The following is a 110,899-nucleotide window of genomic DNA, read 5'->3' on the forward strand; positions in this document are numbered from 1 at the left end:
CCCGGTGATCAAGGACGGCCGCCCGGTCGACTTCGGCAGCTTCCTGATCCCGCGCAGCGAGTACCGCATCGACGACGTGTGGCACGTCGTCGGCCTGCGCGGCACCGGCAGCAACACCGTCGTCGTCAAGGACGTCTTCGTGCCGCGGCACCGGTTTTTGTCCTACAAGGCGATGAACGACGGCACCGCCGGGGGGTATGAGACCAACACCGCGCCCGTCTACAAGATGCCTTGGGGCACAATGCATCCCACCACCATCTCGGCGCCGATCGTGGGCATGGCCTACGGCGCCTACGCCGCGCACGTCGAGCACCAGGGCAAGCGGGTGCGCGCGGCGTTCGCCGGCGAGAAGGCCAAGGACGACCCCTTCGCCAAGGTCCGCATCGCCGAGGCGGCCAGCGACATCGACGCGGCGTGGCGCCAGCTGAGCGGCAACGTCGCCGACGAGTACGCGCTGCTGTCGGCCGGCAAGGAGATCCCGTTCGAGCTGCGCGCCCGCGCCCGTCGCGACCAGGTGCGCGCCACCGGCCGGGCCATCGCCTCCATCGACCGGTTGTTCGAGGCGTCCGGCGCCACCGCCCTGGCCAACGACCAACCGGTGCAACGGTTCTGGCGCGACGCCCACGCCGGCCGGGTGCACGCGGCGAACGACCCCGAGCGGGCCTACCAGATCTTCGGGAACAACGAGTTCGGGCTGCCACCCGGCGACACCATGGTCTAGCCATGCGCGCCGACGACGATGCAGAGCGAAGCGATGAGGAGGAGCGGCGCTAAGTGACCGCAACCGAGGAGATCACCTTCGAGTCCACCTCGCGCTTCATCGAGGTCGACGTCGACGGGCCGCTCAAGCTGCACTACCACGAGGCGGGGGTCGGCAACGACCAGACGATCGTGCTGCTGCACGGCGGCGGTCCCGGGGCGGCGAGCTGGACGAACTGGTCGCGCAACATCCCGGTGTTGGCCGAGCGGTTCCACGTGCTCGCCGTCGACCAGCCCGGTTACGGGCATTCGGACAAGCGCGCCGAGCACGGGCAGTTCAACCACTACGCGGCGAGGGCGCTCAAGGGCCTCTTCGACCACCTGGGCCTGGGACGCGTTCCGCTGGTGGGCAATTCGCTGGGCGGCGGCACCGCGGTCCGGTTCGCCCTGGACTACCCCGACCTGGCCGGGCGCCTGGTCCTGATGGGGCCGGGCGGGTTGAGTATCAACCTGTTCGCCCCCGACCCCACCGAGGGCGTCAAGCGGCTGGGCAGGTTCTCGGCCGAGCCCACCCGGGAGAACCTCGAGGCGTTCCTGCGGGTGATGGTCTACGACCAGAAACTGATCACCGACGAATTGATCGGCGAGCGGTTCGCGTTGGCCAGCACGCCGGAATCGTTGACGGCGACGCGGGCGATGGGAATGTCGTTCGCGGGCGCCGATTTCGAGCTCGGCATGATGTGGCGCGAGGTGCACCGCCTGCGCCAGCCCGTGCTGCTGATCTGGGGGCGTGAGGACCGGGTCAACCCGCTGGACGGGTCGCTGGTCGCGCTCAAGACCATCAAGCGTGCGCAGCTGCACGTTTTCGGGCAGTGTGGGCACTGGGCGCAGGTGGAGAAGTTCGACGAGTTCAACAAGCTCACCATCGATTTCCTGGGAGGTGCGTGATGAGCATCCGTTCGCTGGGCTATCTGCGCATCGAGGCCACCGACATGGCGGCCTGGCGTGAGTACGGGTGCAAGGTCCTCGGCATGGTCGAGGGCAGCGGCAACACCGAGGGCGCCCTGTATCTGCGGATGGACGACTTCCCCGCGCGGCTGGTGATCGTGCCCGGCGAGCGCGACCACCTCATGGAGGCCGGCTGGGAGTGCGCGAACGCCGAAGGCCTGCAAGAGATCCGGGACCGCCTCGACGTCGAGGGCGTCCCCTACAAGGAAGCCACCGCCGCGCAACTGGCGGACCGCCGGGTCGTCGAGATGATCCGGTTCTCCGACCCGTCGGGCAATTGCCTGGAGGTCTTCCACGGCGTCGCCCTGGAACACCGCCGGGTGGTCAGCCCCTACGGGCACAAGTTCGTCACCGGTGAGCAGGGCCTGGGGCACGTGGTGTTGTCCACCCGCGACGACGACGAGGCGCTGCACTTCTACCGCGACGTGCTCGGGTTCAAGCTGCGCGACTCGATGCGGATGCCGCCGCAGGTGGTGGGCCGCCCCGCCGACGGGGCGCCCGCCTGGTTGCGATTCTTCGGCTGCAACCCGCGCCATCACAGCCTGGCCTTCCTGCCGCTGCCCACACCGAGCGGCATCGTGCACCTGATGATGGAGGTCGAGGACGTCGACGACGTGGGGCTGTGCCTGGACCGGGCGCTGCGCCGCAAGGTGCCCATGTCGGCCACCATGGGCCGTCACGTCAACGACCTCATGCTGTCGTTCTACATGAAGACACCCGGCGGATTCGACATCGAATTCGGTTGCGAGGGAAGGCAAGTCGAAGACGACGACTGGGTCGCCCGGGAAAGCACCGCGGTCAGCCTGTGGGGCCACGACTTCACGGTCGGCATGCGCGGCTGACCATGTCGGCGCCCATCGATCCGCGGACCTTCCGGCAGGTGCTGGGGCAGTTCTGCACCGGCATCACCATCATCACCACCGTGCACGACGACGTCCCCGTCGGCTTCGCCTGCCAGTCGTTTGCGGCGCTGTCGCTGGACCCGCCGCTGGTGCTGTTCTGCCCGACCAAGGTGTCGCGGTCCTGGAAGGCCATCGAGGCCTCCGGCCGGTTCTGCGTCAACATGCTGACCGAGAACCAGAAGCACGTCTCGGCCCGGTTCGGCTCCAAGGAACCCGACAAGTTCGCCGGCATCGACTGGCACCTTTCCGATCTCGGTTCACCGATCATCGACGGGTCGCTGGCCTACATCGACTGCACCGTGGCCTCCGCGCACGACGGCGGCGACCACTTCGTGGTGTTCGGTGCGGTGCAATCGCTTTCGGAGGCCCCCAAGATCAAGCCGCGGCCGCTGCTGTTCTATCGCGGGGAGTACACCGGCATCGAGCCGGACAAGACGACGCCGGCGCAGTGGCGCGACGACCTGGAAGCCTTCCTCACCACCACCACCCAGGACACCTGGCTGTAGGGGTTCTCACGGGCGTAACGCCACGGCGACTTCGCGGTGCGTTTTTCCGCCGTGGCGTTACGCCCGCGGGACACCCGGGCGCCGTAACGCCCCGCCTGGGGCCCAGAATGGTTTCATGACGCTGGATCTGGGCGCGTACTTCGATCGCATCGACTACCGCGGTGCCGCCGAGCCGAATCTCGAGGTGCTGCAGGATCTGATGACCGCGCACACCGGGTCGATCCCGTTCGAGAACCTCGATCCGCTGATGGGGGTGCCGGTCGACGACCTGAGCCCCGAAGCCCTCACCGACAAGCTGGTGTACCGGCGCCGGGGCGGCTACTGCTACGAGCAGAACGGCCTGATGGGTTACGTGCTGGCCGAGATCGGGTTCCGGGTGCGCCGCCTGGCCGGGCGGGTGGTCTGGATGCAGCCGCCCGACGCGCCGCTGGGAGCCCAGACGCACACGGCGCTGGCTGTGACGTTCCCGGGCTCGCAGGGCTCCTATCTGGTCGACGTCGGTTTCGGTGGCCAGACGCTGACGTCCCCCATCCGCTTCGAGACCGGAAACGCCCAGCAGACAACGCACGAGCCGTACCGGCTCAACGACCGCGGCGACGGCCTGGTGCTGCAAGCCCTGGTCCGCGACGAGTGGAAACCGCTGTACGTGTTGGGCACCCAGACCGTGCCGCAGATCGATCTGCGGGTGGGCAGCTGGTACGTCTCGACGCACCCCGAGTCGCACTTCGTGACCGGGCTGATGGCCGCCCTGACGACCGCCGACGCCCGCTACAACCTGGCCGGCCGCTACCTGAGCGTCCACCGCGCCGACGGCAGCGAGAAGATCCGCCTGGACGACGCGGCGGCGGTCGTCGACGTGCTCGGTGAGCGATTCGGCATCGATGTGGCCGGCATCGGCGAGCGCGGTGCGCTCGAGGCGCGCATCGGGCAGGTGCTGGACGCGTAGGCGCGGCGCGGCTAGCGGGCCGAAAGCCACGGGCCGAGCCGTCGCACCGCTTCCTCGATGTCGGCGGTGGGCCCGGCGAACGACAGCCGGACGAACGAATTGCCGCGGGTGGTATCGAAGTCGATGCCGGGCGCGATGGCGATGCCGGTCTCTTCCAACAGTTTCGAGCAGAACTCCATCGAGTTGTCGGTGAAGTCCGAGACGTCGGCGTACACGTAGAAGGCGCCGTCGGTGGGGGCCAGGCGCTCGACACCGATGCCGCGCAGCCCGTCGAGCAGCAGCGAGCGGTTGGTCGCGTAGTGGTGCAGGTGGCCGTCGGCTTCGGCGGTGGCCTCCGGGGTGAAGGCCGCCACCGCGGCCAGCTGCGAGAGCACGGGCGGGCAGATGGTGAAGTTGCCGGTGAGGCGATCCACCGCGCGGCGTAACTCGGCCGGCACCAGCAGCCAGCCCAGCCGCCAGCCCGTCATCGCGTAGTACTTCGAAAAGCTGTTGACCACCACGGCATTTCGCGATGTCTGCCACGCGCAGCTGGTCTGCGGCGCGCCCTCGTAGACCAGCCCGTGGTACACCTCGTCGCTGATCAGCCGCGCCCCGGAGGCGTCGCACCAGGCGGCGATCGCGGCCAGCTCCTCCGGCGCGATGACCGTTCCGGTGGGGTTGGCGGGGCTCGCCACGATGACGCCCTGCACCGGGGGGTCGAGCTCGGCGAGCATCCGCGCGGTGGGCTGGAAGCGAGTCTGCGGCCCGCAGGGGATCTCCACGACCTCACATCCCAAGGCCGACAAGATGTTTCGGTAGCACGGATAGCCGGGGCTGGCCAGGGCCACCCGGTCGCCGGCGTCGAAGCAGGCCAGGAAGGTCAGCAGGAAGCCGCCCGAGGAGCCCGTGGTGATCACCACGGCGTCGGGTTCGACGTCGAGGCCGTGCTGGCGCCGGTAATCCGCGGCGATCGCGGCACGCAGCTCGGGGGTGCCCAGCGACACCGAGTAGCCCAGCTGGTTGGAATGCACGGCCGCCGCGGCGGCCGCGCGCACCGGCTCGGGCGCCCCGACGCTGGGTTGGCCCGCCGACAGGTTGACCAGATCGCCGTGGCTGCGCTGGCGTTCGGCGGCCGCCAACCAGACATCCATCACGTAGAACGGTGGGATGCCCGCGCGCAGCGAGACACGATCGGTCACGGCGTGTTGAGTACCTCGGATTCCAGCCGGTTAAGCAGCTCCTGCGGCGTGTCCAGCAGGTGCGCGCTGCCGTGGGCGCGTTTGAAGTACAGGTGCATGTCGTGTTCCCACGTGATCGCGATGCCGCCGTGCAACTGGATGCCCTCGGCGGCCACCGTGTTCAGCGCCTCGGTGGCGGCCAGCCGTGCCGCGGCGGCGTTGGTGGGTGAGGGGTCCTCACACGCGTCGGACACGACGGCCTTCGCCGCGGCGACCGTGACATACAGGTCGGCCATCCGATGCTTGAGCGCCTGAAAGCTGCCGATCGGCCGGCCGAATTGCACTCGGTCCTTGGCGTATTCGACGGTCAGCTCCATACAGCGCTGCGCGGCGCCGATCTGCTCGGCGGCCAGCAGGACGGCAGCCTTGTCCGCCAGGCCGGGGTCCGCGCCGATCGCCTCGGCCTCCTGCGGTTGCACCCGGGCCAGGCGCCGGGTCGGGTCCATGGTGGTGACGGCCTGCGCGCTGAAGCGGGTCCACCTGCTCAGCCGGCCGTCCTCGACGGCAACCACGACGTCGGCGATGTCGCCGTTGACCACGTAGTCGGGATCGAGCACCAGCGCGCCGATCGCGGTGCCCTCGGCCAGGCCCTCCAGCGTCGCGGCGTCCGGCTCGGGGGCGCTCAGCAGCGCCAGCTCGGCCAGCGTGGTGCCCAGCAGCGGGGAGGGCACCAGGGCGCGGCCCAGCTCCTGCAAAACCGCTGCGGCGTCGGCCAATTCACCGCCGGCGCCGCCCAGTTCCTCCGGTATCACCAGGGCCGCGGCGCCGACCTGCTCGCACAGCAGCCGCCAGAGCGATTCGTCGTAGCCTCGGTCGGACTCCATGGCGGCGCGCACCGCCGCCGGGCCGGCGTGCTTGGCGACCAGCGCGGCCACCGTCTCGCGGAGCAGCTCGCGTTCTTCAGTCATTGGCGCCGCTCCTTCTCATCGCTAGGCTCTGCATCGTCGCGGCGCGAGTCATGGGTGCCGCTCCTTCTCATCGCTAGGCTCTGCATCGTCGCGGCGCGAGTCACAGCGCCTCCAGCACTCGTCGCCGATGTTCTTCCGGTGTGCCCCAGGAGGATCGCAGCGCCTGCACCCGCAGCAGCAACAGCGACAGGTCGTGTTCCTGGGTGAACCCGATCGCGCCGTGGGTCTGCAGCGCCGACCGCGCGGCCAGCAGGCCCGCGTCGGAGGCCGCCGCCTTGGCCGCGCTCACGTCGCGGGGGTCCAGCGTCAGCGCCGCGCCGTGCACCAGCGGCCGGGCCAGTTCGATGGCGATGTGCACGTCGGCGAGCTTGTGCTTGATCGCCTGATACGAGCCGATCACCCGGCCGAACTGGGTGCGTTGCTTGGCGTAGTCGACGGCGGCGTCGCGCAGCGCCTCGGCGGCGCCGACCAGTTGCGCGGCGGTACCCAGCGCGGCGAACTCGTAGGCGCGCTTGACGTCTGCTTCCCAAGCGGCGCCGGTCGGGGTCACGTCATACAGGTGGCGGCTGGGGTCGACGGACTCGTGCTCTTCCCCCGCGGTGGCTTCGGTGACCCCCTCGTCACCGGCCAGCAGCACCAGGTTCGCCACGTCGGCGTCGACGGCCCGCAGCACCCGCGGCGGCAGTGCGACCGTGGCGATCAGCTCGCCGGCCGCGAGCCCGGCGCACCGCTCGGCGTGATCGTCGGAGTCCAGCAATACCGGTGCCACCGCGATGGATTCGACCACCGGGCCCGGCACGCACCAGCGCCCGAGGCGTTCGAGGGCGACGACCAGGTCGATCGGGTCCGCCCCGATGCCGTCGAATTTCTCCGGCACGGCCAGGGCGGTGACACCCAGATTGGCCAGGTGTTCCCACACCTTGCGGCCCGGCGCGGTGTCGCCCGCCGCCCACGCCCGCACGGCGCTGGGCAGGTCCGCCGAGCCGAGCGCGGCGTCGATGCTGGCCGCGAAGTCTCGCTGCTGTTCGTCTAGCGCAAATCTCACTTCTTGCCCCCGGACTTCTCGCGCGGCAGGCCCAGCAACCGCTCGGAGATGATGTTGCGCTGAATTTCGTTGGTGCCGGCATAGATCGGGCCGCCCAGCGCGAACAGCAGACCTTCGGTCCACGGGCCGGCGAGTTCCCCGTCCGCGGCCAGGATGTCGAGCGCGGTCTGGTGCAGTTCGACGTCGAGGTCGGACCAGAACACCTTGGTCACCGACGATTCGGCGCCCAGCTCACCACCGAGGGCCAGCCTGGTCACCGTGCCGAAGGTCTGCAGCCGGTAGGCCTGCGCCTTGATCCAGCCGTCGGCGACCCGGTCGGCGAACGCGGCCGGTGCGCCGGCCTCCTTCCAAAGCTGCACCAACCGTTCCGCCGTCGCCAGGAAGCGGGCCGGGCTGCGCAGCGACATGCCGCGTTCGTTGCTCGACGTGCTCATCGCCGCCCGCCAGCCCTCGTGCGGGGTGCCGATCACGTCCTCGTCGGGTACGAAGACGTCGTCGAGGAAGATCTCGCCGAATCCGGTGTCGCCGCCCAGTTGGACGATCGGCCGCACCGTCACGCCCTTGGCCTTCAGGTCGAACATGAAGTAGGTCAGCCCGTTGTGGCGCTCGGCGCCGGGGTCGGAGCGGAACAGCCCGAATCCCCGCTCGGCGAACGGCGCACGCGAGCTCCAGATCTTCTGCCCGTTGAGCAGCCAGCCGCCGTCGGTCGCCGTCGCCGTGGAGCGCAGCGACGCCAGGTCGCTGCCCGACTCGGGTTCGGACCACGCCTGCGCCCAGATCTCTTCGCCGCTGGCCATTTTGGGCAGGATCCGGTCGCGCTGCTCCTCGGTGCCGTGCGCGAACAGCGTCGGGGCCAGCATCGAGGTGCCGTTGGCACTGGCCCGGCCGGGCGCCCCGGCACGGAAGTACTCCTCTTCGAACACCACCCAGTGCAGCAGCGGCGCGTCGCGGCCGCCGTAGCGCTTCGGCCAGGTGATCACCGAAAGCCCGGCATCGAACAGCACCCGGTCCCAATGCCGGTGCTGCTCAAAGCCTTCGGCGTTGTCGTATGACTTCGTCGGGATCGACTCGGCATTGGCCGACAAGAATTCCCGGACCTCGGCCTGGAAAGCCAAGGTGTCGTCGTCTAGATCCAGATCCATCAGTCCAGCTCTCGCAGTTGTGGTTTGAGCACCTTGCCGCCGGCGTTGCGCGGCAGCGCGTCGACGAACCGCACCGATCTCGGTGTCTTGAAGTTCGCCAAATGCTCACGGGTGTATGCGATCACAGATTGTTCGTCGAGTTGTGCCCCCGGGCGGGTGACCAGAAACGCCCGGCCGACTTCGCCGAGGCGCTCGTCGGGGACCCCGATCACGGCGACGTCGGCCACACCGTCGAGCCGGGCCAGCACCTGCTCGATCTCGGCGGGGTACACGTTGAATCCCCCACAGATGTACATGTCCTTGAGCCGGTCGGTGATGCGCAGGTTGCCGGCCGCGTCCAGCACACCGATGTCACCGGTGTGCAGCCAACCGTCGGCGTCGATGGCGGCGGCGGTGGCCGCCGGGTCGTCGAGGTAGCCCAGCATCACATTGGGCCCACGCAGCAACACCTCGCCCGATTCGCCGGATTGTGGCGCGTCGATGCGCAATTCGAAGTCGGCGAACGGGCGCCCGCAGGTGGTGGCGACGGTGACCGCGTCGTCGTCGGCGCGGCACATGGTGCCCATGCCGTTGGCCTCGGTGAGGCCGTAAGCCGTCAGCACGATGTCGATGTCGAGTTCGGACTGCATGCGCTCGACCAACACGACCGGCACGGTGGCCGCCCCCGTCACCGCGAAGCGCAGCGAGCTCAGGTCGTAATCGCCACGAGCCGGATGATCGAGCAGGGTCTGGTAAATCGTTGGCGGACCGGGCAATACGGTGATGCGGTGTTGCTCGATCGCCTTCAGCGCGCGCAGCGGATCGAAGGTGAGGTGGGGGATCAGCGTCGCGCCGGTCTGCAGGCACGCCAGGATGCCGGCCTTGTAGCCGAAGTTGTGAAAGAACGGGTTGATGCACAGGTAGCGGTCGTCGGCGGTGATCTTGCCGTTGGCCGCCCACGACGCCGAGGCCGACAGCGACTGCCGGTGCGCGCACAGCACGCCCTTGCTGCGGCCGGTGGTGCCCGACGTGAACAGGATGTCACTGACGTCGTCGGGCGTGACCGCCGCGGCCCGGGCGGCCACCGCGTCGAGATCGGTGCCGCCGGCGATGAATTCGTCCCAGGTGCCAGCCCCCGTTTCCCGGGCATCGATCGGTATCCGCACGATGTGCCGCAGCGCGGGCAGCGCCGCCCGATCCAGGTCGGCGACGCGGTCGTTGCCCAGGAACTCGCCCATGCCGAACAGCACCGGCGCCTCGACGCGGGCCAGGATGTCGCCGGCCTCCGCGGCGGTGTAGCGGGTGTTCAGCGGGACCATCGCGGCGCCGGCGTGGTGGATCGCCAGGCAGGCCACCACCCAATGCCAGGTGTTGGGGGACCAGATCGCCACCCGGTCGCCGGGCTGCACGCCCAGCGCGATCAGCGCCGCCGCCGCCCGGTGCACCTCGTCGCGCAACGCCGCGGCGGTGAACGACCGGTCCTCGGTGACCAACGCGTCGTGATCGGGGAGTTGGCGCGCGAAACGATCCAGCGCCGCGGGCACGGTGCGGGGATCGGTGGTCATCGGCGCTTCTCCTACGGCGGCCTAACAAAGCAAGTGCTTGGTAGGTTAGCCTACAAGGCATGCAGGACGTCGAGGAGTTCCGGGCCGAGGTCCGCTCTTGGCTCGCCGACAATCTGGTCGGTGAATTCGCAGCTCTCAAGGGTCTCGGGGGCCCCGGCCGCGAGCACGAGGCCTTCGAGGAACGCCGGGCCTGGAACCAGCATCTCGCCAAGGCCGGACTGACCTGCCTGGGCTGGCCGGTCGAACACGGCGGCCGCGGCCTGTCCACCGCGCACCGGGTGGCGTTCTACGAGGAGTACGCCCGCGCGGACGCCCCGGACAAGGTCAACCACTTCGGCGAGGAGCTGCTGGGGCCGACGCTGATCGCGTTCGGGACACCCGAGCAGCAGCAGCGTTTCCTGCCCAAGATCCTCGATGTCACCGAGCTGTGGTGCCAGGGCTATTCGGAGCCCGGCGCCGGCAGCGACTTGGCCAACGTGGCGACCACCGCCGAACTCGACGGCGACCACTGGGTGATCAACGGCCAGAAGGTCTGGACGTCGCTGGCGCACTGGGCGCAGTGGTGCTTCGTGGTCGCGCGCACCGAGAAGGGCTCCAAGCGGCACGCGGGGTTGTCGTATCTGCTGGTGCCGCTGGACCAGCCGGGCGTGGAAGTGCGGCCGATCATCCAGCTGACCGGCGACTCGGAATTCAACGAGGTGTTCTTCGACGACGCCCGCACCGAGGCCAACCTGGTGGTCGGCGAGCCCGGTGACGGCTGGCGGGTCGCAATGGGCACGCTGACGTTCGAGCGCGGCGTCTCGACGCTCGGGCAACAAATCCGTTACGCCCGTGAGCTTTCCAACCTCGCCGAGCTCGCCCAGCGGACCGGCGCGGCCGACGACCCGTTCATCCGCGAGCGGCTGACCCGGGCGTGGACGGGCCTGCGGGCCATGCGTTCGTACGCGCTGGCCACCATGGACGTCGAGCAGCCGGGCCAGGACAACGTGTCGAAGCTGTTGTGGGCCAACTGGCATCGCGATCTGGGCGAGCTGGCGATGGACGTCGTCGGCAAGCCGGGCCTGACCCTGGCCGACGGCGAGTTCGACGAGTGGCAGCGGCTGTTCCTGTTCAGCCGCGCCGACACCATCTACGGCGGGTCCAACGAGATCCAGCGCAACATCATCGCCGAGCGGGTGCTCGGCCTACCCCGAGAGGTTAAGGGATGAGTCTGTCCGAAGCTCCCAAAGAGATTGCCGGACATGGACTTCTGCAGGGCAAGGTGGTGGTCGTGACGGCCGCCGCCGGCACCGGGATCGGCGCGGCGACCGCGCGGCGGGCGTTGGCCGAGGGTGCCGACGTGGTGATCTCCGACCACCACGAACGGCGCCTGGGCGAGACGGCCGAGCAGCTCGCCGCGCTGGGGCAGGGCAACGTCGAGCACGTGGTCTGCGACGTGACCTCGACCGCTCAAGTCGACGCCCTCATCGCGTCGACCACCGCCCGGATGGGCCGGATCGACGTGCTGGTCAACAACGCCGGTCTCGGCGGACAGACGCCGGTCGTCGACATGACCGACGAGGAATGGGACCGCGTCCTCAACGTCACGCTGACGTCGGTGCTGCGTGCCACGCGCGCGGCGCTGCGCTACTTCCGCGAGGCACCACACGGCGGCGTCATCGTCAACAACGCCAGCGTCCTGGGCTGGCGGGCACAGCACTCGCAATCGCACTACGCGGCCGCCAAGGCCGGCGTGATGGCCCTGACCCGGTGCAGCGCAATCGAAGCCGCCGAGTATGGGGTACGGATCAACGCGGTGTCGCCGAGCATCGCGCGGCACAAGTTCCTGGAGAAGACGTCGTCGGCCGATCTGCTCGACCGGCTCTCGGCCGGCGAGGCCTTCGGCCGCGCCGCCGAGCCGTGGGAGGTCGCGGCCACCATCGCCTTCCTCGCCAGCGACTACTCCAGCTACCTGACCGGCGAGGTCATCTCGGTATCCAGTCAGCACCCGTGAGAGCCGGCCCGCTGGCCAAGCAAGCGCTTGGTTGATACTCTGGTCGGGTGGACCGAGTGACCGGTCAGGCCAACAGCCGGCGAGACGAGTTGCTGGAGCTTGCCGCGACCATGTTCGCCGAGCGCGGGCTGCGCGCCACCACGGTGCGCGACATCGCCGACAGCGCCGGCATCCTGTCCGGCAGCCTGTACCACCACTTCTCGTCCAAAGAGGAGATGGTCGACGAGCTCTTGCGCAGCTTCCTGGACTGGTTGTTCGCCCGGTACCGCGAGATCGTGGACGGCGAGGCCAACCCGCTGGAGCGGCTCAAGGGGCTGTTCATGGCGTCGTTCGAGGCGATCGAGCACCGGCACGCGCAGGTCGTCATCTACCAGGACGAAGCCCAGCGGCTGTTGTCACAGCCCCGGTTCTCCTACATCGAGGACATGAACCGGCAACAGCGCAAGATGTGGCTCGAGCTGCTCCATCAGGGCGTCGACGAGGGCTACTTCCGTCCCGATCTCGACGTCGACCTTGTCTACCGCTTCATCCGTGACACCACGTGGGTGTCGGTGCGCTGGTATCAGCCCGGCGGTCCGCTCACCGCGCAGCAGGTGGGTCAGCAATACCTCGCCATCGTTCTTGGCGGGATCACCAAAGAAGGAGTCTGAAATGCCAGAGGCCTACGTCATCGACGCCGTGCGTACCGCGGTCGGCAAGCGCGGCGGATCGCTGGCCGGAGTGCATCCGGTCGACCTGGGTGCGCTGGGATGGCGCGGACTGCTCGACCGGGTCGACGTCGACCCCGCCGCCGTCGACGACGTGATCGCCGGCTGCGTCGATGCCATCGGCGCGCAGGCCGGCAACATCGCGCGCCTCTCCTGGCTGGCCGCGGGCTACCCCGAAGAGGTGCCCGGCGTCACCGTCGACCGCCAGTGCGGCTCCAGTCAGCAGGCCATTTCCTTTGGCGCACAGGCGATTCTGTCCGGCACCGCCGACCTCATCGTCGCCGGGGGGGTGCAGAACATGAGCCAGATCCCGATCTCGTCGGCCATGACCGTCGGCGAGCAGTTCGGCTTCACCTCCCCGACCAACGAGTCCAAGCAGTGGCTGCATCGCTACGGCGACCAGGAGATCTCGCAGTTTCGCGGCTCGGAGCTGATCGCCGAGAAGTGGAACCTGTCGCGCGAAGAGATGGAGCGATACGCGCTGACCAGTCACGAGCGCGCGTTCGCGGCGATCCGGGGCGGCCACTTCGACAACGAAATCATCACCGTGGAAACCGAATCCGGGCCGTTCCGGGTCGACGAGGGCCCGCGCGAATCGTCGCTGGAGAAGATGGCCGGCCTCAAGCCTCTGGTCGAGGGCGGCCGGCTGACGGCGGCCATGGCCAGCCAGATCTCCGACGGGGCCAGCGCGGTGCTGCTGGCGTCCGAGCGGGCCGTCAAGGAGCACAACCTGACACCGCGGGCCCGCATCCACCACATCAGCGCACGCGCGGCCGACCCGGTCTTCATGCTGACCGGGCCGATTCCGGCGACCCGCTACGCGCTGGACAAGACCGGGCTGTCGATCGACGACATCGACACGGTCGAGATCAACGAGGCGTTCGCCCCGGTGGTCTTGGCCTGGCTCAAGGAAGTCAAGGCCGACCCGGAGAAGGTCAACCCCAACGGCGGGGCGATCGCGCTCGGGCACCCGCTGGGCGCCACCGGCGCCAAGCTGTTCACCACCATGCTCAACGAGCTCGAGCGCACCGGCGGCCGTTACGGCCTGCAGACGATGTGCGAGGGCGGGGGCACCGCCAACGTCACCATCATCGAGCGGCTCTGACCTTCTTCCTCTGCCCGCCGAGTGTGAATCCTGCGACGCCACAAAGGCGTGTCGCGTCGTAGGATTCACATTCGCGGAGTTGTCGGTGCGGGTGGGCACCATCGGCGGCATGACGGAGCTCTTCCTGGGCAGTGAGGCCCTGGCGGCAAAGGTGTTGCCGGAACGGGCGATGCGCTCCCTCTACGAGCCCGTCCACCCGGGTGTCTACCGCCCCGCCGGCATCGCGCTGACGGCGCGAGAACGCGCGCAGGCGGCATGGCTTTGGTCACGACGCAAGGGCGTCATCGCGGGGAACTCGGCGGCCGCGCTGCTCGGGGCGAAGTGGGTAAGCCCGACGCTCGATGCCGAGTTGATACACGGCAACCGGCACCCACCCGCCGGCATCGTCGTGCACAGCGAGACACTGCTGCCCGGCGAGGTCGTCGAAGTCGACGGCATGCCGGTGACCAGTGTGGCGCGTACGGCTTTCGATGTGGGCCGGTGGGCGTCGTCGCGGTTGTTTGCGGTGCAGCGGCTCGACGCGCTGGCCAACGTCACCGGCGTCAAAGTCAAGGACATCGAAGCCGTGATGGCCGAGCATCGCGGCACGCGCGGTCTGGTTCGACTCAAAGCCGTGCTGCCCCTCATGGACAGCGGGGCGGAGTCTCCACAGGAGACCCGCACCCGGCTGGTGCTGATCGACGCGGGTTTGCCTGTGCCACAGACACAGATCCGAGTCTGCGACGACTACGGCGACTTCGTGGCGCGCATCGACATGGGGTATCGCGAGCTGCGGGTCGGCATCGAGTACGACGGACCGCAGCACTGGACGGATGCCGGGCAGCGTGATCGTGACATCGACCGGTACACCGCATTGGCCGACTTGGGCTGGGCGATCATCCGGGTCAGCAGCGATCTCCTCCGTTACCGCCAGGGCACCTTCGTTGCTCGTGTCGTCGCGGCCATGCGCGCTGCGGGGTGGCGCCCCGTACCGCCGAGTGTGAAGTTTCCGACGGACCGCCGGCGTGTCGCGTCGTGAAATTCACACTCGGCCAAGCTCTTAGCGGGTCGCCAGAACGAGGCCGATGCCACCCAGGGCGAGCAGCCAACTGGTGAAGCTGCCGACGAGGAAGTACTCGGTGACCTCGTCGATGCCGACGTCGCCGTTACCGCCCTTCTGCGCGTTCAACTCCGGGAAGCGGATGATCCCCTTGGCGGCGACGACGGCGCTCGCCGCGGCGACCTGCCCGCCGACACCGAGGCTCAGGATCAGCAGGCGTTCCATCGGTCCCAGCAGTCTGCCGCCCTTGAGCCGGTCCGACGGCTGCGGCTGACCTTCCGGGCGCATCGCGCCCACCGAGGCAAGAACCAAGCGCACCAACTGATTTGCGGTGGCGAACTGGGCCAGGACGACGCCGACGATCATCAGCAGCCGGGTGGGCGTGACGTGGGTGAGCGGCAGGTGCACCCAGGACGACCATCGAGCGATCGCGCCGTTGGTCGGCGACGACCACCCGGACAGCAGCATCAGTAGTGCGAGCGCGGCGCCGAACACCGCCAGGGCCGCGCCTTGCCGGCTACCGCTGTGTTCGCTTCGCGCGCACAGCCATTCCCAGGCCACTACCGCCGCGGCGGCCAGCACCAGCAAGGGGATGTCGCCGGCATGCCAGAGGGCTCCCGCTGCGGCGCACGCCACCACCACGACCGGCCCGATCACGAGCGACGGCCATACCGTGCGGAGCGCTCGCCGACCGAGATCGGCGACTGCGAGCGCCGTGAGGAATACCGCGACGGCGCTCACGGCAGACTCCGAAGATAGTGGCTGGCAAGGACAATAAGATCCAAACCATCGCGGCTCGCGCGCTGAGACACCGCGGATGGACTGATGCCCTCGTCCGCGGCGAGCTCCTTTTTGGTTCGGCCCGTCATCAAGCCCCTCACGATCCGCAACGATCTTTCATCGAGCGATCCAAGCAGATGGTCCCGACAAATCAGCGCCGCGTTGACCGCCGCGGCGTCGGTGCGTGTGTCACCGTCCGCCCGGAACGTCGTGCGTACCAACGCGAAGCCGGGTTGCCGCTGGGCCTCTGCGGTCTGCTGGATGGCCGCCCGTGCGCTCCACCAACCGGGCCCGTCCTGAATTCCCGCGTCGGCATCGAGGATGGTGACCGCGCCCCATCCGATGCCGAAACGGACGTCGGTGTCCGGGGCGAGCAGCAGGCGGACGGTCAATGCCGCCTCGATGGCGGCCCCGACGGTGGGGTAGCTGCCCTGGAACTCGTCGCCGACGGTGAAGGCGGGCGGGTCGATCGCGCCGTCGCCCACTTCCCGCAGAGCCGCGGACAGGGCGCGGTGCAACCCGGAGCGATCGGCGGCGCGCCGGGAACCGACGACATCACCGATCAGCGTCGCGCGAGATGAAGGCTGTGGCTTCATCCGACCCATTTGAAGAGTATAGCTTAATTACATCCAAATTCAGCAAATAGCTTCACAAGCGGCGCGTGGCTACTCGTGCACCAGGGCGGATGCCGCCCGCAGGTGCTCGATGGCGTCCCGCACGATCGAATCGATCAGCTCGGCGCACGACGGCAGATCCTCGAGGATGCCGGCCACCTGCCCGGAGGCCAGCACCCCGGCCTCCGTATTGCCGTCCACCAGACCGGCTTTCAACAGCATCGGGGTGTTGGCCGCCATGACGACCTGCGACCAGGTCAGCTCCTTGCCGTGCCGCATCGCCAGGCCGTCGCTGATCATCGACCGCCACGTCATCCGTGACATGTGCTTGAACTTGGCGGCGTTGCGCACCGCGGCGGTCAGACCCCGCACCGGCGAACCGTTTTCCAGCTTCTCGACCAGGCCGGTGCGCAGGACCCGGTGCGGCATGCCGTCGACGCGGGTGGTGACGACGGTGCCGTCCAGCGCCGCCTCCAGATAGCGCCGCTTGACCGCATCGGGCACGGTCGAATCCGAGGTCAGCAGGAAACGCGTGCCCATCGCGACGCCGGCGGCGCCGTAGCTCAGGGCGGCCGCCAACCCGCGCCCGTCGAAGAATCCGCCCGCGGCGATGACGGGAATGCCGGTGCCCCGCACGGCGTCCAGCACCGAGGGCAGCAGCAGCGTGGTGGCGACCGGACCGGTGTGCCCGCCACCCTCGCCGCCCTGCACGATCATCGCGTCCGCACCCCACCCGGCGACCTTGCGGGCGTGCTTGGCCGCACCGATCGACGGAATCACCACCGCGCCGGCCTCTTTGAGCCGGGCGATGAGCTCCTGCTTGGGCGCCAGGGCAAAGGACGCCACCTTGACGCCTTCGCGGATCATCAGATCGACCCGGTCGCCGGCATCGGCCGCGTCGGCGCGGATGTTCACGCCGAACGGCTTGTCCGTGGCGGCCTTGACCTTGGCGATGGCCGTCGCCAATTCGTCCAGCGTCATGGTGGCCGACGCCAAAATGCCCAGCCCGCCCGCGTTCGCGGTGGCCGACACCAGGCGCGCCCCGGCCACCCAGCCCATCCCGGTTTGCACCACCGGGTGCTCGACACCGACCAGCTCGGTCAGCGGCGTGCGCAACCTGGTCATCAGCGTATCTCTCGGTCGCGCAACGACTTCGGATCGATCGTTTCGCGGATGAGGCGCAGTTCGTCCTCGGTGGGCAGCCGGGTCTCCTCGGCGTCCTCGAGCCCATGGATCTCGAACGAGGTGGCCTCGCGCACCTCGTCCGGCGAGACCCCGGGGTGCAGGCTCAGCGCCCGCATGGTCCGGTCGGGGCCGCCGAAGTCGAAGACGCCGAGGTTCGACACGACCCGGTAGGTGTTGGCGAACCGAAACGCCGGATTGTCGGCATCGACGTTGTCCCAGCCGATCCCGCAGACCACGTCCACCTTCTCGCTGAACACCCGCTTGGAGTGGTTGCCCACCCAATAGCTGGTGGCGTGGTTGATGGCGTTGCCCGGGGCGCCGCGCACGCCGAACATCTGACGCTTGGGTTGCTGCAACGGGCCGAACGCCGAGATGTTCTGATTGCCGAACCGGTCAACCTGATTGGCGCCCATCACCACGTGGCGACGCCCCCAGGCCAGCGTCTCGAACACCCGTCCGAACGGCATCCAGCCCTCGACGGCACCGGTCGCGCCGAGCGCCGGGGTGTCGGCCAGCAGTTGGGCCTCGCCGTCGGTCAGCAAGATGTCGGGGGAGAAGGTCAAGCGGGCCAGCCGCGCCCCGACGGAGGCCATGTTGGTCATCGGGCTGACCATGATCTCGCCTGCGTCCCTGAACAATTCGGCACACGCGACTGCGCACACTTCGGCGCGGGTGCTGCTCACTTTCAGGCCTCCTCTGCGAATGCGCGAACCGCCGCCTGGTAGTCGTCTTCGGTGCCCGACAGGTAGGTCTGGGTGAACTTCTGCCAGCCCTCGTCGGTCGACGCCGCCTCGGCGTAGTGCCGCTGGAACTTCTCGTCGCGCCCGTAATCCGGTGCCGCGGTGGTGAAGTGGGCACCGCCCGGCGCCTCCACGACGCTGTCGACCATCATCCGATTGACCAGCACCGCCTGCGGCGGCACCGCCTTGATCAGTTCGTCGGTGGATACGATGCGCTCGACCGACAGGTGGCGCCTGTCGGCGGCCATCAGGAACAGATCGTCGAAGTAGGGGTCGATCCCGGTGTAGGCGGCGTTGCCCCGGCTGTCGCCGAGGTTGAGGTGGACGAATGCGGCGTCCAGGCGCAGCGCGGGCATGGCGATCAGCGTTTCGCGTCCGCCGTCCGTGGGGTACGGCGAAGTGACGGTCTGCAGTTCACCCTCCCAGAAGTCGGGCACCGAACTGCCCAGCCCGGCCCGTATCGGCAGGAAGGGCAGGCGTTGCGCGGCGGCCTGTAACCCGCAGCGCAGCATGCCCTCGTCCATTTCGCGGGCCTCGATCGCCCCGGCCGCCCGGGCCTTGGCGAACCACGGGTCGTAGAACGGCGGGGAGTCCAGCGAGACGAACCCGTAGTAGACGCGCTTCACCTTGCCGGCCGAGCACAGCAGCCCCAGGTCGGGCCCGCCGTAGGTGACCACGGTCAGGTCGGTGACATCGGTGCGCAGCAGGGCGCGCACGAATGCCATTGGCTTGCGCCGAGATCCCCATCCGCCGATGCCGATGGTCATGCCGCTGCGCACCTGCGCGACGGCCTCGTCGAGGGTGGTTCTCTTGTCGCTCACGCGTCCTTGCCCTTCGTCGTGCCGGCGAACGCGTCGCGGTGCTCGTCGGCCACCCCGGCGAGATTGAGCTCGAACGTAAAGCCTTGCTCCATGCGGTAACTCGAGTTGACGCGTTGCACGTCGATGAGGTTCAGCGCCTCCTTGGCCGCCCGGATGACCCGGGTGTCCTTGGCGGCGATGTCGCGCGCGACCCGTAGCGCGGCCTCGTCCAGCTGATCGCGCGGCACCACCTCGTGCACCGAACCGAAGTGGTGCAGGGTGGCGGCGTCGACCGTGGCGGCGGTGAAGAACAGCCGTCGCATCAGGTGCTGTGGCACCAGCCGGGACAGGTGGGTGGCCGCGCCGAGCGCGCCGCGTTCCACCTCGGGCAGCCCGAAGGTGGCGTCCTCGGAGGCGACGATGACGTCGGAGTTGCCGACCAGGCCGATGCCGCCGCCGACGCAGAATCCGTTCACGGCCGCGACGACCGGCACCGCGCATTCGTAGACCGCGCGGAACGCGGCGAAGCAGCCGCGGTTGGCGTCGATCAGCGCGGTGAATCCCTCGGTGCGCTGCATCTCCTTGATGTCGACCCCGGCGTTGAACCCGCGGCCCTCGGCCCGCAGGATCACGACGTGGGTTTGCGGGTCCTGGCCGGCCGCGGTGACGGCGTCGGCCAGTTCGAACCAGCCGCGCGACGGGATGGCGTTGACGGGCGGGTAGTCGACGGTAACTGCGACGATGCCCGGTTCGGTGGTGGTGGATGTGATGGTCAAGGTGCCACTTCCTCGTGGGGTAACTACCTAAGCAAGCACTTGCTTGGTACGCTAGCACAGTGACTCGCGCCGAAGCATGCCCCCCATTTGCAGAAGCCATGAACTTGGGGCTGGCCGGGCGGGTGGTTCTCGTCACCGGCGGCGTTCGCGGGGTGGGCGCGGGCATCAGCGCGGTTTTCGCCGCGCAGGGCGCCACCGTCGTCACCTGCGCGCGACGGCCGGTCGAGGGATCGCCGTATGAGTTCCACTCCTGCGACGTCCGCGATGACGACGCGGTCAGGGAATTGATCGACACCGTCGCGGACCGGCACGGCGGCCTCGATGTCGTCGTCAACAACGCCGGGGGATCGCCCTACGTGCTGACCGCGGAGTCCAGCGCCAAGTTCAACCGCAAGATCATCGAGCTCAATCTCATTGGCGCGCTGTCTGTTTCGCAGCACGCGAACGACAAGATGCAAGCCCAGCCGCGCGGCGGGTCGATCATCAACATCTGCAGCCTGTCCGGGCGTCGGCCCTCCCCGGGTACCGGCGCGTACGGGGCGGCCAAGGCGGGGCTGGAGAGCCTCACCCAGACCTTGGCCGTGGAATGGGGGCCCAAGGTCCGAGTCAACGCCTGTGTGGTCGGCATGGTCGAGACCGAACAATCGGAACTGTTCTACGGCGACGCGGACTCGATCGCCGCGATCTCGAAGAATGTGCCGTTGGGCCGGCTGGCCAAACCCGAGGACGTCGGTTGGGCCGCAGCGTTTTTGGCCTCGGACGCGGCCTCCTACATCAGCGGGGCCTCGTTGGAGGTGCACGGCGGCGGCGAGCCGCCGCACTATCTGTCCACCACGACCGCCAGCGCGGTCAAGTAGAGGAGACAAGGACTATGGGAGTGGTTGACGGCCGCGTCGTCATCGTCACCGGGGCGGGCGGCGGCATCGGCCGCGCGCACGCGCTGGCCTTCGCCGCCGAGGGTGCGCGGGTGGTGGTCAACGACATCGGGGTGGGCCTGGACGGGTCACCGGCGGGCGGCGGCAGCGCCGCCCAGGGCGTGGTCGACGAGATCATCGCCGCCGGGGGGGAAGCCGTCGCCAATGGTTCCAACGTCGCCGACTGGGACCAGGCTGCCGAACTGATTCGGACCGCCGTCGAAACCTTCGGTGGCCTGGACGTTTTGGTGAACAACGCCGGCATCGTGCGCGACAGGATGATGGCCAACACCAGCGAGGAGGAGTTCGACGCCGTCGTCGCCGTGCACCTCAAGGGCCACTTCGCCACGATGCGGCACGCCGCGTCGTACTGGCGTGGGTTGTCCAAAGAGGGCAAAACCGTGGACGCCCGGATCATCAACACGAGCTCGGGCGCCGGCCTGCAGGGCAGCGTCGGGCAGGGCAACTACAGCGCCGCCAAGGCGGGCATCGCGGCGATGACGCTCGTCGGCGCGGCCGAGATGGGCCGCTACGGCGTCACCGTCAACGCCATCGCTCCCTCGGCGCGCACCCGCATGACCGAGACCGTCTTCGCCGAGATGATGTCCACCCAGGACCAGGATTTCGACGCGATGGCCCCGGAAAACATTTCCCCCCTGGTGGTTTGGCTGGGCAGCGCCGAATCGCGCGACGTGACCGGCAAGGTGTTCGAGGTCGAGGGCGGCAAGATTCGCGTCGCCGAGGGCTGGGCGCACGGGCCGGAGATCGACAAGGGGGCGCGGTGGGATCCCGCGGAGCTGGGACGCGTCGTCGCCGACCTGCTCGCCAAGGCGCGCCCGCCGGTCCCGGTCTACGGCGCCTGACGCGGCGCCCGCGCCGAACGCGCACTCACGGCGATGATTTCGCCGAATCTTCGCCGTCGGTGCACGCTCGCCGAGGGGGTTCGCACACCACGAGCGGGATGACCCGGTCAGCGGCTTCGCGGTACTTGCGGTAGGGCGGGTACATCCGCATCAGCGGCGGCCAATAGCGTTCGCGCTCGGCGTCGGTCGCGTCGCGCGCGATCAATTCCAGGCGCTGGGCCCGGATCTGCACCCGCACCTCGGGATTCTCCCGAAGGTTCAGATACCACACCGGGTCTTCGTCGCGGCCGCCGAACGACGCGGGCAAAATCACCCGTTCACCGTCGCGCAGGTAGAGCGTCGCGGTGGTCCGCGGCCGGTTGGACTTGCGTCCGGTCGTGGTCAGCAGCGCCGCCGGGAATCGCAGCAGTTTCGCGCCGAGCCTGCCGTTGGTTCGGCGGTACACCCAGATGTGGGCGCGCGCGAAGTACTTGAGCAGCAGCGCAATCGGGCGCGAGTTGCGGATCCAGCGACGCTCGGACATCTTGCCCAGGATGGTTCCCCATCCGGGCGATTTGAAACTCTAGGGGTCGCAGATGACGACCGGGATCACCCGATCGGTCCAGGACCGGTAATCGTCGAACGAGGGATACATGGCGTCCAACTTCGGCCAGTACTCGGCCCGTTCCGCCTCGGTGGCGTCGCGGGCCTGCAGGTGAAGCACCTCGTCCTTGATCTGCACGGACACTTTGGGATTGGCCTTGAGGTTGAGGTACCACAGCGGGTGCTTGTCGCTGCCGCCCTTCGATGCGACCAGTACCACCCGATCGCCCTCGCGTAGGTAAAGCAGCGGGCTCACCCGCGGTTCGCCGGTCTTGCGTCCCGTCGTGGTGAGCAGCGCGACGGGGGCCTTCTGGAAGGTGCCGCCGAATTTTCCATTGCTGCGTCGGTATATCCATGCGTTGCCCTTGGCCATCCACTTGATGATGAAGGCGACCCAGGGTGAGTTCAGTGCGCGTGGCTTCGGTTTCGGCATGATGTTCCTCGACGTCCCTAACGCTGGATGAAGGGGTGGAAGCGAACCTTGATGTGGTGGATTTCGGCTTTCCCGCTTGCGCTTTCGGCCGGAATGACGAAGGTCTCGGTGACGTGCGCCGCGAGCCGACGCCCGCCCAACGCCGCCTTGGTCAGCACCAGGTACGCGGCGTGCACGTCGTCGCCGTCGATGCGGTACTCCGGCGTCGTCGTGTGCGCCAGCAGCCGATACTGCGGCCCACGATTCAGGCTGCGCCGCAGGTGATTTCCGGAGAACCCGTTCTTGATGCCCTGCTCGATGCGGGTGCAGCCGGCCGCGAACGGGACCGTGTCGCCGTCGTGGCTGACCAACGCGTCGATATAGGACTGCGCCGCGGCGATGCGGCTCTCTTCGGAGACGAGCAAGGGGGAACTAGATGCGCTCGATGATGGTGCCGGTGGACAGGGCGCCGCCCGCGCACATCGTGATCAATGCGGTGGTCTGGTCGGTGCGCTCCAGCTCGTGCAGCGCGGTGGTGATCAGCCGGCTGCCGGTCGACCCGACCGGGTGGCCGAGCGCGATGGCGCCCCCGTTGACGTTGACCCTGGCCATGTCCGGCTCGTGCACCCGCGCCCAGGACAACACCACCGAGGCGAACGCCTCGTTGATCTCGACGAGGTCGATGTCCCCCATCTTCATGCCGGCCTTCTCCAGCACCTTGGCCGTCGACTGCACCGGTCCGTCGAGGTGGTAGTAGGGCTCGGCGCCGACCAGCGCCTGGCTGACGATGCGGGCGCGCGGCCGCAGGCCCAGAGCCTTGGCCTTGTCCTCGTCCATCCACAGCACGGCCGCCGCGCCGTCGGAGATCTGCGACGACGTTCCCGCCGTGTGGATTCCGCCCTCGAGGACGGGCTTCAGCGCGCTCAGACCCGACAGGGTCGTCTCGCGCAAGCCCTGGTCGCGGGAGATGGTGACGCGCTCCGACGTCGGCTGCTTGTTCTCGTCGAGCGCCGGGGCCTCGATCGGGGAGATCTCACGGTCGAAGCGGCCCTCGTCCCAGGCCTGCTTGGCCCTGGCCTGCGAGTTGAAGCCGAACTCGTCGATCTCCTCGCGGGTGATGCCACGCCGCTTGGCGATCCGCTCGGCGGCGGTGAACTGGTCGGGCAGGTCGATGTCCCACGACGCGGGCCGCAGGATGCTGCGGTCGGGGCCCGCGTTGGCGCCGAGGCCGACGCGGCTCATGGCCTCGATGCCGCACGCGATACCGATGTCGATGGCGCCGGCGGCGATCAGCCCGGCGACCAGGCCGTTGGCCTGCTGGCCGCTGCCGCACTGGCAGTCCACGGTCATGGCGCCGACGTGTTCGGGCAGCCCGGCCACCAGCCAGCTGACCCGGCTGATGTTGTTGGACTGTTCGCCGTACTGCGTGACGCAGCCGCCGATGACCTGTTCGACGTCGCCGGCGTCGATGCCTGCCTTCTCCACCAGCGCCTTCTGCACCGCACCCAATAGCTCGGTGGCGTGCAGCCCTGACAACCATCCGTTGCGCTTGCCGATCGGGCTGCGGGTGGCTTCGACGATTACCGGGTTACCCATGACGCCAGGCTAGAACACGTTTCATTACTATGACAAGCGAGGATGCGTCGCCGCCTTTTGTCTGCGGTGGAGGCATGTTTTACTGGCACCAGAGCATCACTAGGACAGCTAGTGTCCTGGGATCGCGAGTCATCGAGGACTGTAGTTAGGAGAAGTAGCGTGCCCAGTCCGAATCTTCCGCCCGGGTTTGATTTTCTCGATCCGGACGTCAGTGTCAAAGGCCTCCCGGTCGCGGAGTTGGCCGAAGTGCGCAAGTCCGAGCCGATCTTCTGGGTAGACGTCCCGGGCGGCACGGGCGGTTTTGGCGACAAAGGCTATTGGGCCATCACCAAGCACAAGGACGTCAAAGAGATCTCTGTGCGCAGTGACATCTTCTCGTCTCAGCAGGACTGCGCCATCCCGGTGTGGCCGCAGGAGATGACGCGCGAGCAGATCGACCTGCAGCGCAACGTCATGCTCAACATGGACGCCCCGCACCACACCCGGCTGCGCAAGATCATCTCGCGCGGCTTCACCCCGCGGGCCATCGGACGGCTGCGCGACGAGTTGGACGCCCGCGCGCAAAACATCGCGAAGACGGCCGCCTCGTCGGGCTCCGGCGACTTCGTCGAGCAGGTCTCCTGTGAGCTGCCGCTGCAGGCCATCGCGGGTCTGCTGGGCGTTCCGCAGGAGGATCGGGACAAGATCTTCCGCTGGTCCAACGAGATGACCGGCAACGAAGACCCCGAGTACGCGCACATCGATCCCGCGATGTCCTCGGCCGAGCTGATCATGTACGCGATGAAGATGGCCGAGGAGCGCGCCAAGAACCCCGGCGACGACATCGTCACCCAGCTGATCCAGGCCGACATCGACGGCGAGAAGCTCTCCGACGACGAATTCGGGTTCTTCGTGGTCATGCTGGCCGTCGCGGGCAACGAAACCACCCGGAACTCGATCACGCACGGCATGATCGCGTTCGCGGACAACCCCGACCAGTGGGAGCTGTTCAAGAAGGAGCGCCCGGACACCGCGCCCGACGAAATCGTCCGGTGGGCAACGCCGGTCACCGCGTTCCAGCGGACCGCGCTGGAGGACTACGAGCTGTCCGGTGTGCAGATCAAGAAGGGCCAGCGGGTCGTGATGTTCTACCGCTCGGCCAACTTCGACGAAGAGGTCTTCGAGGATCCGCACAGCTTCAACATCATGCGAAACCCCAACCCGCACGTGGGCTTTGGCGGCACCGGTGCCCACTACTGCATCGGCGCCAACCTGGCCCGGATGACGATCAGCCTGATCTTCAACGCCGTGGCCGACCACATGCCGGACCTCAAGCCGATCTCCGCGCCCGAGCGGCTGCGGTCGGGGTGGCTCAACGGCATCAAGCACTGGCAGGTCGACTACACCGGCAAGTGCCCGGTGGCGCACTGATATGGCGGCCGAAGCCACGATGGATTTCGATCTCACCGCGACACAGCAGGCGGTCGCCGACGTCGTGACGTCGGTGTTCGAGCGCGAATTGAGTTGGGAGGCTTTGGTCAACGGCGGCGTGACGGCGCTGCCGGTGCCCGAGCGCCTCGGCGGTGACGGGGTGGGATTGCCCGAGGTCGCGACCGTGCTGACGGAGATCGGTCGCCACGGCGCGATCACGCCGGCCCTGGCCACCCTGGGTTTCGGTGTGGTCCCCCTGCTTGACCTGGCGTCCGAGGACCAGCAGGACCGGTTTTTGGCGGGCGTCGGCAAGGGCGGCGTGCTGACCGCGGCGCTCAACGAGCCCGGCGCCGCGTTGCCGGACCGGCCGTCGACCACGTTCGCGGGCGGCCGGCTGTCGGGCACCAAGGTCGGCGTCGGCTATGCCGGACAAGCGGATTGGATGATCGTCACCGCCGACAGCGCGGTGGTCGTGGTGTCGCCGAAGGCCGGCGGCGTCGAGGTGGTCCAGACGCCGACCTCCAATGACTCCGACGAGTACACGGTCACGTTCACCGACGTCGCCGTCGAGGACGCCGACGTCTTGGCCGGCGCCACCGCGCAGCGCGTCAACCAGCTGGTGCTGGCTTCCATCGGCGCCTACGCCGACGGGCTGGTGGCCGGGGCGCTGCGGCTGACCGCCGACTACGTGGCCAACCGCAAGCAATTCGGCAAGCCGCTGTCGACCTTCCAGACCGTGGCCGCACAGCTCGCCGAGGTCTACATCGCCTCGCGCACCATCGATTTGGTGGCGAAATCGGTCGTGTGGCGGCTGTCGGAGGGGCGGGATGCCGACGACGACCTCGACGTCCTGGGGTATTGGGTCACCTCGCAGGCGCCGCCGGTGATGCAGCTCTGCCATCACCTGCACGGCGGCATGGGCATGGACATCACCTATCCGATGCACCGGTACTACTCCACGATCAAGGACCTGACCCGGTTGCTGGGCGGTCCTTCTCATCGTCTCGATCTGGTGGGAGCGCAATGTTCATAGACCTGACCCCGGAGCAGCGCCAGCTGCAGGCGGAATTGCGGGAATACTTCTCGAACCTGATCTCGTCCGACGAGATGAAGGCGATGGAGCAGGACCGTCACAACGAGGCCTACCGCGCGGTGATCCGCCGGATGGGCCAGGACGGCAAGCTCGGCGTCGGGTGGCCAAAGGAATTCGGCGGCTTGGGTTTCGGCCCGATCGAGCAGTCGATCTTCGTCAACGAGGCGCATCGCGCCGACGTGCCGCTGCCCGCGGTCACGCTGCAGACGGTCGGTCCGACCCTGCAGCAGTTCGGCAGCGAGATGCAGAAGAAGAAGTTCCTGCCGGCGATCCTCGCCGGCGAGGTGCACTTCGCGATCGGCTACACCGAGCCCGAGGCCGGTACGGACCTGGCCTCGCTGCGGACCACCGCCGTGCGTCACGGCGACGAGTACATCGTCAACGGGCAGAAGGTCTTCACCACCGGAGCCCACGACGCCGACTACATCTGGCTGGCCTGCCGCACGGACCCCGAAGCCGTGAAACACAAGGGCATTTCGATCCTGATCGTCGACACCAAGGATCCCGGTTACTCCTGGACGCCGATCATCCTGTCCGACGGCGCCCACCACACCAACGCCACGTATTACAACGATGTGCGGGTGCCCGCCGACATGCTGGTCGGCGAGGAGAACGGCGGGTGGCGGCTGATCACCACCCAGCTCAACAACGAACGTGTCATGCTCGGCCCGGCCGGGCGTACCGCGGGCATCTACGACCGGGTGCACGCCTGGGCGTCCAAGCCGGGAAGTGACGGGGTCACCCCGATCGACCACGCCGACGTCAGGCGCGCGCTCGGCGAGATTCACGCGATGTGGCGCATCAACGAGCTGCTCAACTGGCAGGTGGCCGCCGCCGGGGAGGACATCAACGTCGCCGATGCGGCGTCGACCAAAGTCTTTGGTACCGAGAAGATTCAGTACATCGGTCGGCTCGCCGAGGAGATCGTCGGCAAGTACGGTAACCCCGCCGATTCGGACACCGCTGACCTGCTCAACTGGCTGGACTCCCAGACCAAGCGCAACCTGGTGATCACGTTCGGGGGCGGTGTGAACGAGGTGATGCGCGAGATGATCGCCGCGGCCGGACTCAAAGTGCCGAGGGTGCCTCGATGACCGATATCAAGGAAGCGGTTGCGGAGATCACCGCCACCGTCGTCGCTGCCCCGCGCGAGGCCCGGGATCCGGTGAACCAGCCGACGATCAACAACTGGGTCGAGGCGCTGGGTGACCGCAACCCGATCTACGTCGACGAGGCCGCGGCCAAGGCGGCCGGTCATCCCGGAATTGTCGCCCCGCCGGCCATGATTCAGGTCTGGACGATGTTCGGCCTGGGCGGGGAACGCCCGACCGACGACCCCATGGGCCCGATCATGCAGCTGTTCGACGAGGCCGGCTACATCGGCGTGGTCGCCACCAACTGCGAGCAGACCTACCACCGGTATCTGCGTCCCGGCGAGCAGGTCACCGTCGTGTCCGAGATGCGCGACGTGGTCGGTCCCAAGCAGACCGGGCTCGGCGAGGGCTGGTTCATCAACCAGCACATCACGTGGCGGGTCGGCGACGAGGATGTCGCCGAGATGGCCTGGCGGATCCTGAAATTCAGGCCCCGCGAGGATTCCGGCGCGACCGCATCGGTCCCTCAGGACCTGGACGCCGACGCCATGATGCGTCCGGCGGTCTCACGCGACACCGCCTTCTTCTGGGAGGGTGTGGCGGCGCACGAGCTGCGTATCCAGCGCCTCCCCGACGGCGCCCTGCAGCACCCGCCGGTGCCCGCGGTGTGGCAGGACAAGGCCGAGCCGATCGATTTCGCGGTCGCCAGCGGCCGGGGCACGGTGTTCAGCTACGTGGTGCACCACGCACCGAAGGTACCCGGGCGCACGCTGCCGTTCGTGATCGCACTGGTCGAACTGGAAGAGGGCGTCCGGATGCTCGGCGAGCTGCGCAACGTCGACCACGCCGAGGTCAAGATCGGAATGCCGGTCCGGGCAACCTATATCGACTTCCCGGCCGGTGAATCCGGGCCCGAGTGGAGCCTCTACGCCTGGGAGCCCATGGGAGACGAAGCATGAGCGCACCCGTTGTCGAAGTGGGCACCACGTTGCCCGAACTCAAGCTGCATGGCACGCCGACGTTCATCATCTCGACGGCCCTGGCCACCAGGGACTTTCAGGACGTGCACCACGACCGGGACCTGGCGCAGGCCAAGGGTTCCAAGGACATCTTCGTCAACATCCTCACCGACACCGGGCTGGTGCAGCGCTACGTCACCGACTGGGCGGGCCCGACGGCGCTGATCAAGTCGATCGGCCTGCGCCTGGGTGTGCCGTGGTACGCCTACGACACCGTGACGTTCTCCGGTGAGGTGACGGCCGTCGACGACGGCCTGATCACGCTGAAAGTGTTTGGCCGCAACAGCCTTGGCGATCACGTCATCGCGAACGTGACGCTGACGATCGGGGGCGCATAGATGTCAGCGGGCTTATTGAACGGCCGAGCCGCGATCGTCGGGATCGGCGCTACCGACTTCTCCAAGGACTCCGGCCGCAGCGAGCTGCGGTTGGCCGCCGAGGCGGTCTTGGATGCCCTGGACGACGCCGGCCTGAGCCCGTCCGATGTCGACGGGTTGACCACCTTCACGATGGACACCAACAACGAGACCGCTGTGGCACGCGCGGTCGGCATCGGTGACCTGAAGTTCTTCTCGCAGATCGGTTACGGCGGCGGCGCCGCCTGCGCGACCGTTCAGCAGGCGGCGCTCGCCGTGGCCACCGGCGTGGCCGACGTCGTCGTCGCGTACCGGGCGTTCAACGAGCGATCCGGCATGCGGTTCGGTCAGGTGCAGACCCGGTTGGTGGGAAACGCCGGCGTGCAGGCTGATTCGACCGCGGCGGACAACTCGTTCTCCTACCCGCACGGGCTGTCCACGCCCGCCGCGCAGGTCGCGATGATCGCCCAGCGCTACATGCACCTGTCCGGGGCGACAAGCCGGGACTTCGGCGCGATCTCGGTGGCCGACCGCAAGCATGCGGCCAAGAACCCGAAGGCCTACTTCTACGAGAAGCCGATAACGATTGAAGACCACCAGAATTCGCGGTGGATCGCCGAGCCGCTGCGGCTGCTGGACTGCTGCCAGGAGACCGACGGGGCGGTGGCGATCGTGGTGACGTCGCCCGAGCGGGCGAAGGACCTCAAGCAGCGGCCGGCGGTCATCGAGGCGGCGGCGCAGGGCTCCAGCCCCGACCAGTACACGATGGTCAGCTACTACCGGCCCGAGCTCGGTCTGCCCGAGATGGGGGTCGTCGGGCAGCAGTTGTGGGCGCAGTCGGGGCTCAAACCGAGCGACATCCAGACCGCCGTGCTGTATGACCACTTCACTCCGTTCACGCTGATTCAGTTGGAGGAGTTGGGATTCTGCGGTCGCGGTGAGGCCAAGGACTTCATCGCCGACGGGGCGATCGAGATCGGCGGCCGGCTGCCCATCAACACCCATGGTGGCCAACTCGGTGAGGCCTACATCCACGGCATGAACGGCATCGCCGAGGGTGTGCGGCAACTGCGGGGCACCTCGGTGAACCCGGTGCCCGACGTCGAGCACGTGCTCGTCACCGCGGGTACGGGCGTGCCCACCTCGGGCCTCATCCTCGGCTAGCGCGCGCTTCGCCCCCGCCGAACGCCCGGCTGGCCGGGCGTTCGGCGCCCAACGCCCGACCAGCCGGGCTTTCGACACCTGAAGTGACGCGGCTGGCTTTGCATGCGACGCTGCGGCGATGGGCGAGCCATTTGTCGGAAGCGAAGCCGTTGCGGGTGGACTGCTGACCAAAAGTCGACTGGAAACCCGCTACGTCAGGCTGTTTCGAGACGTCTACATTGATCGCGACGCCGAGCTCACCGCGGCGGTGCGCGCAAAGGCCGGCTGGCTGTGGACAGGCCGACGGGGGATTGTGGCGGGCTTCTCGGCGGCCGCGCTGTACGGGAGCAAATGGATCGACGACCGAAGAGCTGTGGAGGTGATCCACGACAACCACCATGTCGCGGCGGGGATACAGCTGCACAGAGACACCGTCGAAGCGGACGAAATCGAGACGATCGACGGCGTAGCGCTTACATCACCGACGCGGACAGCGCTCGACCTCGGCTGCTGGTACCCGACGATGACCGCCGTGGCAGGTATCGATGCGCTTGCACGAGCGACGGAAATCAAAGCCGCTGATATCGAGCTGCTCGCCCGAAGGTACACCGGACGCCGAGGCATTGCGCGAGCGCGGCGGGCGGCGGAGCTATTCGATGCCGGCGCCCAGTCGCCCAAAGAGTCATGGCTGCGCGTTGTCTTGATCCAAGCCGGCTTGCCGAAGCCGCAGACACAGATCCCGGTGCTCGACGAATTCGCCAGCCCGATGGCCTATCTGGACATGGGCTGGGAGGACATCATGGTCGCCGTCGAGTACGACGGCGACCATCACCGCAGCGATCATTCACAATTCGGCTGGGATATTCGGCGCTTGGAGCGGCTGCAACGCAAAGGCTGGATCGTAGTCCGGGTGGTCGCTGGTGATCGGCCCGCCGACATTGTCCGCAGGGTTCTCGCCGCGCGTGCCGGCCGAACTCCCGTCCACGCGGGCGCTCGCAATCGAGCGCCCAGCTAGCCGGGCACTCGGCGGAACAGGCGCAAAAGAGGAAGCGCGCCCGAAGCCGCTAGGCCGGGACGAGTTCGACCCCGGAGAGCACGACGGCGTTGTCGCGCGAGGGCGCGACAACGCTGGCCAAAAAGCGGCCGCCCTCCTTCCAGATGCCGACCTTGAGCGTTTCGCCGGGGAATGCCACCCCGGCGAAACGCGCACCGTAGGCGGCCACCGCGGCGGCGTCACCGTCGAGCAGTGCGTCGGTGATCGCCTTGCAGGTCATGCCGTACGTGCACAGCCCGTGCAGGATCGGCTGCGAAAAGCCTGCGGCAGCGGCGAATTCGGGATCGGAGTGGAGCGGGTTGCGGTCGCCACACAGCCGGTAGAGCAGCGCCTGCTGCGGCAGGATCGGCACGTCGACCTCCAGGTCGGGGGCCCGCTCCGGTGCGGCGTCACCCCCCGACGGGCCGCGCTCGCCGCCGAAGCCGCCCTCGCCGCGGGCGAAGATGGACCGCCGCTGCGTCCACAACAGCGTGCCGTCCGGCGCGGTCACCGTCGTCTCGCTCCAGATCACCGCGGCCTTGCCCTTGTCCCAGATGTCGGTGAACCGGGTGACGGCCTTGGCCGAGCCCGACGGCGGCAGCGGCCCGGGCACCTCGACCCGCTCGCTGGCGTGCAGCACCTTGCTCAGCTCGATGTCGATGCCCGGGAACTGCACGGTCGGCGGCTTCGTGGCGTGGAACGTGGCGGCCACGTTGCCGAACGTGGGCAGCACCTGCGGGGTGTCGTCGACTAGGTAGCGCAGCTCGCGCGGATCCATCGGGTCGGCGCCCGCGCCGAGCCCGAGGTGGTAGAGCTGCACATCGCTGCTGGCCCAAGAGAATTCGATGGGATCCAGCTCGGCGTTCAGCGCGACGTCTACGTCGATGGGCATCGCGGTTACCTTTCCCCGGCTCCGCCGGCAATGTGCAATGCCGCCAGGTAGCCGAACGTCATGGCCGGGCCGATGGTGCCACCCGGACCGGGGTACGTGTGGCCCATCACCGGCGCGCTGACATTGCCCGCGGCGTAAAGGCCTTCGATGATACTGCCGTCGTCGCGCAGCGCCCGCCCGTGGACATCGGTCCGGATGCCGCCCTTGGTGCCCAGGTCGCCGGGCACCATCTTGGCGGCGTAGTACGGCGCGTGGCTGATCTCGCCGAGGTTGGGGTTCGGCTTGTTGGTCGGGTCGCCGTAGTACCTGTCGTAGGCGCTCTCGCCGCGGTGGAAGTCCGCGTCGACGCCGGAGCGCGCGAAACCGTTGAAACGTTCCACGGTGGCGGTGAATTCGTTCACCGGAAGGCCGGCCTTCTGGGCCAGCTCCGCCAGCGTGTCGGCCGTGATGATGACGCCCGATTCCAGCCACTTGCGCGGAATGCGTTGTCCGGGCTGCAATCCCGCAAAGATGTAGCGGTCGCGGTACTGCTGGTCGAAGACCAGCCACGCGGGGATGTTCTCGCCCGGCCCGGGTCCCTGGCCATATTCGCCGCCGTACATGTGGTGGCAGGCCTCGACGTAGGGCATCGACTCGTTCATGAATCGCTTGCCGGACATGTTGACGATGATCGATCCCGGCGAGTTGCGCTCCGACAGCGCGAACCACGGCGCGCCGACCAGCGGGACGGTCGGGCCCCACCAGGCGTCTTCCATCAATTCCAGTCCGGCGCCCAACTTTTCGGCGGCGACGATGCCGTCGCCGGTGTTCGCCACCGCGCCCACCGTCCATTCGGTGGTGATCGGGGCGCGCTGGTATTTCACCCGCATTTGTTCGTTGTGCTCGAACCCTCCCGACGCCAGGATCACCCCGCGCCGGGCCCGGATCAGCCTGGGCTCACCCGATTCGGCATCAGCGGCGCCGCGCACATAGACCCCGCGCACGACGCCGTCTTCGACGTACAGGTCGGTCAGCGCGGTGTTGAGCACCACCGGAACGCCGGCGCGTTGCAAGCCGATCCGCAGCGGTCCGATCAGCGCCCGTCCCATGCCGACGAGGTTCTTGCCGGTCGCCTTGGCCCACATCGTGCGCGCGCCGACCTTCAGGCTGCGCAGCACGCCGCGCGGGTGACGCTTCAGTTGGTTCAACCGCACGTAATCCTGTTGCATCACCACAACGTTGAGCGGCACTTTGCCGTACGCGGGCTCCAGGCCGGACTCGTCGGCGCCGAGCTTGCGGGCGTCGAACGGCTTCGGCTCGATCGACCGGCCTTCGGCGCGCCCGCCGGGCGACTCGGGGTAGTAGTCGGAATACCGCGGAACCCAGCACATCTTCAGCGGTGTGTGCTTGAGCACGAACGACAACATCTCGGGCCCGCGCTCGAGGTAGGTGTCGATGCGTTCGGGCTCGACGACGCTGCCGACGATCCCGTGCAGATAGGTGCGGGCCGCCTCGGCGGTGTCCTTGACCCCGTCACGCTTGAGCACTTCGTTATTTGGGATCCAAACGCCGCCGCCCGACCGCGCGGTCGAGCCGCCGAAGTGCGGGGCCTTTTCGATGACTATGGTGGAAAGACCCCGGTGAGCGGCGGTAAGGGCGGCCACCATGCCGGCCCCGCCGCTCCCGACCACGACGACGTCGTACTCCTGCGCTGACATGTAGAACACGTTATAGAATTGCCCAGGGCGGCCGCTACTGGCCCGGGTCGACCGTACGAGGAGACGTAGAAAAATGCTCAGTGTTGCTACCCGCGACGAGCTGGCTGCGGACTTGGCGCAGGCCGAGCGGAGCGGTGAGCCGATCGCCCCGCTGACCGCGGCCTACCCGGACATCGACGTCGTCGACGCCTACGAGATCCAGCTGATCAATATCCGGCAGCGGGTCGCCGAGGGGGCGCGGGTGCTGGGCCACAAGGTGGGGCTGTCGTCGAAAGCCATCCAGCAGATGATGGGCGTCGACGAGCCGGACTACGGGCATTTGCTCGACGAGATGCAGTTGTTCGAAGACACCCCCGTCAAGGCGAACCGCTACCTGTATCCGCGGGTGGAGGTCGAGGTCGGCTTCATATTGAACGCCGACCTGCCGGGAGCCGGCTGCACCGAGGACGACGTGCTGGCGGCGACCGAGGCCTTGGTCCCGTCCATCGAGTTGATCGACACCCGGATCACCGACTGGAAGATCGAGCTGTGCGACACCATCGCCGACAACGCGTCGTCGGCCGGTTTCGTGCTCGGCGAGGCCCGGGTTTCCCCCCGCGACATCGACGTCAAGGGGATCGACGCGGTGCTGCGCTGCAACGGCGAGGTCGTCGCGGAGGGCCGCACCGACGCGGTGCTGGGCAACCCCGTCACCGCGGTGGCGTGGCTGGCCCGCAAGGTCGACGGGTTCGGTGTGCGGTTGCGCAAGGGCGACGTGGTGCTGCCCGGATCGTGCACGCGAGCCATCGACGCGCACCCGGGCGACGAGTTCGTCGCCGACTTCGCGGGCCTCGGTTCTGTGCGTTTATCGTTCGAATAGGCTCGAATTAAATCGACTAACTTAAATCTCAGCAGTTCGAAAAGGGGCATCATGCCGTCTAAGGCGAGTGTGGCCATTGTCGGGTCGGGCAACATCAGCACTGACCTGCTTTACAAGTTGTTGCGATCGGACTGGCTGGAGCCGCGCTGGATGGTCGGCATCGACCCCGAAAGCGAGGGTCTGGCGCGGGCCCGCAAGCTGGGTTTGGAGACCACCCACGAGGGCGTGGACTGGTTGCTGGCGCAGTCGGACAAGCCCGATCTGGTGTTCGAGGCGACCAGCGCCTATGTGCATCGCGACGCCGCGCCCAAGTACGCGGCTGCCGGCATCCGGGCCGTCGACCTGACGCCCGCCGCGGTGGGTCCCGCGGTGATCCCGCCGGCCAACCTGCGCCAGCACCTGGATGCGCCCAACGTCAACATGATCACCTGCGGCGGGCAGGCCACCATCCCGATCGTGTACGCGGTGTCGCGCGCCGTCGCCGACCTCGGTGGGGTGCCGTACGCCGAGATCGTCGCCTCGGTCGCCTCGCTGTCGGCGGGGCCGGGAACCCGGGCCAACATCGACGAGTTCACCAAGACCACCAGCAAGGGCGTGGAGACCATCGGTGGCGCCAAGCGCGGCAAGGCGATCATCATCTTGAACCCCGCCGATCCGCCGATGATCATGCGCGACACCATCTTTTGCGCCATTCCCGAGGACGCCGACCGCGACGCGATCGCCAAGTCCATCCACGACGTGGTGGCCGAGGTGCAGACCTACGTTCCCGGCTACCGGCTGCTCAACGACCCGCAGTTCGACGACCCGTCGATCAACTCTGGCGGCCAGGCGCTGGTCACCACGTTCGTCGAGGTCGAGGGGGCCGGCGATTACCTGCCCCCCTATGCGGGCAACCTGGACATCATGACCGCCGCGGCGACCAAGGTCGGCGAGGAGATCGCCAAGGAATCCTTGACCGCGACGGCCGGAGGAGCGCAATCATGACTACCGACATCTTCTTCAACCCGGTCTGGGACGTGCGGATGACGGACACGTCGCTGCGCGACGGCTCACACCACAAGCGCCACCAGTTCACCAAGGACGAGGTCGGTGCGATCGTGGCCGCCCTGGACGCCGCGGGTGTGCCCGTCATCGAGGTCACCCACGGCGACGGACTGGGCGGCTCGAGCTTCAACTACGGGTTCTCCAAGACCCCCGAGCAGGAGCTGATCAAGCTCGCCGCCGAGACCGCCAAAGAGGCCAAGATCGCCTTCTTGATGCTGCCCGGCGTGGGCACCAAGGAAGACATCAAAGAGGCCCAGAACAACGGCGGCTCGATCTGCCGGATCGCCACGCACTGCACCGAGGCCGACGTCTCGATCCAGCACTTCGGCCTGGCCCGCGAACTCGGCCTGGAAACCGTCGGCTTCTTGATGATGAGCCACACCATTTCGCCGGAGAAGCTGGCCGCCCAGGCCCGCATCATGGCCGACGCGGGCTGCCAGTGCGTCTACGTGGTCGACTCGGCCGGGGCGCTGGTCCTCGAGGGCGTGCGCGACCGCGTCGCCGCGCTCGTCGCCGAACTCGGTGACGACGCCCAGGTCGGCTTCCACGGGCACGAAAACCTCGGACTCGGGGTGGCAAACAGCGTCGAGGCCGTGCGCGCCGGCGCTAAGCAGATCGACGGCTCGTGCCGCCGCTTCGGGGCCGGGGCGGGCAACGCCCCCGTCGAGGCGCTGATCGGGGTGTTCGACAAGATCGGCGTCAAGACCGGCATCGACTTCTTCGACATCGCCGACGCCGCCGAGGAGGTCGTCGCCCCAGCCATGCCCGCCGAGTGCCTGCTCGACCGCAACGCCCTGATCATGGGCTACTCCGGGGTGTACTCCAGCTTCCTCAAGCACGCCATCCGCCAGGGTGAGCGCTACGGCGTCCCGCCGCATGAGCTGTTGCACCGGGCCGGCCAGCGCAAGCTCATCGGCGGCCAGGAGGACCAACTGATCGACATCGCGCTGGAGATCAAGCGCGAGCGAGAAAGCGGCGCCGCCGCCGCGCGCTGACCTGCCGCTTCACCCAGAGCGCGCACAGGCTACGCAAAGGTAGCGCGCGTAGCCTGGTGGGCATGAGCACATCCAAGACAGTCGGTACTCGTGGCCGCGGACTCTTCGGCCTGCTCGCCGGGGGGTTACTGACCGCGACCGCCGCGACGATGATCGCGCTGCCAGTGGCCAGCGCGGATCCCGGGTGCAATCAGGACGTGGGCAGTTCCATCGACTCCTACCTGCAGCGGCACCCCGACCTCCATCAGCAGCTGATCGACAAGTCAAAGGGCGAGGGGGGCAACGGCAGCGTGATCGACTACCTGAACCGGCATCCCGACGTACGCCAGCACCTGATTCAGCTGTCCCACGCGTGCCCGCCCTAGCGAACCCGCATCGTCGTGCAACCCCGCAGCCGACGCGCGGGAATGTTCGCCATTGACGAAAAAGTAGAACACGTTCTAGCGTCTAGGCGTGTCCGTAACTTCCTTTTCCGGCCCGCTCACCCACGCGATCGCTGAGGCCGAGGAGCTGGTGGCCGCCGCGCCGCACATCGAGTCCGAAGCCGACTTGCTCGAAGGGCTCCAATATCTGGCCGGCTGTATCGCGGCCTGCACGCATCTGGCCTTCGACTACGACCGCGACCACCCCTTCCTGCAGTCGGGGACCGGGCCGTTCACCAAGATGGGCCTGGACAACCCCGACACGCTGTACTTCGGCACCCGGGTGCACGCCAACCACGATTACGTCGTCACCGGCAGGCGCGGCACCACCACCGACCTGAGCTTCCAGCTGCTCGGCGGCGAGTACACCGACGACAACGTGCCCGTCAGCCAGGCCGCCTTCGACGACCGGGAGCTACAGATCGCCCCCGACGGCAGCTTCGAATGGCGGTTTCGGCCGACCGACCCCGGACAGCTGGTCATCCGCGAGGTGTACGGCGACTGGGCCGCGCAGCGCGGCACGCTGGCCATCTCCCGGCTGGACACCGCGGGCACCGCGCCGCCGCCGCTGAGTCGCGAAACCATCGAAAAGCGTTTTGCCACAGCGGGAAAGCAGCTGGTTAACCGGGTGAAGACGTGGCTGCAGTTCCCGCAGTGGTTCTACTTCAACATCCCGGTCAACACGATGGTCGCGCCACGGTTGACGCCCGGCGGCCTGGCGACCCAGTATTCGTCGGTGGGGCACTACGAGCTGCGGCCCGACCAGGCGCTGGTGATCACCATCCCGGTCACCGACGCCCCCTACCTGGGCTTCCAGCTGGGCAGCCTGTGGTACATCTCGCTGGACTACATCAACCACCAGACCTCGCTGAACAACACTCAGGCGCAAGCGGATCCGGACGGCAAGGTGCGCATCGTCGTCGCCGACCAGAACCCCGGCGTGACCAACTGGGTGGAGACCCTCGGGCATCGGAAGGGCATCTTGCAGTTCCGCTGGCAGCGGGTGTCGCGACAACTCACCGACGCCGACGGCCCCACCGTAGAGCTGGTCGACATCGACGCCGTGCCGGCGGCGCTGCCGTATTTCGAGCACAACAAGATTTCCGAGGACGACTGGCGTGCGCGGATTGCGCTGCGCCACCAGCAGATTCAGGCAAGGATGTTGGGATGACGAAGTTGCTCGACGGCAAGGTGGTGGTGATCAGCGGCGTCGGCCCGGGTCTGGGCACGACGCTGGCGCACCGATGCACACGGGAAGGCGCCGACCTGGTGCTGGCCGCCCGCACGCCGGAACGCCTGGACGACGTCGCCAAACAGATCGCCGACCTCGGAGGCCGGGCGACCACGGTGCGCACCGACATCACCGAGGACGATCAGGTGAGCAACCTGGTCGATGCCACCTTGGAGGCCTACGGCAAGGTCGACGTGTTGATCAACAACGCGTTCCGCGTACCGTCGCTGAAGCCTTTCTCGGGCACCAGCTTTCAGCACATCCGCGACGCGATCGAACTCAGCGCGCTGGGCGCCCTGCGGCTCATCCAGGGATTCACGCCGGCGCTGGCCGAGTCGAAGGGCTCGATCGTCAACGTCAACTCCATGGTGCTGCGGCACTCGCAGGCGAAGTACGGCGCCTATAAGATGGCCAAGTCCGCGCTGCTGTCCATATCTCATTCGCTGGCCACCGAGCTGGGCGAGCAGGGAATCCGGGTCAATTCCGTTGCACCCGGCTATATCTGGGGCGAGACGCTGCAGGGCTACTTCAACCACCAGGCCGGCAAGTACGGCACCACGGCCGAGCAGATCTACCAGGCCACCGCGGCGGGCTCCGACCTGAAGCGGCTGCCGACCGAGGACGAGGTGGCCTCGGCGATCTTGTTCATGGCGAGCGACCTGTCCAGTGGCATCACCGGGCAGACCCTCGACGTCAATTGCGGGGAGTACCACACCTGATGTCCGGCGCTGACGATGCAGAGCGATGCGATGGGGAGGAAGCGGCGCAACGATGACTGAGCGTACCGACGTCGGCACAGTTGACGACCTGAAGGCGTCGGCCAGCAAGATGATCGGGCTGGACGATTTCGGCAGCAACGACGACAACTACCTCGAAGCGCTGGAAGTGCTGCTCGACTCCTACCGCCGCGACGCCGACTTGACGCCGTTGGGCAGCAAGATGAATCGGTTCTTTTTGCGCGGTGCGCTGGTGGCCAGGCTGCTGTCCGAAGCGGCGTGGAAGCAATACCCGCAGCACGCGGACGTCGTCATCGAGCGGCCGATCTTCGTCACGGGACTGGTGCGCACCGGCACCACCGCCTTGCATCGGCTGCTGGGCGCCGATCCCGCGCACCAGGGCCTGCATCTGTGGTTGGCCGAATTCCCGCAGCCGCGCCCGCCTCGTGAAACCTGGGATTCCAACCCGTTTTACAGCCAACTGAACGCGCAGTTCGAGAAGCATCATGCCGAAAACCCGGACTACACCGGTCTGCATTTCATGGCGGCGTACGAGCTGGAGGAGTGCTGGCAGCTGCTGCGGCAGTCGCTGCATTCGGCGTCCTACGAGACGCTGGCGCACCTGCCCACCTATTCGCAGTGGCTCTCGCGGCAGGACTGGACGCCGTCGTATCAGCGGCACCGCCGCAACCTTCAGCTGATCGGACTCAACGACGCCGACAAGCGGTGGGTGCTGAAGAATCCCAGCCACCTGTTCGCGCTGGACGCGCTGATGGCGACCTATCCCGACGCGTTGGTGATCCAGACCCATCGTCCGGTCGAGACGATCATGGCCTCGATGTGCTCGCTGGCGCAGCACACCGCCGAGGGATGGTCGACGTCGTTCACCGGCGCCCAGATCGGCGCTGACGCAATGGAAACGTGGTCGCGGGGCCTGGAGCGGTTCAACACCGCGCGGGCCAAATACAGCCCGTCGCAGTTCTACGACGTGGACTACAAGGAGCTGATCGCCGACCCGATGGGCACGGTGGCCGACATCTACCGGCACTTCGGGATGACGTTGACCGAAGAGGCCAAGGCGGCCATGGAAAAGACGCACGCCGACAGCCAGTCCGGCGCGCGGGCGCCCAAGCACTCGTACTCGCTGGCCGACTACGGCCTGAGCGTCGAGACGGTCAAGGAGCGGTTCGCGGGGCTGTAGAAATCACAGGCGCCACAGGAGTTTCCGGTCCGATGGACGCGCCTTTTGCCCACCTCCGAGCGACAAAGCCGCGAATCCATCCGCGCCAATCCATCCGCGCCCCCTGCCGGTTGTCGCTCGGAGGTGGGCATAACGCCCATGGCTTCCGGGTGCCGGCTCGGTTCCGACGGGCTATGACGAACCGCGACCGTCGCTCAGTGCTCGTCTGGCTCGTCTTCGAGGTAGCCCTCGGCGACCGCATGCTCGATGCTGTCGCTCAGTTTGGGGCAGGACCGGGTGCGCGCGGTGTCACCGCCGGACTCGCGCACCTCGGTGAAGTGCGCGCAACGCTGCCAGGCCTCGGTATTCCATTGCACCGCAGTGTGTCCCGGCCCGAGCCTGCGCACCGTGACGCGGACGTGGCAGAAACGGCAGTCCACCGGCAACAGACCCGAGTTGAGATAGCGCTCGCGGTCAGCGCGGCTGGCTGCGGCCACGGCGGCCGCGCGCTGGGGATCGTTGGCGAAATCCCTTGACTTCGACCACGATCGGGACCCCCCGCCGTTGCCGGCGGGCTTCTCCTCGTGGTCGTGATGATCGCCGTGCAGCTGCAACATCGACCGCGCGAGCCGATCGACGTCAGGTACCTGCGGCTGATCGTCGGCCATGATGCCTAGTGCTGCTCGGCCGGAACGTCCTCGGATTCCTTGGCCTTGAGGTTCTCGGAGACCTCGGAATTCCAGTACTCGTTGGCGCGGGTGGTGTCGACCTCGATCTCGAAGCGTTCCACCATTTCCGGCTCGATGTCGGCGACGTCGACATAGAACTGCTGATACCAGCGGCGTAGCTGGTAGACGGCTCCGTCCTCTTCGACGAGCAGCGGATTGTCGATGCGGGTCTTGTGCTTCCAGATCTCGACGTCCTGCAAAAAGCCCTTGCTGACGCCCTCGGTGAACACCTTCGACAGCTTGTCGGTCATCTTTTCGTCCATGCCCTTGGGCTTTTCGACGATGACACCCCACTGCAGCACGAACGAGTTCTGGGTCACCGGGTAGTGGCAGTTGATCAGGATCGACTCGGCCTTGTAGCCGCCGTAGCTGTTGTGCAACCAGTTGATCATGAAGGAGGGCCCGAAGTAGGACGCCTCGGAATCCAGGTGCGCCTCACCGTAAGACGTGCCGAGGTCGTTCACGTCGGGCCGGCCCACGTTGTGCAGGTACTGCGAGGCGATGTGTCCCTCGAAGACGTTCTTGAAGTACGTCGGCAACCCGAAATGGATGTAGAAGAAGTGCGCCATGTCGGTGACGTTGTCGATGATGTCGCGGCAGTTGGACCCCTCGATGAGGATGCTGTTCCACCGCCAATCGGTCCACTCGTCGCTGTGGGCCTCCGGGATCTCCGGGATCCGCACGGCGGGGTCCGGCGGATTGTTTTCGTGGTCGTGCCAGACGAACAGCAGGCCGCCGCGGACGTCGGTCGTCCACGACCGGGTGCGGGCCGTCTTGGGCGTGCGCTTGGCGTACGGCACCAGCTTGCAGCGGCCGTCGCCGCCCCAGCGCCAGTCGTGGAAGGGGCAGGCCACCTCGTCGCCCTTGATGGTGCCCTCCGACAGATCACCGCCCATGTGCCGGCAATAGCCGTCGAGGACCTTGATGTCCCCGTGGGAGTCGGCGAAGACCACCAGCTTGGTGCCGAAAGCCTCGATCGAATGCGGCTTACCGTCCTGGAAGTCCTTTGCGACGCCCAGGCAGTGCCAGCCGCGGGCGTACCTGGTCGGCAAGGCGCCGGGATCGATCTCCCGGATGCCGACCGCCTTGGTGTCGGTACTCACCTGTCCACCTCCAACTAATAGCCCTCTAACTAGAACACGTTACAGTTTTGCGGCGGGGGCGCGCAACGACGGCGAGCCTGGCTGGGACATATGCGTGTTGGGGTATACGTAGACGATGCCGCTGTTTGCATTCGAGGGCCGCGCACCACGGGTCGATCCCACCGCTTTCGTCGCCCCGACCGCCACTTTGATCGGTGACGTCGTCGTGGAGGCGGGGGCCTCGATCTGGTTCAACGCCGTGCTGCGCGGCGACTACGGGCCCATCGTGGTGCGGGAGGGCGCCAATGTGCAGGACGGGTCCGTGCTGCACGCGCCTCCCGGCATCCCGGTGGACATCGGTCCGGGCGCGACGGTCGCGCATCTGTGCGTCGTCCACGGGGCGCACGTGGGACCGGAGGCGTTGATCGCCAATCACGCCACCGTTTTGGACGGGGCGGTGATCGGGGCGCGCAGCCTGGTCGCCGCGCACTCGCTGGTCACCGCCGGCACCCAGATCCCGGCCGGGATGCTCGCGGTCGGCGCCCCGGCTCAAATCAAGGGCCCGGTGGCCGGCACCGGCGCCGAGATGTGGCTCAAGCTCAATCCGCAGGCCTACCGCGACCTCGCCCAGCGGCATCTGGCCGGGCTGGAGCCGATCTAGACCTTGCGGGTGTTGGCCGCCGCGCGGTCCATCTCCCAATACGCGCGCAGGGCCACCAGCTTGCCCTCGTCGTTGGCCTTGTAGGTGAACACGCCCTCGGCGGTCGTCTGGTATTCACCCGTCGTGATGAGGATGTGCCCGACGTTGGCTTCCTCGTTGCCGCACTGATAGGTATCGCGGAAAACGAACTCGATCTTGGTGGTCGGGGCGATCGCCTTGTCCCAGAAGGCCGAAATCGCGTCGCGGCCCCGATGCCCTTTGCCCTCGGGGTCGAACGCGGAGGGGCCGATCGGGTCCTCGACGATGGCGTCGTCGGCGAACACCGCCAGCCAGGCATCCTTGTCCCGGGCCGCCACCGCCTCGCGGGAGCGGCGGCCGGCCTCGTGCGCGGGATGCTTGGTCATCGCGTGCTCACGCGTCGACTTTTTGGGGCGTCGGCTTGTCGGCGCCGACCACCCACATGGAGTAGTACTGCGAGCCGCCGCCGTAGGCGTGTCCCAACGCCTTTCGCGCGTTGGGCACCTGGTGGTCGCCGCCCTTGCCCATGACCTGGATCGCCGCCTCGGCGAAGCGGATCAGGCCCGAGGCGCCGATCGGGTTCGACGACAGCACGCCGCCCGACGGGTTCACCGGTAGCCGGCCGCCGATCTTGGTCTCGCCCGCTTCGGTGAGCTTCCAGCCTTCGCCTTCGGGCGCAAACCCGAGGTTTTCCAACCACATCGGCTCGAACCAGGAGAACGGCACGTAGATCTCCGCGGCGTCGATCTCGTCGATGGGGCTCGTGATGCCGGCGGCCTTCCACAGCGCGGCGGCCGCGTCGCGGCCGGCCTGCGGGCTGACCTGGTCGCGCCCGGAGAACTGCAGCGGTTCGGTGCGCAGCGCCGTGGCGTGGATCCATGCCACCGGATTGCCCTGCGCCAGGCGGGCTTCGGCGGCCTCCTCGTTGCCGATCACGACCGCCGCCGCGCCGTCGGAGGACGGGCAGGTCTCGTCGTAGCGGATCGGGTCCCACAGCATCGGCGACGCCATCACCTTCTCCACGGTGATGTCGGGCTGGTGCAGGTGCGCCAGGGGGTTGCGGGCGCCGTTGAGCCGGTCCTTGACCGCGACGATGGCACCGATGTTGGTGGGCGCCCCGGAACGACGGATGTACGAGCGCACGTGCGGGGCGAAGTAGCCGCCCGCGCCGGCGCCCACCGGCTTGATGAAGGGAATCGGGATTGACAACGCCCACATGGCGTTTGACTCCGACTGCTTCTCCCAGGCCATCGCCAGCACGCGCCGGTACTTGCCGGACTGCACCAGACTGGCGGCCACCACGCCGGTGGAGCCACCGACCGATCCCGCGGTGTGCACCCGGATCAGCGGCTTGCCCGTGGCGCCCATGGCGTCGGCCATGAACAGCTCGGGCATCATGACGCCCTCGAAGAAGTCCGGCGCCTTGCCGACCACGACGGCATCGATGTCGTCGAACGTGCAACCCGAGTCGGCCAGCGCCCGATCGATCGCCTCGCGCACCAGGCCGTTCATCGAAACGTCCTGGCGCTTGGCGACGTACTTCGTCTGTCCGGTACCCAGTACCGCAGCGATGTTTGGCCCTGCACCGGCCATTAGTTCTTCCCTTCCATGACCGCGACCAGGTTCTGTTGTAGCGCAGGCCCGCTGGTGGCGTGCGCGAGCACCCGCTCAGCCGAACCATTCCAGATGTGTTGTGCTGCAAAGCCGATGCGCTCGAGGCCGGCGACGAACATGGGATTGGCCGCCAGCGCGCCACCGGACGGATTGACCTTGGTCGGTCCCGGTATCCGGATGGCTTCCTCGATGATCAGGTGCTGGTGGGTGAAGGGCGCGCAGATCTCCGCCACGTCCAGGTTGTCGGTCCTGCCGCCGGTGGCCACGTGGGCCGCGGCCTTGGTCGACGGGGATTCGGTGAGGTCGCGCGCGCCCAGCGACGGGGTCTCGATGCGGTGCTCGATTCCCGTGATCCAGGCGGGGTTTTCGCGCAGTTCGCGTGCCCGGTCGCCGGCAGCGAGCACGATCGCCGCGGCGCCGTCGGTGATCGGCGCGATGTCGTGGCGCCGCAGCGGGTCGGCGAAAAACGGCCGTTCGAGCAGTTCGGCCACGCTGATCGACCCCTCGACCTTGTCCACCCGCCGCGCGTTCGCGAAGGAGTCGAAGGCCACGCGCGCCATCTGCTCCTCGGTCCACTTGCCGCTGTCGAGCCCGATGCGGGCCTGCAGCCCGGCCATCGAGATCGAATCGGGCCACAACGGCGCGACGGTGTAAGGGTCGGTCTGCCGCGACAGGATCTGGCGCAGGACCCCGGCCGAGGACTTGCCGAAGCCGTACACCAGCGCGGTGTCGACCTCACCGGTCAACAGCTTGATGTAGGCCTCGTAGAGGGCCCAGGCCGCGTCCATCTCGACGTGCGATTCGTTGATCGGCGGAACGGCGCCGATGGAGTCGATCGCCGAGATGAACGAAAAGGCCCGTCCGGCAAGGTAATCGGACGATCCGGAGCACCAGAAGCCGATGTCAGTCCGCTCGATGCCCAGCTCCTCGTAGAGCTGGGCGAAGCACGGTATCAACATCTCGACGCCGTTGGTGGTGCCGTCGGTGCGGCGGACGTGTGGTGCGTGGGCGAAGCCGACGACCGCAACGTTGCGAGCGCTCATAGGTAGGTAAGCCCTTTACAGGTGGTGCTTGTAGGTGTCGTAGTCGGCGTCGGGTTCCCCGGTCGGCCGGAAGTACTCGATGTTGTCGATGCCAAAACCCCACTCCTCGCGGGGTTTCCACACCGCTTCCACGCGCATGCCCATCCGTACCTCGTGCGCGTCGATGTCGGCGACGAGATGCAGGAACGGGATGTCGGCCCCATCGAGCAGCACATAGGCGGCCACGTAGGGCGGCTTGATGCGCTGGCCCTGGAACGGGATGTTGATGATCGCGAACGTCGTCACGGTGCCCTTGTCCGGCAGCTCGACGAAGTCGGTGGTCGGCTGGCCGGTCGCCGGGTCGGCGCCGTGGGGCGGGAAGTACACCTTGCCGTTCTCGCCCGTCTTCGCGCCCAGCAGCTTGCCCTGGGCGATGGCCCGCAGGTAGGCGCTCTCCTCGTGCGAGGCGCTGTGCTGGATGGTCAGCGAGACGGGCGTGACGATCATGGTCACGGGGTCCTTGTCGCCGTCCGACTGCTCCGCGACGGCTTCGGCTTCCTCCCCCAGCTCGAAATAGGCGATGTCGGTGATGGCGCCCACCGGTTCGTCCACCCAGTGCACGTGCACGCGGGAGCCGGTCTTGATGGCCTTGGGCTCGCCCGCATCCACCGCATGGATCAGCGGGGTGTCGGCGCCGTCGAGCTTGATCAGCGCCCAGGCGAACGGCCGGTCGAGCGGCTGGCCCTCGATCGGTTCGGGCTGCCAGGTCCACGAGACGACGGTGCCGACACTGGATACCGGTACCATCTCGCCCAGCGGCTCGTAGGTGACCGGGTCATATTCCGGCGGCGGCACGTGCACCCGGCCATCCGACCCGCGCACCCCGAGGACGTGGCGGTCACGCAGTGCGGTGAAGAACTTGCTCAGCGTGGGGCCGACCGAACGGGTGTAGTCGAAGGCCAACGTCAGTGGCGCGGAGAGCGGTGGCTCAGGGTGATCCATCAGGGGCGGGCTACTCGAGCTGGCTGTCACGCCATCGAGTAGAACAGGTTCTAAGAACGGATTCAACATCGGGTCTGCGGAAGGGTGACGACGATGAAGCTGGGACTGCAGCTGGGATATTGGGGCGCGCAGCCGCCGCAGAACCACGGTGAGCTCGTCGCCGCGGCAGAGGAGGCCGGCTACGACGCCGTCTTCACCGCCGAGGCGTGGGGATCCGACGCCTACACGCCGCTGGCCTGGTTGGGTTCGTCGACGTCCCGGGTGCGGCTGGGCACCTCGGTGGTTCAGCTGTCCGCGCGGACCCCGACGGCCTGCGCGATGGCGGCTCTGACGCTGGACCACCTGTCCGGCGGCCGGCACGTGCTCGGCCTCGGCGTCTCGGGGCCGCAGGTGGTCGAGGGCTGGTATGGCCAGTCGTTCCCCAAGCCGCTGGCCCGCACCCGGGAATACATCGACATCGTCCGGCAGGTGTGGGCGCGGGAGGCGCCGGTGACCAGCGCCGGTCCGCACTACCCGCTGCCGCTGACGGGCGAGCGCGCAACGGGTCTGGGCAAGCCGCTCAAGCCGATCACTCATCCGCTGCGGGCCGACATCCCGATCATGCTGGGCGCCGAGGGGCCGAAGAACGTCGCGCTGGCCGCCGAGATCTGCGACGGCTGGCTGCCGATCTTCTACACGCCGCGCATGGCCGATACCTACAACGAGTGGCTGGACGAGGGGTTCGCCCGCCCGGGCGCGCGCCGCAGCCGCGAGGACTTCGAGATCTGCGCGACGGCCAACATCGTCATCACCGAGGACCGCAGCGCCGCGTTCGCGGCCATGAAGCCCTATATCGCGCTCTACATGGGCGGCATGGGCGCCGAGGACACCAACTTCCACGCCGACGTCTACCGCCGGATGGGTTACGCCGAGGTGGTCGACGACGTGACGAAGCTGTTCCGCAGCAACCAGAAGGACAAGGCCGCCGAGATCATCCCGGACGAGGTGATCGACGACGCCGCGATCGTCGGCGACATCGACTACGTGCGTAAGCAGATCAAGGCCTGGGAGGCCGCCGGCGTGACCATGATGGTGGTGTCCGGGCGCAGTACAGAGCAGGTCCGCGAGCTGGCGAGCCTGATCTGACCCGTGCCCACTACGGACTAGAACACGTTCTACTTTTCTTGCCAGCGGCTGAGAACGCGTTCTAGATTGTCCGGATGGCGCGCCCGACGACGATGCAGAGCGGAGGGGAGGAGCCGGGCGATCGACACCGGTCCGGCCGGTCAGCCGAGCGGGTGGGCGTCGCCGAATGTCATCTCGACGTGGCCGACGGATCCAGAGATCATCGCCCGCTTCGGCAGGCCCAGCGACGCCAGCTCCTTGGCGTAGGCGTGATCGCCCAGTCGCAGCGTCGCGCCGCCGAGCTGACCGCGCAGCCCGCGCACCCGCATCTCCCAGGGCACCTCCCGGGTTGTGCCGTCGGCGTAGGTGTAGGTCTTGAGGACCTGCGGACGCGAGGTGAACACCGATGGCACCGGCAATCCCCGGGCGAAGTCGATGCCCGCGATGTGCGCGCCGTCGGCGCTGACGTCGAATCCGAACCGGCCCTGCTCGCGAACGGTGAAGTCGGCCATGATCTTCGGGAAGCCCCAGATGGACCGTCCCGCCTCCAGGGTGAAGCTCTGGTCGACCGGCAGGTGGTGGATGAACGCGGCCGCGTCGCCCAGCGCCCGCCAGCCGCTTGCCGTCGAGCCGGGGGGATTGACCATCACGCAGGTGCCGAATTCGTGGTACTGCCCCAGGTCGCCGTCGATGTAGCGGGCCAGCATCAGGTTGACCACCGCCCGGCCCGGGCGGTGCTGGCAGACTTTCAGACCGCTGTAGTCGATAAGGCGTTGGGCCGCTTGCGCATCCACCGAAAACATCGCGGTGTGCACGTCCGCTTTACGTATCCGCACCGGCATGGTGAGGACTGTCCCCGCAACGATGTGTTGTGACTCAGCCATGCCGGTTACTGTAATCCGTTCGTCAACACTTGGAGGCTGTAGATGACTTCGACCATCCCGGAAGCAATCTCGAACATCGACCTGACCGACGGCAATTTCTACGCCGATCGTCACACCTCGCGTGAGGCCTATCGCTGGATGCGCGCCAACCAGCCGGTGTTTCGCGATCGCAACGGGCTGGCCGGCGCGACCACTTATCAGGCCATCCTCGACGCGGAACGCAATCCGGAGCTGTTCTCCAGCACCGGCGGCATCCGTCCCGACCAGCCCGGCATGCCCTACATGATCGACATGGACGATCCCGCACATCTGTTGCGGCGCAAGCTCGTCAACGCGGGCTTCACCCGCAAGCGGGTCAAGGAGAAGGAGCCGTCGATCGCGAAGCTGTGCGACACCCTCATCGATGCCGTGTGTGAGCGCGGCGAGTGTGACTTCGTCCGCGATATCGCCGCCCCGCTGCCGATGGCGGTGATCGGCGACATGCTGGGCGTGCTGCCCACCGAACGCAGCATGCTGTTGAAGTGGTCCGACGATCTGGTCTGCGGGCTGAGTTCGCACATCGACCCGACGTCGGAAACGGCCCAGGCGGTGATGGCCGCATTCGCGGCGTACACCGAATTCACCACGAGCATCATCACCAAGCGGCGCGCCGAACCCACCGACGACCTGTTCTCCATCCTGGTGAACGCCGAGGTGGAGGGGCAGCGGATGTCCGACGACGAGATCGTCATGGAGACACTGCTCATCCTCATCGGCGGCGACGAGACCACCAGGCACACGTTGAGCGGGGGGACCGAACAGCTGGTGCGCCACCGCGATCAGTGGGATGCCCTGGTGCGCGACCCCTCGTTGCTTCCGGGTGCGATCGAGGAGATGCTGCGCTGGACGTCGCCGGTCAAGAACATGTGCAGAACCCTGACCGCCGACACCGAATTCCACGGCACCTCGCTGCGCGAGGGCGAGAAGATCATGCTGCTGTTCGAGTCGGGCAACTTCGACGAGTCGGTGTTCGAGGATCCGGACAGCTTCGACATCCGGCGAAACCCGAACAGCCACATGGCTTTCGGCTTCGGAACGCATTTCTGCCTGGGCAACCAGCTGGCCCGCCTCGAGCTGTCGATGATGACCGAGCGGGTGCTCAAGCGACTGCCGGACCTCAGGCTGGCCGACGACGACTCGACCCTGCCGCTGCGACCGGCGAACTTCGTCAGTGGCCTGGAGGCCATGCCGGTGGTGTTCACGCCGAGCGCGCCGCTGCTGGGTTGATCGCGTTAGAGCCATCTTTCGCCGAGCGTGCACACATGGCGAGATTTCGTTTGATTTCCCGCCCTGAGATCACGTTCGGCGCGCCCACGCCGCTGCCACCCTGGCGATGACGCCGCCCGGCGTGTCTTCGATCGTGACGCGAACGACCGTCCAACCAATCTCCGCCAGGGTCTTCGCGCGTCGAATGTCCTTGTTGAATTGCCGCTGATCGGTGCGGTGATGGTCGCCTTCGTACTCGACGGCCACTTTGATGTCCTGCCAACCCATATCGAGACAGGCGATCAGAGCGCCGTAGTCATAAACCGGTATTTGAGTCTGCGGCCGCGGGAAACCCGCGCGGATCAGCAGCAGCCGCAGCCATGTCTCGCGGGGAGATTCGGCGCCCTTGTCGACAAGCGGCAGCGCGACGCGCGCACGCGCGATGCCCCGTCGGCCTCGGTACCGCTCGCCGAGTGAGTCGACCTCGCTCACCTTGAGATCGGTTGCGCGCGCGAGCGCGTCGATGGCTGCGACCGCCCGATCGACGGGATATCGGCAGGCGAGGTCGAGAGCCGTCCGCGCGGGCGTCGTCACCCGTAGGCCGGCGATCGTTTGTATCTCGTGCTCAAACAGCGAATCCGACCACGTGTCAATACCGGCCGGCGGGCGGCGGTGTTGATAGACCAACTGCGCGGGCGCCCGGTGGTCGACCCATTTGGCCCCATGCAGTGCCGAGGCGGAGCGCCCTGCGACGATGCCCCGTCGCCGCGACCACAGCCACGCGGCGCATGCGCGTCTTGTGGCGGTCAGTTCCGTGGCGGGGTCCACGTAGACGTCGGGGTGCAACGCGACGAACCGGCTCCGCAGCCGGTACCGGGTCAGGGTGCCGGCTGCGAGCGCCTCGCTGCCGATGAAGGGTTCGCGCACGCAAGCAGTGTGGCGTCAAGGACTGACAGCGACGCCGAGCGTGACGGCAGGGCGAAAAATCGGCCGAAAAGTCGCCGTGACGTCACGTTCGGCGGAGAGGGGACCTAGCGGTTTTGGAAGTTGGGCTTGCGCTTCTCGGCGAACGCCCGGGGGCCCTCCTTGGAGTCCTCGGACAGGAACACCGGTATCCCGTTTGCGGTATCGGGCTTGAAGGCCTCTTCCTCGTGCATCCCCTCGGTCTCGCGGATCGTCTTGAGGATCGCCTGGACGGCCAGCGGGCCGTTGTTCTCGATGACCTCGGCGATTTCGAGGGCCTTGGTCAGCGCCTGCCCGTCGGGAACGACGTGGCCGATCAGGCCCATGTCCTTGGCCTCGGCGGCGGTGATGTGCCGTCCGGTCAGCAGCAGGTCGCACGCCACGGTGTAGGGAATCTGGCGCACCAGTCGCACCGCGGACCCGCCCATCGGGTACAGGCTCCACTTGGCCTCGGAGATGCCGAATTTGGCGCTCTCGCCGGCCACCCGGATGTCGGTGCCCTGCAGGATCTCCGTACCCCCGGCGATGGCCGGGCCCTCGACGGCGGCGATCAGCGGCTTTTTGAGCCGCCGGCCCTTGAGGAGGGCGTCGATCCGCGACGGGTCGTAGCTGCCGTCCTTGAATGACTCACCCGGCGGCTTCTGGGTCGCGGCCTTGAGGTCCATGCCCGCGCAGAAGTAGCCACCGGCACCGGTCAGGATGCAGCATCGGATGTCGGGATCGTTGTCGACGCGGTCCCAGGCCTGGACCATGATTTCCATCATTTCCGTGCTCAGGGCGTTGCGGCGGTGCGGCCGGTTCATGGTCACGATGAGGGTGTGACCACGCTGTTCCACGAGCGCGTCAGGACCGGTTTCCTCGTTTGCTGGCGCCTCGGTCACGGTTACCGCCTTTCCCTCGACAATGGACACGAGCTTGCCTCGAAATGTAACACGTTCTAATTTGGTGGCCGTGGCCTTGAATATTGCCGATCTAGCAGAGCACGCCATCGACGCTGTGCCCGAGCGTGTCGCCCTGATCTGCGGCGACGAGAAGTTGACCTACGCCCAACTGGAGGAGAAGGCCAACCGCCTTGCTCACTATCTGCTCGAGCAGGGGGTGAAAAAGGACGACAAGGTGGGCCTCTACTGCCGAAACCGCATCGAGATCGTCATCGCGATGCTCGGCATCGTCAAGGCGGGTGCCATCCTGGTGAACGTCAACTACCGCTACGTCGAGGGCGAGCTGCGCTACCTGTTCGACAACTCCGACATGGTCGCGCTGGTCCACGAGCGCCAGTACTCCGACCGGGTGGCCAACGTGCTGCCCGAGACTCCCAACGTCAAGACGATCCTGGTCGTCGAGGACGGCAGCGACAACGACTACCAGCGCTACGGCGGCGTCGAGTTCTACTCCGCGATCGCCCAGAGCTCACCCGAGCGCGACTTCGGCCCGCGCAGCGCCGACGACATCTACCTGCTCTACACGGGCGGCACCACCGGATTCCCGAAGGGCGTGATGTGGCGCCACGAGGACATCTACCGCGTGCTGTTCGGCGGAACCGACTTCGCCACAGGCGAATTCGTCAAGGACGAGTACGACCTGGCCAAAGCCGCCGCGGCCAATCCGCCGATGGTCCGCCACCCGATTCCGCCGATGATCCACGGCGCCACCCAGTCGGCGACCTGGATGTCGATCTTCTCGGGTCAAACCACGGTGCTGGCACCGGAATTCAACGCCGACGAGGTCTGGCGCACGATTCACGAGCACAAGGTGAACCTGCTGTTCTTCACCGGCGACGCGATGGCGCGGCCGCTGCTGGACGCGCTGCTGGCGCACCAGGAGAAGGGTAACGAGTACGACCTGTCGTCCCTGTTTTTGCTCGCCTCCACCGCGGCGCTGTTCTCGCCGAGCATCAAGGAGAAGTTCCTCGAGCTGCTGCCCAACCGGGTCATCACCGACTCGATCGGATCGTCGGAAACCGGATTCGGCGGCACCAGCGTCGTCGCCAAGGACGCGCCGCACAGCGGCGGCCCGCGCGTGACGATCGACCACCGCACCGTCGTCCTCGACGAGGACGGCAACGAGGTCAAGCCCGGCTCCGGCGTGCGCGGCTTTATCGCGAAGAAGGGCAACATTCCCGTCGGCTACTACAAGGACGAGAAGAAGACCGCCGAGACGTTCAAGACCATCAACGGCGTGCGCTACGCCATTCCCGGCGACTACGCGACGGTCGAGGAGGACGGCACCGTCACGATGCTGGGCCGCGGCTCGGTGTCGATCAACAGCGGCGGCGAGAAGATCTACCCCGAGGAGGTCGAGGCCGCGCTCAAGGGGCACCCCGACGTCTTCGACGCCCTGGTGGTCGGTGTGCCCGACGCCCGCTACGGCCAGCACGTCGCGGCCGTCGTCCAGCCGCGGCCGGGAACGCGGCCCCCGCTGTCGGAGCTGGACGCCTTCGTGCGTTCCGAGATCGCGGGATACAAAGTGCCGCGCAGCCTGTGGCTGGTCGACGAGGTCAAGCGCTCGCCCGCCGGCAAGCCCGACTACCGCTGGGCCAAGGAGCAGACCGAGGCGCGCCCGGCCGACGACGTGCACGCCGCTCACGTAACTGCATGAAGCGCTCCAAGCGCTAGGACCGCGCGAGGCGTGACCGACTTCGTCAAGCACAACCCGGACGCGCCCGCCCGGTTCTTCGCCGCGGAAGCCGCTGGCCTGCAATGGCTTTCCGGCGCCGACGGCGGCGTGCCCTGCGCGCAAGTCGTCTCCGTCACGATGACGAGCCTGACGCTGCGCCGCCTCGGCTCGGTGTACCCGACCCCCGAGGCGGCGCGTGAGTTCGGTGGCCGACTCGCCGCCACGCACGACGCCGGCGCCGCCGGCTTTGGCGCCGGCCCCGACGGGTGGGACGGGCCCGGCTTCTTCGGACCCCTGTCGCAGCCCCTGCCGATGTCGCTGCGACCGCACCGACGCTGGGGCGAGTTCTATGCGCAGGAGCGGCTGGCCCCGATGGCCGAACTCGCCGCCGCGCGGCTCGACTCGTCGACCCGCGAGGTCGTCGACGCCGTCGCGGCGCGTTGCCGTGCGGGTGATTTCGACGACGACGACCCGCCGGCCCGCCTGCACGGCGACCTGTGGAGCGGCAACGTGATGTGGACGCCCGCCGGGGTGGTGCTGATCGACCCGGCCGCGCACGGCGGTCACCGCGAGACCGACCTGGCGATGCTCGCGCTGTTCGGCTGCCCGCATCTCGACGCCGTCATCGACGGTTACCGGCGGGTGCGGCCGCTGCGACCCGGCTGGCGCGACCGTGTCGGGCTGCATCAGCTCTTCCCGCTGCTCGCCCATGTCGTGCTGTTCGGCGGCGGGTACGCGCGGCAGACCGACGCCGCCGCCCGCGCCGCGCTGGCCGCCTGAGCACCGCCCGCGGCGGCCGGGCTACTGTCGATCCCGATGACGATCGACGTCTGGATGCAACACCCGACGCAGCGGTTCCTGCGCAGCGACATGCTGGCGTCCCTGCGCCGCTGGACGGGCGGGTCGATCCCCGACACCGAGATCCCGATCGAGGTGACGCTGGCGTCGATGGATGCCGCCGGCGTGCAACTGGGCATACTCAGCGCCTGGCGCGGCCCGAACGGCCAAGACCTCGTCTCCAACGACGAGGTGGCGCAATGGATTGCCGCGCATCCGGACCGGTTCGCCGGGCTCGCCACCGTCGACCTCGACCGCCCGATGGAAGCGGTCCGGGAGTTGAGACGGCGCGTCGCAGAAGGATTCGTCGGCCTGCGGGTGGTGCCGTGGCTGTGGAACGCCCCGCCCACCGATCGCCGCTACTATCCGCTGTTCGCCCAGTGCGTCGAATCCGGCGTGCCGTTTTGCACCCAGGTCGGCCACACCGGCCCGCTGCGCCCCTCGGAGACCGGGCGCCCGATTCCCTACATCGACCAGGTCGCCCTCGACTTCCCGGAACTGGTGATCGTCTGCGGCCACGTCGGCTACCCGTGGACCGAGGAGATGGTCGCGGTGGCCCGCAAGCACGAAAACGTCTACATCGACACCTCGGCGTACACGATCGCGCGCCTGCCCGAAGAACTCATCATGTTCATGAAAACCCGTACCGGACAACGGAAGGTGTTGTTCGGCACCAATTACCCGATGATCGGCCACGAGCACGCGTTGGCGGGGCTGGACGACCTCGGGCTGTCCGACGAGGCCCGCCGAGACTTCTTGCGCGGCAATGCCGAACGACTGTTTCGATTGGAGGCAACCACGTGAATGGCGCCCAGGCCCTGATCAACACCCTGGTCGACGGCGGCGTCGACGTGTGTTTCGCCAACCCCGGCACGTCGGAGATGCACTTCGTCGCGGCCCTGGACAGTGTCCCGCGGATGCGCGGCGTGCTGGCCTTGTTCGAGGGGGTCGCCACCGGCGCGGCCGACGGTTATGCCCGCATCGCCGATCGGCCCGCGGCCGTGCTGCTGCACCTGGGCCCCGGATTGGGCAACGGCCTGGCCAATCTGCACAACGCGCGCCGCGCCCGGGTCCCGATGGTGGTGGTGGTCGGTGACCACGCCACCTATCACAAAAAGTACGACGCCCCACTGGAATCCGACATCGACGCCCTCGCCGGCACCGTCTCGGGTTGGGTGCGCCGAACGGGTGACGCCTCCCAGGTCTCGGCCGACGCCGTCGAGGGCATCGCGGCCAGCCGGTGGGGTTCACAGATCTCGACGCTGATCCTGCCCGCCGACGTGTCCTGGTCCGACGGCGCCCAGCTGTTCTCCAACCTGGACGCACAGCCGGCGGGCGCCGACCCGTTGCTGGCCCCGGAAGTGGCCGAGGTGCTCGGCTCCGGAGAACCGACGGTGATCATGGTCGGCGGCGACGCCACCCGCCACGCCGGCCTGGCCGCGGCCACCCGGATCGCCGCGGCCACCGGCGCGCGGGTGCTGTGCGAGACCTTCCCCACCCGGCTCGAGCGCGGCGCCGGGATCCCCGCCGTCGACCGGCTGGCGTACTTCGCCGAGGCCGCCACGGCCCAGCTGGACGGCGCCAAACATCTGGTGCTGGCCGGCGCCAAGTCGCCGGTGTCGTTCTTCGCCTACCCCGGCATGCCCAGCGACCTGGTGCCCGCCGGTTGCGAGGTGCACGTGCTCGCCGAACACAGCGGCGCGGCGGATGCGTTGACCGCCTTGGCGGATCAGGTGGCGCCGGGAACGGTGGCGCCGGTGGCGGCCGCGTCGCGTCCCACGCTGCCGACCGGCGCACTGACGTCCGCGTCGGCGGCCGACGTGATCGGGGCGCTGCTGCCGGAACGGGCGATCGTGGTCGACGAGTCGAACACCTCCGGCCTGCTGCTCGCCCAGGCCACCGCCGGGGCGCCGGCGCATGACTGGCTGACCCTGACCGGCGGGGCGATCGGCTACGGCATTCCCGCGGCGGTCGGTGCGGCGATCGCCGCCCCGGATCGCCCGGTGCTGTGCCTGGAATCCGACGGCTCCGCCATGTACACCATTGCGGGGTTGTGGACCCAGGCGCGGGAGAACCTCGACGTCACCACCGTGCTGTACAACAACAGGGCCTACGACATCCTGCGCATCGAGCTGCAACGGGTCGGCGCCGGCTCGGCGCCCGGGCCCGAAGCACTGTCCCTGCTCGACTTAGCCGATCCCACAATGGATTTCGTCAAGATCAGCGAGGGCATGGGGGTGCCGGCCCGGCGCGTCACCACCGCTGAGGAGTTCGCCGACGCGCTGCGCGCCGCGTTCGCAGAAGCCGGACCGCACCTGATCGACGCCGTGGTGCCGTCAATAACGGGCTAGGGTCGGCAGCCGGCTCAGCAACCAGTCCGTCATCGTATTGACCACGTCGACGCCGGTCTCGAACGCGCCGTCGTGCGCGTCCGCCGCCAGTGCCACACCCCACTGCCCGGACGGGGTGGGGACGATCCCGAATTGCCGGACCAGGTACTCGCCGTGCACTCCGGGCCCCCAACCCCCTTTCGCGGCAATCCCTTTGGCGGCCAGCCCCCATTGGTCACCGCTGCTGAGTCGTTGCATCAGGTCGATCACCTCGGCGGCGTCGGGGATGGTCGGCAGCTCCGCGGCGAACCGCGCCTGGCGCTGCAGGTTCCACTGGGTTTGGCCGAAAGCGGTGAAACCACGGCGAAGTCGGCGCGATTCGACCACCGTCGCGGTGTCACCGCCCTCGGCCACCACCGCCTGAACCTGCCGTGCCGCGTCGGCCGGCTCGCCCAACTGCGACCACAACTGCTCGGATGCGCGATTGTCGGATTCGGTGATTGCCTTCACGGCAAAATCGCGGGCGCCCAGCCAATCGTTGCGCAGCGCCGCCACCGCCAGGGGCACTTTGATCGTCGACCATGCCACACCCGACCACCAGCTCCCCAGCGAAAATGTCCGGTCCGGCCGGGCGATCGCGATGCCGACGTTCGCCGGCGCCGCGGCGGAAAGCTGTTCGAAGCTGGCTTCCAGCGCGAGCTCGAGAGGCCGAGCCGTCATGCGCCGGTTCCGCTATCGGCGCGAATGACCGCGGCGCCGGGACGGGGGACCGGCGCATCAACCATCGCGTCTCCTTGTCGTTGCGGCATGTTCAGCGCGGCGGTAGCGGCGCGCCCTCCTCCGGCGGGGGAGGAGCTTCCCACGGTTCGGGGTCCGGCGTCGGCGGTGACCACACCAGCGGCGGGGGTGGCGGTGGCAGGGGAGGCGGCGGGGGCGGGTCCGCCGCGGCGACACCGGCACCCAGCCCGAGCGCGGCCCCAGCCAGCGACCCGACCAGGAGCGAGCGGGCGATCATTTCGCGGATTTTCATCGAGCGCTGAGTTTACTGCCTGGACGCCCACATCCCGCGATAACGCCCGTCCCGGGGCCCTAGCGGTGGATCTTCCAGACCGGATCGCCGCAGTCGACGCCCTGAGCGGCCAGTTGCCGCTTGAGCACCTTGAAGGTCACCGTGCGCGGGAGTTCGGTGCTGACCCGTACGTATGACGGCCATTGCTTGGGTCCCAAGTCCGGTTGCTCGGCCAAGAAGGTGCGGAACTTCTCGTCGTCGAACTCGGTGCCCGGCGCCATCACCACCGCGGCCATGACTTGGTCGCCGACGATCGCGTCGGGCACCGGGTACACCGCGACCTCGGTCAGGTCGGGGTGGCGCAGCAACACCCGCTCGATCGGCGCGGCGCCGAGGTTTTCGCCGTCGACGCGCATCCAATCACCCAGCCGCCCAGCGAAATACGCATAACCGGCGTCGTCACGGTAGGCGAGATCGCCGCTGTGGTAGACCCCGCCGGCCATCCGCTCGGCCTCGGCGGCGGCGTCGTTGTAATAACCCTCGAAACGGCCCGGCCCGGCGACGTTCACCAGTTCGCCGACCACGCCCGGTGGGCATGACGCGCCGGTGTCGGGATCGACGATGTCGATGCCCGGCGGGAGGGGGCCCAATGAACCCGGCGGTGTGTCCGGCGTGCGCGCGATGGCCACGCCGCCCTCGGTGGAACCGAACCCGTCCTGCACGACACACCCGAATCGGCGGGCGAAGCGCTCGATGTCATCGGGCGCGCCTTCGTTGCCGTACACCGCGCGCAGCGGGTTGTCCGCATCGTCGGGCCGCTCGGGCGTGGCCAGTACATACGACAACGGCTTGCCGACGTAGTTCGCGTACGTGGCGCCGTAGCGGCGGACGTCGACGATGAAGTTCGAGGCGGAGAACTTGCGCCGCAAGGCCATTGAGCCCGCACACGCCGCCGCCACCGCCCAGCCGACCAGCACCGCGTTGGAATGAAACAGCGGCATCGACACGTAGCAGACGTCGTCGGGGCCGAGGCCGAAGCGCTGCGACATCGTCACGCCCGCGATCGCGACCTTGCCGTGGCTGCACTTGACCGCCTTGGGCTCGCCGCTGGTACCCGACGTGAAGATCAACATGAACAGATCCGCCGGCGCGGCGTCCTGAAAAACGATCGGGGCGTCGCGGTGCGCGGCCAGTTCGTCGGCCCACGCGACGGAGTCGGCGTTCAGGTGCTCGATATCACCCAGCGTCTCAGACGATTTGGAGTCGGCGAGCACCAATTGGCAGTCGGCCCGGGCGATGTCGCGCTGCAGCGCCTCGCCGCGGCGCACCGGGTTGAGCCCGACCGGCACGATCCCCGACATTCCCGCCGCGACCAGCATCGCCGAGAAGAAGGGCGTGTTCTCCAGCAGCACTCCGACGTGGGGTGGCCGGGTGGGGTCGAGCCGCTTACGCAGCGCCGCGGCGATCGCGGCACCCTGCTGCAGGTGATCGCGCCAGCTGGTGAACGAGTCCTCGAAGTAGATACCCCGGTCGTCGATCTCGGTCAGCGGCGCCAGCAGCTTGGTGACCGTCAGGTCGTCGGTGAGCTCCATTTCGCCTAGGCGGGCGTCTCCGCCAGCTCGCGCCCGATGCGGCGCAGCTGCCCGGTGGCACCGCCCAGCGCGAACTCAATCTCCTTGGCGGCCAGGAAGTATCGGTGCGCGGGGTGATCGGTGTCGACGCCGACGCCGCCGTGCACGTGCACGATGGTGTGCGCCACCCGGTGACCGGCGTCGGCGGCCCAAAACGCCGCGCTGGCGACGTCGATCTCCGCCGGAATGTCCTCGGAGACTCGCCAGGCCGCCTGGGTGAGCGTCAGCCGCAACCCCTTGACGTCGATGTAGCCGTCGGCCAGCCGCTGCGAGACCGCCTGGAAGCTGCCGATCGGCCGGTCGAACTGCTCACGTTCGCGCGCGTATTCGGCGGTCATCTGCAGGCCACGCTCGAGCACCCCGAGCTGGAAAGCGCTGCGGCCCAACGTGCCCAGCGTGCCGAGCCAGGTCGCCACCTCGGCGCCGCCGACCCTGCGGCCGCCGTCCACCTCGGTGCCGTCCAGTGCGAGGTGCCCGACGCTGCCCAGGCCGGTGGTCTGCAGGGCCGTCACCGTGACGCCGGGATCGTCGGCGGCAACCAGGAAAACCGCCGTGCCGGCATCCGTTTCGGCGGGGACCAGGAACGCGTCGGCCACCGGGCCGAAACCGACCTGGGTGCGCGTGCCGGTCAGCCGGTAACCGGCGCCGGCGCTTAGCGCCTGCACCGGGCCCTCGCCCATCTCGCCGTCGAGCGCGATGCTCAGGGTCTTCTCGCCGTTGACCGCCGGCACGCCCCAGTTCTGCTGCAGCTCTTCGGAGCCGAACCGGGCCAGCGCCCCGGCGCCCAGCACCACCGACTCCAGGTAGGGCACCGCGGCCAGCTGATGGCCCAGCGCGACCAGGATCGCGATCTGCTCGAGCGCGCCGAAACCGTCGCCGCCCAGCGATGACGCCGACGCGCTGGACAGGATGCCGGCGTCGATCAGCTTTCGCCACAGGTCGCGATCGAACCGCTGATCGAGCCCGTCCAGCTCGCGCTGGTGTTCGGGGGTGCACACCGAGTCCACGATCGTGTCGACCAGGTTGCCGAGGTCGTTCGCCGCTTCGGTTGTCGTGAAATCCATGAACGTCCGTCCTTCTATTACGTAGCGGCTCAGCGGTTGCGGGGCAGACCGAGGGCGACCATGCCGATGATGTCGCGCTGAACTTCGTTGGTGCCGCCTCCGAAGGTCAGGATCAGGCAGGCCCGGTGCATCCGCTCGACCCGGCCCCGCAGCAACGAGCCCGGCGAATTCTGGCGCACCGTCGCCGCGGTACCCAGCACCTCCATCAGCAGCCGGTAGGCCTCGGTGGCCAGCTCGGTGCCGTAGACCTTGGCCGCCGACGCGTCGGCGGGTGACAGGTCCTCACTCGCGGCCGAGGCCAGCTCCCAGTTGATCAGCTTGAGGACCTCGGCCTTGGCGTGCACCCGGGCCAGGTTGAGCTGCACCCACTCCGAGTCGATGAGCCGGGCGCCCCCGTCGTCCTTGGTGTTCTGCGCCCATTCGCGAACCTCGCGCAGGGCCAGGAAGATCGGTTGCGGCGACACCAGGGCGACGCGCTCGTGGTTGAGCTGGTTGGTCACCAGCTTCCAGCCGCCGTTCTCCTCGCCGATCAGGTTGGTCACCGGGACGCGGACGTCGGAGTAATAGGTGGCGCTGGTGTCCACACCGGCCATCGTGTGCACCGGGGTCCAGGAGAAACCCTCCGCGGTGGTCGGCACGGTCAGCATCGAAATCCCGCGGTGCTTCTTGGCGTCGGGGTTGGTGCGCACCGCCAACCACACCCAGTCGGCGTAGGCGATCAGGCTGGTCCACATCTTCTGGCCGTTGATGACGTAGTCGTCGCCGTCGCGCACCGCGGTCGTGCGCAGGTTGGCGAGGTCGGTGCCGGCGCCGGGCTCGGAGTAGCCGATCGAGAAGTGCAGCTCGCCCGCGGCGATCTTGGGCAGGAAGAACTTCTTCTGTTCCTCGGTGCCGAACGCCATGATGGTCGGCGCGACGCTGTTGATCGTCAGGAACGGCACCGGCACGCCGGCGATGGCGGCCTCGTCGGTGAAGATCAGCGAGTCCATCGGCGAGCGGTCCTGGCCGCCGTACTCCTTGGGCCAGTTCAGGGTGAGCCACCCGTCTTTGCCCATCTGCGCGACGGTGTCGCGATACGCCGTGCCGGTACCGACCTCGCCGCCCCCCGAGGAGGTCAGCGCCTCGCGACGCTCCGGGGTCATCAGGTTGGTGAAGTACGACCGCAGCTCGCGACGCAGCTCTTCTTGCTCAGGGGTGTAACTGATGCGCATTTCAGCCGTCCTTCAAGTCAACGACGTTTCCGAATACAACCCGCGTCACAGGCTGCAGCTCGACCAACGGCTACCCATTCGTCTTCCCGGTTGTAACACGTTCTAGTCTGGGAATCCAGCGACCGTTTCCCCAGCGGTGTCGGGGTCTTATGGTGGACCTACATACTGATGAGGCGAGTCCTGCGGTGAAGGCCAGGTTCAAGGAGGGTGCTGTGCGGGTGATCGTGGACCGTGACCGGTGCGAAGGTAACGCAGTGTGCTTGGGAATTGCCCCCGATATCTTCGACCTCGACGACGAGGATTACGCCGTGGTGAAGCTCGACCCGATTCCCGCCGATCAGGAGCAGTTGGCCGAGCAGGCGATCGCCGAATGCCCGCGCGCCGCGCTGTCCCGCGGCGACTGATCCGAGCCTAGAGCGCGCAACCCGAAACTAGAGGTATTCATAAATTGACTAGGCCTTATGACCCGGCTTCTCCTCAGACCGCTGCGCGGTCAGCATCGTCGCCGGGCGCTAGCACGAACGCGACCGATCTCTCCGGAAAGGTCGCGGTGGTCACCGGTGCGGCCGCGGGCCTGGGACGGGCCGAGGCGCTCGGCCTGGCACGCCTCGGAGCGACCGTCGTCGTCAACGACATCGCCGCCGCGTTGGACGCCTCCGACGTCATCGACGAGATCAACTCCTCCGGTTCGAAGGCCGTTGCCGTGGCGGGCGACATCAGCGAACGCTCCACCGCCGACGAATTGGTCGCCCAGGCCGACGGGCTGGGTGGGCTCGACATCGTGGTCAACAACGCCGGCATCACGCGCGACCGGATGCTGTTCAACATGTCCGACGAGGAGTGGGACCAGGTCATCGCCGTGCACCTGCGCGGCCATTTCCTGCTGACCCGCAACGCCGCCACCTACTGGCGCTCCAAGGCCAAGGAGGCGGACGGCAAGGTCTTCGGCCGGATCGTCAACACCGCATCGGAGGCCGGCCTGGTCGGCCCCGTCGGGCAGGCGAACTACGGCGCCGCCAAGGCGGGCATCATCTCGCTCACCCTGACCGCCGCGCGGGCGCTCGGCCGCTACGGCGTGTGCGCCAACGCCATCTGCCCCCGCGCGCGCACGGCGATGACGGCCGACGTGTTCGGCGATGCACCGGAGGTGGAGGCCGGCGGGGTCGATCCGCTGTCGCCAGAGCACGTCGTCAATCTGGTCAAGTTCCTGTCCTCGCCGGCGGCTGCGGAAGTCAACGGCCAGGTGTTCATCGTCTACGGTCCGCAGGTGACACTGGTCGCTGCCCCGACGGTCGAGCGCAAATTCAGCGCCGACGGCGCCGCTTGGGACCCTGCACAGCTGAGTGCGACGCTGCAGGAATACTTTGCTGGACGTGATCCTGAGCACAATTTTTCGGCGAGCGCACTGATGGATCAATAGCCATTTGGGGCTAGTCGATCGGGGGGAATCGGCAGGTAGAACGTGTGTCAGTTTGACACGTGACAAGTGCGTCTGACCTGGCGAATTAACGGTTGGGATAAGAAATGCTGTTCATTGACATGGTGAACTTGTTCTGAGTTAATATGATCCGGCTCACACCGAGCCCCATGCGACCGTAGACAACGCAAAGGCCAGCCATAGACTTCGCCGAGACCAGCCGAGGGGGGACACCGAGTTGAGGGAGCAACTTGCCGTTCCCGCCCGCGCCGTCGGCGGATTCTTCGAAATGATGATGGACACCGGCCGGGCAGCTTTTCGCCGGCCGTTCCAGTTTGGCGAGTTTCTCGATCAGACGTGGATGATCGCCCGCGTGTCGCTGGTCCCGACGCTGCTGGTGTCCATCCCCTTCACGGTGCTGGTGGCCTTCACCCTCAACATCCTGCTGCGCGAGATCGGCGCCGCCGACCTGTCCGGCGCCGGGACGGCGTTCGGCACCATCACCCAGCTGGGTCCGGTGGTGACCGTGCTCGTCGTCGCCGGTGCCGGCGCCACCGCGATCTGCGCCGACCTGGGCGCGCGCACCATCCGCGAGGAGATCGACGCGATGCGCGTGCTCGGCATCGACCCGATCCAGCGGCTGGTGGTCCCCCGTGTGCTGGCGTCCACGGTGGTGGCGCTGCTGCTCAACGGCTTGGTATGCGCCATCGGGCTTTCCGGTGGCTATGTGTTCTCCGTCTTCCTGCAGGGCGTCAACCCAGGCGCGTTCATCAACGGCTTGACCGTGCTGACCGGACTGCGCGAGCTGGTACTCGCCGAAGTCAAGGCGCTGCTGTTCGGTGTGATGGCCGGGATGGTGGGCTGTTACCGCGGCCTGACTGTCAAGGGCGGGCCCAAGGGCGTCGGCAACGCGGTCAACGAAACCGTGGTCTACGCCTTCATCTGTCTGTTCGTGATCAACGTGGTGATGACCGCCATCGGCGTGCGAATTTCGGCGAAGTGATGAGACGGGTGAGCACGCGATGAGTTACGACGCCACACTGCGGTTTCGTCGCCTCTTCTCGCGGCTGCAGGAGCCGGTCGACGACTTCGGCGAGCAGGCGTTGTTCTACGGGCAGACCGTGCGCTACGTCCCCAACGCGCTCACCCGATACCGCAAGGAGACGGTCCGGCTGATCGCCGAGATGACCATGGGCGCGGGGGCTCTCGTGATGATCGGCGGCACGGTCGGTGTCGCGGCGTTTTTGACCCTGGCCTCCGGCGGTGTCATTGCCGTGCAAGGGTATTCGTCGCTGGGCAACATCGGCATCGAGGCGCTGACGGGATTCCTGTCGGCCTTCCTGAACGTCCGGGTGGTCGCCCCGGTGATCGCCGGCATCGCGCTGGCGGCCACCATCGGCGCCGGCGCCACCGCCCAATTGGGCGCCATGCGGGTGTCCGAGGAGATCGACGCCGTCGAGTGCATGGCGGTGCACTCGGTGTCCTACCTGGTGTCGACCCGCCTGATCGCCGGCCTGATCGCGATCATCCCGCTGTACTCGCTGTCCGTGCTGGCCGCGTTCTTCGCCGCCCGCTTCACCACGGTGTACATCAACGGGCAGTCAAAAGGCCTCTACGACCACTACTTCAATACGTTCCTGATCCCGTCGGACCTGTTGTGGTCGTTCCTGCAGGCGATCGTGATGTCCATCGCGGTCATGTTGGTGCACACCTATTACGGCTACAACGCCAGCGGTGGTCCCGTCGGCGTCGGCATCGCAGTCGGCCAGGCGGTGCGGACGTCGTTGATCGTCGTGGTCGTCATCACTTTGTTCATCTCGCTCGCTGTGTATGGGGCGTCCGGTAACTTCAACCTCTCCGGCTAAGAGGACCGCTTAAAAGGACATGGCAGAAACAGGCGCGCGACGCACGACCGTCCGGCTGGCAGCAGCAGTGCTGGCCGGCCTCATGGTGGCTTTCGCTGTGCTGACTTACCTTTCCTACACGGCCGCCTTCGCGTCGATCGACACCGTCACCGTGTCGGCGCCCCGGGCGGGGCTGGTGATGGAGAAGGGCGCCAAGGTCAAATACCGGGGCATCCAGATCGGCAAGGTCGAGACCATCGACTATTCCGGCGACCAGGCGCGCCTGACGCTGGGCATCAACAGCGACGACATGCATTTCATCCCGTCCAACGCGGCGGTGCACATCGCGGGTAACACCATCTTCGGTGCGAAGGCGGTGGAATTCATTCCGCCGCAAACGCCGTCGCCGACCTCGCTGCGTCCGGACGCGCACGTCGCGGCCTCGTCGGTGCAGCTCGAAGTCAACACCTTGTTCCAGTCGCTGATCGACCTGTTGCACAAGGTCGACCCCGTCGAACTCAACGGGACGTTGAGCGCGTTCGCCGAAGGCCTGCGTGGCCACGGCGATGACCTGGGCGGCATCCTTTCGGGACTGAATACGCTGACGCGCCAAGCGAATCCGAAGCTGCCCGCCTTGCAGGAAGACCTCCGCAAGACCGCGGTCGTGGCGAACGTCTACGCCGACTCCGCCCCCAATCTGAACACCGTCTTCGACAACCTGCCGACGATCAACAAGACCGTCGTGGACCAGCAGAAGAATCTCGACAAGACCCTGTTGGCCACCATCGGCCTGTCGAACAACGCCTATGACACGTTGGCGCCGGCCGAGCAGGACTTCATCGACGCCATCAACCGGCTGCGGGCCCCGCTCAAGGTGGCCGCCGACTACTCACCGGAATTCGGCTGCCTGTTCGCCGGAATCGAGCGCGGCATCAAGGAATTCGCCCCGCTGCTCGGCGTCCGCAAGGCCGGCCTGTTCACGTCGTCGAGCTTCGTGCTGGGCGCGCCGTCGTACACGTACCCGGAGTCGTTGCCGATCGTGAACGCCTCCGGCGGCCCGAATTGCCGTGGGCTGCCCGACATCCCGACCAAGCAGACCGGCGGCTCGTTCTACCGGGCGCCGTTCCTGGTCACCGACAACGCCAACATCCCGTACGAGCCGTTCACCGAGCTGCAGTTCGACGCGCCCTCGACGCTGCAGTTCTTGTTCCACGGCGCCTTCGCGGAACGGGACGATTTCTGATGCCGGACAGTTCGGGCATGCCGTCGCACCGCGAGATGATGATCAAGGTCAGCATCTTCGCCGTGGCCATGCTGCTGGTGTCGGCCGGGCTGGTGGTGGTGTTCGGCGACTTCCGGTTCGGACCCGAAAGCACCTACCACGCAACGTTTACCGACGTCTCGCGGTTGAAGGCCGGTCAAAAGGTGCGCATCGCCGGGGTGCCGGTCGGTGCGGTGTCCGACATCAAGCTCAATCGCGACAACACCATCGACGTGAAGTTCGGGGTCGACAAGCGCTACACGCTCTACTCGTCGACGCGCGCGGTGATCCGCTACGAAAACCTCGTCGGTGACCGATATCTGGAGATCACGTCCGGCCCTGGAGAGCTGCGAAAACTCCCCGCCGGCGCGACGATCAACAGCCAACACACCCAGCCCGCACTGGATCTCGACGCGCTGCTGGGCGGGCTGCGGCCGGTCCTCAAAGGCCTCGACGCCGACAAGGTCAACACCATCAGCAGCGCGGTCATCCAGCTGCTGCAGGGCCAGGGCGGCGCGTTGTCGAACGTGCTGGCCGACACGAGCGCGTTCTCCTCGGCGCTGGGCCAGCGCGACCAGCTCATCGGCGACGTGATCAACAACCTCAACACGGTGCTGACGACCGTGGACCAACGCAGCGCGCAGTTTTCGACAAGCGTGGACCAGTTGCAACAACTGATCACCGGGCTGGCCGAACACAAGGACGACATCGCGGGTGCCATCCCCCCGCTGGCCTCCACGACGACGGATTTGACCCAGCTGCTGAAGAATTCGCGCCGCCCGCTGCAAGGCGTCCTGGAGAACACCCGTCCGCTGGCCACCGAGCTGGACAACCGCAAGGCCGAGGTGAACAACGACATCGAACAGCTGGGCGAGGACTATCTGCGGCTGGCGGCCCTCGGCGCTTACGGCTCGTTCTTCAACATCTATTTCTGCTCCGTGACGATCAAGATCAACGGCCCCGCCGGTGGCGACATCCTCCTGCCGCTTGGTGGCCAGGTGGATCCCAGCAAGGGGAGGTGCGCGTTTGCCAAGTAACGCAACACATGAGCGCGATCCGCTGCGCACCGGAATCTTCGGCGTGGTGCTCGTGGTCTGCGTCGTGCTCATCGCATTCGGGTATTCCGGTTTACCGTTCTGGCCGCAGGGCAAGATCTACGACGCCTACTTCAGCGACGCGGGTGGAATCAATCCCGGCAATGCCGTTTACGTCTCGGGCTTCAAAGTCGGCAAGGTGACCTCCGTGGGTCTGGCCGGCGACAGCGCCAAGATCAGCTTCAGCGTCGACCGCCACGTCGCCGTCGGCGACCAGTCGCTGGCCGCGATCCGCACCGACACCATCCTCGGTGAGCGCTCCATCTCGGTGACCCCGGCCGGTGGCGGCAAGGCAACCACCATCCCGCTCAGTCGCACCACGACGCCGTACACGCTGGCCGGCGCGCTCGAGGACTTGGGTTCCAATGCCAGCAACCTGAACAAGCCGCAGTTCGAAAAGGCGCTGAACGTGTTGACCGACACGCTGCACGACGCCACCCCCGAGCTGCGCGGTGCGCTGGACGGCGTGACGTCGCTGTCTCGCACCCTGGACCGACGCGACGAGGCGTTGCAAAGCCTACTGGCGCACGCGAAGTCGGTCACCGGCGTGTTGTCACAGCGCGCCGAGCAGGTCAACAAGCTGGTCGACGACGGTAACGAGTTGTTCGCCGCGCTCGACGAACGCCACCGCGCGCTGGGTCAGCTGATCTCGGGCATCCAGGAGCTCTCGGCGCAGATATCCGGCTTCGTCGCCGACAACCGCAGGGAATTCGGGCCCGCGCTCAACAAGCTCAACGATGTGCTGTCCAACCTCAACGAGCGCCGCGACTACATCACCGAGGCCCTCAAGCGGCTGCCCACCTACGCCACCGAGTTGGGCGAGGTGGTCGGCTCGGGTCCCGGCTTCAACGTGAACGTCTACGGCGTCATCCCGGCGCCGCTGCTCGCGACGATGTTCGACTTCTTCTATCAGCCCGGCAAGATGCCGGCCAGCCTGGCCGACTACCTGCGCGGGTTGATTCAGGAACGCTGGATCATCAGGCCGAAGTCACCATGATGCAGCGGACCATCCGCAGCAGGGGGCTGCGCTACGCCACCATCATCGCGCTGGTCGCGGTGCTGGTGGGCGGCGTGTATGTGCTGTCGTCGCAAGGGAATAACCGCAAGATCGTCGGCCACTTCGCGTCGGCGGTCGGGTTGTATCCCGGCGACCAGGTGCGCATCCTGGGTGTCCCGGTCGGCACCATCGACACGATCGAGCCGCGACCCTCCGACGTCAAGATCACGATGTCGGTGTCCAAGGACGTGAAGGTCCCCAAGGACGCCAAGGCCATCATCATGTCGCCAAACCTGGTGGCGGCCAGGTTCATCCAGTTGACGCCGGCCTATACCGGTGGGCCGGAGATGGCCGACGGCGCCAGCATCGGCCCTGACCGCACGGCGGTCCCGGTGGAGTGGGACGAGGTCAAAGAGTCGCTGACCAAGCTGGCGGTCCAGCTCGGCCCGACGGCCGGGTCGCTGCAGGGCCCGTTGGGCGCGGCGATCAACCAGGCCGCCGACACCTTCGACGGCAAGGGCCAGTCGTTCCACAGCGCCTTGCGCGAGCTCTCGCAAGCCGCTGGGCGACTTGGGGATTCGCGCGGCGACATCTTCGGGACGGTCAAAAACCTGCAGGTCGTGGTCAACGCCCTGTCGTCCAGTAACGAACAGATCGTCCAATTCGCCGGTAGCGTCGCGTCGGTGTCGCAGGTGCTCGCCGACAGTTCGCGCCATCTCGACAGCACCCTGGGGACCCTCAACACGGCGCTGTCGGACATCCGTGGGTTTCTCCACGAACACAACTCGACCATCGTCGATACGGTCAACAACCTCAACGATCTCGCGAAGACACTGAGCGACGAGAGCGACGACATCGAGCAGGTGCTGCACGTGGCAGGCCCGGGTATCGCCAACTTCTACAACATCTACGATCCCGCGCAGGGCACGCTCAACGGTCTGCTGTCGATACCGGAATTCGCCAACCCCGTGCAGTTCATCTGTGGGGGATCCTTCGAGACCGCGGCCGGGCCCAGGGCGCCGGACTACTTCAAGCGCGCCGAGCTCTGTCGTGAGCGGCTGGGTCCGGTGCTGCGCCGGCTCACCGTGAACTACCCGCCGCTGATGTTCCACCCGCTCAACACGATCACGGCGTACAAGGGGCAGATCATCTACGACACCCCGCAGACTCAGGCCAAGGCGGCGACCCCGGTTCCGGAGCTGACGTGGGTGCCGGCCAAGGGCGCCCAGACGCCGGCCACGCAGAACCCGGCGGATCTGCAGGCGCTGCTCGTCCCGCCGGCCCCGCAGGCCGGTCCGGGGCCCGGCCCCGCGCCGGCCGGCGCCGCTCCCGCGCCCGGTCCCGCTCCCGGAAGCGCGTTCGGGCCGCGGCCGGGGCCAGCTCCGGCCCAACCCGCGCCCAACGGGCCCGCGGCCGGCTTGGGCGGTGGCGGATGAACCGAATGTGGTCGCGCGCCAGCGGATTGGCCGCGGGCAGCGTGCTGCTGGCCGGTTGCCAATTCAACGGCCTGAACTCGTTGGCGATGCCGGGCACCGCCGGTCACGGCAGCGGCGCCTATTCGGTGACCGTCGAGCTGCCCGACGTGGCGACGCTGCCGCAGAACTCGCCCGTCATGGTCGACGACGTAACCGTCGGAAGCGTTGCCGGCATCGCGGCCGAACAGCGCGCCGACGGATCGTTCTATGCGGCAGTCAAATTGGCGCTGAACAAGAACGTCGTCCTGCCCGCCAACTCGACCGCGACCGTCGCCCAGACGTCGCTGCTGGGTTCGATGCACATCGACCTGGCCCGGCCGAAGAACAAGCCGGCCGTGGGCCGGCTGACCGACGGGTCGAAGATCACGGAGGCCAACACCGGCCGCTATCCCACCACCGAAGAGGTGCTCTCGGCGCTCGGCGTTGTGGTGAACAAGGGCAATGTCGGTGCGCTGGAAGAGATCACCGACGAGACCTATCGGGCCGTCGCGGGCCGGCAGGACCAGTTCGTCGACCTGATCCCCCGGCTGGCGGAATTGACCTCGGGGCTCAACCGCCAGGTCAACGACATCATCGACGCGGTCGACGGATTGAACCGCTTCTCGGGAGCACTGGCGCGCGACAAGGACAACCTGGGCCGGGCGCTGGACACGCTGCCCGAGGCGATTCGCGTGCTCAACAAGAACCGCGACCACATCGTGGAGGCCTTCGGCGCGCTGCACAAACTGGCCAACGTCACCTCGCACGTGCTGGCCAAGACCAAGGTGGACTTCGCCGCCGACATGAAGGACCTGTACTCGGTCGTGAAGACCCTCAACGACAACCGAAAGAATTTCGTCACCTCACTACAGCTGTTGCTGACGTTTCCGTTCCCCAACTTCGGGATCAAGCAGGCGGTGCGGGGCGACTACCTCAACGTGTTCACCACCTTCGACCTCACCCTGCGCCGGCTCGGTGAAACGTTCTTCACGACGGCCTATTTCGACCCGAACATGGCTCACATGGACGAGATCCTCAACCCGCCGGACTTCTTGACCGGCGAATTGGCCAACCTGTCCGGACAGGCCGCGGATCCGTTCAAGATTCCGCCCGGCACGGCTTCGGGACAGTAGGGCGGACGCACATGCATGACAGACTGACCAGGATCCAGCTGGCGATCTTCGCCGTGATCACGGCGATCACCCTGACTGTGATGGCGATCTTCTACCTGCGGCTGCCCGCGACCTTCGGCATCGGAACCTACGGTGTGAGCGCCGATTTCGTTGCCGGCGGCGGCCTGTACAAAAACGCCAACGTCACCTACCGCGGCGTTGCCGTCGGCCGCGTCGAGTCGGTCGGGCTGAGCGCAGGCGGCGTCATCGCCCAGATGCGGCTGAACAGCGAGACGGCCATCCCGTCGAACGTCACCGCCACCGTCAAGAGTGTGTCGGCGGTCGGCGAGCAGTACATCGACCTGGTGCCCCCGAGCTCGCCCGCGTCGAGCAAGCTGACCAACGGTGCCCGCATCGAGCGGCAGAACACCCGGATCGGCCAGGACGTCGCCGATCTGTTGAAGCGGGCGGAGACACTGGTCAACAGGCTGGGTGACACCCGGTTGCGTGAACTGTTGCACGAGACGTTCATTGCGGCCAACGGGTCAGGCCCCGAGCTCGCCCGGCTGTTCGAGTCGGCCCGGCTGCTGGTGGACGAGGCGAACGCCAACTATCCGCAGGTCTCGCAGCTGATCGATCAGGCCGGCCCGTTCCTGCAGGCCCAGATCCGCGCCGGTGGCGACATCAAGTCGCTCTCGGATGGGCTGGCGCGGTTCACCTCCGAGGTCCGTCAGGCCGACCCCCAGCTCCGCGACACCCTGGCCACGGCCCCCGGCGCGACCGACGAGGCCAGCACCGCGTTCTCGGGCATCCGCCCCAACTTCCCGACCCTGGCCGCCAGCCTGGCCAACCTCGGCCGGGTGGGCGTGATCTACAACAAGTCGATCGAACAGCTGCTCGTCGTGTTGCCGGCGTTGTTCGCGGCCATCACCACCGCCGCGGGCGGCGGGCCGCAAGACGAGGGCGCCAAGCTGGACTTCAAGCTCGACCTCAACGACCCGCCGCCGTGCGCCGTCGGCTTCCTGCCGCCGCCGTTGATGCGCACCCCGGCCGACGAGACGGTGCGCGAGCTTCCGAGGGACATGTACTGCAAGACCGCGCAGAACGATCCCAGCACCGTGCGCGGCGCGCGTAACTACCCGTGCCAAGAGTTCCCCGGGAAGCGCGCCCCCACGATTCAGCTCTGCCGCGACCCGAAGGGCTACGTGCCGATCGGTCGCAACCCGTGGCGCGGCCCGCCGGTGCCCTACGACACCCCGATGACCAACGGGCTGAACGTGTTGCCGCCCAACCACTTCCCGTACATCCCGCCGGACGCCGACCCAGATCCGGGCACTCCGATGGTCGGGCCGCCCCCGCCGGGTGTGGTCCCTGGACCCGGTCCGGCGCCGCACCAGCCGGCCTTCGCCCCGCCGCCGCCCAACGACAACGGGCCGCCGCCGCCGTTCACGTCGTGGCAACCGCCGGGGGTGCCGCCGGTACCGCCGCAGCTTCCGTATCCGAAGTGGCTGCCCCCGCCGGCGCCGCCGCTGGGGATCAACCCGCCGCCGCCGGGCCCCGGACCGGAGAAGCCGTGGGGCCCGCCGCCCGGGGGGCAGCCGCAGGCCAGCGGGCCGGCGTATGCCACCTATGACGAGAAGACCGGCGCGTTTGTCGATCCGGCAGGAGGCACTGGTATCTTCGCCGCCGGCGCCACCGGAACCTCCGGCGCCGAGAATTGGGTGGACCTCATGCTTGATCCAAGGCCTCTGTAATGGACGCTGCCATAACGGACGAACAGACAACCAAGCCGCGCGCTCGTCGTAAAGCCTCGCGCGCGGCGGGTCCTGCCAAGAGCGAGTCGACGCAGGACGTCACGGTCCAGACGGAGGTGCCGGCCGCGCCGAAGCCGTCGGCGAAATCCGTCAGGAGCCTCAAGTCCATCAAGCCGCCACCGCGGCGCCAGCCGCACCGCGCCCTGGTGGCGTGGATCTCCTTCGCGGCGGCACTGGTGGCGGTGGGGGCGTTGGCCGGGTGCGTGGCCCTCCTGGCCGTCCAGCACCGCCACGCCGCCGCGGCGCAGGGGCGCGACCAACGCTTCGTCGACACCGCGACGCAGACGGTGGTCAACATGTTCAGCTACAAGCAGGACAACATCGACGAGAGCGTCAACCGGTTCGTCAACGGGACCAGCGGACCGCTGCGCGGGATGCTCAGCGCCAACAACAATGTCGAGAATCTCAAGGGCCTGTTCCGCTCCACCAACGCGACATCGGAAGCCGTCGTCAACGGCGCCGCGCTGGAAGGCATTGACGCCGTTACCGATAACGCGTCCGTGTTGGTGTCGGTGCGCGTCACGGTCGCCGATATCGACGGCGTCAACAAGCCGTCCATGCCCTACCGGTTGCGCGTCATCGTGCACGAAGACGACTCCGGACGCATGAGCGGCTACGACCTGAAGTATCCAGACGGGGGTAATTGATGCGATGGCGGCGTTGGCTGCTCATCGTCGCGGGTTACCTTCTGGCCGTGGCGTTCGTCGGGTTGTCCGCGGCGGCCGGCTGGATGTATTGGGATCGGGTCGAGGTTCGCGGTGAGCAGGCGGCGCGTGCCGTGCTGCCCGGTTTGGCGGCCAAGGAAATCCCCGAGGTTTTCGCCTACGACTACCAAACGGTCGAACGCAGCCTGTCGGCGGCGTACCCGCTACTGACCCCCGACTATCGCGCGGAGTTCCAGAAGAGCGCCAACACCCAGATCATTCCCGAAGCCAAGAAGCGCGAAGTGGTGGTGCAGGCCAACGTCGTGGGCGTGGGAGTCATGTCCGCCCAACGGAATTCGGCGTCGGTGATGGTCTACATGAACCGGACGGTCACCGACAAGTCACGGCAGCCGCTGTATGACGGCAGCCGATTGCGGGTCGACTTCAAAAAGATCGGCAAGCAGTGGCTGATCGCCTACATCACGCCGATCTAGCTCAGTAGCACATCGCAATGCCGTTGCAGTACAACGGGTAACGCTCGATCGGGCTGGGCGGCGGTCCGGTCATCGCCAGCGAAAAGGGTTGCTTCTTCATCTCCGGCTGCAGCCCGCATACCGGCCCGTGCAGCGTGGTGTGGGTGCCGCTCATCGTTTCGTCGCTGAACGCGAAGGTTTCGGTGGACGGCGCGGTGCCCCCGCCCGGGCAGGCCACGCCGTTGTCCTTTTGCACCTTGAACGTCCACAGCATGCTGGACATGCGAGCCCGGCCGCTGAAGTTCTGCAGCTTGTCGGCGGCGCTGATCTGCTCGTTCGTAGAGCTCACGATGTTCAGCGCGCAGTTCATCGCGAAGACGATCGGGTCGGAATAGTCGTTCATGTTCCGGGTCCCGGACGGCTGGTCACACAGTGCGGAGATGGTCCAGGTAACCCCGGAGACGCCCGCCTCGTTGTAGGCGTAGGTGCCGTCCGCCGGCGGCCCGAGCGCCTTGGCCGGTTCGCCGGATTGCAGCGCGATTCCCGTTGCGACAGCCGTGAAGACGGCGGCACCCGCGGCCAGTCCGTGACGGAGCTTCATGTGACTCTTTCTCCTTCGCGTGCGACGCTGCTCCCGAGTATCACAGCGTTGGCGCGCCAACACCATGGGTTCCCGGGGCATCCGCGCTAATCGGCGTCATGGGGCCGCGCCTCGGCAAGCGCATCGAGGAATGACCGTGCCCAGCGATCGACGTCGTGGGCGAGCACCTGGCGGCGCAGCGACCGCATGCGCCGCCGTCCTTCCTCGACGGGCTGGTTGAGGGCGGCCTCGATGGCGTCCTTGACCCCTTCGAGGTCGTGCGGGTTGACCAGGTACGCCTGGCGCAGTTCGGCGGCGGCGCCGGTGAATTCGGACAGCACGAGCGCGCCGCCGAGATCGCTGCGGCAGGCGACGTACTCCTTGGCGACCAGGTTCATCCCGTCGCGCAGCGGGGTGACCAGCATGACGTCGGCGGCCACGAAGAACGCGATGAGTTCGTCGCGCGGGACCGGCCGATGCAGGTAGTGCACCATCGGATGCCCGACTTCGCCGTATTCGCCGTTGATGTGGCCGACCTGGCGTTCGATGTCGTTGCGCAGCTGCTGGTAACTGTCCACCCGCTCGCGGCTGGGCGTCGCCAGCTGGATCAGCACCGTGTCGTCGCGTTTGGCGCGGCCCTCGGCGAGCAGCTCCGAAAAGGCTTTCAGCCGAACGTCGATGCCCTTGGTGTAGTCGAGCCGGTCGACGCCGAGCAGCACTTTGCGGGGGTTGCCGAGCTCGGCCCGAATCTCCTTGGCGCGGCGCCTGATATCGCGGTGCCGGGCCGTTTGGTCGAGGGCACTGGAATCGATGGAGATGGGGAAGGCGCCGACCCGGACGACGCGGGATTCCAGCTCCACCTCGCCGTACCGCGACCGCACCCCGACCGCCCCGCGCGTGGTGTTGGCTCCGATCAGCCGCCGGGAAAGGAACAGGAAATTCTGCGCGCCGCCGGGCAGGTGGAATCCGACGAGGTCGGCGCCCAGCAGGCCCTCGACGATCTCGGTCCGCCACGGCATCTGCATGAACAGCTCCACCGGCGGGAAGGGGATGTGCAGGAAGAAGCCGATGGTCAGGTCGGGCCGCATCTCGCGCAGCATCGCCGGGACCAGTTGCAGCTGATAGTCCTGCACCCATACGGTCGCGCCCCGCGCGGCGGCACGTGAGGTGGCTTCGGCGAAGCGGCGGTTGACGACGACGTAGCGGTCCCACCATTCGCGGTGGTACAGCGGCTTGACGATCACGTCGTGATACAGCGGCCACAGCGTGGCGTTCGAGAAGCCCTCGTAGTACTCGGCGACGTCGTCCGCGCTCAGCTTGACCGGCCGCAGTTCCAGGTCCTCCTGGACGATCGGCTCGTCTTCGTGGTCGACGTCCTCGTCGACCACACCGGGCCAGCCGACCCACGCGCCGCGCCGACGGCGCAGTAGCGGCTCCAGGGCGGTGACCAGTCCCCCGGGGCTGCGCTTCCAGGCCGTGCTGCCGTCGGGAAGCAGCTCCCGATCTACCGGCAACCGGTTGGCGACGACGACGAAGTCGGAATCCCCGAATTTGGCCGCCTTGGAGCCTCGCCCTCCCCCGGGAGCCATTTACGCGTCGAGTTTCGCCGGCCCAATACCCAGCATGGACAGGAAGACCCGGCATTCGTCGGCGTCGTTGGCGTACGCCGCGACGACCCGCCTGGCCTGGCTCGCAGTGCTGTCCGCCACCGGCTCGACGTCGCCGATTTCGCCAGGATCAGATTTCGTAGGCATGACTTAACTGTAGGCGACGCGCGTGATCGGCCGCAGCCCGTCTCACCAGCTAACGGGCGTCGGGCGCGTTTATGGCTGGTTTGCAGGGACTCGTCGCGCCGCTCGCGAAGACACGACCGGCCGGGACGTGCCGCCGATCAAGGGCTCGCGGCGCGTCCCCCCGACGCGGCCCGGTTACACACTGGCCGTAATCTGTAAACAAGGCCAAATCAACGACGAACGAGGTGGGCGGAATGACAGTCTCCGAGCAAGCCGACACCGGGGCGGCCAACGCCAACACCCCGGAGCTCGTGGCCTACGAAACCCTCGACGAGGGCCGGATCGCGCGGATCTGGCTCAACCGGCCCGAGGCCCACAATGCGCAAAGCCGCGGCCTGCTGGTCCAGCTCGACGAGGCCTTCGGCCGCGCCGAGGCCGACGACACCGTTCGCGTGGTAATCCTGGCGGCGCGCGGCAGGAACTTTTCCGCCGGCCACGACCTGGGTTCCGAGCAGGCACTGGCCGAGCGCGCACCGGGGCCCGGGCAGCATCCGAGCTTCCGCTCGCGCGGGGCCACGCTCGAGCCGATCATGGAGAAGCTGTACCACCAGGAATGGCACTACTTTTTCGAAAACACCTGCCGCTGGCGCGATTTGCGCAAGATCACGATCGCCCAGGTGCAGGGCAACGCGATCTCGGCCGGGCTGATGTTGATCTGGGCCTGCGACCTGATCGTCGCCGCCGACAACGCGAAGTTCAGCGACGTCGTCGCGGTCCGGTTGGGCATGCCGGGTGTCGAATATTACGCTCACCCTTGGGAATTCGGTCCGCGTAAGGCCAAAGAACTGCTACTGACCGGTGATTCGATCGACGCGGACGAGGCGCACCGGCTGGGCATGGTGTCCAAGGTTTTCGCTGTCGACGAATTAGAGGAAAAGACACTCGAATTCGCGCGACGCATCGCCGAGCGGCCCACGATGGCGTCGCTGCTCATCAAGGATTCGGTCAACGCCGCCTCCGACGCGATGGGTTACACCGAGGCGCTGCGGCACGCCTTCCACGTGCACCTGCTGGGGCATGCGCATTGGGCGGCGTTCAACGAGAACCGGTGGCCGGTCGGCCAGCCTCCGCACGTCGAGGATTGGCGGGACGCGAAGCCGACGAAGGTGGCGCGCCGCGATACGCCGTAGCGCCGCGCAGCCGAGGACCTAACGAGACCGGGGGTAGCGATATTCCCCCCGAGGGCACATGCTTCTATAGCTAGAACCTGTTCCAGTTTGAAAGGGCCTCGCGTGCAGCTTTCTTTCCAAGACCGGACATACCTGATCACCGGCGGGGGTAGCGGGATCGGCAAAGGCGTGGCCGCCGGGCTGGTCGCGGCCGGCGCCTCGGTCATGATCGTCGGCCGCAACGCCGATCGACTCGCCGGGGCCGTCAAGGAGATCGAAGCCCTGCCCGGCGAGGGCTCGATTCGTTATGAGCCCGCCGACGTAACCAACGAGGACGAGGTGGCCCGCGCGGTCGACGCCGCGACGGCCTGGCACGGCCGGTTGCACGGCGCGGTGCATTGCGCGGGTGGCTCGTTGACCGTGGGGCCGATCACCCACACCGACTCGGAGGCGTGGCGAAACACCGTCGACCTCAACGTCAACGGCACCATGTACGTGCTCAAGCATGTGGGGCGCGAGCTTGTGCGGGGCGGGGGCGGCTCGTTCATCGGGATCTCGTCGATCGCGGCCAGCAACACCCACCGGTGGTTCGGGCCGTACGGGGTCACCAAGTCGGCGATCGACCACATGATGATGCTGGCCGCCGACGAACTCGGCCCGTCCTGGGTGCGGGTCAACAGCATCCGGCCGGGCCTGATCCGCACCGATCTGGTCGACGCGAGCGTGATCCAGTCACCCGAGATCAGCGGCGACTACGCGCTGTGCACTCCGCTGCCGCGGGTCGGTGAGGTCGAGGACGTGGCCAACCTGGCCATGTTCCTGCTCAGCGACGCGGCGGCCTGGATCACCGGCCAGTGCATCAACGTCGACGGGGGACACATTCTGCGCCGCGGCCCGGATTACTCCTCGATGATGGTGCAGATGTACGGCGAGGACGCGCTGCGCGGGGTCGTGGCACCCTGACCCGTCGCCGCGCCTAGTGAACGGGAGAAGCGATGAAGCGTCTCGAGGGCAAGCGGATCCTGGTGACCGGCGCCGCGTCGGGGATCGGGCAGGCGACCGCGCTGCGCCTGCTCGACGAGGGCGCCGCCGTCGCGGCCTCCGACGTCGCGGCTGAGGGCCTGGACACCACGCGTGCGCGGGCACAAGAGGCCGGCATCGCCGACCGGCTGAGCATCGTGCCGATGGATGTCGGCAGCGAGGATTCGGTGGTCGACGGGGTGCGCCTGGCCGTCGAGCGGCTGGGTGGGCTTGACTCGCTGGTCAACGCGGCGGGCATCCTGCGGGCCGCGCACACCCACGACACCACCCTCGAACTCTGGAACCGAATCGTCGGCGTCAACCTGACCGGAACGTTTCTGGTGGTGCGCGAGGCGCTACCGGCCTTGTTGGCGAACCCGCGCAGCGCGATCGTGAACTTCAGCTCCACGTCGGCCTCGTTCGCCCATCCCTACATGGCCGCCTATGCCGCGAGCAAGGGCGGCATCCAGGCCTTCACCCACTCGCTGGCGCTGGAATACGCCAAGCAGGGCCTGCGCGCGGCGTGCGTCGCGCCGGGCAGCATCAAGTCCGGGATCACCGATGCCACCGGCGGATACATCCCGCAGGACGCCGACTGGGCGCTGTTCTCGCGGCTCATGCCGGTCCTGCCAACCACGACGGAGTCCAGCGGCACGGGAATGGCCGGACCCGAAGCGGTCGCCGGGGTGGTCGCCATGCTGGTATCCGACGACGGCGCCTGGATCACGGGCACCGAGATCCGCATGGACGGCGGCACGCACAGCTGATGGCGGCTTAGTTGACGCAGGGCACGCCGCCGCCGTCGATCGGCTTTCCCTGATCGGGCGTCGGGTACGTCGTGGTGGTGCCGTTGTAGTAGTAGGTCTTGGCCTTGGTCGACGTGGTGGTGCTGGTGCTCGTGACGTCGTCCATCTGGGTCTCGTCCGGTGTGGGAATCGAGAAGTTGGTGTCCACCGTCACCCGGATGTGGCCGGGCTGGACGCCGGGGCTGGGCTGGCTGGGAGCGTCGAGGCCCAGCATGGTGGCCAGGTTGCGCGCATCGCTCTGCGCGCCGGCGCCGTACGCGATCGAGCTGGTGGTCGGCTCGCCGGACTCGCGGTCCCGGACCTGGCCCGGGGTGTAGCCCTTCTTCTTCAGCGCGCGCGATACCTCGGTGGCAAGCCCGCTCATGCTGCCCGAGTTGACCACGTCGACGACGGTGGACGGGTCGGGCTTGACGGCCGTGGTGGTGGGCGCGGTGGTCGGTGCGTCGGTGCCGATCGCCGCCGCCACCTCGGCCTTGATCGCGGCCGGGTCGACGATGTTGACGTCCTGGCCATCGATGTTGTCGTAGCGCACCACCGGTAGCGTCCGGAATTCCAGGTTGCCCCGGGCGAGCCCGCCGAGCCGTTGGATCATGTCGTCATTCCAGCCGGAGGAGAGCACCACGTCCTTGCGCGCCACCGCCATCAGGTTCTTGAGCTTGTCGATGTTGGTGAAGGTGCCCGCGGCCTGCAGCTCCTGCATGACCGACGAGATGAACGCCTGCTGCCGATGGGTGCGGTCCAGGTCGCCGTTCTCCAGGCCGTGCCGCTGCCGGACGAACGACAGCGCCTCGGACGCGTCCAGTCGCTGGCGCCCGGCCGGGAAGTCGGCGCCGGAATACGAGTCGTAGACGGCGTGGTTCAGGCACACCTCGACGCCACCCAGCGTCTGCGCCAGATCGTAGAAACCGGCCAGGTTGACCTCGGCGAAATAGTCGATCGGCACCCCGGTCAGGCTGCGCACCGCGCGCAGGGTCGCCGCCCGCCCGGCCTCGCGACCCTTGGTCTCGAGCTCCTTCTGACTGCTCGTCCCCTGGTTGGCCAGCTTTTGCGCGACGTACTGCTTGGTCAGCCCGTAGGCCTCTTTGATCTTGATGTGGTTGTATCCCGGGACCCCGGTGAACGGCACCCAGTCGTCGCGCGGGATCGAGAACGCGACCACTTTGTTGTCGGCGCTGACGTGCACGAGGATCAGCGTGTTGGTGTTGTAGCCGCCGTCGTCGGAATCGCCCGCGTGCAGGTGCTTGAGGATCGAATACGGCAGGTCGTTGCCGTCCTGATCTTTGCGCGAGTCCAGGCCGATCAGCAGGATGTTCATGTTGTCGCCGCTGGACCGCGGATCGTCGGGCTGCAGGGCGTTGGAAACGGTGATGCCGCCCAGCGCGCCGTGCGCCACGTAGTACCCGGCGCCGGTCAGCCCGACCGCCGCCACGGAAACCAGCGCGCCCAGGGTGCGCGTCAGCCCCTTGCGGAAGCGAGAGGGCTGACGGACGGCTCGATGACGGCGATGGGCGCCGCCCGAGCGGGCCATCACAAACCTCTGCCCGCACCCAGCGCATCACCGGGCCCCGCAACGGCGGTTAGCGGCGATGTCGCTTCGAGCATGGTGACAAGTATGCGTTAGCCAGCTGTGAAGGCCCCAATCGAGAGCGCCCGCCGGCGGCGGCCGTCACCGGAATCAGCGGGCCCACTCGGCGCGATTCGCGGCCGCGATCGCCGATCTACCTGCCTGTTTTGCTCGGGCGGTGCGGGTGTGCGCCCGGGACGACCCCCGCCCGGTCTCGTACGCGAGCCGGATCGAGCCGAACTTGTGACCGCACGGATACCCGGCACCGCACCGACCGCCCGGGACCGGCAGCAAACCGTCGCCGTCAGCAGTACAGGTACTCGATGCGCCATCGACCGTCGACGTAGTCGGCGCGGTACTGCCCGCCCAGCGCCGGGTTGGCATCGTGAATGAGGCCAGAGCCGCCGACCCCCGGCGTGAAGCCCGGCGGATCCCACGCGATGGACACCGGGTGGGGCGGCATGTTCGGCGTGCATCCGACCTGCTTCTTGACGTAGCCGTCGATGATCGCACGCTCGGCGGCGGCCTGGTCACCGCCGTCGGCCGCGGGGGCGTTGGCGCACAACGCATTTGCGCTACAGGGGCGTTGGCCCACGGCGGCGAGTGCCGGCGCGTTCGGGTGCAGCATGGCCGCTGCGAGCACCCCGGCGGCCGCCGTGATCAGGGCAGTTGCGCCGATGCGCATGTCGTCTCCCTGCAGTGCTATCGGGCTTTGACCAGGTCCTCGCCCGAGGAGTAAAAGAGCGTGATGTTGGAGCCCGTGACGATTTCAGCGAGGTAGACGCCCGCCGGTTCGACCTCGTAGTAGTAGTGGGTGTTGCCCTCGTTGTCCAGCGTCGACGCGCACGGGTAGCCCGGCGCCCCGCACCGTTGCTTGATCGGTATCGCGAAGACGGCGAGCAACACGAGGACGGCGATTCCGATGCCGAGCGGGACTTTCTTCACTGCCGACCTCGTTTGCGCCAGATCTACCACGGTTGGAGTGTAAGCGGCCGGGCCGCCCCCGGCACCCGGTGCGCAGCGGGGCGTTTTTCCAACCCGGCAGCGTTTGGAGGCCCCGGTGCGGGGGGTACGCGGGTTTGAGCCGATCGAAGGACTGAGCATGGGCGATACGGACCTCAGGCCGCCTTCGGCGAAGCGGCCAGGCGATTCAGAGCCACCCGAGCCGGGGACACCGGGCGAGACGCCGGAGCGGCTCACGCCCACCGAACCGCCCGAACGGCTCACGCCAACTGAACCGCCGGAGCGCTTGACGCCATCGGAACCGCCCGAGCGTCAAACTCCGGAATGACAAACGCGCGACTGAGCAGGATCGGAGGACAGACATGCGCGCCGAGGAAGGCGACGAATCGGTCAAGGACTACGCGAAGGAAGGCCGGGAAACCTTGGGCCGCATCAAAGCTTCCCAACATGCGGGGGGCCGGCTGGGTGACATCGCCCGTCGGTTTGCCGGGTTGTGGCGGGGCCAGCGCGGCCAGCAGGGCACCGAGCCGCCAGCTGAAACCTCTGACGGCGGCGGCTAATTCGTGCCCGGGGCCGGGTATCGGTGAGCCCACGGGTTCGCCTCTTCGAGTTGGGCGGCCAACTGGAGGAGCTCGCCGTCGGCGCCCAGCTTCCCCACGAACTGAACACCGAGCGGAAGGCCGTTCTGCGTCCAATGCAGTGGGACGCTGATCGCCGGGCGCCCGGTGAGGTTGGCCAGCTGCGTGTAGGGCACCCAGCCCAGGCTCTCCTGGATGAGATCGTCGAGAATTCCGCTGAGCCCCATGAGTTTTCCCGCGCGTAGCCTGCTGATCACTCGGGCCGCGCGCTGCAACACCGCCGACGTCGCGGTGGCACCAACCTCCAGGGGCGGGGTCGCCAAAGTGGGGGTCAGGAAGTAGTCGTAGGCGCCGTGAAACTCGGCCAGGGACTGGATGTAGTTGTTTCTGTTTTCGAGCGCGGACATGACCGCCAGGACACCACCGGATCGGCCGAGTTCGCTGACGGCCAACGTGTCGGCCTCGAAGTCGCTGTCGCGGGCGCCGGTTCGCCGCTTGATATCGGCGACCTGGTGGTGAAGCTGTGCGAACCAGATGGTCAGAAAGTCACGGCCCAGTGCGGCGTCATCGTACGGCGGCGCGACCTCGTCGACCTGATGGCCCAATTCGCCCAGTAGCACCGCCGTCTTCTCGACCGCGGCAACGGCTTCGGCGCTGGGCCGCGGGTTGATCGCCGAGCGCGCCGAGTACCCGATTTTCAACCGCTCCGGACGACGCTTCACGAGCTCGCTGAATAGCTTGTCGGGCAATGCAACTCGGTAAGCGGAACCCGGATGGTGCCCGACGATCGCGTCGTAGAGCGCGGCACTGTCCCGCACGGTGCGCGATACCACCCCCTGGGTCGCCATCCCCAACAGCATCTCGCCGGTCTGCGGGCCGTAGGGAGCCAAGCCCCGGCTGGGCTTGAGGCCGACGAGTCCGTTGCAGGCGGCGGGGATTCGGATCGACCCGCCACCGTCGTTGGCCCCGGCGGCCGGAACGATGCCGGCGGCCACCGCCGCACCGGATCCGCCCGACGAGCCGCCTGGCGTGTGCCGGATGTTCCACGGGTTGCGGGCCGGGCCCCAATAGTCGGGTTCCGTGACACCCTTGGCGCCGAATTCGGGCGTATTGGTCATCCCGAAAATCACCAGGCCCGCGTCCAGAAACCGCTGCGTGATCAGCGCGTGCCGGTCGGCCACCTCATTGGCCAGCGAGCGCGACCCGCACGACGTGGGAAAGCCGCGGTACTCCTGGCCGAGGTCTTTGAGCAGGAAGGAAACACCGGCAAACGGGCCCTTCAGGCCCGGATCGGCGGCCCGGGCGTCGGCGACACCGTCGAGGCGACGGACGATGGCGTTCAAGTGCGGGTTCACCGCGTCCGATCGTTGCCGTGCCAACGCGAGTAGTTCGGCCGGGGTGACCTGCTTGCGCTCGACCATTTCGGCCAAGGAGGTCGCATCCAGCGACATGTACTCGTCGAGATGCATGCCTTCTCCTTCGCTTCGGCCCGTCGCTGCGGCGCCGCCCGCCCCCTAAATTGACGCCGCTGCACGCCATTGGCGTCAAGCGAACGCGGGCGCCGGTTGCGGGCGCCTTAGTATCACCTGGTGCCCACGGCAGCTGAACCGTTTACGATCCGGGGTCCCGGTGGGGTCCAGATCGTCGCCGACCGACTCGGGGATCCTCATGCGCGCGCGGTGGTGTTCCTGCATGGCGGCGGTCAGACGCGCCGTTCGTGGGGCAAGGCCGCTGCCGCGGTCGCCGCGCGGGGGTGGCAGGCCGTCACCGTCGACCTGCGCGGCCACGGCGAATCGGACTGGTCGGACGACGGCGACTATCGCGTCGTCAGTTTCGCCGGCGACGTCCAAGAGGTGCTGCGCACGCTGCCTCCGCGACCGGTCCTGGTCGGTGCCTCGCTGGGCGGGTTCACGTCGATGCTGCTCGCCGGGGAGCTGTCCCCGGGCATCGCGAGCGCGGTCGTGTTGGTCGACATTGTCCCGAACATGGACCAGTCCGGGGCGAACCGGATCCATGCCTTCATGGCCGAGCGGGTGGAATCGGGGTTCGGCTCACTGGACGAAGTCGCCGACGCGATCGCCGAGTACAACCCGCATCGGCCGCGACCGACCGATCTGGACGGCCTGACCACCAACCTGCGTCGCCGCGGCGACCGCTGGTATTGGCACTGGGATCCGCAATTCATCAGCGGCACAGCCGCATTCCCGCCGTTCGAGGTCACCGACCCCGATCGGATGCACGCGGCCGTGGAGGCTATCCTGCGCGGCGGGGTGCCGATGCTGCTGGTGCGCGGGCAGATGAGCGACCTCGTCAGCCAGGAGCGCGCCGACGAATTCCTGGCGCGTTTTCCCCAAGTCGAATTCACCGATGTCCGCGGCGCGGGACACATGGTCGCCGGTGATCGCAACGACATCTTCGCCGGCGCCGTGCTGGACTTCCTTGCCCGGCACGTCGACGCCGGATGAACCGGCCGCGCGGAACCTGCTGGCCGCCAGTGCATTCGAGGCGAGTGGCGCTGCTATTATCTGCCCGGCACAAACCGGAGGGGGACGGCGTGAACATGCCGTGGTTGCGGGGGCTGGGACTCGTTGGGGCCGTGCTGGTGGCCGCGACGACGCTGGCGAAAACCGCTGCGGCGGCGCCGCCGCCGGCCCTGCCGTCGCCGCCCCCGGCACCGGGCATGGGAGTTGATCATGAATCCGGCAGGTGCACAGCGGGTTTCGCGGCACAGGGCGCCGACGGCAGCTACTACCTGATGACCAGCGGGCACTGCGACTCGCACGATGGCGCGGAGTGGACGTACGGCAACGATGCTCCGCTCGGCAAGATCTCGGCCAGCGAGCATGAAGGGGCCAAGCGCGACGCCGCGATCATCCGCCTCGAGCCGAGCATCGGCATGCCGGTGGGCGACATAGCCGGCAGGTATCAGGTTCGGGATGTGTTGAGCCACGCGCAGATCCAACCCGGTATGCCGTTCTGCAAGATCGGTGCGGTGACGGGTGAGACGTGCGGCGCCATCAAAGGAATCGACGGTGACGTGGTCGAAGCAAGCGTGTTCAGCCTGGACGGCGACAGCGGCAGTCCCGGCTTCGTGATGAACCCCGACGGCACCGTGAGCGCCGTCGGTCTGTTGATGTCCTCGCCCGACGGTGACGACTACACGACCTATTTCATGCTGATCAATCCGCTGCTGGACAGGTGGGGCCTGCGCGTTCTCCCGTGAGTGTCGTAGCGTTTGCAATTCTGACGTACCGGGTACCGACGCCATGGTGAAGCAGCGGAACCGGCGACACGAAGGGGAAGCAGTAGTGAAGCGTGGGATCGTAGCCGGCGTTGCCGGTGTGGCCCTGGTGATCGCGGCCGGCGCGGGGTGTTCGAGCAACAAGTCCGGTACGTCGCCGTCCGGCTCGTCTTCGCCGGCGGGTGCGGCAGGTCCGCTGGTGATCGTCGACGGCCAGAACCAGAACGTCAGCGGGCAGGTCACCTGCACCGCCGCGGGGGACAACACCAACATCGGCATCGGCGACCCCACCGCCGGGCTCGGCGCCGTGGTCAGCAATGGCAATCCGCCCCTGGTCCATTCGGTCGGGCTGGGCACTGTAAACGGGGTCGCGCTCGGTTTCTCCGACGCCGCGCCCAACCAGGGCGGCAGTGCCGGGGCCGCGGTCAACGGCAAGACGTGGGCGATCAAGGGCACCGCTACGGGTGTCGACATGAGCAACCCGCAGCAACCGCAGCAGGTAACCAAGTCATTCGAGTTGGACGTCACCTGCCCGTAGCGCAGGCCATCGACACCCGAGGGGAACGCAGCTATGTCTATGAAACGTGTCGTCGGCGCTGCCGCGGTGGCCGCCGGCCTGAGCATCTCCATGGCCACCCTGAACGCCGGGACGGCCTACTCCGCGCCACTTGACCCGCCTCCGCCTTGCCCGGGCTGCCACGGCGGTGGCGGTGGTGGCGGCGGCGGGGGCGGCAACCCCGGCGGCCCGGGCGGCGCGCCGGGCGGCCCGGGTGGACAGCCCGGCGGCCACGGCGGTCAGCAGGGCGGGGGGAACACCCCGGCGCAGGGTGGGCAGAATGGTCCGCCGGCGCAGGGTGGGCAGAATGGTCCGCCGGCGCAGGGTGGGCAGAATGGTCCGCCGGCGCAGGGTGGGCAGAATGGTCCGCCGGCGCAGGGTGGGCAGAACGGTCCGCCGGCGCAGGGTGGGCAGAACGGTCCGCCGGCACAGGGCGGCCAGAACGGCCCGCCACAGGGCGGCCAGAACGCCCCGCAGCCGAATGAGCCCGGTCATAACCCGCCGCAGGGCGGGCAGACCAACGCCCCGGCGAACACGCAGAATCCGCCGGGGAACGAGCGGCAGCGGTACGCCTCGCTCAATCCCCCGAGCACGCAGCCGCCGCACCCGCCGTACATTCCGCCGCGCGGGGTGTATGCCAGCGGCAACGCGGAGATCGGCGGGCCGGTGGGTCTCGACACCGGCTTCAGCGTCGTGGGCCACGGGGCACCCCCGCCGCCGCGCCCGCACAACTACGGCTGGAACGACGGCCCGGCCCCGGGCCACCCGCCGCCGCACTGGGTGGGCCCGCCGCCCCCCGGGGGCTGGAACGGTCCGCCGCCTCCGGGTGGGTGGAACCGGCCGTGGGCCGGACCGCCGCGTGACGTGCTGGTGGCCCGGGCGGACTTCGGACCGTTCAACTACAACACCTTTACCGTCGTCCCGGTCTTCAACTGGCAGTACGGCGGTTGGGGTTACTGGTTCTTCGGTGTCTGGGTGCCCCTGTACTGAGCGCGTACTACTGCGGGTGGGCCGCCACGTAGTCCGCGGCCGGGATCGGTGACGACGCGTCGTAGCCGATGGGCAGCACCACGTCGCCCGCGGTGGTGCGGCAATAGACGTCCCACCGGTAGTACGCGGTGAACGTGGCCGGATCGGCCGCGATCAGCGCCGCGTATTGGTCGACCGCGCGCACGTATTCGCCGGCGTGGTTGTAGCCGTAAATGGCGCGATCCCGATCGTCGGCAAAGCCGTTGGCGGCCAGGTAGCGGCCCGCCGCCAGGATGCTGTCGCGCGGGGAGTGGATATCGCCGCCCTGTCCGTAGCCGGCGAACGTCGACGGCAAGAACTGCATGGGGCCCTGTGCCCCGGCGGTGCTCGCGCCCACGATGCTGCCGAACCGGGTCTCGATGAAGTTGATTGCGGCCAGGTAGTTCCAGCCGACGCCGGATTCGGACTCCGCCTGGTGGTAGTCGCTGAGCAGCTCGTCGGCCGGGGCCGGCGGCTCGATGCGCCACGCCGGCAGGGTGTCTCGCACCGGGGTCAGCGCGATGAGTTGCCGACGGGCGTCGACGTTGCGGTCGTAGACCTCGGCCAACTCCGCCGGGATGCGCGGGCGCGTCGTCGCGTCCCATTCGGGATGGCGTGCGATGGCCCGGTAGGCCGCCTGCTCGCGGTGTGCCGCCGCCGTCAGCGCCGGCTCCGCGGTCCCCGGGTCGCGCAGGGCGCGCTCGTCGGCGACGAGGTCGTCGACCAGCTGCGCGGGATCCGCGGCCAGCGGCGGCTGCGCGCCGCCGGGCGTCCCGGAGTCCACGGGCACCACCCGGGTCGGCGCCGCGGTGGCGGACGTCGTCGTGGCCGCCGGGGAGGCATGTTTGGGATGCGATGCCGAACAACCGGCGAGCGCGACCATGATCGCGGCGAGGACGAGCGGCGCGGCGCGTCGGTTAGGGCCCACAGTGATCACATCCGTCCATCGCCTCGATCCCCCACGGCTCCGGCTGGTTCGCCTCACAGCGAGTCTGTCGCATCCGAGCGCGTGACATCAATGCCGATGAAGGCTCAAACTGGTTGATATGCGCGACCGCGAGACGATCGACTCAGAACTGCGGCGCATCGCCCTTGGGCGACGATCGATCCGCGAGCAGGGTGGCCAGCCGTCGACCCAAGAGGTCGACGAACTACTCGACGAACTCCTGGCCCACAGCACCGGGGCGACGCTCGTGAACGCGCCCAGCGCCCCCGAAACCCCGGCGGTCGCCGCCGCCCGGCCCCGGCACGACACGGTCACGCTCCTGCGGCCCAGCGGCGTGCTGCGCCGCCTCGGCCTGCTGGCGGCGTTGCCGCTGTCACTGGTGGCGATCGCCGCCGCCGCGATCGCCATATTCGCCGTCCGCCACCAGGATTCATCGGCGCAGCCGACGGAAGCCCCGCCGCCGGCCGCGTCGTCACCCAGTCGACCGGTCGCGTCGCCACCCGCTCGCATGGCTCCCCCCGCACCCGCCCCGCGGATCGGCGTAGCCGACACGGCGTTCATCGCCGCGTTGAAGCACGAAGGCGTGCCGATTCCCAGCCAGGATTACGTGACGGTCCAGGGGCACGCCGTCTGCGACTTCCTGGCGCACCAACACAACTTTTCCGACGCGGTCGGATTCGTGCAGCGATCGTCGATCTGGGACGCCGATCAAAGCACTCATGTCACCGCGGGCGCCATCGTCGCGTACTGCCCCCAGTCCCTACCCTCTGCCTCAAACGAGATGCAGCCGTCCTATCAGGATGCCCTCTCCGATTTGCAGGCCATCGAAGGAAAACTGCGGGACATCCAGGGAGATCTGGACAACCTTCCGGGCCACCCGTGAATCTCAAGTAACTCAGCGGAGACGACGGCGCAGCCAGCCAACGACTTTCCAGCCTAGCCCGATGGTGCTCACGGCGATTTTCAGTACTGGGTGCATACCGGTCGCCCCATCAGGATCGCTTTCGAAGAACTCGGCGTGGGCAAGAATTTCGTCGCGGATGGGGTTCCAAACGGACGCAGGCGGGATGCCGTCCGGCCCGCGAATCAGCCCATGGGCTTTACCAAGATGGGGACTGTTGGGGTCCTCGGCCGCGATGACCCCAAGGTTTGGTCTGACGTGGCCCGCTGCAAACCGTGCCACACCATGTGTTTCCCAGTTGCACAGATCTTTGGTCTTCAGCTTCAACGAGCGAATCAGTCCATCGACGACTACTGATAAGCCATCAGGCTCTTTCTTGATGCTGAACGCTGCTGGCTGCGGCCGTCGCTTCCCAGTGATCGGATCGAGGTGCGACAGATAGGGTGGCTTGCCAGGAACTCGGCGGTAAAGAAGCTCTGTATCGGCGAACGAATCGTCATCGTATGCACCAGCAGGACCGATCTTGATCACTTTGGATCAACGAACGATGTTGCGCCAGTTCGGATTCTGGCGTTCAACTTCCTTCGAAAACTGATTCAAGCTGTACCGAAGTTCCCGCAGGGGTAGATCAGATCCAGAGTCCGAGAAGGACATTCCGGCAATATTTCTCACAGACCACCAATAGTCGCCTGACGAAAATATCTGAATCGTAATCGCCATGTCGCGCGCGGCCCAGTAGAAAATTAAGCCGTCGTCTTCAGGGGCGATCGAGGCGTCAACGGTGTGTGTCTTGAATAGAAACTCGATCAGTTGTCTTCCGCGAGAAGCCATTCCGGCGTTAATGCAACGGTCAGCGAGCAATGCGGTGAGCGTAGTGTGCGCCCGCACTTGAGCATTGTCCGTACTAGATTGGGGCGGTCGGCGAAAGAAACGGGGCTGCGTACAGTCGCCTTCTACTTCCATCGCTGCCGGACGGAGATAGAAATTCATCCTTGCTTTTTGGAGGGCAGCCGCTTCTGTTTGGCGAGAGGCTATTTTTGTCCAACCATCTTCGAGAATCGTCATGGCTGTGCCTTCCACCTCGTCTTCATGTCTTCGCTGAAACAGTCCTCAAACGTGCTGTTCTCAAGTTCGTGAGCTGAATCCAAGAGACTGCGGGCCGTTGTGCACGGATCATCTGACTTTATGGACGACGGATCAGCATGTGCCGCAACAGAATGGATGTCCAGCTCGGGACGCTGTTCCAGCCCTTCGTCTATGTGAACTCCAACGTTGCGCTTCAGACCACCTTCTTCTTCTTCGTTCCAATGGAGTTGAAAACCGATGTATGCCGCGTCGTGGAGTTGTTTTTCGTGCGCCTCGATATCAGACCAATCCCCGGTTAAATAGCCGACCAGCCAGCGTTCTGCGCCGATATCTTCCAGGGAATTTGAGTAGTAACACTGGCAGCCCTGGACCTCTACCGTGGCGTCGGAGACGTCGTCTACAATCCGGACGAAGTCGCCAAACTTCGTGATCAGTTCCTCCGCAAGCACCTCGTAGCTTGGGTATTGGTCGTTGGGTGTGTCGGCGTCGAAGCGCCACGTCAGTGACACGTGGTCGAACTGGAACGCGATCGTGCGCGACAGTGAGCTGTTGACCAACTCGACCCTCGGCATTGGCCATGGCGCATCGAACGGATCTGTCTGTGGGAGCGGGCTATAGGTGCTACGTGAACGCGGCACCGGTGGGGTCTGCCTGACCCCAGGGTAGTCAGTTGACCAAACCTCGCAGAGTTTGTTGATCAACCCTATGTCGTAGGGCAACGGCTTGACGTACACAGTGAAGATCGCCCTGCGGACCGGCGGACGTTCGTAGTGGGTCCTGCCTCCACTTACCACCGATTAGCCCCACTTACCACCATGTTGTTCATCTTTACACAAACCCGCCCACTGGAGGTATTATGCCCCGCGCTCGGCAACTTGTGTCGGTTCCGGTAATCCAGGTTGTTCAGCGCGAAATTGTCCCCGTTTTGAGTAGGAGCAAACGCGCGCTCGTGGAATGCCGGGGCCGCTCCCGATTGCGGCGCGGGCGCACCGTTTCGAGGCAGCGAGGCTCGTTAGCAACGCCGCCTTCCTTCGATATTGTCGCAGAAAGGCATTGTCTACCAGCGCAAATGCCATTGCAGCTACGGAGCCCCCTGTCAGGATTGAACTGACGACCGCTCGCTTACAAGGCGAGTGCTCTACCACTGAGCTAAGGAGGCGGGTAAAACCGGGACCAAGCCTAATCGGTCACTGGTCGGTGTCGATCACGCGCGCCGAGCGCACCGCCCGTGACGAGGGCCGCCGGCGCCCCGGCAGCGGGATCCGATCCGCGATGTTGCTCAGCGGGTTGACCACCATGGTGAGCGCGATGACGGCATCTTGCAGGGTGGCGATGGCGGGCTCGAGCGCCTCCATCCCCGGGGTGAGCCGCGCCAGGGTATCGGCGACGTCGGCGAGCTGGTCGAGCGGTCCGTGTTTGGCGGTCAGCTTGTCGACCAGGCCGCCTTCGCTGAGCAGGCGGTCGGCCAGCCCGTCCTCGGCCAGCAGGCGTTCGATCAATCCGTCCTCGGCGACCAGCTGATCGGCCAGCCCGCCCGGCTGCAGCGTGCGCTGCAAGGCGCCGCCCTCGGCGGTCAGCCGGTCGAGCAGGCCGCCCTCCGAGGTCAGCATGTCGACGACCCCACCCGGGCGGAGCAACCGATCGAGCGGCCCGTCCGGGGCCACCGCCCGACCCAGCGGGGCGTCGTCGTCGAGCAGCCTGGCCAGCCGGTTGGCGCGCACGAGCGCGTCGTCGAGACCCAGCATCGACGTCATCGGGTTGGTGCCGGCGGACCCGTTCTCGCCCAAAGCCCGCTTCGCCACGCCAACGGCCGCGCTTGCCACGCCCAGACCCGCATCCGCCGCGGCCAGACCGACCCGCGCGGGAGCGGTCGCCGCCGACACGATGCTTTTGGCGAGGTTCATTCTTCGAGTCTATGCACGGCGCGGCCTGCGAAAGGCCGATCCGTCTTAAGGCAACGCGCCGATGCCTGGCAGACTACTAACAGACGGTTGACACTGAGCTTTCAGGAATCACACAATTTTTCCATAGGTAACTTCAAGTAAGGGACAGCAGCACCTGATGACATCGCCAACTCCCAGCGACACCAAACCGGAGGCCCGCGTCCTCGTGGTCGACGACGAGGCCAACATCGTCGAACTGCTCTCGGTCAGCTTGAAGTTCCAGGGCTTCGAGGTCTACACGGCAACCAATGGCGCCCAGGCGTTGGACCGGGCGCGCGAAGCCCGTCCCGATGCCGTCATCCTCGACGTGATGATGCCCGGCATGGACGGGTTCGGGGTGTTGCGACGGTTGCGGGCCGACGGCATCGACGCCCCCGCGCTGTTTTTGACGGCGCGGGATTCCTTGCAGGACAAGATCGCCGGCCTGACGCTGGGGGGCGACGACTATGTGACGAAGCCGTTCAGCCTCGAAGAGGTCGTCGCGCGGTTGCGGGTCATCCTGCGGCGCGCCGGCAAGGGCGGCGCCGAACCACGCAGCGCCCGACTGACTTTCGCCGATATCGAACTCGACGAAGAAACGCACGAGGTGTGGAAGGCCGGTCAGCCCGTGTCGCTGTCGCCGACCGAATTCACGCTGCTGCGTTACTTCGTGATCAACGCGGGCACGGTGTTGAGCAAACCGAAGATCCTCGACCACGTATGGCGCTACGACTTCGGGGGCGACGTGAACGTCGTCGAGTCCTACGTGTCGTACCTGCGGCGCAAGATCGACACCGGCGAGAAACGGCTGCTGCACACGCTGCGCGGCGTGGGTTATGTGTTGCGGGAACCGCGCTGAGCGCGTGCGCGGTCGTCAACGGTAGCGAAGAATTGGGTAGATGGTCACTCAGCCTCGACGCGGATTGCCGCTCCGAATAGGGCTCGTCGCCGCCACCCTGTTGTTGGTCGCCTGCGGCCTGGCCGTTTCCGGTGTCGCGGTGACGTCGATCCTCCGGCACAGTCAGATCAGCCGCATCGACCAGACGCTGCTCGACGCATCCCACAGCTGGGCCCTGGCCCCGCGTCGTCAGTCCCCGCCGCCGTACGAGGGCCCCGACCCGGGCCGGCCACCGTCGAAGTTCTACGTGCGCGGCGTCGGCACGGACGGCGTGCCCTTCACCGCCATCAACGACCGCAACGCCGAACCGGCGCTCCCGGCCAACAACGACGTGGGTCCCAACCCGACGACGCTGCCCTCGGTGAATGGCTCGAACATCCATTGGCGGGCCGTATCGGTGCGCGGGCCACAGGGTTTGACGACGGTCGCGATCGACCTGTCCGACCTCCAGCACACTCTCCGCTCACTGGTCTGGCTGCAGATCGCCATCGGGGTGGGGGTGCTGGTCCTGGTCGGGATCGCCAGCTTCGCCGTGGTCCAGCGCAGCCTGCGGCCGTTGGCCGAAGTCGAACGAACGGCCGCGGCCATCGCGTCCGGCCAGTTGGATCGCCGTGTCCCAGAACGGGATCCGCGCACCGAGGTGGGCCGGCTCTCGCTCGCCCTCAACGGAATGCTGGCGCAGATTCAGCAAGCGCTGGCGTCCTCGGAGTCCTCGGCCGAGAAGGCCCGCGGTTCCGAGGACCGGATGCGCCGCTTCATCACCGACGCCAGCCACGAGCTGCGCACCCCGCTGACCACCATCCGCGGTTTCGCCGAACTGTATCGCCAAGGCGCCGCCCGCGACGTCGCCATGTTGTTGTCGCGGATCGAGAGCGAGGCCTCCCGGATGGGTCTGCTGGTGGACGACCTGCTGCTGCTGGCCCGCCTCGACGTGCAACGACCGCTCGAGCACAACCGGGTGGACCTGCTGGCGCTGGCCAGCGACGCCGTGCACGACGCGCAGGCGATCGATCCGGGGCGAACCATCACCATGAAGGTCCTCGACGGCCCCGGCACGCCGGAGGTGCTCGGCGACGAAGCGCGCATCCGGCAGGTGCTGAGCAATCTGATCGCCAACGCCTTGCAGCACACCCCGGAAAGCGCCGACGTGACGGTGCGGGTCGGCACCGACGGCGACGACGCGGTCCTCGAGGTGGCGGACAAAGGCCCCGGCATGAGCGAGCAGGACGCGTCGCGGGTGTTCGAGCGTTTCTATCGCACCGACTCGTCGCGGGCGCGCGCGAGCGGCGGGACGGGCCTGGGCCTATCCATCGTGGAGTCGCTGGTGCGGGCGCACGGCGGTGTCGTCAGCGTGACCACCGCGCCGGGCGAGGGCTGCTGCTTCCGGGTGACGTTGCCGCGCATCAGTGACGTCCACGCGCAGCACGCGGTTCACGCCAACTGAGCCAGGGCCGCCTTGATCTTGGCCTGGGCCTCGTCCAGCGATTCCGGTGAGGGGTTGCGGTCCACGTTGGCGAAGCCGAAGTCGCTGAGGCTGCGGGTCGGGAAGACGTGCACATGCAGATGCGGCACCTCTAGTCCGGCGATGATCAGGCCGGACCGTTCGGTCCTGAAGGCCTTGCAGACGGCCTTGCCGATCAACTGGCTCACGGTCATCACCCGGGCGAAGGCCGCGCCGTCGACGTCCTGCCAATTGTCGATCTCTTCGCGCGGCACGACGAGGGTGTGTCCCTGGGTCATCGGCTCGATCGTCAGGAACGCCACGACGTCGTCGTCCTCATAGACAAAGCGGCCTGGCAGTTCGCGGTTGATGATCTTGGTGAAGATCGACGCCATGGGCACTCACTCCTCCTTGCCGAACTGCATCATGTCGAGGTTCCAGTAGCCACGCATGTTGGTGATCAACCCGGCGTCGTTGACCTTGTAGGTGAACACCCCACGCACCGAGCTGGTCAGGCCGCCCTCGAACTTGCTGTTGAGCACCAAGATGTGGGCGATCTCGTCGGGAGAGCTCGACGGGAAGGTCTCCTCGCAGGTGATGGAGAGCTGATTGGCCGCGATGTTGGTGTCGAAGAACGCTCCGACGGCCTCCTTGCCACGGACACCGGTGCCGTCGGGGTTGGTGACGGACTTGCCGATCGGGTCCTCGATGACGACGTCATCGGACATCAGCGCCAACCAGCCCGCCCGGTCGTGCGCCTGCACGCACCGCCACGAGGACTGCGACGCGGCCAGGGCCGGGGATGCCTGGGATTCTTGCGCGGCTGCGGCTTCGGTCATTTCTTCTCCTGTCACTAGTTTGCGCACCCGGTGCCTCGGAACGAGTCAACCCGATGGGCGTCCGTGAGCCGATTTCGTTGTGGCACAAGGAGGGAGCTCGACAGCACACCGCCATGGCGCCGGTTCGCCCCGGCGCCATGAGGTGGCACAAAGCCGGTCACAGCAGACGCGGCTGATGACGGGTCGTTTACCGGTCGGCGTCGGTGTAGCGGATGACTCCGCGAATGTTCTTGCCGTCCAGCATGTCCTGATAGCCGTCGTTGATCTGCTCGAGCCGGTATTGGCGGGTGATCATGTCGTCCAGGTTCAGCTTGCCGGCCTTGTACATCGACAGCAGCTGCGGGATGTCGTACTGCGGGTTGCCGCCACCGAAGATGGTGCCCTGCAGGTTCTTCTGCATCAGGGTCAGCATCGCCAGGTTGAGGTTGACGTTGGTGTCCAGCAGGCTGCCGATGGCGGTCAGCACGCAGGTCCCGCCCTTTTGGGTGATGTTGAGGTAGTTGTCGACGTCGGCGCCCTGCAGCTCGCCCACGGTGACGACGACCTTGTGGGCCATCAGGCCGTAGGTGACCTCGGCCATGCCGGCCATCGCGGCCATGATGTCGGGGTAGACGTGGGTGGCACCGAACTTCAGCGCCTGGTCGCGCTTCCATTCCACCGGGTCGATCGCGAAGATGTAGCGCGCGCCCGCGTTGACCGCGCCCTGCAGCGCGGCCATGCCGACCCCGCCGACGCCGACGATGGCGACGTCTTGGCCCGGCCGGATGTCAGCGGTGCGGACCGACGAACCGTAGCCGGTGGTGACACCGCAGCCGACCAGCGCGGCGACCTCGAACGGGACCGACGGGTCGATCTTCACCACCGAGCTGCGGTGCACGACCATGTAGGGGGAGAACGTTCCCAGCAGCGTCATGGGGAAGACGTTCTGGCCGCGGGCCTGGATGCGGAACGTCCCGTCGGACACCGCGGCGCCGCCCAGCAGGCCGGCTCCCAGGTCGCAGAGGTTGCGCATGCCGGCCTGACAGGTCGGACACTGCCCGCAGGACGGGATGAACGACAGCACCACGTGGTCACCCGGCGCGATGTCTTCCACGCCCGGCCCGACCTCGGTGACGATGCCGGCGCCCTCGTGACCGCCCAGCACCGGGAAACCGGCCATCGGGATACCCCCGGTGACCAGGTGATGGTCGGAGTGGCACATGCCCGCCGCTTCCATCTGGATCTTGACCTCATGCGCTTGCGGGTCGCCGATCTCGATTTCCTCGATGGACCAGGGCTGGTTGAACTCCCAGATCAGTGCGCCTTTTGTCTTCACGATGGTCCTGACCCCATTTCGCCTTTGGAATTGATCAGCGCTGACCGGCCCTTCATGCCGGCCAGCTAGGTGACGGATGCCACAGGCACCCTCGTCGCGTCAGCATAGCGCGTGCAACAAATCAAATGCTTGGTTGGCTCCCGCGGCGATCGCAAGCGCGGCGTAGCCGGGCGCAGCGGGTCGCCGCCATTGGCTCCCGCGGCGATCGCAAGCGCGGCGTAGCCGGGGCGCAGCGAGTTGCCGCCGTGGGCTCCCGCGGCGATCGCAAGCGCGGCGTAGCCGGGCGCAGCGGGTTGCCGCCATTGCTTCGGTCACCAGATGGGGACCGGTGCTTCGCCGAGCGGGTAGTAGCCGGGCAGCTTCTCGCCGGCGATGCTGCGTTCGATGCGCCGCTGCATGCCCTCGCTCAGGTCGCCGGACTCGATGAGCTTGCCGTACATGTACGCGACGTGTCCGAAGTCGAAGAAGTCGCGCTGCCACTCGATCAACAGGTCGTCGTTGAGCCGGAACCAGCTGCCGCCGATGCCGTAGATCTCGCCCTGGGTACCGTCGGCCTTGTTGACGATCTGCTTCCAAAAGCCGACGATCTCGCCCTGCTTCTCGTCGATGAGCACCTTCTGGTACTCATACACCCAGTTCTCCAGGCCTTCCATCTCCAAACCCAAAGCGATGTCGCGGATCTCGTCCACGCCGACGCACATCACGTCTTCTTTGGGGCCGATGTTCCACCCGTAGGTCGCGTCTTTGGTGTAGAAGTCCGCCAATGGCCGCCAGTCACCGGCCTTTTCGCAGTCCTTGTTGGCCTGCAGCCAGCGGTCGACCCATGCCTCGAGCTCTTCGCGTGACGCCACTGTCAATCTTCTTTCTCTTTGATGAGTAGTGCTTGTGTTGGGCACATCTCGACCGCGCGTTCGACTTCGTCGCGGGCGTCTTCGGGGGGCTCGGGGTCGAGGATCTCGACCTTGCCCCGCTTGGGCACCTGGAAGTAGTCGGGCGCCTCCAGTTCGCACATGGCGTGGCCCTGACACAAATCCAGATCGGCTTCGATTCGGAATCCGCCCATCGGACTTACTCCTTACGCCTTGCGCTTGCGGTAGCGGACCTTGGCCGGCCGGGCGAGCTGCACGACCATCTTCGAGTGATCGTTGTGATAGCTCTCCGCCGGTTGCGCCATCTCGAAGTCGTACTCGCGCAACAGGACCGAGAAGATCGCCTTGATCTGCATCTGGGCGAACGCTGCGCCGACGCAGCGGTGCCGGCCCGCACCGAACGGGATCCAGGTCCACCGGTTGACGATGTCGGCCTGCTCGGGCTTGTTGTAGCGGTCCGGTTTGAACGCATCCGGGTCGGGAAAGTCCTCGGGAATCCGGTTGGAGATCGCCGGAGAAGCCGCGACGTAGTCGCCGTTGTGAATCGGGAAGCCCTCGACCTCGAACTCGCCCTGGGCCACCCGCATCAGAATGATGAGCGGTGGGTGCAGCCGCAGCGTCTCCTTGACCACGTTGTCCAGCTTCGGAATCGAGCGCAGCGCATGGAAACTCACCTCCTGGCCGTCGGCGTAGAGCTCCTCGAGCTCGGCCAGCACCTCGGCGTACACCTCGGGATGGCGGATCAACTCGATCAGGGTCCACGCCGAGGTCCCCGAACTGGTGTGGTGCCCGGCGAACATGAGCGAGATGAACATCCCGGTGACCTCGTCGGCGGAGAACCGCGGATTGCCATCCTCGTCGTTGATCGACACGAGCACGTCGAGCATGTCGCGGTCGCTCTTGTCCTTCGGCGGGTTGGCCAGCCGCTCGTTCATGATCTCCTGCACCAGCGCAACGAGTTTGACGCGGGCCTCGTCGCGGCGCCGGAAACTGTCGATCGGCAGGTACGGATCGACGTAGCACAACGGGTCGGTGCCGCGTTCCAGCTCGTGGTAGTACTCCGCGAACCGGTGGTCGAGCTGGTTACGGAATTTCACGCCGATCAGACACGCCGTCGAGGTGTAGATCGTCAGCTCGGAGAAGAAGTCGAGCAGCTCGATCTCGCCCTCGTCGCCCCAGTCGGCGATCATCCCCTTCACTTGAGCCTCGATGGTGGCGGCGTGGCCCTTCATCTGCTCCCCGCGCAGCGCCGAGTTGTGCAGCATTTCCTTGCGCCGCTCCGGGCTTGCGTCGAACACCACGCCCTTGCCGAAGATCGGCGCCATGAACGGGTACGCCGCGGCCTGGTCGAGGTCCTCGTCGGCGGACCGGAAGAAGAACTCGTTGGCACCCGCGCCGGAGAGCAGGATGACGTGCTTGTCCACCAGCTGGAACCACCCGACGTCGCCGCACTCGTCGCGGACCCGCTTCATCAAACCGATTGGGTCGGTACGGAATTCCTCGAGGTGGCCGTGCTCTTCTTCGCCACCGGAAACCCGGGGCACGATAGCTGTGCTGGTCATTGTCCTGGCATCCCCTCTTCGCCGAGTGCGAGCTTCTGGCGATCTTTGTTATTGGCCAGCGGGGCTTCGGGCTGAAGCTCCATGTTGGCAACGAAGCCGCCGCGCGGCGTCTCGGCGACGAACGTGATGGCGCGTGCCAAATCCGCTGCGCGCAAGAAGTAGTCGTGACGGGCCTGGCCCCACTTGGCCCAGTCTTCCAGTGCGGGACCGATCTTTTCGGCGGGCAGGCTCCACCCCATCGACGTCTTCGTCGGGCCCGGATGCACGATCGAGGCCCGCACGCCGGTGCCCTCGAGCTCCATCTGAAAGTTGGTGACCATCGCGACCAGGGCGGCCTTGGCGGCGCCGTAGGCGCCCATGTGCGGTCGCTGGCGCAGGGCGACGTCGGAGCCGACGAAGATCAAGTCACCCCGCTGCCGCTCCAGCATGCCGGGCAGCACCGCGGCGGCCAGCCGGTTGGCGCCGACGAGATGGATCTGCAGCTGGGACTCGAATTCGTCGGTGGTGATCTCGGCGAGCTTGCCGAAGTAGGTGTCGCCCGCGCCGGCGACCAGTACCTCGATGTCGCCGAGCGCGTCGACCGACTGGGCCACAAAGGATTTCACCGAATTCGGGTCGGTGACGTCCAGGTGGAACCCGACCGCTTCGCCGCCCTCGGCGTTGATCTTGCCGACAATGTCGTCGAGCTTCTCGACCCGGCGTGCGCCCAGGGCGACCGGGAAGCCGTGCGCCGCGAGTTCGATGGCGGTGGCCTCCCCGATACCGGAGGACGCTCCGGCCACGATGGCGGGCCGGCGTTCGGGCAGGGGCTCAAAGCGGGGCATTCAGCGGACCTCCACGCTCATTGGTAGGTGGGCGAATCCGCGGACATTGCTGGAGTGGACGCGGACGGCGTTGGCCTCGTCCACTTCGTAGCCGCGGATTCGCTTGAACAACTCGGTGAGCGCCACCCGGGCTTCCATCCGCGCCAAATGCGCGCCCAGGCAGAAGTGTGCGCCGCTACCGAAACTCAATAGCTTGGGCCCGATTTCGCGCCCGATCACATAATCGTCGGGCTTGTCGAACACCCGCTCGTCACGATGGCCCGAACCGGGCAACAGCAGCAGGACGTCGCCGTCGGGAATGGTGGTGTCATAAAGGGTGAGCTCACCGGACACGGTGCGGGCCAGTATCTGGCTGGAGGTGTCGTAGCGCAGGGTCTCCTCGACCCACAGCGGCACCCGGGACAGATCGTCGTAGACCGGGGTCAGCTGATCGGGGTTCTTATGACCCCAAAAGGCGGCGTTGGCAAGCAGTTTGGTGGTGGTCTCGTTTCCCGCGATCACCATGAGGAACATGAAGCCGAGCACCTCGTCGTCGGTGAGCCGGTCGCCGTCGATCTCGGCTTCCAGCAGCGCCGACGTCAGATCGCCCGTCAATTGCTCGCGTCGCTCGGCCACCATCTGTTGGTAGTAGACGATGAGGTTGAGGGAGGCCTCGACGGCCTCGGGCGGCACGTCGGTAACTCCCTCGTCGCGGTGCATCACCCCGTCGGCCCAGGCGCGGACCTGGTCTCGGTCCGGCTCGGGCACACCCATCAACTCGGAGATGACGTCCATGGGCAGCTTGCCCGCGAACTCGTCGACATAGTCGACGGTGCCGTTCGCTGAAGACTTAGCCTTGGCCAGCATCGTGTCGAGGTGCTGCGTGGCGATCTCGGTGACCCGGGGTTCGAGTTCGCGAATCCGGCGCGGCGTGAAGCCTTTTGAGACCAGCGTGCGCAGCCGCAGGTGGGCCGGATCGTCCATCGCGAGAAAGCTCATCGTCTTACTTGCGTGCGGGCCGCGCGACGCCGGATCCAGCGACACGCCGTACTTGTTGGACAGCGTGGTGCTGTTGCGGAAACCCTGCAGCACGTCCTGGTGCCGGGACAGCGCCCAGAACTTCAGTTCTTCATTGCGATACAGCGGGGCGTCGTCGCGGAGACGCTTGTAGTACGGGTACGGATCCTCGTGGAAGTCGTAATCGTAGGGATCGAGGACCAGCTCGTGGTCGCCAACGTGGACGGTCATCGCTTAGGTTCCTGCCTTACGTCTCGGGGCTTGTGTCTTTGGCGCCGGTCAGGATCAGCCGCACCACGTAGGCCAGCCGGTCGGCGATCTCGCGGTAGCTGAATTCGCCACTGCCGCCCTGGACCAGCGCGCCGAAAAAGGACATCTCCAGTGCGGACACGGTCGTGGGATCGGCGTTGGGGCCCATCGCGGATGTGATCCTGCGGTGGATCTCCACGCCGATGCGGTCGCGGGCGGCGCGCACCGCGGGGTCCGCCCCGCCGCTGAGCAAGGCCGTCGTGCAGGCGGCGCTGACTTCGGGCTCGTCGGCGACCACCAGGGCCAGATGGCGCAGCACCTGTTCCACCCTGCTGGGCATCGGGTCGTTGACGTCGGTGAAGTAGGGGACCTGCCGCACCAGGTCCAGGTAGACCTCGGCGATCAGGTGATTCTTCGACGAAAAGTAGGTGTAGGCGGTGGCGGGCGCCACCTTGGCGCGGGCCGCCACCGCGCGCACGGTCAGGTCGGCATAGGACTTCTCGCGCAACGTTTCGATGCCGGCGGCCAACACCTTGCGGAAGGTCTCCTCTTGACGCCGATTGCGCGGCGTCTGACCGGTCTGACGGTCGGCGTCGGAGGTGATCGCCAGTGCATCGCTGGACACATGTCCAAGCTAATCGATGTTGTCGGCGCGAAGCAAGTCCGTCCCGGAAACATTGTGGTTAATCTGCGGTTTTGGGGCGAGTATTCGAGTCGAACGGGATCCGCCCTTGCACCGCCGCTGGCCAGGAGACTATGGTTCGATCGGACGATATCGGACAACTGTCCACTAGATTGGCGTGGCGGGTTGGCCGCGCACAGACAGGAGCGGGACATGGCCTTGCTGGCCGACGGCGTGAGCGAACTCTTCATCGACGGCAAGATGTCGGCCGGCAGCGCTGGCACCTTTCCCACGGTCAATCCGGCGACCGAGGAAGTGCTGGGTGTCGCCGCCAACGCCGACGCCGCCGACATGGAACGCGCGATCGATGCCGCGCGGCGCGCCTTCGATGAGACGGACTGGTCGCGCAACACCGAATTGCGGGTGCGCTGCGTCCGGCAACTGCGCGAGGCGATGCAGCAGCACCTCGAAGAGCTGCGCGACCTGACCATCGCCGAAGTCGGGGCGCCGCGAATGCTCACCAGCATCGCCCAGCTCGAAGTCCCGGTCAACGACCTGGCGTTCGCCGCGGACACCGCCGAATCCTACGAATACAACCAGGATCTCGGCGAGGCGTCGCCGATGGGCATCCCCACCAGGCGCACCATCGCGCGCGAGGCCGTCGGCGTCGTCGGCGCCATCACCCCGTGGAACTTTCCCCACCAGATCAACCTCGCCAAGATCGGGCCCGCCCTGGCCGCCGGAAACAGCGTCGTCCTCAAGCCGGCACCCGACACCCCCTGGTGCGCCGCCGTGCTGGGGGAACTCATCGCCGAGCACACCGACTTTCCGCCCGGCGTCATCAACATCGTCACCTCCGACGACCACGGTGTCGGGGCGTTGCTATCGAAAGACCCACGGGTGGACATGATTTCGTTCACCGGGTCGACGGCGACCGGGCGCGCCGTGATGGCCGACGGCGCGGCGACCATCAAGAAGGTCTTCCTCGAGCTGGGCGGCAAGTCGGCATTCATCGTCCTCGACGATGCCGACCTCGGCGGCGCGGTCGGCGTGGCCGCGTTCTCGGTGTGTATGCACGCGGGGCAAGGCTGCGCGATCACCACCCGGCTGGTGGTGCCGCGGGCGAAGTACGACGAGGCCGTCTCCATCGCGGCCGCGACGATGGGCGGCATCAAGGCCGGCGACCCCACCGACCCCGGAACCATCTGCGGGCCAGTGATTTCGGCGCGCCAGCGTGACCGGATACAGGGCTACCTCGACTCGGCGATCGCCGATGGCGGGACGTTCGCCTGCGGAGGCGGCCGGCCGGCCGACCGCGAAGTCGGCTTCTTCATCGAGCCCACGGTGATCGCGGGACTGGGCAACGACGCGCGCTGCGCGCGCGAGGAGATCTTCGGCCCGGTCCTGACGGTGATCCCGCACGACGGCGACGACGACGCCGTCCGCATCGCCAACGACTCGCCATATGGCCTGTCGGGCACCGTGTTCGGCGCTGACCCCGACCGGGCGGCCCGGGTCGCCGCGCGCGTCCGCGCGGGCACGATCAATGTCAACGGCGGCGTGTGGTACTCGGCCGACGCGCCCTTCGGCGGTTACAAGCAGTCCGGAAACGGACGCGAGATGGGCCTGGCCGGTTTCGAGGAGTACCTGGAAATCAAAACCATTGCGACAGCAGTTAATTAGAGGAGCTTGCGAACATGCGATTCGAGAACAAAGTCGGCATCGTCACCGGTTCCGGGGGCGGGATCGGGCAGGCCTATGCCGAGGCGCTGGCCCGCGAGGGGGCCGCGGTGGTGGTCGCCGACATCAACGCCGAGGCGGCCGAGGCGGTCGCCAAGCAGATCGTGGCTGACGGTGGAACCGCGATCAGTATTCCGGTCGACGTGTCCGACCCGGCGTCGGCCAAGGCGATGGCCGATCGCACGCTGGCCGAATTCGGCGGCATCGACTACCTGGTCAACAACGCCGCGATCTTCGGGGGCATGAAGTTGGACTTCTTGCTCACCATCGACCCGGAGTACTACAAGAAGTTCATGAGCGTGAACCTCGACGGGGCGTTGTGGTGCACGCGCGCGGTCTACAAGAAGATGGCCAAGCGCGGTGGCGGGGCGATCGTCAACCAGTCCTCCACCGCGGCATGGCTTTACTCGAACTTCTACGGGTTGGCCAAGGTTGGGATCAACGGACTCACCCAGCAGCTGGCCACCGAACTCGGGGGTCAGAACATCCGGATCAACGCGATCGCGCCGGGCCCCATCGACACCGAGGCCAACCGGACCACCACCCCTCAAGAGATCGTCGCCGACATCGTCAAGGGCCTGCCGCTGTCGCGAATGGGCACGCCGGCGGACCTGGTCGGCATGTGCCTGTTCCTGCTGTCCGACGAGGCGTCGTGGATCACCGGGCAGATCTTCAACGTCGACGGCGGACAGATTTTCCGGTCATAGCCGCCGGCGACGATGCAGAGCGAAGCGATGAGGAGGAGCGGCGCAGATGACACCGCCGGCGACGATGCAGAGCGAAGCGATGAGGAGGAGCGGCGCAGATGACACCGCCGGCGACGATGCAGAGCGTAGCGATGAGGAGGAGCGGCGCAGATGACTGATCAGCTCAAGCTGGGCTATATCGGGCTGGGCAATATGGGCGCCCCGATGGCCACCAAGATGACCGAATGGCCGGGCGGGGTAACGGTTTTCGACATTCGGACCGATGCGATGACCCCACTGGCCGAAAAGGGCGCCCGCCTGGCCGACAGCGTCGCCGACGTCGCCGCCGCCGACATCATCCACATTACCGTGCTCAACGACGCCCAGGTCCGTGAGGTGGTCGGCGAGCTGGCGGCGCACGCCAAGCCCGGGACGGTCATCGCCATCCACTCGACCATCAGCGACACCACGGCCGCCGAACTGGCCCGCGAGCTCAAAGACCGGGGCATCCACATCGTCGACGCCCCGGTCAGCGGCGGCGCCGCTGCCGCCGCGAAGGGCGAGCTGGCCACCATGGTGGGCGCCGACCGCGAGGTGTACGAGCGAATCAAGCCGGCGTTCAAACACTGGGCAGCGGTGGTCATCCACGCCGGTGAGCCGGGTGCGGGCACCCGAATGAAGTTGGCCCGCAACATGTTGACGTTCACCTCGTATGCCGCCGCGTGCGAGGCCATGAAACTCGCCGAGGCGGCCGGGCTGGATCTGCAGGCGCTCGGACGGGTGGTGCGTCATACCGACGCTCTCACCGGTGGCCCGGGGGCGATCATGGTGCGTGAGGACATGAAAGACCTCGAGCCGGACAACTTCCTGTACCAGCCGTTCCTGCACACCCGGGGGCTGGGGGAGAAGGATCTGAGCCTGGCATTGGCTCTCGGCGAGTCGGTGTCGGTCGATCTACCGCTCGCGCAGTTGGCCTACGAGCGATTGGCCGCCGGCCTCGGGGTGCCGCACACGAAGAAAGAGGCGTAATGGACGAGCTGCGCAGCAAGGGTCTCGCGAAGATGAACGAGGTCTACGGCTGGGAGATGCCCAACGTTGAAGGCGACGGGTACTTCGACCTGACCGTCGATCACCTGTTCGGCAGCATCTGGACGCGGCCGGGATTGTCGATGCGCGACAAGCGCATCATGACGCTGACGGCCGTGACCGCGATCGGGAACCGCGACCTGGCCGAGATCCAGATCAACGCCGCGCTCCTCAACGGCGAACTCTCCGAGACCGAACTGAAGGAGATGGCCGTCTTCCTCACCCACTATCTCGGCTTCCCGCTGGGTTCGGCGCTCAACGGCGCGGTCGACGCCGTGGTGGCCAAGCGCAAGAAGGCCGCGGCAAAGGGGGCCGGCGAGGACAAGAAGGGCAACGTCGACGCCGCGCTCAAGATGCACTCGGGCGAAAAGTCGTGACCGCCGGCTGACGCACGTTCGTGCTCCCTGCGCCGGATAGCTGTTCCGGCGCGGGTTTTCGTGAACCCCTCCGAACTCATGGGTGTACAGGGACGGCAACGCAGAATATCCTCGATCGCGGTGTTTGGCGCGTCACCGCTGATTCCCGGTGCGTGGCGCACATGAGCGGGGCCGGTCTGCAGAAGGACCAAAGGGAGCTGAGGAGCAGGATGGCAAAGGAAAACCCGGACGAAGGTGAAGCGCCGATCATCGTCGGCATGGCGGAGGCGGCGATGCACATGTACGTCACCGCCATCACCGCGTTGCCCGATGCTGGCGATGACGAATTTCGGCCCCGGGTCGAGGTAATTCTCGCTGGCTTGCGCAAGCTCCGAAAATCGCTGACCGACGGCGCGGCCCGCAGCAGGCTGACTCCCGGCGTGATCGTTGCGCTCAGCGAAGCTCGTCGGTGTTACGACGACCTGATGGAACGCGCCGCGGCCGCACCCGCGGCCACGCTGGGCCAGCAACTGTACGTGGCCCGGTTGCGCGCCAAACTCTCGGCGAAAGAGGCGGCGAACGGGGTCGGACTGCGCGCGGAGCTGCTGGACCAACTGGAAGCCGGTGAAATGCCAACCGAGGATGAGGCGATCAAAGTCAAAGCGCTGATCGAGGCCCTCGGCCGCGGGGTGCCGGCGACGAACAGCAACTGCGAGCACGGACGATTGCCCATCGAGTCGCTCGACGAATCAGTGGCGTGAAATTTGGTCGGCCGCGGTTCGTGCATCGGCGCGCTCCCCGGCTAGTCTGACGTGTCGTGCGCGTCCTGGTGATCGGTTCCGGTGCCCGTGAGCATGCGCTGCTGCTGGCGCTGCGCAAAGACCCGCAGGTCACGGGGCTGGCCATCGCCCCGGGCAACGCCGGCACCGCCCGGCTGGCCGAGCAGCACGACGTCGACGTCACCTCGACGGAAGATGTCGTCGCCATGGCCCGAGCGGTCCGCGCCGACCTGGTGGTCATCGGTCCCGAGGTGCCGCTGGTCCTCGGGGTGGCCGACGCGCTGCGGTCCGCGGGCATCGTCTGCTTCGGCCCCGGCAAGGACGCCGCCCGCATCGAAGGCTCCAAGGCGTTCGCCAAAGAGGTCATGGCCGCGGCCGGCGTGCGCACCGCGACCACTGAAATCGTCGACAGCCCCGCACTTTTGGACGCCGCCCTGGACCGCTTCGGTCCGCCGGCCGGGGATGCGGCCTGGGTGGTGAAGGACGACCGCCTCGCCGCCGGCAAGGGCGTGGTGGTGACCGCGGATCGCGGTGCGGCGCGAGCGCACGCCGCTGGGCTGCTCGAAGCCGGCCACCCGGTGCTGCTGGAGTCGTATCTGGACGGTCCCGAGGTGTCGCTGTTCTGCGTCGTCGACGGCGCGACCGTGGTGCCGCTGCTGCCGGCGCAGGACTTCAAGCGCGTCGGCGACGGCGACAACGGACCCAACACCGGCGGCATGGGCGCCTACGCGCCGGTCCCGTGGCTTCCCGACGAGGTCTATCGCGACATCGTCGGCAACATCGTCGAACCCGTTGCGGCCGAGATGGTTGCGCGTGGCTGCCCTTTCAGCGGATTGCTGTATGCCGGACTCGCGATCACCGCAAACGGGCCAGCGGTGGTCGAATTCAACTGTCGCTTCGGCGATCCCGAGACCCAAGCGGTGCTGGCCCTGCTGGAATCACCACTCGGCCAGCTCCTGTACGCGGCGGCCAGCGGCACGTTGGCGGAGTTCGGCGAGCTGCGCTGGCACGACGGTGCCGCGGTGACGGTGGTGCTGGCGGCGGAGAACTATCCCGGGCGTCCTCGGGTGGGCGACGTCATCGTCGGCTCCGAGGCCGACGGGGTGCTGCACGCCGGAACGGCGCGACGCGAGGACGGCGAAATCGTCTCCTCGGGTGGCCGCGTGCTGTCGGTGGTGGGAACCGGCGCCGACCTGTCGGCCGCGCGAAGTCACGCGTATGACGTCATGCGTTCGATTCGACTGCCCGGCAGTCATTTCCGCAACGACATCGCCCAGCTGGCGGCCGAAGGCCAGATCCGCGTCTAAAAGGCGTTAGAAGGCGGCCGCCTGTCCGTCGCGGCGCGGATCGCTGGCCGCGAAATAGCCGCCGTGGAGTCGCCAGATCGCCTGGCAGCTGCCGAATTGGTTGTAGTCGTCGACGGCGACCAGGTCGTGCCCGCGCCGGCGTAATTCGTCGAGCGTCGCAGCGGGGAAACCCTTTTCGCAGCTGACCTGCGTCCCCTCCACCCACCGGAACCGCGGGCCGTCACACGCCGCCTGCGGGTTCTGCCCGTGGTCGGCGATGCGCACCATTACCTGCACATGTCCCTGCGGCTGCATCATTCCGCCCATCACCCCGAAGCTCATCACCGGGGCCCCATCCTTGGTCACGAAGGCCGGAATGATGGTGTGGAAGGGGCGCTTGTTCGGGCCCACGACGTTCGGATGGCCTTTCTTCGCAAGGAAATTCGCGCCGCGGTTTTGCAGCGAGATGCCGGTGCCGGGCACCACCACGCCGGAACCGAATCCCATGTAGTTCGACTGGATCATCGACACCATCATCCCCGCGGCGTCGGCCCCGGTCAGGTAGACGGTTCCGCCCGTCGGGGCGCCCGCGGAGGCCGGCTTCGCCCTCGCGCGGTCGATCAGCGCGGCGCGCTGCGCCAGGTAGTCCGTGTCCAACAGGTGTTCGGGCCGCAGCGGCATGTGCTCGATGTCGGCGACATACGCCTGGGCGTCGGCGAACGCGAGCTTCACCGCTTCGATCTGCAGGTGCACGCTGTCGGCGGAATCCGGTGGCAGCGACGCCATGTCGAAGCGCTCCAGGATGCCCAGGGCGATCAGCGCGACGATCCCCTGACCGTTGGGGGGGATCTCGTGCACGGTGTATCCGCGGTAGCCGCCGTCGACCGTGCCCACCCAGTCGGCGCGGTGAGCCGCGAGGTCGCTGCCCCGCATGACACCGCCGTGGGCCGACGCGTGCGCCTCGAGTTTGGCGGCCAGTGCCCCGCGGTAGAACGCCTCGCCGCGGGTGGTGGCGATCGCCTCGAGTGTGGCCGCGTGATCGGGAAGGCTGAATCGCTCGCCGGGTTTCGGCGCCCGCCCGCCCGGCAGAAACGCCTCGGCGAAACCCGGCTGCCTCTCGAAGAGCGGCACCTGGGCCGCCCACTGCTCGGCCACCGTCGGCGAAACCAGAAAGCCGTTGCGGCCGTAGGAGATCGCGGGCTCGAAGAGCCGCTCGAACGGCAGCTTGCCGAACTTGGCGTGCAGTTCGGTCCACGCCGACACCGCGCCCGGCACGGTCACCGAATTCCACCCGAAGAGGGGAACGGCTTCTCCGCCAAAGTATTCCGGAGTCCAGCCCCCCGGGGAGCGGCCCGATGCGTTCAGCCCGTGCAATTGCTTGCCATCCCACACGATGGCAAAGGCGTCCGAGCCGATGCCGTTGGAAACCGGCTCCACGATCGTCAGCGTGATGGCGGTGGCGATGGCCGCGTCGACCGCGCTGCCGCCCTCGGCGAGCATCCGCAGGCCCGCCTGGGCGGCGAGCGGTTGCGATGTGCACACAACGTTTTCCGCCACGACGGGCTTGCGGGGCCAGGCGTAGGGGAGGTTCCAGTCGAACGGTGCGCTCATCTCCGCGAGCGTAACGCCATGGCGATTTCGGACGCGATGCTTCGCCGTGGCGTTACGCCCGCGGGGCGGCGGCGCAGACCCCTCACGCCGTCAGCAGCGGTGCCATCCAGGTCAGCTCGGCGGGCAACTGCGAGCTCCAGAATCCCCCGTCGTGCCCACCGGGCGAGAAGCCACCGGCCGGCGGATTGGGCAGTTGCGCGATGAACTGCTTTGTCGCGCTGTAAAACGGATCGCTGTCGCCGCAATCGATCCGAATGGGGATCGAGGCCAGGGCGGGCATGCCGAACACCGAGTTCGCCGCGAAGTCGTCGGGGCCGTCGAAAGCGCCGGGTGCGGCCGCGCCCGACGACATCCACAGTGCGGGGCTCACCGCGCAGATCGCCGCGGTGCGGCCCGGTCCCAACCGACCGCCCAGCAGCAATGCGCCGTAGCCGCCCATCGACCAACCCAGGAACGCCACCCGTGAGGTGTCCAGATTCTGGTTGCCCAGCATCGGGATGAGCTCGTCGAGCACCGTGGCGCCGCTGTCCTCGCCGGAAGACCGTTTGTGCCAATAGCTGCCGCCGCCGTCGACGGCGACCACCGCGAACGGCGGTAGTCCGGCGTCGACGGCCTGCGCCAGACCGTGTTCGACGCCGCCCGCCATCACGGTGGACGCGTCACTGCCCTTGCCGTGCAGCGCGATCACGGGTCGCAGCGGCTTCGTCTGGCCCGGCGGACGCGCGATGGCCCAATTCGTGTTCACCCCGCCACGCGCGGCGGAGACGAAGGAACCGGTCACCATGGTGGGCGCGGCCGCCGCCGGGGGAGCCGGATCGCGAGGCGGGCTCGGCGCCAAAGGCGCCTGGGTGCCGGCCGTCGACACCGGCGTGGCATGAGATGTGCGTGGCTGTAACAGGATGTCGAGTCCGTACGCGCCGACGGCGCCGAGGGCCGCGCCGGCGCCGAGACCGAGCACGGCGCGGCGGCTCAAGTCGGGCATGCGGGCCATCATGCCATGTTCGTTCGGCGGGCCGTTTGGCCGAAATGGCAATGCAGTACCACTTTGGCTGGCACGATGGCTACTCGTGACTGCAGCGGTTACTCCGAAAGGAGAACGTCGACGGTACGCGCTCATCAGCGCCGCCGCCGAGCTGCTCGCCGAGGGCGGGTTCGAAGCGGTGCGCCATCGGGCGGTCGCCGGGCGGGCCGGATTGCCGTTGGCGTCGACCACCTATTACTTCTCCTCCCTCGACGATCTGATCGCACGCGCGGTCGAGCACATCGCGATGATCGAGGTGGCGCAGCTTCGCTCGCGGGTCACCGCGTTGTCCCGGCGGCGCCGCGGGCCGGAGACCATCGCCGAGGTGTTGGCGGACCTGCTCGTCGGGGACGTGTCGGGCCCGGGACTCACCGAGCAGCTGATCTCGCGCTACGAGCGACACATCGCGTGCACCCGCCTGCCCGCGTTGCAGGAAACCATGCGACGCAGCCTGCGGCAGCGCGCCGAGGCCGTCGCGGAGGCCATCGAGCGCTCGGGCCGCTCCGTGCACATCGAATTGGTGTGCACGCTGATCTGCGCGGTCGACGGGTGTGTGGTGTCGGCCCTGGTCGAGGGCCGGGATCCGCGCGCGGCGGCGCAGGGCGCGGTGGTCGATCTCATCGAGGTGCTCGCCCCCATCGATCAGCGCCCCGTGCAGATCTGACCCGGCAGCGACGGCGTCACGATGCACCCGCTGCCAACGTCGCCGTAGATCGTCATCCCGGCCGGGCGGCGGTGGGCGTACAACGCCACGTAGGCACAGACGACCGCGTCGACCGGATCCTCGGCGCGGCGCAGCTCGCATTTGCGGTGCGCGGCGGCCACGGCCGTCCGCAACGCGACCCAGCCCTCGTGCGCGGCGACGCGCAGCGGGATCGGGGCATGCGCGAGCCGTTCGAGCCCGTCCATCAGTAACAGCAGCTCGGACTTGAGCCGGTCGACGCTACGGCCCGGCTTGGCCTTGTACTTCAGGGTTCGCTCCAACCCGAACACCGCGACCGTCGCCGCATGCGGGTAGACCTCGACGGCGCGACGGCCGACCGGTGACCGAGGATCCAGGTCGAGGCCGAGCGCCGCGGCCAGGCGTCCGCCGCGCGGGCCGTTGGCGAATTCGGGCTTTCCGGTGTTGCAGGGGTGGGCGCCGGCCTCGAACCTGCGGAAGTCGCGGTTGAGCGCGGTCTCGGCCGGACGCTGGCCGGTCGGGTTGTTCACCACCAGAGGCGCGTCGAAGGCGACGACGCAATCACCCCGCACGTAGGGCCGCAACGCGGCCAGGATCTCGTCGTCGTCGCGGGCCGCGCCCACGCT

Annotated in this window: 117 protein-coding genes, 1 tRNA gene and 1 pseudogene (2 of these 119 running past the window's edge); 63 read left to right on the top strand and 56 right to left on the bottom strand. The window is 67.5% G+C overall.

The features are described 5' to 3' along the window. The 5 genes from hsaA to W7U_RS23925 form a co-directional block, all read left to right on the top strand. Positions 1-721: the 3' portion of a 3-hydroxy-9,10-secoandrosta-1,3,5(10)-triene-9,17-dione monooxygenase oxygenase subunit gene (hsaA, locus tag W7U_RS23905; protein WP_008263572.1), read on the top strand. The gene continues 464 nt to the left of window position 1, outside the view; the window shows 721 of its 1,185 coding nt (coding positions 465-1,185); its start codon lies off the left edge, out of view; it ends in the stop codon at positions 719-721. A 53-nt stretch (positions 722-774) separates the two neighbouring features. After that, the gene (gene hsaD / locus W7U_RS23910; protein ID WP_008263573.1) at positions 775-1,647 is read left to right on the top strand and encodes a 4,5:9,10-diseco-3-hydroxy-5,9,17-trioxoandrosta-1(10),2-diene-4-oate hydrolase; all 873 of its coding nucleotides are present in this window, start codon (positions 775-777) and stop codon (positions 1,645-1,647) included. Continuing rightward, the gene (gene hsaC / locus W7U_RS23915) at positions 1,647-2,549 is read left to right on the top strand and encodes an iron-dependent extradiol dioxygenase HsaC (RefSeq protein WP_008263574.1); all 903 of its coding nucleotides are present in this window, start codon (positions 1,647-1,649) and stop codon (positions 2,547-2,549) included. The genes hsaD and hsaC overlap by 1 nt, the downstream gene beginning before the upstream one ends. 2 nt (positions 2,550-2,551) lie before the next feature. Further along, positions 2,552-3,115: a 3-hydroxy-9,10-secoandrosta-1,3,5(10)-triene-9,17-dione monooxygenase reductase subunit gene (gene hsaB / locus W7U_RS23920; protein WP_008263575.1), complete on the top strand. Its 564-nt coding sequence runs from the start codon at positions 2,552-2,554 to the stop codon at positions 3,113-3,115. A gap of 115 nt (positions 3,116-3,230) precedes the next feature. After that, positions 3,231-4,061, top strand: a complete 831-nt coding sequence (locus tag W7U_RS23925; protein ID WP_008263577.1) for an arylamine N-acetyltransferase — start codon at positions 3,231-3,233, stop codon at positions 4,059-4,061. Positions 4,062-4,072: 11 nt separating this feature from the next. Here W7U_RS23925 and W7U_RS23930 read toward each other — a convergent pair whose 3' ends face one another. The 5 genes from W7U_RS23930 to fadD3 form a co-directional block, all read right to left on the bottom strand. Then, on the bottom strand, positions 4,073-5,239 hold the full coding sequence (locus W7U_RS23930; protein ID WP_008263579.1) for a pyridoxal phosphate-dependent aminotransferase: 1,167 nt from the start codon (positions 5,237-5,239) through the stop codon (positions 4,073-4,075). Further along, positions 5,236-6,186: an acyl-CoA dehydrogenase family protein gene (locus W7U_RS23935; RefSeq protein WP_008263602.1), complete on the bottom strand. Its 951-nt coding sequence runs from the start codon at positions 6,184-6,186 to the stop codon at positions 5,236-5,238. The genes W7U_RS23930 and W7U_RS23935 overlap by 4 nt, the downstream gene beginning before the upstream one ends. A 100-nt stretch (positions 6,187-6,286) precedes the next feature. Further along, the gene (locus W7U_RS23940) at positions 6,287-7,231 is read right to left on the bottom strand and encodes an acyl-CoA dehydrogenase family protein (protein ID WP_008263610.1); all 945 of its coding nucleotides are present in this window, start codon (positions 7,229-7,231) and stop codon (positions 6,287-6,289) included. Further along, entirely contained in the window at positions 7,228-8,373 is a 1,146-nt protein-coding gene (locus tag W7U_RS23945; protein WP_008263612.1) for an acyl-CoA dehydrogenase family protein, read from the bottom strand. Before W7U_RS23945 ends, W7U_RS23940 begins: the two co-directional genes overlap by 4 nt. Beyond that, on the bottom strand, positions 8,373-9,917 hold the full coding sequence (fadD3, locus tag W7U_RS23950; protein ID WP_008263614.1) for a 3-((3aS,4S,7aS)-7a-methyl-1,5-dioxo-octahydro-1H-inden-4-yl)propanoate--CoA ligase FadD3: 1,545 nt from the start codon (positions 9,915-9,917) through the stop codon (positions 8,373-8,375). Before fadD3 ends, W7U_RS23945 begins: the two co-directional genes overlap by 1 nt. Before the next feature lie 59 nt (positions 9,918-9,976). Between fadD3 and ipdE1 the strand changes: the two genes are divergently transcribed. The 5 genes from ipdE1 to W7U_RS23975 all read left to right on the top strand — a co-directional run bounded on the left by ipdE1 (position 9,977) and on the right by W7U_RS23975 (position 14,740). After that, positions 9,977-11,125, top strand: coding sequence for an acyl-CoA dehydrogenase IpdE1 (ipdE1, locus tag W7U_RS23955; protein WP_008263616.1), 1,149 nt, complete (start codon positions 9,977-9,979; stop codon positions 11,123-11,125). Further along, positions 11,122-11,910, top strand: coding sequence for a (5R,7aS)-5-hydroxy-7a-methyl-1-oxo-2,3,5,6,7,7a-hexahydro-1H-indene-carboxyl-CoA reductase (ipdF, locus tag W7U_RS23960; protein WP_008263618.1), 789 nt, complete (start codon positions 11,122-11,124; stop codon positions 11,908-11,910). The genes ipdE1 and ipdF overlap by 4 nt, the downstream gene beginning before the upstream one ends. A gap of 47 nt (positions 11,911-11,957) precedes the next feature. Further along, positions 11,958-12,560 carry a TetR family transcriptional regulator KstR2 gene (gene kstR2, locus W7U_RS23965; protein ID WP_008263620.1) on the top strand — a complete coding sequence of 201 codons (603 nt, stop codon included), beginning with the start codon at positions 11,958-11,960 and terminating at the stop codon, positions 12,558-12,560. Position 12,561: 1 nt separating this feature from the next. Next, on the top strand, positions 12,562-13,722 hold the full coding sequence (gene fadA6, locus W7U_RS23970) for a steroid 3-ketoacyl-CoA thiolase FadA6 (RefSeq protein WP_008263622.1): 1,161 nt from the start codon (positions 12,562-12,564) through the stop codon (positions 13,720-13,722). 109 nt (positions 13,723-13,831) lie between these two features. Continuing rightward, complete coding sequence (locus tag W7U_RS23975) at positions 13,832-14,740, top strand: DUF559 domain-containing protein (protein ID WP_050989406.1); 909 nt, start codon at positions 13,832-13,834, stop codon at positions 14,738-14,740. A 21-nt stretch (positions 14,741-14,761) separates the two neighbouring features. Here W7U_RS23975 and W7U_RS23980 read toward each other — a convergent pair whose 3' ends face one another. From W7U_RS23980 to echA20, 6 genes are read right to left on the bottom strand one after another with little or no spacing between them, the layout of a single operon-like run. Continuing rightward, positions 14,762-15,502 (bottom strand): hypothetical protein, encoded by a 741-nt coding sequence (locus W7U_RS23980; RefSeq protein WP_008263627.1) that lies wholly within the window; start codon positions 15,500-15,502, stop codon positions 14,762-14,764. Next, positions 15,499-16,146, bottom strand: a complete 648-nt coding sequence (locus tag W7U_RS23985) for a SatD family protein (RefSeq protein WP_008263628.1) — start codon at positions 16,144-16,146, stop codon at positions 15,499-15,501. Before W7U_RS23985 ends, W7U_RS23980 begins: the two co-directional genes overlap by 4 nt. A 60-nt stretch (positions 16,147-16,206) precedes the next feature. After that, positions 16,207-17,280: a (3aS,4S,5R,7aS)-5-hydroxy-7a-methyl-1-oxo-octahydro-1H-indene-4-carboxyl-CoA dehydrogenase gene (gene ipdC / locus W7U_RS23990; RefSeq protein ID WP_008263630.1), complete on the bottom strand. Its 1,074-nt coding sequence runs from the start codon at positions 17,278-17,280 to the stop codon at positions 16,207-16,209. Further along, on the bottom strand, positions 17,280-18,023 hold the full coding sequence (gene ipdB, locus W7U_RS23995; protein WP_008263635.1) for a cholesterol ring-cleaving hydrolase subunit IpdB: 744 nt from the start codon (positions 18,021-18,023) through the stop codon (positions 17,280-17,282). Before ipdB ends, ipdC begins: the two co-directional genes overlap by 1 nt. A 2-nt stretch (positions 18,024-18,025) precedes the next feature. Next, complete coding sequence (ipdA, locus tag W7U_RS24000; protein ID WP_008263637.1) at positions 18,026-18,901, bottom strand: cholesterol ring-cleaving hydrolase subunit IpdA; 876 nt, start codon at positions 18,899-18,901, stop codon at positions 18,026-18,028. Next, the gene (echA20, locus tag W7U_RS24005) at positions 18,898-19,656 is read right to left on the bottom strand and encodes a (7aS)-7a-methyl-1,5-dioxo-2,3,5,6,7,7a-hexahydro-1H-indene-carboxyl-CoA hydrolase (protein ID WP_008263639.1); all 759 of its coding nucleotides are present in this window, start codon (positions 19,654-19,656) and stop codon (positions 18,898-18,900) included. The genes ipdA and echA20 overlap by 4 nt, the downstream gene beginning before the upstream one ends. A 98-nt stretch (positions 19,657-19,754) precedes the next feature. Between echA20 and W7U_RS24010 the strand changes: the two genes are divergently transcribed. Both W7U_RS24010 and W7U_RS24015 read left to right on the top strand, forming a co-directional pair. After that, positions 19,755-20,513 carry an SDR family oxidoreductase gene (locus W7U_RS24010; RefSeq protein ID WP_008263641.1) on the top strand — a complete coding sequence of 253 codons (759 nt, stop codon included), beginning with the start codon at positions 19,755-19,757 and terminating at the stop codon, positions 20,511-20,513. Positions 20,514-20,527: 14 nt separating this feature from the next. Further along, entirely contained in the window at positions 20,528-21,433 is a 906-nt protein-coding gene (locus W7U_RS24015; protein WP_008263643.1) for an SDR family oxidoreductase, read from the top strand. Between the two features lie 25 nt (positions 21,434-21,458). Here W7U_RS24015 and W7U_RS24020 read toward each other — a convergent pair whose 3' ends face one another. Genes W7U_RS24020 through W7U_RS24035 form a run of 4 tightly spaced genes read right to left on the bottom strand, consistent with a single transcriptional unit; the run spans position 21,459 to position 24,023 of the window. Next, positions 21,459-21,956, bottom strand: coding sequence for a nitroreductase family deazaflavin-dependent oxidoreductase (locus W7U_RS24020; protein ID WP_008263645.1), 498 nt, complete (start codon positions 21,954-21,956; stop codon positions 21,459-21,461). Between the two features lie 39 nt (positions 21,957-21,995). Continuing rightward, complete coding sequence (locus tag W7U_RS24025; RefSeq protein WP_008263646.1) at positions 21,996-22,448, bottom strand: nitroreductase family deazaflavin-dependent oxidoreductase; 453 nt, start codon at positions 22,446-22,448, stop codon at positions 21,996-21,998. Between the two features lie 17 nt (positions 22,449-22,465). Further along, entirely contained in the window at positions 22,466-22,852 is a 387-nt protein-coding gene (locus W7U_RS24030) for a hypothetical protein (RefSeq protein ID WP_008263647.1), read from the bottom strand. A 7-nt stretch (positions 22,853-22,859) separates the two neighbouring features. Further along, a complete protein-coding gene (locus W7U_RS24035; protein WP_008263648.1) occupies positions 22,860-24,023 on the bottom strand; it encodes a steroid 3-ketoacyl-CoA thiolase in 1,164 nt (387 codons plus the stop codon). Between the two features lie 159 nt (positions 24,024-24,182). Between W7U_RS24035 and W7U_RS24040 the strand changes: the two genes are divergently transcribed. From W7U_RS24040 to W7U_RS24070, 7 genes are all read left to right on the top strand, one after another. Next, on the top strand, positions 24,183-25,433 hold the full coding sequence (locus W7U_RS24040) for a cytochrome P450 (protein ID WP_009956913.1): 1,251 nt from the start codon (positions 24,183-24,185) through the stop codon (positions 25,431-25,433). A 19-nt stretch (positions 25,434-25,452) separates the two neighbouring features. Further along, positions 25,453-26,466: an acyl-CoA dehydrogenase family protein gene (locus W7U_RS24045; protein ID WP_008263657.1), complete on the top strand. Its 1,014-nt coding sequence runs from the start codon at positions 25,453-25,455 to the stop codon at positions 26,464-26,466. Further along, a complete protein-coding gene (gene fadE29 / locus W7U_RS24050; RefSeq protein WP_008263658.1) occupies positions 26,457-27,620 on the top strand; it encodes an acyl-CoA dehydrogenase FadE29 in 1,164 nt (387 codons plus the stop codon). Before W7U_RS24045 ends, fadE29 begins: the two co-directional genes overlap by 10 nt. Next, on the top strand, positions 27,617-28,579 hold the full coding sequence (locus W7U_RS24055; protein WP_008263664.1) for a bifunctional MaoC family dehydratase N-terminal/OB-fold nucleic acid binding domain-containing protein: 963 nt from the start codon (positions 27,617-27,619) through the stop codon (positions 28,577-28,579). Before fadE29 ends, W7U_RS24055 begins: the two co-directional genes overlap by 4 nt. Further along, positions 28,576-28,977 (top strand): MaoC family dehydratase, encoded by a 402-nt coding sequence (locus W7U_RS24060; protein ID WP_008263666.1) that lies wholly within the window; start codon positions 28,576-28,578, stop codon positions 28,975-28,977. Before W7U_RS24055 ends, W7U_RS24060 begins: the two co-directional genes overlap by 4 nt. Further along, entirely contained in the window at positions 28,978-30,159 is a 1,182-nt protein-coding gene (locus tag W7U_RS24065; RefSeq protein WP_008263667.1) for a lipid-transfer protein, read from the top strand. Between the two features lie 118 nt (positions 30,160-30,277). Then, positions 30,278-31,153, top strand: a complete 876-nt coding sequence (locus W7U_RS24070) for a hypothetical protein (protein WP_008263670.1) — start codon at positions 30,278-30,280, stop codon at positions 31,151-31,153. A gap of 49 nt (positions 31,154-31,202) precedes the next feature. On the opposite strand, the gene W7U_RS24075 is transcribed toward W7U_RS24070, so the two are convergent. Together W7U_RS24075 and kstD are read right to left on the bottom strand one after the other, a co-directional pair. Next, positions 31,203-32,063: a MaoC/PaaZ C-terminal domain-containing protein gene (locus W7U_RS24075; protein WP_008263672.1), complete on the bottom strand. Its 861-nt coding sequence runs from the start codon at positions 32,061-32,063 to the stop codon at positions 31,203-31,205. A 5-nt stretch (positions 32,064-32,068) separates the two neighbouring features. Further along, the gene (gene kstD, locus W7U_RS24080) at positions 32,069-33,760 is read right to left on the bottom strand and encodes a 3-oxosteroid 1-dehydrogenase (protein WP_008263674.1); all 1,692 of its coding nucleotides are present in this window, start codon (positions 33,758-33,760) and stop codon (positions 32,069-32,071) included. A gap of 73 nt (positions 33,761-33,833) precedes the next feature. Between kstD and W7U_RS24085 the strand changes: the two genes are divergently transcribed. The 7 genes from W7U_RS24085 (at position 33,834) to W7U_RS24115 (ending at position 40,228) form a co-directional block, all read left to right on the top strand. Continuing rightward, the gene (locus W7U_RS24085) at positions 33,834-34,619 is read left to right on the top strand and encodes a 2-keto-4-pentenoate hydratase (RefSeq protein ID WP_008263676.1); all 786 of its coding nucleotides are present in this window, start codon (positions 33,834-33,836) and stop codon (positions 34,617-34,619) included. Between the two features lie 51 nt (positions 34,620-34,670). Beyond that, positions 34,671-35,603 carry an acetaldehyde dehydrogenase (acetylating) gene (locus W7U_RS24090; RefSeq protein ID WP_008263678.1) on the top strand — a complete coding sequence of 311 codons (933 nt, stop codon included), beginning with the start codon at positions 34,671-34,673 and terminating at the stop codon, positions 35,601-35,603. Further along, a complete protein-coding gene (gene dmpG, locus W7U_RS24095; RefSeq protein WP_008263680.1) occupies positions 35,600-36,658 on the top strand; it encodes a 4-hydroxy-2-oxovalerate aldolase in 1,059 nt (352 codons plus the stop codon). Before W7U_RS24090 ends, dmpG begins: the two co-directional genes overlap by 4 nt. A gap of 62 nt (positions 36,659-36,720) precedes the next feature. Beyond that, positions 36,721-37,023, top strand: a complete 303-nt coding sequence (locus tag W7U_RS24100) for a hypothetical protein (protein WP_008263682.1) — start codon at positions 36,721-36,723, stop codon at positions 37,021-37,023. 88 nt (positions 37,024-37,111) lie between these two features. Next, positions 37,112-38,251, top strand: a complete 1,140-nt coding sequence (locus W7U_RS24105; RefSeq protein WP_008263684.1) for a hypothetical protein — start codon at positions 37,112-37,114, stop codon at positions 38,249-38,251. Next, positions 38,248-39,030: an SDR family oxidoreductase gene (locus W7U_RS24110; RefSeq protein ID WP_008263686.1), complete on the top strand. Its 783-nt coding sequence runs from the start codon at positions 38,248-38,250 to the stop codon at positions 39,028-39,030. Before W7U_RS24105 ends, W7U_RS24110 begins: the two co-directional genes overlap by 4 nt. A gap of 52 nt (positions 39,031-39,082) precedes the next feature. Next, positions 39,083-40,228: a sulfotransferase gene (locus tag W7U_RS24115; protein WP_008263688.1), complete on the top strand. Its 1,146-nt coding sequence runs from the start codon at positions 39,083-39,085 to the stop codon at positions 40,226-40,228. Positions 40,229-40,422: 194 nt separating this feature from the next. Here W7U_RS24115 and W7U_RS24120 read toward each other — a convergent pair whose 3' ends face one another. Together W7U_RS24120 and W7U_RS24125 are read right to left on the bottom strand one after the other, a co-directional pair. Continuing rightward, the gene (locus W7U_RS24120; RefSeq protein ID WP_008263689.1) at positions 40,423-40,875 is read right to left on the bottom strand and encodes a hypothetical protein; all 453 of its coding nucleotides are present in this window, start codon (positions 40,873-40,875) and stop codon (positions 40,423-40,425) included. 5 nt (positions 40,876-40,880) lie between these two features. Further along, positions 40,881-42,038, bottom strand: coding sequence for a Rieske 2Fe-2S domain-containing protein (locus W7U_RS24125; protein ID WP_008263691.1), 1,158 nt, complete (start codon positions 42,036-42,038; stop codon positions 40,881-40,883). A gap of 115 nt (positions 42,039-42,153) precedes the next feature. Between W7U_RS24125 and W7U_RS24130 the strand changes: the two genes are divergently transcribed. After that, entirely contained in the window at positions 42,154-42,678 is a 525-nt protein-coding gene (locus W7U_RS24130) for a gamma carbonic anhydrase family protein (protein WP_008263694.1), read from the top strand. On the opposite strand, the gene W7U_RS24135 is transcribed toward W7U_RS24130, so the two are convergent. Genes W7U_RS24135 through W7U_RS24150 form a run of 4 tightly spaced genes read right to left on the bottom strand, consistent with a single transcriptional unit; the run spans position 42,675 to position 46,364 of the window. Further along, positions 42,675-43,082, bottom strand: a complete 408-nt coding sequence (locus tag W7U_RS24135) for a nuclear transport factor 2 family protein (protein ID WP_008263695.1) — start codon at positions 43,080-43,082, stop codon at positions 42,675-42,677. The genes W7U_RS24130 and W7U_RS24135 overlap by 4 nt on opposite strands. A 7-nt stretch (positions 43,083-43,089) precedes the next feature. Then, the gene (locus tag W7U_RS24140) at positions 43,090-44,289 is read right to left on the bottom strand and encodes a thiolase domain-containing protein (protein ID WP_008263698.1); all 1,200 of its coding nucleotides are present in this window, start codon (positions 44,287-44,289) and stop codon (positions 43,090-43,092) included. Next, the gene (locus tag W7U_RS24145) at positions 44,289-45,353 is read right to left on the bottom strand and encodes a thiolase domain-containing protein (RefSeq protein WP_008263700.1); all 1,065 of its coding nucleotides are present in this window, start codon (positions 45,351-45,353) and stop codon (positions 44,289-44,291) included. Before W7U_RS24145 ends, W7U_RS24140 begins: the two co-directional genes overlap by 1 nt. 15 nt (positions 45,354-45,368) lie before the next feature. Next, positions 45,369-46,364 carry an OB-fold nucleic acid binding domain-containing protein gene (locus W7U_RS24150; protein ID WP_008263702.1) on the bottom strand — a complete coding sequence of 332 codons (996 nt, stop codon included), beginning with the start codon at positions 46,362-46,364 and terminating at the stop codon, positions 45,369-45,371. Positions 46,365-46,427: 63 nt separating this feature from the next. Here W7U_RS24150 and W7U_RS24155 point away from each other — a divergent pair, with 63 nt between their 5' ends. Then, positions 46,428-47,459, top strand: coding sequence for an LLM class F420-dependent oxidoreductase (locus tag W7U_RS24155; protein WP_008263710.1), 1,032 nt, complete (start codon positions 46,428-46,430; stop codon positions 47,457-47,459). Between the two features lie 140 nt (positions 47,460-47,599). Here the strand turns inward: W7U_RS24155 and W7U_RS24160 are convergent, their stop codons facing one another. Then, entirely contained in the window at positions 47,600-48,322 is a 723-nt protein-coding gene (locus W7U_RS24160) for an acetoacetate decarboxylase family protein (protein ID WP_008263712.1), read from the bottom strand. A gap of 54 nt (positions 48,323-48,376) precedes the next feature. Here W7U_RS24160 and W7U_RS24165 point away from each other — a divergent pair, with 54 nt between their 5' ends. Continuing rightward, complete coding sequence (locus W7U_RS24165; RefSeq protein WP_170320656.1) at positions 48,377-49,588, top strand: cytochrome P450; 1,212 nt, start codon at positions 48,377-48,379, stop codon at positions 49,586-49,588. 69 nt (positions 49,589-49,657) lie between these two features. On the opposite strand, the gene W7U_RS24170 is transcribed toward W7U_RS24165, so the two are convergent. Next, positions 49,658-50,494, bottom strand: a complete 837-nt coding sequence (locus W7U_RS24170; RefSeq protein WP_008263715.1) for a DUF559 domain-containing protein — start codon at positions 50,492-50,494, stop codon at positions 49,658-49,660. A 104-nt stretch (positions 50,495-50,598) separates the two neighbouring features. Next, entirely contained in the window at positions 50,599-51,411 is an 813-nt protein-coding gene (locus W7U_RS24175; RefSeq protein WP_014379043.1) for a crotonase/enoyl-CoA hydratase family protein, read from the bottom strand. Between the two features lie 64 nt (positions 51,412-51,475). Here W7U_RS24175 and W7U_RS24180 point away from each other — a divergent pair, with 64 nt between their 5' ends. From W7U_RS24180 to W7U_RS24195, 4 genes are read left to right on the top strand one after another with little or no spacing between them, the layout of a single operon-like run. Then, a complete protein-coding gene (locus tag W7U_RS24180) occupies positions 51,476-53,128 on the top strand; it encodes an acyl-CoA synthetase (protein WP_008263720.1) in 1,653 nt (550 codons plus the stop codon). A gap of 30 nt (positions 53,129-53,158) precedes the next feature. Then, positions 53,159-53,926 (top strand): fructosamine kinase family protein, encoded by a 768-nt coding sequence (locus tag W7U_RS24185; protein WP_008263722.1) that lies wholly within the window; start codon positions 53,159-53,161, stop codon positions 53,924-53,926. 36 nt (positions 53,927-53,962) lie between these two features. Beyond that, entirely contained in the window at positions 53,963-54,787 is an 825-nt protein-coding gene (locus W7U_RS24190) for an amidohydrolase family protein (RefSeq protein ID WP_008263723.1), read from the top strand. Next, positions 54,784-56,334, top strand: coding sequence for an acetolactate synthase large subunit (locus tag W7U_RS24195; protein WP_008263726.1), 1,551 nt, complete (start codon positions 54,784-54,786; stop codon positions 56,332-56,334). The genes W7U_RS24190 and W7U_RS24195 overlap by 4 nt, the downstream gene beginning before the upstream one ends. On the opposite strand, the gene W7U_RS24200 is transcribed toward W7U_RS24195, so the two are convergent. The 5 genes from W7U_RS24200 to W7U_RS24215 form a co-directional block, all read right to left on the bottom strand. Then, complete coding sequence (locus W7U_RS24200) at positions 56,320-57,033, bottom strand: hypothetical protein (RefSeq protein WP_008263728.1); 714 nt, start codon at positions 57,031-57,033, stop codon at positions 56,320-56,322. The two genes, W7U_RS24195 and W7U_RS24200, sit on opposite strands and share 15 nt — an antisense overlap. A gap of 91 nt (positions 57,034-57,124) precedes the next feature. Continuing rightward, positions 57,125-57,343: a hypothetical protein gene (locus W7U_RS25880; RefSeq protein WP_008263729.1), complete on the bottom strand. Its 219-nt coding sequence runs from the start codon at positions 57,341-57,343 to the stop codon at positions 57,125-57,127. 59 nt (positions 57,344-57,402) lie between these two features. After that, the gene (gene fadD17 / locus W7U_RS24205; RefSeq protein WP_008263731.1) at positions 57,403-58,914 is read right to left on the bottom strand and encodes a long-chain-fatty-acid--CoA ligase FadD17; all 1,512 of its coding nucleotides are present in this window, start codon (positions 58,912-58,914) and stop codon (positions 57,403-57,405) included. Positions 58,915-58,919: 5 nt separating this feature from the next. After that, positions 58,920-60,017: an acyl-CoA dehydrogenase family protein gene (locus tag W7U_RS24210; protein ID WP_008263732.1), complete on the bottom strand. Its 1,098-nt coding sequence runs from the start codon at positions 60,015-60,017 to the stop codon at positions 58,920-58,922. A gap of 29 nt (positions 60,018-60,046) precedes the next feature. Beyond that, positions 60,047-61,228 carry an acyl-CoA dehydrogenase gene (locus W7U_RS24215; RefSeq protein WP_008263734.1) on the bottom strand — a complete coding sequence of 394 codons (1,182 nt, stop codon included), beginning with the start codon at positions 61,226-61,228 and terminating at the stop codon, positions 60,047-60,049. 212 nt (positions 61,229-61,440) lie between these two features. Here W7U_RS24215 and W7U_RS24220 point away from each other — a divergent pair, with 212 nt between their 5' ends. The 12 genes and pseudogenes from W7U_RS24220 to W7U_RS24275 all read left to right on the top strand — a co-directional run bounded on the left by W7U_RS24220 (position 61,441) and on the right by W7U_RS24275 (position 73,359). After that, entirely contained in the window at positions 61,441-61,632 is a 192-nt protein-coding gene (locus tag W7U_RS24220; protein ID WP_003877155.1) for a ferredoxin, read from the top strand. 110 nt (positions 61,633-61,742) lie between these two features. Then, positions 61,743-62,648, top strand: a pseudogene (locus tag W7U_RS24225) (3-oxoacyl-ACP reductase); the annotation flags it as partial. A 235-nt stretch (positions 62,649-62,883) separates the two neighbouring features. Next, complete coding sequence (locus tag W7U_RS24230) at positions 62,884-63,648, top strand: ABC transporter permease (protein ID WP_014379050.1); 765 nt, start codon at positions 62,884-62,886, stop codon at positions 63,646-63,648. A gap of 19 nt (positions 63,649-63,667) precedes the next feature. Next, on the top strand, positions 63,668-64,510 hold the full coding sequence (locus W7U_RS24235; RefSeq protein ID WP_008263742.1) for an ABC transporter permease: 843 nt from the start codon (positions 63,668-63,670) through the stop codon (positions 64,508-64,510). 19 nt (positions 64,511-64,529) lie between these two features. Further along, positions 64,530-65,732, top strand: a complete 1,203-nt coding sequence (locus W7U_RS24240) for a virulence factor Mce family protein (protein WP_008263744.1) — start codon at positions 64,530-64,532, stop codon at positions 65,730-65,732. After that, a complete protein-coding gene (locus W7U_RS24245; RefSeq protein WP_008263746.1) occupies positions 65,732-66,787 on the top strand; it encodes a virulence factor Mce family protein in 1,056 nt (351 codons plus the stop codon). The genes W7U_RS24240 and W7U_RS24245 overlap by 1 nt, the downstream gene beginning before the upstream one ends. Next, positions 66,777-67,841, top strand: a complete 1,065-nt coding sequence (locus W7U_RS24250; protein WP_014381763.1) for a virulence factor Mce family protein — start codon at positions 66,777-66,779, stop codon at positions 67,839-67,841. Before W7U_RS24245 ends, W7U_RS24250 begins: the two co-directional genes overlap by 11 nt. After that, positions 67,838-69,277, top strand: coding sequence for a virulence factor Mce family protein (locus W7U_RS24255; RefSeq protein WP_014383777.1), 1,440 nt, complete (start codon positions 67,838-67,840; stop codon positions 69,275-69,277). The genes W7U_RS24250 and W7U_RS24255 overlap by 4 nt, the downstream gene beginning before the upstream one ends. Then, a complete protein-coding gene (locus W7U_RS24260; RefSeq protein WP_008263752.1) occupies positions 69,274-70,428 on the top strand; it encodes a virulence factor Mce family protein in 1,155 nt (384 codons plus the stop codon). Before W7U_RS24255 ends, W7U_RS24260 begins: the two co-directional genes overlap by 4 nt. Positions 70,429-70,439: 11 nt before the next feature. Continuing rightward, positions 70,440-72,161, top strand: coding sequence for a virulence factor Mce family protein (locus tag W7U_RS24265; RefSeq protein ID WP_008263753.1), 1,722 nt, complete (start codon positions 70,440-70,442; stop codon positions 72,159-72,161). Next, entirely contained in the window at positions 72,161-72,868 is a 708-nt protein-coding gene (locus tag W7U_RS24270) for a hypothetical protein (RefSeq protein WP_008263755.1), read from the top strand. The genes W7U_RS24265 and W7U_RS24270 overlap by 1 nt, the downstream gene beginning before the upstream one ends. After that, a complete protein-coding gene (locus tag W7U_RS24275; RefSeq protein WP_008263757.1) occupies positions 72,868-73,359 on the top strand; it encodes a mammalian cell entry protein in 492 nt (163 codons plus the stop codon). The genes W7U_RS24270 and W7U_RS24275 overlap by 1 nt, the downstream gene beginning before the upstream one ends. Position 73,360: 1 nt before the next feature. Here W7U_RS24275 and W7U_RS24280 read toward each other — a convergent pair whose 3' ends face one another. The 3 genes from W7U_RS24280 to W7U_RS26010 form a co-directional block, all read right to left on the bottom strand. Beyond that, positions 73,361-73,939 carry a hypothetical protein gene (locus W7U_RS24280; protein ID WP_008263759.1) on the bottom strand — a complete coding sequence of 193 codons (579 nt, stop codon included), beginning with the start codon at positions 73,937-73,939 and terminating at the stop codon, positions 73,361-73,363. Positions 73,940-74,025: 86 nt separating this feature from the next. Beyond that, the gene (locus W7U_RS24285; protein ID WP_008263761.1) at positions 74,026-75,507 is read right to left on the bottom strand and encodes a trehalose-6-phosphate synthase; all 1,482 of its coding nucleotides are present in this window, start codon (positions 75,505-75,507) and stop codon (positions 74,026-74,028) included. After that, the gene (locus W7U_RS26010) at positions 75,508-75,672 is read right to left on the bottom strand and encodes a hypothetical protein (RefSeq protein WP_008263763.1); all 165 of its coding nucleotides are present in this window, start codon (positions 75,670-75,672) and stop codon (positions 75,508-75,510) included. A 233-nt stretch (positions 75,673-75,905) separates the two neighbouring features. Here W7U_RS26010 and W7U_RS24290 point away from each other — a divergent pair, with 233 nt between their 5' ends. The 3 genes from W7U_RS24290 to W7U_RS24300 all read left to right on the top strand — a co-directional run bounded on the left by W7U_RS24290 (position 75,906) and on the right by W7U_RS24300 (position 78,607). Beyond that, complete coding sequence (locus tag W7U_RS24290; protein ID WP_008263765.1) at positions 75,906-76,841, top strand: enoyl-CoA hydratase; 936 nt, start codon at positions 75,906-75,908, stop codon at positions 76,839-76,841. A 102-nt stretch (positions 76,842-76,943) separates the two neighbouring features. Then, complete coding sequence (locus W7U_RS24295) at positions 76,944-77,783, top strand: SDR family oxidoreductase (protein ID WP_008263766.1); 840 nt, start codon at positions 76,944-76,946, stop codon at positions 77,781-77,783. Positions 77,784-77,815: 32 nt separating this feature from the next. Then, positions 77,816-78,607 (top strand): SDR family NAD(P)-dependent oxidoreductase, encoded by a 792-nt coding sequence (locus W7U_RS24300; protein ID WP_008263768.1) that lies wholly within the window; start codon positions 77,816-77,818, stop codon positions 78,605-78,607. A gap of 7 nt (positions 78,608-78,614) precedes the next feature. Here the strand turns inward: W7U_RS24300 and W7U_RS24305 are convergent, their stop codons facing one another. From W7U_RS24305 to W7U_RS24315, 3 genes are all read right to left on the bottom strand, one after another. Beyond that, a complete protein-coding gene (locus W7U_RS24305; protein ID WP_008263769.1) occupies positions 78,615-80,174 on the bottom strand; it encodes an LCP family protein in 1,560 nt (519 codons plus the stop codon). Between the two features lie 340 nt (positions 80,175-80,514). Then, positions 80,515-80,895, bottom strand: a complete 381-nt coding sequence (locus W7U_RS24310; protein WP_008263771.1) for a hypothetical protein — start codon at positions 80,893-80,895, stop codon at positions 80,515-80,517. A 17-nt stretch (positions 80,896-80,912) separates the two neighbouring features. After that, a complete protein-coding gene (locus W7U_RS24315) occupies positions 80,913-81,155 on the bottom strand; it encodes a hypothetical protein (RefSeq protein WP_008263774.1) in 243 nt (80 codons plus the stop codon). Positions 81,156-81,535: 380 nt separating this feature from the next. Between W7U_RS24315 and W7U_RS24320 the strand changes: the two genes are divergently transcribed. Next, complete coding sequence (locus tag W7U_RS24320; protein WP_008263776.1) at positions 81,536-81,733, top strand: hypothetical protein; 198 nt, start codon at positions 81,536-81,538, stop codon at positions 81,731-81,733. On the opposite strand, the gene W7U_RS24325 is transcribed toward W7U_RS24320, so the two are convergent. Further along, positions 81,730-83,220 carry an amidase gene (locus W7U_RS24325; RefSeq protein WP_008263778.1) on the bottom strand — a complete coding sequence of 497 codons (1,491 nt, stop codon included), beginning with the start codon at positions 83,218-83,220 and terminating at the stop codon, positions 81,730-81,732. The genes W7U_RS24320 and W7U_RS24325 overlap by 4 nt on opposite strands. A gap of 120 nt (positions 83,221-83,340) precedes the next feature. On the opposite strand from W7U_RS24325, the gene W7U_RS24330 reads away from it, so the two are divergent. From W7U_RS24330 to W7U_RS24345, 4 genes are all read left to right on the top strand, one after another. After that, complete coding sequence (locus tag W7U_RS24330; protein ID WP_029385077.1) at positions 83,341-84,216, top strand: alpha/beta hydrolase; 876 nt, start codon at positions 83,341-83,343, stop codon at positions 84,214-84,216. Positions 84,217-84,305: 89 nt separating this feature from the next. Next, a complete protein-coding gene (locus tag W7U_RS24335) occupies positions 84,306-84,974 on the top strand; it encodes a S1 family peptidase (RefSeq protein ID WP_008263784.1) in 669 nt (222 codons plus the stop codon). 85 nt (positions 84,975-85,059) lie between these two features. Further along, on the top strand, positions 85,060-85,530 hold the full coding sequence (locus tag W7U_RS24340) for a lipoprotein LpqH (RefSeq protein ID WP_014379063.1): 471 nt from the start codon (positions 85,060-85,062) through the stop codon (positions 85,528-85,530). Between the two features lie 39 nt (positions 85,531-85,569). After that, the gene (locus tag W7U_RS24345; protein ID WP_036429816.1) at positions 85,570-86,538 is read left to right on the top strand and encodes an MAP_0585 family protein; all 969 of its coding nucleotides are present in this window, start codon (positions 85,570-85,572) and stop codon (positions 86,536-86,538) included. 7 nt (positions 86,539-86,545) lie between these two features. On the opposite strand, the gene W7U_RS24350 is transcribed toward W7U_RS24345, so the two are convergent. Then, on the bottom strand, positions 86,546-87,439 hold the full coding sequence (locus W7U_RS24350; RefSeq protein ID WP_170320657.1) for a transglycosylase SLT domain-containing protein: 894 nt from the start codon (positions 87,437-87,439) through the stop codon (positions 86,546-86,548). 163 nt (positions 87,440-87,602) lie between these two features. Here W7U_RS24350 and W7U_RS24355 point away from each other — a divergent pair, with 163 nt between their 5' ends. Further along, positions 87,603-88,385 (top strand): DUF732 domain-containing protein, encoded by a 783-nt coding sequence (locus W7U_RS24355; protein ID WP_008263794.1) that lies wholly within the window; start codon positions 87,603-87,605, stop codon positions 88,383-88,385. Positions 88,386-88,397: 12 nt separating this feature from the next. Here W7U_RS24355 and W7U_RS26330 read toward each other — a convergent pair whose 3' ends face one another. The 5 genes from W7U_RS26330 to W7U_RS24370 form a co-directional block, all read right to left on the bottom strand. After that, a complete protein-coding gene (locus W7U_RS26330; protein WP_020821552.1) occupies positions 88,398-88,934 on the bottom strand; it encodes a hypothetical protein in 537 nt (178 codons plus the stop codon). A gap of 6 nt (positions 88,935-88,940) precedes the next feature. Further along, entirely contained in the window at positions 88,941-89,468 is a 528-nt protein-coding gene (locus W7U_RS26335; RefSeq protein WP_131820922.1) for a hypothetical protein, read from the bottom strand. Continuing rightward, positions 89,465-90,061, bottom strand: a complete 597-nt coding sequence (locus W7U_RS24360) for a hypothetical protein (protein WP_008263796.1) — start codon at positions 90,059-90,061, stop codon at positions 89,465-89,467. The genes W7U_RS26335 and W7U_RS24360 overlap by 4 nt, the downstream gene beginning before the upstream one ends. 515 nt (positions 90,062-90,576) lie before the next feature. Beyond that, positions 90,577-90,648 (bottom strand) — tRNA-Thr (locus W7U_RS24365). Between the two features lie 28 nt (positions 90,649-90,676). Then, on the bottom strand, positions 90,677-91,393 hold the full coding sequence (locus W7U_RS24370; RefSeq protein WP_008263798.1) for a hypothetical protein: 717 nt from the start codon (positions 91,391-91,393) through the stop codon (positions 90,677-90,679). A gap of 157 nt (positions 91,394-91,550) precedes the next feature. On the opposite strand from W7U_RS24370, the gene phoP reads away from it, so the two are divergent. Together phoP and W7U_RS24380 are read left to right on the top strand one after the other, a co-directional pair. Further along, positions 91,551-92,270 (top strand): two-component system response regulator PhoP, encoded by a 720-nt coding sequence (phoP, locus tag W7U_RS24375; RefSeq protein WP_008263800.1) that lies wholly within the window; start codon positions 91,551-91,553, stop codon positions 92,268-92,270. A 40-nt stretch (positions 92,271-92,310) separates the two neighbouring features. Further along, on the top strand, positions 92,311-93,753 hold the full coding sequence (locus tag W7U_RS24380) for a HAMP domain-containing sensor histidine kinase (protein WP_020821555.1): 1,443 nt from the start codon (positions 92,311-92,313) through the stop codon (positions 93,751-93,753). Here W7U_RS24380 and W7U_RS26015 read toward each other — a convergent pair. From W7U_RS26015 to W7U_RS24425, 9 genes are all read right to left on the bottom strand, one after another. Beyond that, positions 93,741-94,145: an HIT family protein gene (locus W7U_RS26015; protein WP_008263807.1), complete on the bottom strand. Its 405-nt coding sequence runs from the start codon at positions 94,143-94,145 to the stop codon at positions 93,741-93,743. The two genes, W7U_RS24380 and W7U_RS26015, sit on opposite strands and share 13 nt — an antisense overlap. A 6-nt stretch (positions 94,146-94,151) precedes the next feature. Next, the gene (locus tag W7U_RS26020; RefSeq protein WP_008263809.1) at positions 94,152-94,589 is read right to left on the bottom strand and encodes a ketosteroid isomerase family protein; all 438 of its coding nucleotides are present in this window, start codon (positions 94,587-94,589) and stop codon (positions 94,152-94,154) included. A 187-nt stretch (positions 94,590-94,776) separates the two neighbouring features. After that, positions 94,777-95,904 (bottom strand): NDMA-dependent alcohol dehydrogenase, encoded by a 1,128-nt coding sequence (locus tag W7U_RS24395; RefSeq protein WP_008263811.1) that lies wholly within the window; start codon positions 95,902-95,904, stop codon positions 94,777-94,779. A 311-nt stretch (positions 95,905-96,215) separates the two neighbouring features. Then, entirely contained in the window at positions 96,216-96,755 is a 540-nt protein-coding gene (locus W7U_RS24400) for a hypothetical protein (RefSeq protein WP_008263812.1), read from the bottom strand. Between the two features lie 2 nt (positions 96,756-96,757). After that, complete coding sequence (locus W7U_RS24405) at positions 96,758-96,967, bottom strand: ferredoxin (RefSeq protein WP_008263814.1); 210 nt, start codon at positions 96,965-96,967, stop codon at positions 96,758-96,760. Between the two features lie 12 nt (positions 96,968-96,979). Beyond that, positions 96,980-98,335 (bottom strand): cytochrome P450, encoded by a 1,356-nt coding sequence (locus W7U_RS24410; protein WP_008263815.1) that lies wholly within the window; start codon positions 98,333-98,335, stop codon positions 96,980-96,982. After that, a complete protein-coding gene (locus tag W7U_RS24415; RefSeq protein ID WP_008263818.1) occupies positions 98,332-99,159 on the bottom strand; it encodes an SDR family oxidoreductase in 828 nt (275 codons plus the stop codon). The genes W7U_RS24410 and W7U_RS24415 overlap by 4 nt, the downstream gene beginning before the upstream one ends. Then, positions 99,160-100,386: a cytochrome P450 gene (locus W7U_RS24420; protein WP_008263820.1), complete on the bottom strand. Its 1,227-nt coding sequence runs from the start codon at positions 100,384-100,386 to the stop codon at positions 99,160-99,162. Positions 100,387-100,402: 16 nt separating this feature from the next. Beyond that, positions 100,403-101,029, bottom strand: coding sequence for a TetR/AcrR family transcriptional regulator (locus W7U_RS24425; RefSeq protein WP_008263821.1), 627 nt, complete (start codon positions 101,027-101,029; stop codon positions 100,403-100,405). A gap of 210 nt (positions 101,030-101,239) precedes the next feature. On the opposite strand from W7U_RS24425, the gene W7U_RS24430 reads away from it, so the two are divergent. From W7U_RS24430 to purD, 6 genes are all read left to right on the top strand, one after another. Continuing rightward, the gene (locus tag W7U_RS24430) at positions 101,240-102,709 is read left to right on the top strand and encodes an aldehyde dehydrogenase (RefSeq protein WP_008263822.1); all 1,470 of its coding nucleotides are present in this window, start codon (positions 101,240-101,242) and stop codon (positions 102,707-102,709) included. Positions 102,710-102,723: 14 nt separating this feature from the next. Next, on the top strand, positions 102,724-103,473 hold the full coding sequence (locus W7U_RS24435) for an SDR family oxidoreductase (protein ID WP_008263823.1): 750 nt from the start codon (positions 102,724-102,726) through the stop codon (positions 103,471-103,473). A gap of 150 nt (positions 103,474-103,623) precedes the next feature. Next, entirely contained in the window at positions 103,624-104,481 is an 858-nt protein-coding gene (locus tag W7U_RS24440; protein ID WP_008263825.1) for an NAD(P)-dependent oxidoreductase, read from the top strand. Continuing rightward, a complete protein-coding gene (locus tag W7U_RS24445) occupies positions 104,481-104,915 on the top strand; it encodes a carboxymuconolactone decarboxylase family protein (protein WP_008263827.1) in 435 nt (144 codons plus the stop codon). The genes W7U_RS24440 and W7U_RS24445 overlap by 1 nt, the downstream gene beginning before the upstream one ends. A 161-nt stretch (positions 104,916-105,076) precedes the next feature. Continuing rightward, entirely contained in the window at positions 105,077-105,655 is a 579-nt protein-coding gene (locus W7U_RS24450; protein WP_241767554.1) for an XRE family transcriptional regulator, read from the top strand. Positions 105,656-105,711: 56 nt separating this feature from the next. Further along, positions 105,712-106,980: a phosphoribosylamine--glycine ligase gene (purD, locus tag W7U_RS24455; protein ID WP_008263829.1), complete on the top strand. Its 1,269-nt coding sequence runs from the start codon at positions 105,712-105,714 to the stop codon at positions 106,978-106,980. A gap of 6 nt (positions 106,981-106,986) precedes the next feature. On the opposite strand, the gene W7U_RS24460 is transcribed toward purD, so the two are convergent. Then, positions 106,987-108,570 (bottom strand): gamma-glutamyltransferase family protein, encoded by a 1,584-nt coding sequence (locus W7U_RS24460; protein WP_008263830.1) that lies wholly within the window; start codon positions 108,568-108,570, stop codon positions 106,987-106,989. Positions 108,571-108,652: 82 nt separating this feature from the next. Then, positions 108,653-109,564 (bottom strand): alpha/beta hydrolase-fold protein, encoded by a 912-nt coding sequence (locus W7U_RS24465; RefSeq protein ID WP_008263831.1) that lies wholly within the window; start codon positions 109,562-109,564, stop codon positions 108,653-108,655. A gap of 55 nt (positions 109,565-109,619) precedes the next feature. Between W7U_RS24465 and W7U_RS24470 the strand changes: the two genes are divergently transcribed. After that, complete coding sequence (locus W7U_RS24470; protein WP_170320658.1) at positions 109,620-110,255, top strand: TetR family transcriptional regulator; 636 nt, start codon at positions 109,620-109,622, stop codon at positions 110,253-110,255. On the opposite strand, the gene W7U_RS24475 is transcribed toward W7U_RS24470, so the two are convergent. Then, positions 110,234-110,899: the 3' portion of a DUF429 domain-containing protein gene (locus W7U_RS24475; RefSeq protein WP_008263835.1), read on the bottom strand. 84 nt of this gene lie beyond the right edge of the window; only the last 666 of its 750 coding nucleotides appear in the window; the start codon falls outside the window, past its right edge; it ends in the stop codon at positions 110,234-110,236. The two genes, W7U_RS24470 and W7U_RS24475, sit on opposite strands and share 22 nt — an antisense overlap.

This window comes from Mycobacterium sp. H4Y (genome assembly GCF_000364405.1).
In the GTDB taxonomy this organism is placed as follows: domain Bacteria; phylum Actinomycetota; class Actinomycetes; order Mycobacteriales; family Mycobacteriaceae; genus Mycobacterium; species Mycobacterium intracellulare.

What these genes read in the sequence shown, in the direction of transcription:
- hsaC (WP_008263574.1), top strand. Translation starts at nt 1,647, where the DNA reads ATGAGCATCCGTTCGCTGGGCTATCTGCGCATCGAGGCCACCGACATG.
- hsaB (WP_008263575.1), top strand. Translation starts at nt 2,552, where the DNA reads ATGTCGGCGCCCATCGATCCGCGGACCTTCCGGCAGGTGCTGGGGCAG.
- W7U_RS23925 (WP_008263577.1), top strand. Translation starts at nt 3,231, where the DNA reads ATGACGCTGGATCTGGGCGCGTACTTCGATCGCATCGACTACCGCGGT.
- W7U_RS23935 (WP_008263602.1), bottom strand. Translation starts at nt 6,186, where the DNA reads ATGACTGAAGAACGCGAGCTGCTCCGCGAGACGGTGGCCGCGCTGGTC.
- W7U_RS23945 (WP_008263612.1), bottom strand. Translation starts at nt 8,373, where the DNA reads ATGGATCTGGATCTAGACGACGACACCTTGGCTTTCCAGGCCGAGGTC.
- fadD3 (WP_008263614.1), bottom strand. Translation starts at nt 9,917, where the DNA reads ATGACCACCGATCCCCGCACCGTGCCCGCGGCGCTGGATCGTTTCGCG.
- ipdE1 (WP_008263616.1), top strand. Translation starts at nt 9,977, where the DNA reads ATGCAGGACGTCGAGGAGTTCCGGGCCGAGGTCCGCTCTTGGCTCGCC.
- ipdF (WP_008263618.1), top strand. Translation starts at nt 11,122, where the DNA reads ATGAGTCTGTCCGAAGCTCCCAAAGAGATTGCCGGACATGGACTTCTG.
- fadA6 (WP_008263622.1), top strand. Translation starts at nt 12,562, where the DNA reads ATGCCAGAGGCCTACGTCATCGACGCCGTGCGTACCGCGGTCGGCAAG.
- W7U_RS23975 (WP_050989406.1), top strand. Translation starts at nt 13,832, where the DNA reads ATGACGGAGCTCTTCCTGGGCAGTGAGGCCCTGGCGGCAAAGGTGTTG.
- W7U_RS23985 (WP_008263628.1), bottom strand. Translation starts at nt 16,146, where the DNA reads ATGGGTCGGATGAAGCCACAGCCTTCATCTCGCGCGACGCTGATCGGT.
- ipdC (WP_008263630.1), bottom strand. Translation starts at nt 17,280, where the DNA reads ATGACCAGGTTGCGCACGCCGCTGACCGAGCTGGTCGGTGTCGAGCAC.
- W7U_RS24010 (WP_008263641.1), top strand. Translation starts at nt 19,755, where the DNA reads ATGAACTTGGGGCTGGCCGGGCGGGTGGTTCTCGTCACCGGCGGCGTT.
- W7U_RS24015 (WP_008263643.1), top strand. Translation starts at nt 20,528, where the DNA reads ATGGGAGTGGTTGACGGCCGCGTCGTCATCGTCACCGGGGCGGGCGGC.
- W7U_RS24020 (WP_008263645.1), bottom strand. Translation starts at nt 21,956, where the DNA reads ATGTCCGAGCGTCGCTGGATCCGCAACTCGCGCCCGATTGCGCTGCTG.
- W7U_RS24025 (WP_008263646.1), bottom strand. Translation starts at nt 22,448, where the DNA reads ATGCCGAAACCGAAGCCACGCGCACTGAACTCACCCTGGGTCGCCTTC.
- W7U_RS24035 (WP_008263648.1), bottom strand. Translation starts at nt 24,023, where the DNA reads ATGGGTAACCCGGTAATCGTCGAAGCCACCCGCAGCCCGATCGGCAAG.
- W7U_RS24045 (WP_008263657.1), top strand. Translation starts at nt 25,453, where the DNA reads ATGGATTTCGATCTCACCGCGACACAGCAGGCGGTCGCCGACGTCGTG.
- fadE29 (WP_008263658.1), top strand. Translation starts at nt 26,457, where the DNA reads ATGTTCATAGACCTGACCCCGGAGCAGCGCCAGCTGCAGGCGGAATTG.
- W7U_RS24055 (WP_008263664.1), top strand. Translation starts at nt 27,617, where the DNA reads ATGACCGATATCAAGGAAGCGGTTGCGGAGATCACCGCCACCGTCGTC.
- W7U_RS24060 (WP_008263666.1), top strand. Translation starts at nt 28,576, where the DNA reads ATGAGCGCACCCGTTGTCGAAGTGGGCACCACGTTGCCCGAACTCAAG.
- W7U_RS24065 (WP_008263667.1), top strand. Translation starts at nt 28,978, where the DNA reads ATGTCAGCGGGCTTATTGAACGGCCGAGCCGCGATCGTCGGGATCGGC.
- W7U_RS24070 (WP_008263670.1), top strand. Translation starts at nt 30,278, where the DNA reads ATGGGCGAGCCATTTGTCGGAAGCGAAGCCGTTGCGGGTGGACTGCTG.
- W7U_RS24075 (WP_008263672.1), bottom strand. Translation starts at nt 32,063, where the DNA reads ATGCCCATCGACGTAGACGTCGCGCTGAACGCCGAGCTGGATCCCATC.
- kstD (WP_008263674.1), bottom strand. Translation starts at nt 33,760, where the DNA reads ATGTCAGCGCAGGAGTACGACGTCGTCGTGGTCGGGAGCGGCGGGGCC.
- W7U_RS24085 (WP_008263676.1), top strand. Translation starts at nt 33,834, where the DNA reads ATGCTCAGTGTTGCTACCCGCGACGAGCTGGCTGCGGACTTGGCGCAG.
- W7U_RS24090 (WP_008263678.1), top strand. Translation starts at nt 34,671, where the DNA reads ATGCCGTCTAAGGCGAGTGTGGCCATTGTCGGGTCGGGCAACATCAGC.
- dmpG (WP_008263680.1), top strand. Translation starts at nt 35,600, where the DNA reads ATGACTACCGACATCTTCTTCAACCCGGTCTGGGACGTGCGGATGACG.
- W7U_RS24100 (WP_008263682.1), top strand. Translation starts at nt 36,721, where the DNA reads ATGAGCACATCCAAGACAGTCGGTACTCGTGGCCGCGGACTCTTCGGC.
- W7U_RS24110 (WP_008263686.1), top strand. Translation starts at nt 38,248, where the DNA reads ATGACGAAGTTGCTCGACGGCAAGGTGGTGGTGATCAGCGGCGTCGGC.
- W7U_RS24115 (WP_008263688.1), top strand. Translation starts at nt 39,083, where the DNA reads ATGACTGAGCGTACCGACGTCGGCACAGTTGACGACCTGAAGGCGTCG.
- W7U_RS24120 (WP_008263689.1), bottom strand. Translation starts at nt 40,875, where the DNA reads ATGGCCGACGATCAGCCGCAGGTACCTGACGTCGATCGGCTCGCGCGG.
- W7U_RS24130 (WP_008263694.1), top strand. Translation starts at nt 42,154, where the DNA reads ATGCCGCTGTTTGCATTCGAGGGCCGCGCACCACGGGTCGATCCCACC.
- W7U_RS24135 (WP_008263695.1), bottom strand. Translation starts at nt 43,082, where the DNA reads ATGACCAAGCATCCCGCGCACGAGGCCGGCCGCCGCTCCCGCGAGGCG.
- W7U_RS24140 (WP_008263698.1), bottom strand. Translation starts at nt 44,289, where the DNA reads ATGGCCGGTGCAGGGCCAAACATCGCTGCGGTACTGGGTACCGGACAG.
- W7U_RS24145 (WP_008263700.1), bottom strand. Translation starts at nt 45,353, where the DNA reads ATGAGCGCTCGCAACGTTGCGGTCGTCGGCTTCGCCCACGCACCACAC.
- W7U_RS24155 (WP_008263710.1), top strand. Translation starts at nt 46,428, where the DNA reads ATGAAGCTGGGACTGCAGCTGGGATATTGGGGCGCGCAGCCGCCGCAG.
- W7U_RS24160 (WP_008263712.1), bottom strand. Translation starts at nt 48,322, where the DNA reads ATGGCTGAGTCACAACACATCGTTGCGGGGACAGTCCTCACCATGCCG.
- W7U_RS24190 (WP_008263723.1), top strand. Translation starts at nt 53,963, where the DNA reads ATGACGATCGACGTCTGGATGCAACACCCGACGCAGCGGTTCCTGCGC.
- W7U_RS24200 (WP_008263728.1), bottom strand. Translation starts at nt 57,033, where the DNA reads ATGACGGCTCGGCCTCTCGAGCTCGCGCTGGAAGCCAGCTTCGAACAG.
- W7U_RS25880 (WP_008263729.1), bottom strand. Translation starts at nt 57,343, where the DNA reads ATGAAAATCCGCGAAATGATCGCCCGCTCGCTCCTGGTCGGGTCGCTG.
- fadD17 (WP_008263731.1), bottom strand. Translation starts at nt 58,914, where the DNA reads ATGGAGCTCACCGACGACCTGACGGTCACCAAGCTGCTGGCGCCGCTG.
- W7U_RS24210 (WP_008263732.1), bottom strand. Translation starts at nt 60,017, where the DNA reads ATGGATTTCACGACAACCGAAGCGGCGAACGACCTCGGCAACCTGGTC.
- W7U_RS24215 (WP_008263734.1), bottom strand. Translation starts at nt 61,228, where the DNA reads ATGCGCATCAGTTACACCCCTGAGCAAGAAGAGCTGCGTCGCGAGCTG.
- W7U_RS24235 (WP_008263742.1), top strand. Translation starts at nt 63,668, where the DNA reads ATGAGTTACGACGCCACACTGCGGTTTCGTCGCCTCTTCTCGCGGCTG.
- W7U_RS24240 (WP_008263744.1), top strand. Translation starts at nt 64,530, where the DNA reads ATGGCAGAAACAGGCGCGCGACGCACGACCGTCCGGCTGGCAGCAGCA.
- W7U_RS24245 (WP_008263746.1), top strand. Translation starts at nt 65,732, where the DNA reads ATGCCGGACAGTTCGGGCATGCCGTCGCACCGCGAGATGATGATCAAG.
- W7U_RS24255 (WP_014383777.1), top strand. Translation starts at nt 67,838, where the DNA reads ATGATGCAGCGGACCATCCGCAGCAGGGGGCTGCGCTACGCCACCATC.
- W7U_RS24260 (WP_008263752.1), top strand. Translation starts at nt 69,274, where the DNA reads ATGAACCGAATGTGGTCGCGCGCCAGCGGATTGGCCGCGGGCAGCGTG.
- W7U_RS24265 (WP_008263753.1), top strand. Translation starts at nt 70,440, where the DNA reads ATGCATGACAGACTGACCAGGATCCAGCTGGCGATCTTCGCCGTGATC.
- W7U_RS24270 (WP_008263755.1), top strand. Translation starts at nt 72,161, where the DNA reads ATGGACGCTGCCATAACGGACGAACAGACAACCAAGCCGCGCGCTCGT.
- W7U_RS24275 (WP_008263757.1), top strand. Translation starts at nt 72,868, where the DNA reads ATGCGATGGCGGCGTTGGCTGCTCATCGTCGCGGGTTACCTTCTGGCC.
- W7U_RS24280 (WP_008263759.1), bottom strand. Translation starts at nt 73,939, where the DNA reads ATGAAGCTCCGTCACGGACTGGCCGCGGGTGCCGCCGTCTTCACGGCT.
- W7U_RS24285 (WP_008263761.1), bottom strand. Translation starts at nt 75,507, where the DNA reads ATGGCTCCCGGGGGAGGGCGAGGCTCCAAGGCGGCCAAATTCGGGGAT.
- W7U_RS26010 (WP_008263763.1), bottom strand. Translation starts at nt 75,672, where the DNA reads ATGCCTACGAAATCTGATCCTGGCGAAATCGGCGACGTCGAGCCGGTG.
- W7U_RS24290 (WP_008263765.1), top strand. Translation starts at nt 75,906, where the DNA reads ATGACAGTCTCCGAGCAAGCCGACACCGGGGCGGCCAACGCCAACACC.
- W7U_RS24300 (WP_008263768.1), top strand. Translation starts at nt 77,816, where the DNA reads ATGAAGCGTCTCGAGGGCAAGCGGATCCTGGTGACCGGCGCCGCGTCG.
- W7U_RS24305 (WP_008263769.1), bottom strand. Translation starts at nt 80,174, where the DNA reads ATGGCCCGCTCGGGCGGCGCCCATCGCCGTCATCGAGCCGTCCGTCAG.
- W7U_RS24310 (WP_008263771.1), bottom strand. Translation starts at nt 80,895, where the DNA reads ATGCGCATCGGCGCAACTGCCCTGATCACGGCGGCCGCCGGGGTGCTC.
- W7U_RS24320 (WP_008263776.1), top strand. Translation starts at nt 81,536, where the DNA reads ATGCGCGCCGAGGAAGGCGACGAATCGGTCAAGGACTACGCGAAGGAA.
- W7U_RS24325 (WP_008263778.1), bottom strand. Translation starts at nt 83,220, where the DNA reads ATGCATCTCGACGAGTACATGTCGCTGGATGCGACCTCCTTGGCCGAA.
- W7U_RS24345 (WP_036429816.1), top strand. Translation starts at nt 85,570, where the DNA reads ATGAAACGTGTCGTCGGCGCTGCCGCGGTGGCCGCCGGCCTGAGCATC.
- W7U_RS24350 (WP_170320657.1), bottom strand. Translation starts at nt 87,439, where the DNA reads ATGGTCGCGCTCGCCGGTTGTTCGGCATCGCATCCCAAACATGCCTCC.
- W7U_RS24355 (WP_008263794.1), top strand. Translation starts at nt 87,603, where the DNA reads ATGCGCGACCGCGAGACGATCGACTCAGAACTGCGGCGCATCGCCCTT.
- W7U_RS26335 (WP_131820922.1), bottom strand. Translation starts at nt 89,468, where the DNA reads ATGACGATTCTCGAAGATGGTTGGACAAAAATAGCCTCTCGCCAAACA.
- W7U_RS24360 (WP_008263796.1), bottom strand. Translation starts at nt 90,061, where the DNA reads ATGCCGAGGGTCGAGTTGGTCAACAGCTCACTGTCGCGCACGATCGCG.
- W7U_RS24370 (WP_008263798.1), bottom strand. Translation starts at nt 91,393, where the DNA reads ATGAACCTCGCCAAAAGCATCGTGTCGGCGGCGACCGCTCCCGCGCGG.
- phoP (WP_008263800.1), top strand. Translation starts at nt 91,551, where the DNA reads ATGACATCGCCAACTCCCAGCGACACCAAACCGGAGGCCCGCGTCCTC.
- W7U_RS24380 (WP_020821555.1), top strand. Translation starts at nt 92,311, where the DNA reads ATGGTCACTCAGCCTCGACGCGGATTGCCGCTCCGAATAGGGCTCGTC.
- W7U_RS26015 (WP_008263807.1), bottom strand. Translation starts at nt 94,145, where the DNA reads ATGGCGTCGATCTTCACCAAGATCATCAACCGCGAACTGCCAGGCCGC.
- W7U_RS26020 (WP_008263809.1), bottom strand. Translation starts at nt 94,589, where the DNA reads ATGACCGAAGCCGCAGCCGCGCAAGAATCCCAGGCATCCCCGGCCCTG.
- W7U_RS24405 (WP_008263814.1), bottom strand. Translation starts at nt 96,967, where the DNA reads ATGGGCGGATTCCGAATCGAAGCCGATCTGGATTTGTGTCAGGGCCAC.
- W7U_RS24410 (WP_008263815.1), bottom strand. Translation starts at nt 98,335, where the DNA reads ATGACCAGCACAGCTATCGTGCCCCGGGTTTCCGGTGGCGAAGAAGAG.
- W7U_RS24415 (WP_008263818.1), bottom strand. Translation starts at nt 99,159, where the DNA reads ATGCCCCGCTTTGAGCCCCTGCCCGAACGCCGGCCCGCCATCGTGGCC.
- W7U_RS24420 (WP_008263820.1), bottom strand. Translation starts at nt 100,386, where the DNA reads ATGACCGTCCACGTTGGCGACCACGAGCTGGTCCTCGATCCCTACGAT.
- W7U_RS24430 (WP_008263822.1), top strand. Translation starts at nt 101,240, where the DNA reads ATGGCCTTGCTGGCCGACGGCGTGAGCGAACTCTTCATCGACGGCAAG.
- W7U_RS24435 (WP_008263823.1), top strand. Translation starts at nt 102,724, where the DNA reads ATGCGATTCGAGAACAAAGTCGGCATCGTCACCGGTTCCGGGGGCGGG.
- W7U_RS24440 (WP_008263825.1), top strand. Translation starts at nt 103,624, where the DNA reads ATGACTGATCAGCTCAAGCTGGGCTATATCGGGCTGGGCAATATGGGC.
- W7U_RS24445 (WP_008263827.1), top strand. Translation starts at nt 104,481, where the DNA reads ATGGACGAGCTGCGCAGCAAGGGTCTCGCGAAGATGAACGAGGTCTAC.
- W7U_RS24450 (WP_241767554.1), top strand. Translation starts at nt 105,077, where the DNA reads ATGAGCGGGGCCGGTCTGCAGAAGGACCAAAGGGAGCTGAGGAGCAGG.
- W7U_RS24460 (WP_008263830.1), bottom strand. Translation starts at nt 108,570, where the DNA reads ATGAGCGCACCGTTCGACTGGAACCTCCCCTACGCCTGGCCCCGCAAG.
- W7U_RS24465 (WP_008263831.1), bottom strand. Translation starts at nt 109,564, where the DNA reads ATGATGGCCCGCATGCCCGACTTGAGCCGCCGCGCCGTGCTCGGTCTC.